Below are 115343 nucleotides of genomic sequence, written 5' to 3'. Positions count from 1 at the left end.
GAACGACGGGTTCATCAGGAAGTCCGCGTTTACGCCGATTGTGGGTTTCAGGTAAAATCCGGTGTCGGCAAAAGGCTTCCACGCGTATCGAACGCCCGTGAAGACACCGATGAGGTTTGAATTCCAATCGGCTTTGCTTTTGTTCAGGATGTTCATCCTTTCGGCTTTGTTCATGCCGAAAGCATAGGTCGCGCCGAAGTACCAGTCAAAGTTGCCGAAGAACCGCCAGTCGGTGTAGGCGTTGACCGCAAGGCTTTGGGTTTCCGCCTTGCCGCAGTTGCCCTTGCCTGACGATTTTGCCTGAAAACCGCCGAAGCCGAAGCCCGCAAGAAACGTGTTACCCGCCGTGTATTCAAAATTCACCAAGCCGCCCGAAATATAGTCGCTCGACCCATCCATGTTTTCATCGCCGCCGTAGGTGGCAAACCTGTTTATGTTGCGGACGGTAATGCCTGAAAAACGCCCCCCCGAAACTTCCGTGCCGCTGCTTTTTGCGCCGAGGCCGTCGATTGCCGCGCTCGTGCGGTTGAGCGTGTCGAGGTGGATTATGTCGGCAAGATCCATGTTCATGCGCACGCTGTGCACTACCGACTGCGGAAGTATCGCACCCAGTGTGCCGCTTTTTACCATTGCGGCGAAATTACGTTTTTTGGTAACTGCCTCCTCGTTCGCCGCGTCGTCGCCGTCGATGTATTCAAGATCGTCGTAGGTTTTTGCCAACGCCTTTTCGAATTCGTTTGTCGCAACTGCTTCGGCAAGATAGGTGTTCTTCTTGATTTCGTAGCCGACATTGCTGCCGACGTTGACGTACTTCACGGTGATGTAGGTGTTTTCAAAAGGATCCAAGTCGCCGTCGATCATGCCCGAAATGTTGTTCGAGACGACGTCGTGCGTGCCTTTCAAGGCGGTTGCGGCGGTGAGGCTTCCCGAAGAGTCGTCGGTTGCGGAGAAACCGAAGATGTTGTCGTAGTGGTTGTTGATGGTGCCGCGCAAGCCATTGCCCGCGAGTGTCCCCGCGCTGATTACGGTCGCGGCTGAGGAGTTTATGCCGAAGTCTCTGATTATCGTAAGTCTGTTCCCGCCCGCCGAAACTGACCCCGTGAGTGTTGCCGAACCGGCGTTTGTCAGTATGAGGTTTGTCGTCGAAACGATGTCGCCGCTCACAGTTTTGCCGTCAAGCACATGGACATTCGTACGGCTTACGCGGATGTTGCCGACATCGCCGACTACCAGTCCGTTAGTGACATTTGTTGCTGAGATGTCGCCAACGGCGTTGTTTACCCTCGCCGAATTAACCAAGTTGAACGAGACGTTGCCGTTTGCGTTTTCGATTGTCACCAAAACGGCGTTTGAAATGTTTGCTGATGTCTCGACTGTGTTGACGTTAATATACCCCGAATCCTGGCCCGACGTACCGATTTCGAGCGAACCCACTGATGCGGTAATGTTCAGGCCGGCAACCGAGTCGAATTTCATTTTGCCTGAAACCGTGCCGATTGTTGATTCTGTGAAAAGATGGCTACCCTCGATATTGCCGTTGACGACTACATTGTATCCGTTGTCTAGCATCATGCCGACGTCCGCCATGATGTCGCCGTTTATCGTCGCTCTGCCTTCGAATGTCAGATAGAGGTTTTTCGAGCGGATTGCCTGGGCGATGGAGTGTTCGTTTGCAGCGATTGCCGAGATTTCCGAACCATCGAACATTTTTAAGTAAAGCTCGTTTTCCGTCCAAATTCCGTAGGCGTTGAAGCGTGCGCTTGAGGATAGGATTCTGCCGCCGAGGTTGATGTCAGCGTTATCGGCGAAAATACCGGTTGCCAATCCGTTTTCAGACGAAACCGTAATGTTGCCTATGATGTTTTCACTTTGGCCCGATTTTGTAATGGAGTTTGCAAAGATACCCGTGGCATCTGCGCCGCCTGAAACCTCCAAATTATCTATCCTGATGTTTTCGAGTTTTCCGGCTGTGGGAACGGGGGTATCTATGCCTCGCGCGGCGATTATGCCTGTTGCTGTTGCGTTTCTCGCGCTTACTTGCATATCGGATATGGTGAGGTTGCGGCCGCCCTCCGTCAGATGGATACCGGTTGCACTGGTGTACCCCTCTACTGTGATTGCATCTGCTGTCAAATCGCGCTTGACGCTTTTTGCGTATATACCCGTTGCTTCGCCCTGCGTGCTGCCCGAAGTGATTGTGTTATTGATGTCGAGTCCGCCTACGGAAAGCGAGTAGATGTCGCCCGCCGCAGAGGGGTCCTTGGCCGCGTTTTTACCAACTTTTACACCGAAGGCGTCTTTTGCTGTTACGTAAATTTGGCCCGAATAGTCATTTTTGAGCGAAACGTCGTCGCTGCCGAGCTGGTTGGCCAGTATACCTATCCCCGTGCCTTGTTTTGCCTCGATTGTAAGTGAGCCCGAAATCGTCATCGCCTGCCCGTCAGAACTGCTCGACGTGTTCACACCCACGATGTAGGCGTCGTCGCCGATTGTTTTTGCGGAATTCCCGTCCACATTGTAAATTCCCGAAATTTCGAGGTCTGTAATTTGACCGCTGGTCTTGATGAGTCCGAAATCTTTATCAGTCTCGATAGAGGAAACGTTCCCGAATCTATAATATCCACTTCCGCCCAGAACGCCTGAAGAACCTGTGGTTGTCTTGTTGTCCCACAAATACGAGTTTTCCCTTACAGTGCTGTTGCTGCAACTTATGTGGCCTTGGTTTTCGATTCTGATTGTGTTGGTGAGGCGGTTTCCGAACAGATCAAGACGGGACTGGGAATCCAAAATAAGGATTAACCCCGTGCCGCCTTTATCAAAGTCCCCCGATGCGCCCAAACGCGAATTTTCCAATTTCAGCGTCGTGTTGTTTCCCTCAGAAGTCGGCTCCACATATTTAATGCGGATCGAATCTGGAGATGTCCAAACGTCTTTTAAGATAATTTCTTTTGTGTCTCCGAATATTTCCGAAGTCCCAGGGACTGTGCTCCCGGGGGTTATTGGTTCTTCCGGAGTAATGCGGTCGGCAACCGTATTGCCCTTGCCTGTTATCACAAGCGTTTCAGAGGAGGAATCGTAGTTGTATGTTTGGGCGCAGGCAATACCAGCTGTCGCCAACAGGGAAGCAGCAATCTTTTCCATGTTTATTGCAGAAAATCTATGGTGTTTTTCGTTTATTTATACAATTCTGAAACAAGCCTGACTTTACTCATTTCCAAATACTAAATAAGTAATCCCCTTTTTCAGATAAATTCAGGGGATGGTCAAGTATAAACTGTTATCAGCTCAAAAATGGTGTGACCGGCCATAAATCACGGTAAGGGTGAATCCCTAAGTAATCGTAAGGGTCATGGATGTGCAGGGACGGCGGCCGTGTTGTCGGGTTTGCCTGCCTGGCGGGGGAAGGGGAACAAGCCGCTCTGTTTGTGGCGCCGGAGCGCCAGTGTGAAGGAATAGGCGCAGCGTTGCCGGACTGGGTGAAGGAACAAGCAAGGGAATGCTGACGGTAGGGGCCTGTGAAGAGAATGCCCGCGCCCGCGCATTCTATCGGCGCGGAGGGTTTGAAGAAATCGGCTCCAGGGAAGATGAGCTGACGGGAAGCCGGGAGTACTGGACGGAATGGAAAGGAGAGAGTATATGATCATCAAAAAAAGGCGGAAGTTCCGATGAACTTCCGCCCCCTGTAAAGCAGGCCGGCGTCAGGCGAGTTCCACCTTGACGCCGCTCTTTTCAATCTGGTCGGCCATTTCCGGAGAAAGGGCCTCATCAGTGATGAGCATGGAAACCTGGGAGGGCTCAACGGTATAGAATGCCGGGTTGTTCGCTACGCTGGTGGAAGGCATGGCGATGATTACCTTGGCATCCACGGGGATGACGCTCTTGATGAATTCGGATTGCAGCATGTTCTTGTATCCGGCCCCATGCTTGGGGGAGTAGCAGTCCGGCGTCAGCACGACCATGTCAATGCTCAGGGATCCGGCGGCCTTGGCGGCGTCCTGCCCTACATAGACCAGGGCTTCACGGTCGAAGTGCCCGCCCGTGCAATAGAAACTCAGGTTCGGAATGCCTTCAAGCCGGGTCAGCAACGTGGGGTTGTTGGAAACCACATGCGTATCCTTGGAATTGATGTGGTTGCATATTTGGTAGCCCATGGTGCTGCTGTCAATGAACATAACCACGGAAGCGGGAATATTCTGAACGGTTTTTTTTGCAATCCTGATAGACACATCGTCTTGAGTGACAATGTCTTCATGGAGGGATTTATGAGTAAGCGCCAGAGCGCCGCCGTGGACGCGCTTGAGGAAGCCGCGTTTTTCAAGGTTAATCAAATCATTGCGGACCGTTTCATCCGTGACCTTCATCTGTTTGGCCAGAGCGATGGTCCTTGCAGCTCCATGTTCAGCCAGCGTTTTCAGAATGAACTCCTTGCGTTGGGATGCTAAATACATTTGATTTTGTTTTTCTATGTAGAATGTTTACACGTTCTAGGCGTTAAGTTGTTTTTTAACAATTTTTCACTGGAACAGTCAAGCGTTAGAAATTCTAAGTTTTGATTGTTATTGTGAATAATGCAGATTTTATAATGGTGTGACAACTGAATACCGAGAAATGTACAAAAATAATTTCAAGATGCACAAATTTGTTATCGTTATGACAGATTTTATCAATCTGGAATGATGATGGAGGCAGGATCAAAGTTGGGAGTGGGGAGCGAAAGCTGGAGATGGCGCAGTTTTTCTACCATCAGACGGGCGACAACCAGATTTCTGTACCATTTCCGGTCTGCCGGGATGATGTACCAGGGAGCTTCCGGAGTAGACGTTTTTTCAATGAGATCCTGGTAGGCTGTCTGGAATTCATCCCAACGATTCCGGTCATCCAGGTCATCCATGCAGAATTTCCAAAGTTTATCCGGGTCCTGAAGTCTGGATTCCAGCCGTTTTTTCTGTTCTTCCTTGGAGATGTTCAGGAATAGCTTGATGATGACGGTTCCTTCTTCCGCAAGCATGGATTCAAAGTCGAGGACATGCTTGTAGCGGCGTTTCCAGACTGGGTCCGGGAAGATTTTTTTCACGCGGACGGCAATGATATCTTCGTAATGGGAACGGTTGAAGATGGCGATCTGCCCTTTGGCGGGGACTTCCTTGTGAACGCGCCACAGGAAATCGTGGTCCAGTTCCTCAGTAGTGGGTTTTTTGAAGGGGACTACGTGCAGCCCCTGCGGATCCACCCGGGAGAAGACATGCTTGACGCAGCCGTCCTTGCCCCCTGCATCCATGGCCTGAAGAATAACCAGAATTTTGTGCTTGTGCTGGGCAAAAAGTTTTTTTTGCAGTTCCTGCAGTTCTTCCCTCAGTTTGTCGAATTCAATCAGGGATTCTTCCTTGGTTCCGGAGAAGAGAGATTTGTCATCCGGAGAATAATCCTTTAAACGCAGTTTTTTGCCCGGAGGCACCAGGTAACGGTTCATCGTACGCGAAGTTAGTGTTGAAGATGAGGGTGAGGAGGGGGAAGATGTTTTCACAGCGGCATGTTTGGAAGGAAAGCCGGGCCCGAAGAATTGCTGAAGGGCGTTTTTGATGACTTTCCTTTTGAATTTGGGGAACATTTCCAGTTTGAGATTCTGGAGGGGAATCCATTTCGTTTTTGAAAATTCGGGGCTGCGGTGCAAATCCGTTTTAGGGCGTCTGGTTTTGCAGCGCACAAGAAAGTAGGTTTGTTCCTGGCCTATCCAGCGCGTAACTTTACGGTTGCCGGAAGGGTATTTGTAACGCAGGCCGGGCAGGCGGCTGACAATGGTGTATTCCGTGGGGCGCAGGCCCACTTCCTCCCATACCTCCCGCGCAAGAGTCTGTTCAATGCTTTCGTGTTTAATGACGCCTCCCTGCGGAAAGTGCCAGTACGGGTTGCGGCCGCTGTCCTTGCCCAGCAATACGCAGCCTTCAGCGTCCATGATGATGGCTGCTGCGTTGAGTCTCCAGTTTTTTGCTGTGGGGGGGGTATCCATGGCAGGAGGAAAGGCTTCTTAATCCGCAGTTTGATCCGGTGTTGCCGGCTTTCCGTTTTCCGGCGCGGAGGCTTCCGGTTCATCCTGCCAAATGAAATGTTCCAGCTGGATGCGGCGCGCGTAAGCCGCTGCTTCCCTGGCTCTGGGGCCGGAAGTCTGCGCCAGTTTTTTTGCCAGCGCCAGGGCTCCGTCCCAGTCCTGAAGCTGGCCCAGCAGGCGGATGGAGGCGAAGCCGGCGTTGTAGAACCAGTGCCAGTCCCTGCGTTTGTTGGCGGAACTTCCGCTGGGCGTATGGGCCAGAATGGAGGCATAGTCATCCAGCGCCTTTTTTTGTTCGTTCATCCGTTCATAGAACTGGGCCCGCTGGGTCAGAGCCTTGAATTTCCAGGCCAGTCCCAGGTTGGGTGTGTCCAGGATCTCCGTACAGAGGTTGATGGCCCTGCGAAGAGTGTCCGAATGGGCATCTTCCTTAGCTACCCAGGCATCCGCCTGGATGGAGAGGGCCAGCAGGCGCATGTAGCGCGGCAATGGGGAGGAAAGCAGGTTTTCCAGGGCGGCGATGCATTGGTCCGCTTTCCCCATGCGCAGCAGAACGGAGGCTTCTTCTATTCTGGCAGGCTGGGCGAAGGGGGTGTCCCCCGCGCCCAGGGTTTTGAAGATGTTCAGGGCGGCGTTCAGCGTGCTGCCGGCATTGCTTTGCTGGGCGGCTTTTCCTGCCAGAAAGAGGGCTGCCGCCTGAAGAGGGCTGTCAGGATATTTGGAGGGAAAGGGCTGTAGGACAAGCTGCGCTTCATGGAAGTCTCCGTTTTTGTACAGAAGCTCTCCCAGTTTGAGGTAAAGCATATCCGCCTGTTTGCCTTCCGAATCCAGGGCAATGGCTCGTCGGCAGGACTGAATGGCGCTGGGCCATTCCTGCCGGCTTTCCTCCTCCAGAATATTCAGCCGCGCCAGCTGCATGGTCTGTTCCGGAGACAACTGCTCTTTTTCCAACAGGGGAAGGATAGTCTGCACGGTTTCCAGGTCCGGAGGGTTGAGATTCAGGGCTACTTCCGCCTGGTCCAGCCGCGCCTGGGTTTTCAGGGCCGGAGTTTCCGCCAGAGTTATGAAATTTGCCAGCAATTCGGCAGCCTGAGGGGCCATCCTTTTAGCGGCGTAATGGGCCTGTTCAAAGAGGATGCTCTCCCGGAGCCGGGAAGAGTCTGCGGCTTCCTTGATGAGAGCGGCGGCTCCGGAGGCGTCATTGGCGTTCAGGGCGGCCAGGTTTTCATTGAACAGGGCGTTTTCCGCCGTTGTTTCCGAAGCGCGGCGGGCCGCTTCCCGGAAAAGTTTCTGCGCCAGGGAGTAGTCTTTTTTGAGGAAAGCCAGGGCTCCCTGTTGAAAGACGAGGTCAGGGGATGAACCGGGATATTTGGAAATAAGACGTTCCGCATCCTGCAGACGGTTTTTATCCAGCAGAACAGTAATGGTATTCAGAGAAAGAATTTGAACGGGAAGGCTCTGTGGATATTTGGAGAGCCCTTCTTCCGCCATTTTGACGGCGCCTGACAGGTCATCTTTTTCCAGAAGAAGGCTTCCCATGGCATACATGGCCGCCGGCTGGCGGGATGCATCCCTGGCTTTTACCCAGCCGTTGAGTTTTTCCAGAGCCTGGGGATTGGTTTGAAAGATGTCTTCCTCCAGCAGAATGTTGAAGGCGTCCATCAGCAAGGCGGATTCCGCTTTGCCGCCAATGAACGCCAACAGGCGTTCCTCCGCCGTTCCGGCGGTGTGCGGAGCTTCCTCTTCCTGAGGCTGGTGCCGCGTTTCCTCTTCCGCCTGTTCCGGATTGCTTTTTTCACGGGCTATTTCCGCCCTGGCAAGAGCCAGGCGGCCCAGATCACGGATTTTTTCCGGATAGGACTTGTTGTCCATAACGGCGGAGAAGGTTTTGATGGCCTGGTCCAGATTTCCCTGTTTGCTGGCCAGCTTGCCTTCTATGAGTTCGGTGTATGAACGGATGAGCCGGTTGCTGTCCGTCCCGGCTTCCGTTTCCGTTTTGAGTTGTTCAAGAATAGCGGCGGCGTCCTGGTAACATTCCTGATTCACCAGCACATCCGCCAGAAGAAGGCGTGCGGGGCGGGAGACGGCGGGGGATTCCGCCTGCCCCAGCCTGCTGAGGGTTTCCAGTAAAAGCTGCCGGTCCTGAAGCTGGCGCGCAAGCTGGGCTTTCAATTGAAGCCCGTAGAGGGAAAGCGGATCCGTTTCCGGGATAGCGGTAAGTTTTTCCAGGGCTTTGGTAAAGGAGCCTTTATTGAAGAGGCCCACTGCCGTCCAGTAGGATTTCATGGGAGAGTCCGACAGTTGCTCCCAGGCGTTCAGTCCTTCTTCCGTTTTTTTGGCGCGGATCAGGGCTTCTGCCAGAAAGGGGCGGATTATGGCTTTTTGTGATTCCGCAAGGTTTTGGGAAGACAGGCATTCCTGAAAGTGTTTGCTGGCTTCCAGCGGAAGGCGGTTTTCCAGGGCTTTCAGTCCCTGCTGGTATTTTTTGTTTTTCAGGAGGTCCTGCCTGTCCTGCGGAAAGGTGTCTCCCGCAGAGGGGGCGGCAGCTGCAGGGGAAGCGCCGCCCAGAGAAAGCAGGACAGCCGCGCAGGATGTGAGAACGGCATGGGGAAAACGGAATCTGGAAAAGGTTTGCATCATCGTAGGATTATGATTCAGGCCCCATGAAGATGAGCCGGATGTAGCGTTTGCCGGCGGCGGTAAGCTTAGGGTCCTTGCTGGAGCCGGAAACGCGGTTGCAGGTCCTGTACAGTTGGGAGAAAGGATGCGGAACGGCCCGGATGACGACGGGTTCCGTGCACGGTTGGCTGGAAGGAGTCACGGAAACGGGAACCCCTTCTCCCGTGAAACTGATTTCCCAGGATTTGGGGTCGGCGGGCCCCGGCTTCAGCAGGAAGGGGTAGCGTTTGACAAGGCTGGGAGGTTCGCCGGAAGAGGGAGCCCTCACGACGTATTGGACCGGCAGGGAGGAGATATGGCGCGAGAGGGAAAATTCCGCTCCGTCCTTGCATTGCAGGAGGACGGGTGCCGGGTCAAAACCGGCCAGATTGAGTCCGTTATAGGAACCGTGGCGGTTGGGAGTGCCCAGTTTCAGACTGGAATACCAGTTTTCAAAGTCATCTTGTAGCTTGAGGCAGAGTTCCAGATGCACATGAGCACGCGTTTTGTTCAAACCCACCCCGGAGTATCCCAGCTTTCCAATGACGTTTCCGGTTCCTACCCGGTCGCCTTTCCTGCAGGAGACGGAGGCCAGATGGGCATACAGGCTGTAAAGCGGGCCGTCCTTCAGCTGGTGCTCAATGACCACATAGCGGCCGTAATTGCTATGGGTGGGGTTGGCGGAGGCATGGACTACCGTGCCTCCGGCTACGGGGTGCACGTCGTCCAGCGGCGTGCCGGAAGCATCCCTCCTGAGAGGTTTAATGTCGATACCCTCATGAAATTTGACGGCTACGGGGCCAGCCTGGGTTCTGACGAGGGTCCGGGTAAAGCCGTAGGCTCCGGCTTCCCACGGCTGGGATTTCTTCCCTTCAAAATTGCGGTCTACATACATGTAAAAGTCCTGCGGGCGGTTGTCCAGCAGGGCTGTATTTTCCGTGGGGAAGCGCACTACAATATCCGCCGTCAGGAATGGCATGCCCCAAAGGAACAGGAGGATGCCGGTCAGGAGAGGAAAGGATTTGCCGTGCATGCTGATACGAGGGGTGCTGGCTCAGATCCGCCCCCGGCGGGTGCTGATCACGGTACGGTCTTTGTGTTCTTCAGGGTCTTTGGCCTCCTTCTTTTCCTGAGCAGGGTCCTTGCTGGGAAGAAGAGGCTTGGTAACGGCGGCCAGTTTGTTGATGGGTTCTTCTCTCTTGGGATCCGCCGGTGGAATAAATTCCGCCATGGCGGCAAGATCCGCCGGGGAGAACCCTCCCATGACTGCCAGTTTTCCAGAGGTGACAGGTTTGCTGTAAAGGCGCAGGGGCTGCATGGCATGGCCGTTGACGATGGGCAGTATTTGCCTGCCCAGGTTGGCGGCTGTTATTCCTTCCACCCGGCTGCCCAGGCCTTTCCGGACGTTGACGACGATGCCGTAGGTGTTGTCCGGCGCGGGGAAGGAGTAATAGGATTCAATGTCCTTATGGGAAATAAAGGGGGCCTTGCTATAGTAATGGCCGTCCCTTTCAAAGGCGAATTTTTTGCTGTCCGTCGCTCCCGTTTCCATATGAAAGCTGATGGGATATTTATCCGGACCGCAGGAACAGAGCATGAGGGAACCGAAGAAGAACAGGAGCATTTTCATATGCGTCCATGATAGAAGATTTAGTTCTCCGGGGGCAAACCAATAAACAGGCATGGAGCGATTTTTGCCGTCCTTACGGCAGAAGGGAGAGTGTTTTTTGAATAATCCTGTCCACCGGCATGAGTTTTCCCGCGCCTTCCGCTCCGCAGGCCAGAATTCCGGATTCACTGGGGCCGAGGATGTAATGGTCCTTCCTTTGCTTCAGAACGGCCGCGTTTTGCTGCGTGGCCGCATGTTCCCACATGTGGACGTTCATAGCCGGGCAAATAAGCACCGGAGACTGGCAAGCCAGGTAGAGGGAGCTGAGCATGTCCGGAGCGAAGCCATGGGCGAAATTGGCCATGGTGTTTGCCGTGGCTGGGGCTATAAGCAGAAGATCCGCCCGTTGGGCCAGTTGGATGTGCGGGGGAACCCAGTCCGTCTTTTCATCCTCAAAGGAGGAAAAGACAGGGTTGCGGGAAATCGTGTGCAGGGTGAGGGGGGTGACGAATTCAAGGGCCTTGGCTGTGCAGACGCAGTGCACTTCATGACCGTGTTTGACCAGGGCGGAAGCGATATCCGCCGCCTTGTATGCGGCAATGGAGCCGGTGACGCCCAGAATGATGCAGGCCATGAATGGGAAAAGGTCAGGCTTTGGAGGCGTTTTTGCCTTCGTCGATAAGTTTCCAGAAGTGCTTGGACTGGCTCAGGATTTCATCTTCCCCGGCAGTCGGGGAAATATTGGTGCGAAACAGGAAATCGTTCAGGCTGTTGGCGTGCAGAACGCGGTGGACGATCACTTTGCCTTCGATGACTTCAAAGTAGATGCGGTAATCTTTGGCGACGTAGCGATAAAGAATTTTACCATCCTTTTCCATCTTGCCGAAACGGGCGTCATCCAGGGTCTGGAGGGTGGATTCTGAGACTTGGAAGTCTCCGAGCAGATCCAGCTGTTCCAGAGTGGGGATGCTGGATACTTCCGCAGCGCTGATTTTATTGAAGACGATTTGAAGCACGCCCTTTTTTAAGTGCGCCGGCGGGCGAGTTCAAGCCTGAAAGAAGGTTCTGGGCGATTTTGAGCGGGAGCCGTCCGGAGCCCCGGCATTTATTTGGAGCCCGGATTTGGATTAACGGGGATCCTGCGTGGGGAGGATTCCCTTGCTTGTCACCACCTGGGTGCCGCGGATGACTTCGATAGACAGAGGTTTGTCTCCCGTCAGGTAATAAGTGGCGTCCAACATGTCTCCGTAGTTGCGGATGGGCGTGTCGTTGATGTTGATGAGGATGTCTCCGGTCTGGATTCCCGCCCGTGCAAGAGGACCTCCGTTGATAAGGCCCTCAATGACGGGGGTTGAGGAGTTGATGTCCAGCAGGCAACCCAGGCGCACTCTTTTGGCTTCCGGATGGGTTGCCAGGAAGGAGATGGCCCGGGCGGGCAGCAGGTGGCAGGTCCCTTTGCGGGAAACGCCCAGAACAATGCCGACCAGACGGTTTTCAGAGTCGTAGCATGGTTGGCCGATGGGGGGGACTGCCAGCTTGGGGAACTGGGCGCGGATGAGCCGCAGGGGGAAACTGGTTTCCCCGATGGAATGTTCCATGCCCACGTAAATTCCCTGCGTGGTCTCATTTTTGCTGCTGGCAAAGGACAGCTTGTCGCCGCGTTTAAGAATGCCGGAAGGGGTCAGGTCTGCCTGCCCGTCGTATATACGGGCTGGATCCACCTTAAAGATTGTCAGGCCTGTGAGCTTTTCCTGGGCCCAAACCTGAAGGGGCGGGGTACTTTTGTCCCCGAGATGGTAAGTCACGCCTCCGTTTTTTAAAACCCGGTAGGGAATCAAGGAGGCCAGCATGTCTTTACCGATTTGCGCCGCCATGGTCGCATACGGCGCTCCTTCCGCCTGGGGGAGGATGGCTTCTACCTTAAAAGGGACAGGCACGGCCGTTGCCTGGCAAATCAGGCCTGCAACGGCTATGCCCGTCAATATCGGAGCCAGGTCCATCATGGATTGTTACATCTCAATGAGAACGCGGGATACCGGTTTTTTATCGGCATGGGAATCAGGTTTCAGCTGGTTGTCTTTGGCCGATGTTTCATATGAAGAGTCTCCCGTGGTGAATTCAGGTTTTTCCGTGGGAGCAACTTCGGTTGAGGTTCGTTCAATAGTTTCCTTACTTACGGGAACGGCTTTTTCCGTCAGGAGTATTTCTTCCTTATCCTTGGTGGAGGATACGTAAGATTCAGAAGGTTCATCCATGTTTCCGGATGCGATAATAACGCCTACCGCAGCTAATGTCACGATGGACATGGAAGCATAGACCCACTGCCAACCACGAAAGTTCTGCAGATAATTGTCCAGGCGTTCGAGCAGCAATTTCCAAGCAGAGTGGGCAGCCTGATCGGTTTCCTTTCTGAGATGAAAATTGCGGAGGAAATCTTCCTCGAAGGTGTCATGGTAACAGGCTTCCTTGCGGAAAGATGCCAGCATGGCCGCCAGAGTTTCCTCTTTATGATCTGTGGATTGTTTATCCATCGTCGTTGATGTTAAGTATAATAGAAGTTAGAATGTGTCAGTCCCGAATTTGGAACTATGCGTTTGACATGGCGGCGGGAATTGACGTTCAATATTTTTTTCCCTGATTAACTTAGATATTCCGCCAGCAGCCCCTGGAGTTCCTTGTGGGCATAGTGCAGACGTGATCTGAGCGTTCCTTCAGAGATACCGAGAAGGGCGGATATTTCCGTATGGTTGAGCCCTTTTACGTCATGAAGAACAACGACTTCCCTGTGTTTAGTGGAAAGTTTCTTCAATGCTTCGTTGATTTTGAGCTGCAATTCATTCAAATGGGTACGGCGTTCCGGGTCCGCCCCGTCCGTTTCATCCGCCATGTTCATGTCCTTTTCCGTATGGTCGCCGTACTCGTCGTCGTCCAGACTGTAGGTCATTCTGCGGTTGCGTTTTTTCAGGAAGTTTCTGGCGTGGTTGACGGCAATGGAGTGCAGCCATGTGTAAAAGGCGCTTTGTCCATTAAAGTAGCGCAAGGCCCGGTAGGCTTTGGAGAACGCTTCCTGGGCGATGTCATAGGCATCGTCGTAGTTGTCCGTCATCTGGTACAGGGTAGCATGGAGTTTGCGGCTGTGGCGAATGACAAGTTCGTCAAAAGCCCGCGAATCTCCTTCCCGTGCCCTGGCGACCAGTTCGGGGTCTTCCAAGGTCGTGTATGAAATGGGTGCCGACATGTTGTCGGCAGAATACCCAAAAAAAGGGAGCCGCTACAAGGGCAAATCGTATGCACGGCCCCCTTTACCCTCAAACCAGCGCATGTATGCCACATTAACTGTGGTGTATCCGCCCGGAGTTGGGTAATCTCCGGTGAAATACCAGTCGCCGCAGGGGCCTTCTATGGATTCATGGAGGTTTTCGATGGTCTGGAAAATGACTTCCACGGGGCACGGAGCGTCATGCGGAGTGACCAGGCGGGTGATTTCCCGGGAGATTTCAGCCTCAGTCAACCCTTCGTAAATAGCCTTCACGCAATTGCGCCGTTCTTCCTTGGGCTTGGCCAGTTCTTCCCTGCATGCCTTGTATACTTCTTCCAGCAGACGGGCCTGTCCGTGCTGCTTGATCAGGGAGACGGCCGCCTGGAAGGCAATGAAGTTGCCCAGCTCGGACATGTCAATGCCGTAGCAGTCCGGGTACCGGATTTGCGGGGCAGTAGATGCAATGACTATTTTCCGGGGATTGGTGCGGCCCAGGATGCGGAGGATGGACCTTCTCAGCGTAGTGCCGCGGACAATGGAGTCGTCAATGGCGACGAGTACATCTTCCGGCCCTACGGCGCCGTAAGTGAGGTCATATACGTGGGAAACCAGCTGCGCACGGCTTTTTTCCTGCGTGATGAACGTGCGCATTTTGATATCCTTGTGGGCGATTTTTTCACCGCGCGGCCAGCGTTTCAGGATAGCGCTGTCCAGCATGTTTTCATCCAGGGTGCCGTTTCTCAGGGCCTCCAGGAGCTGGGCATGCACGCGCTTGCGGCGGTAGACGCGCAAGCCTTCCAGCAGGCCGTAGTAGGCGGTTTCCGCCGTGTTGGGAATGTAGGTGATAGCGGATTTGTCAAAACGGTCTTCAAGAGAATCCACGATTTGGGGGGTCAACGCCGCGCCGAGCGCTTTGCGTTCCCGGTAAACGATAGGATCGTTCCCGCGGGAGAAGTAAATTTTTTCAAAGGAGCAGGGAGCCGGTTTCAGAGGGGTGGTAAATTCCGTAATGGCATGTGTCCCGTCTGCTTTGATGGAGAGCATATTGGCCGGCGGAAGTTCTTGAACCTGTTCGCTTTCCACTTCAAAGACGGTCATCAGGGGAACGCGTTCGGAAGCCACGGCAATGAATTCATCCGTAATCAGGTAGTGGCATGGGCGGATGCCGTGCGGATCCCGCAGGCAGAAGTAGTCCCCGTTGCCGATGGCTCCCATGATGGCATATCCGCCGTCCCATTGCTTGGCGGAGTTATGGATGATTTCCTGAATGTTAAGCCGGGAGGAAATGGCATGGGGAATTTCCGGGCCGGGCATGCCGCTGTCCCGCAAGGCGCGGTAGAGGTCCGTATGGGCTTCATCCAGGTGATACCCTATTTCTTCAAGGACAGTCTGCGTGTCCGTTCCGAAGACGGGGTGCTGGCCGCGTTCAATCATTCGCTGGTTCAATTCCGGCGTATTGGTCATGTTGAAGTTGCCCAGAACCATCAGGGTGCGGGTCGGCCAGTTGGTGCGGCGCAGGTAGGGGTGGCAGGAACCTTCGTCAAAGAGGCCGGAGGTGCCGTAGCGGAGATGCCCCATCAGGATTTCCCCGCCGTAGTCGAAGTTGTTTTTGATGTCTGCCGCATCCTTCAGGTTGACCAGGCCGCGGCGAACTTTTTTATTGAGCTTCTTGATTTGCCCGTTGAAGATGCTCGTAAGGGCGTCTTTGCTGGCGTCCCGGGTGCGGAACAGATAAGGCTGCCCCAGGGGCATGTTCAGCTTGACGCAGCCTATGCCCGCGCCGTCCTGTCCGCGGTTGTACTGCTTTTCCATCAGGATGAGCAGTTTGTTGAACGCCCAGAGGGTGGAGCCGTATTTATCCTGAAAATAAGAGAGAGGCTTAAGCAGACGAATGGCGGCTACGCCGCACTCGTGTTTAAGAAAATCGCTCATGGGATGATGATGAAAAGATTGTCCTGTAAGTGTGGCGTATCCGTTGCAAGGAGATGGTGTTTTTATTCGCCCTGTACTTTGACATGAATGCCGCGGCCTTCTCTCAGCGTGCCGATGACCGTGCCGCCCGGACCTGCCTTCAATGCGGCTTCCGCATCTTCAGGTCTCACGATAGCTACCCAGCCAATGCCCATGTTAAAGGTGTTGAAGCGGTCCTGCGGATCCACATGCTTCAGGATTTTCTGGGCTGCAGTGTTGTCCCAATAGGGAATGGAGAGGTCTGCGCCGTAGTCGCCCAGGAAGCGTTCCAGGTTTTCCGGGAGGCCTCCCCCCGTGATATGGGCGTATGCCTTCGGGGTGACATTGAAGCGGCGCATATCTGCCACCACGTCATGGTACAAGCGGGTGGGCTGAAGAAGGGAACGGAGTTCCTCTTCATCAACTACATCCGGATTTTCTTCCAGAATGCGGCGGATGAGGCTCCAGCCGTTGGCATGGAAGCTGTCGGATTTGTAGCCGATGAATACGTCTCCGGGCCGGACGGTTTTCGGATCAATCAGTTTGCTTTTTTCACAACAGCCGATGCAGAAGCCGGAGAGTTCCACGATGGATTCCGGCACCACACCGGGCATTTCTGCCGTTTCCCCTCCGGCCAGGATGCAGTTGCAGGATTCCAGGTAGTCGCACATGCCGGCCACCAGGCGGGTGATGCGGGAGCGTTCCCGTTCCAGATTGGAGATGCCCAGATAATCCAGGAAAAGGAGCGGGGCGCCGCCCGTGGTAAGAATGTCGTTGACGTTCATGGCCACCAGGTCTTTGCCGGCGGTTTCCACCATGTCCAGTTCAAAGAGAATTTCCGTCTTGGTGCCTACGCCGTCGCACCCGGTGACGATGACCGGTTCCTTGTAGGAACTCAAATCATAGGCAGCGGCGAAAAGGCCAAAGGCCTGGTGAAGGGATCTCTGTTTTTGCGTTCTTTTAACGTGAGAGCTGATGTCGGATACAAAAGCGGCTGCTTCTTTGGTATCGACCCCCGATTGCTTGTAGGTTAGTTTGCCGGACATTGAACGGATGAACTGGGTGTACCAGCATCCTAGAGGAAGGCTCCCTCCGCGGCGAGTGAAAAAAGAAGTATTTTTGCCATAGACCGCGCGGGAGGAGCTGTTTTCATTCCACTTCTATCTTGCAGTCGCGCCGGAGCCACCAGGCATCCAGGGAGAATTTGCCCGGTCCCGTATAGAAGATGGTCAGATAGATCAGCAGGTAGATGGCCGCAAGTTCCTGCGCTCCCCAGCCGGAAAGCCCAAGGACAAGAAAGAGCGCTACACACATGTTAATAATCAGGATAAGGGCGGCCAGACGGGTGAGGAATCCCAGCAAGAGGAGGACGGAACATCCGAATTCCGCGCCTACGCACAGCAGCAGGGACAGAAAATTGCCGATTCCCAGAGGATCCTGGAACGCCGCCCAGTTTCCGCTGATAAGCATGCCCAGTTTGGGAATGCCATGCACGAGCATCATGACTGCTACGCCCAGGCGCAGCAACAGAACGCCGAAGTCCATGCTGGTGTTGGTGGCCAGGGGGCCAAGCAGACGGCATGCGGATGATTTGCTTTTATTCTGTTCCATGCACTGTAGACCGTTTTGGAGACAGAAATGCTCAATTAAAACAGGATAGAAATGAGTTTCCGGGATAGCGGGGAAACTGCCTGTGACGCAGTCATGCCGCCTGCCGCGGGTGTGTGCGGGCGGAATAGCGTGTGCCGGGCTTATGGGAACATGCAGGAGTTCCGCATGTTCCCATAAACGGTTCTGGAAGTTTTTAATATTTTTTCGCAGGAATGAGGCGGAAAGCTGCAGGGGATTGGGCGGACTTGATTTGCAGGGGCTTGGTCGGGTCTTTTTGAGTTTCCGGGCCAATGGCGATGATAAGCCTGTCCTTGGGATGAATGACGGTGGAGTTTTCAAAGATGAGCGTATTGGTTCCGTCCGTCAGTTTCCATCCATCCAAAAGGATGCCGGAGTTGCCTGGGTTGTTGATAATCACGTTGCCGGTGCCCGGTTCCAATCTGGGGGCGGGCTGCTTAAGCCTGAGGCTTTTTGCCAGCTTGGCAAAGGTGATTTCCGCAATGCGCCGTGCGCCCTGTTCCGTAGGGTGCAACCCGTCAACGTACCATTCCGGATGGTCGGAGAGCGGGTGCAGCGCGTCAAAGAGACTGACTTTGTACTTGCGCGCTACGGCGGCAATCAGTTTTTCTGCTTCCGGGCGGTTGGCGGATGAGCCGTTGTCCGAGCCTGCATATTTACGTACGTCCGGATAGCAGTTGCCGGGAAATGCCTTCTTGTTGAGCGGGCCGCGGTAGTCCGGCCCCAGCAGCCCCCAGGCAAAGAACCGTGTTTTGGGATTGGCGTTTTTCCATGCATGAAGCAGAGCGTCATAGCCTTTGGAGAACAGTTCGGGGTTCCACCAGCGGCCCGTGTCGTTGATGCCAAGGTTGCAGATATAAATATCCGCCTTGAATTCCAGGGCTTGCTTGTGTTCCCTGGTGCTGCCGTACCAGCGTCCTGCCTGGCCCGGGTAGTCGCCTGCCGTTTTTCCGGGATTGCCGAAGCCTCTGACGTCAAAGTCCGGCCCCATGAGTGTGGCGAGCACTTGCGGATACCGGGTTTCTCCGGGTTTAAGGCCGGTGCCGAAGGTGATACTGTCCCCCACGCAGGCTACTTTGGCGGGAGCAGCTTGTGCCGCAATGCCCAGTGAGAGTGTGGCTGTCAGAGAAGCGAGGATAAGATGAAGGTTCATGGAGTGATGGTGTGGTAAAAGTTATTTTTTCAGAACAGGTTCGTCCGTCCGGAAGGGACGGGCGGGGAGCTGGTTGCCGTTGACCAGGTTGGGGGTCACGAAACGGTTCCAGCAATACCGGGCGTGTTTGGGGGATTTTACTTCCGGTGATGAGAGGCGGATAACGGCTGTGTTGCCTTTCCTGTTTATGATTTCCGCTGCGGCGGGATGATAAGTTCCGTCCGTCCCGGCAATTTCAAACTGGGCCGGTTCTTTGCCGTCCGTGGTGGTCAGTCCGGCAGCTTGATCCAGTTGAACCAGGATGTTGGAACCGGAAGGTTTGAAGGCCTTGAGGGCAGGGCCTTCACAGGGGATCTTTTTACCGTAAACCTTGTTCAGGGCAGTATTTCCTGCACGTTCCCCCACAGGGCGCTTGAATGGAGGATGAACGTCGGAATTGGTGGAGCCAAGATCAATGGTGTTGACGCTGTAAACTTTTGGAACGGTTTTGGCCACGGCGTCCTGCATTTCTCGGAATTCCGGCCATCCGGCACGGATTTTTGACGGGTCGTTGATGCGGGGGAGCTGGATCATGACGAAAGGCATTTCCGGGTTACGGAAAGCTTTTCTCCAGGAGGAGATCATGGTTTTCAGCAGCATGCTGTTTTGGGCATTGTCAATGATCTCCGCATCGGATTCGCCCTGATACCAGATGACGCCCGTGATGGGGAGGGCCGTTGTCCATGCAATGCCGGATTCGTAAAGGAACGCCGGCTTGTAGGGATGGTCCGGAGAGCCCTGGTTCAGACGCGGAGAGATGTTTTTCCTGGCCCGTCCCCTCACCCAGTCGGAGATAAGGGGGGAGTCCAGCCAGTGATTGCCGCGCAGGGTGCGGAAGCTGTTGTTGGCATTAATGACCTGCCGGGGGATCCACGCTGCGATTTCCGAGCCTCCCAGGGAGGAGTGGATGATGCCTACCGGAATGCCCAGCCCTTCGCGGAGTTTTTTCCCGAAGTAGTAGCCCACGGCAGTCATTGGCCCTGAGGTGGCGGGAGAGCTGGCGGCCCATTGCCCTTTATAGAAGTTGTCCGTGGTGACGGCGTCAAAGTCTTTCGCGGAGTAGGGGGCATTGTTGGTGTGGGCTTGCGGAACGTTGTTGAGCAGACGGAGCTGGTCGTCTCCGGAAGCCGCTATGTCTTCTTTGGCCGTCGTGGTCTGGTTCAGACGGAACAGCATGTTGGATTGGCCGGAAGCCAGCCATACTTCCCCCACGAGCACATCTTCCAATTTGGCGGAGTCCCCGTTTTGCACGGCCGCCAGCGTCTGGCCTGTGGCGCAGGGAGGCATGGGGGGCAGCGTGACGCTCCATTTCCCCTTGGAGTCGGTTTTTGTTTTCAGGGCAGTGTTTCCAAAAGTGACGGTTATTTCCCTGTTGGGGGCGGCCGTACCGGAAACGGGAATGTTTTTCCCGTGGGGAAGTACCATATGGGAACCGAAGACCCGGTCGAACCGGGGCGTGTCCGCCCACGCCGCATGAAGGGCGATGGCGGCAGCCAGGATGCATGAAGTATGGAGGCGCATGGTTTGGGGGTTATTTGAGAAGGAGTTCATCCCGCGAGAGGCCGGTCAGCCTGCCGAGCCGTTTAATCAGGCGGGTCATGATGAAGACAAGGGCTGCCAGGATGGGGATTCCGATGATCAGGAAGCCCCACCATGTGATGCTGCCGATGGCGGCGTTGTAGGCCACTTGCTGTTCCGCTTCCGGCTGTTGTATGACGGAAGACATGAAAGAGAGGCTCAGGAAGAAATTGCCGATGGAGGAGGCAACCAGTGTGCCCGCCAGAATCCAGGACGAGTTTGCCAGCAGTTTCTGATAAGCCCGTTCCTCGCCGTTGGCGGCCACCGTTTGTTCTATCCTGCGCACGTCGAATAATTCCGGCGTGTAGATAAACATGTTGAGAAGGGGCGTGCCGGCGGACCGGGAGACGACGACCGCCGCCCCCAGGATAAGGGGGATCAGGGCTTCTTTTCCGGCGAACAGCCAGGGTGTGGCGCTGTGGATGCGCCCTTCCGGCCCGATGACGAAGATGCTAATGACGCCCGTCAGCAGCACGCCGGCCATGCCTACGCCGGACATCAGGTCAAATTTCCTGGAGACGGCCAGGGAACGGATGCCATAGACGAGGGGGAGGGAAAGGGCGATGACGAGAGACCATACCGGGCCGATATGCCAGAAACTTTCTCCCTCCGGACGTTCCAAGGGATTGGCGGGGCCTGCGCTGCAGTAGTCCAGAATCAGTACCGGGAGGAGGATGTTGATGAAAATTCCCAGCAGGGAGGACTGTGATTTGTTTGGCGTTTTATCCATGAATTCGGAGGGAAATATTTGTACCATATGCGAATGCGCCCCTGCAAGTTGCAACCCCGTGTGTGACAGTAAAGACCAGAAGCGGGGAGAGCCGTTTTTTTATTCGCAGGCGGCTTTGCGGAAATCGTGGCATCTACGGTATCTTCCGTTCTTTTGGCTGGACACGGGAGGGAATAATGTTCAGCTTCTCCCGTGACTCTGACAGATCATTTTTCCCCCATGACTCAAACATCTTCTTTTTCGGCTCTTGGTATTTCACCGGAGATTCTGGAGGCTATCGAAGTGCTCGGCTTCGATACTCCTTCCTCCATTCAGGAGCAGGCGATTCCCGCCGCGATCGGAGGGGCCGATATTGTGGGGTTGTCCCATACGGGCTCCGGGAAGACGCTTGCCTTTGCCATTCCGGCCCTGGAGTGCATTGATCCTGAGGAACGCTGCGTTCAGGTGCTGGCCCTCTGTCCTACTCGGGAACTGGCCGTTCAGATTTGCCGGGAGGTGGACAAGCTGGCTTTGTTCATGGACGGTGTTTCCGCCGTCCCCATTTACGGAGGCTCTTCTTTCCGTCCGCAACTGGACGCCCTGAGGCGCGGGGTACAGTTTGTGGTGGGAACGCCCGGACGCGTCATGGACCTGATGGAGTCCGGGGCGCTAAGGCTGGACGGTCTCCGCATGTTGATTCTGGATGAAGCGGACGAGATGCTGGATATGGGGTTTCTGGAAGATATCGAACGTATCGCGGACGCTATGCCGGAAGCGAAGCAGACCCTGTTTTTCTCCGCTACCATGTCTCCGGAAATCAGCCGCCTGGTGAGCAGGTTCATGAAGGAGCCCGTCCAGATTTCCATTGAACGGCCTACGCTGACGGTGCCTACCATTGAACAGGTTTATTACGAAGTGGTGTTTTCCTCCCGGATTGAGGTGCTCAGCCGGCTGCTTGACACCGGAAAGATTAAAATGGGGCTGGTGTTCGCCAATACCAAAAAGGTGGTGGATGACGTGGTGGACGGTCTGACGGCCCGCGGTTATCCGGTGGATCGCCTTCATGGGGATATGCCCCAGATGATGAGGGAGCGCGTGATGGATTCCTTCCGCAAGGGGAGCCTGCGCCTTCTGGTGGCGACGGATATTGCCGCTCGCGGCCTGGATGTGGACGATGTGGATGCCGTGGTGAATTTTGAATTGCCGCGTGATCCGGAGGATTACGTGCACCGCATCGGCCGCACGGCACGCGCCGGCCGCAAGGGGAAGGCCATCACTTTTGTGGGGCGCCGTGATTTTTCCCTGATGAGCCGCATTGAACGTTTCATCGGCGTTAAGTTGACTCCGGAACCTGTGTTGACTGCCGTTCAGGTGGACCAGCTCCGGACAGAGTCCCTGGTGGATGATATCCTGGAACGTCTCAAGCCGGATGCCGTGCTGCCGGAGGAATTGAAGGAAGTGGAGGCTGCGCCGGAGGCCATGGCTGCGGCCCTGTTTGACTTGCTCCGGGAACGTACGCACCGGGAAGTGCAGCCCATTCCGGAAGACAAGCCCGCCCGCAGGGCGCGGCGTATGCCGCAGACCGGGGAGGAGGCGGAGAGCCCGCAGAAGGGTGATTCCTGGCAGCATAAGGGGGATACGGTTACGCTGTTTATGAATGGAGGCCGGATGATTGGCTTGCGGCCCAAAGACATAGCCGGGTTATTTTACAATACGGTGGAAATGGAAAAGGGAGCCGTGGGCGATATCCGGATTTTCCCCAAGCATTCCCTGATAGAAGTGGACGCTTCCGTGGCGCCCCTGCTTCTGGAGGCCCTGGCGACGGCTACCGTCTGCGGCTATGAAGTTAATGTCCGTGAAGACAAGGGGGCTCCGGAATATTCCGGAACTCCGCGCTCTTCCCGCCGTAATGGAGGATTCCGCAACAGTTACCGCGGAGAGCGGGACCGCAGTGACCGGAGCGGATTCAGGGGAAACCGCGGGGGCTTCCGCAGTGACCGCGGCGAACGCTGGGGCGAACGTTCCCGCAGGGACGACAGGAAGAAGCGTTTCTGATGCCTTCGCTATTCCGGACAGGGTTATTAACGCTGTTCCGGAATTGGCGCGGACATTTTGGAACGTTCCGGTTCATGATTGCTGTTTCCGCCGGTTTCTGTATTTTCTGCCCGGCGGGGGGACTGCCGTTTTATTCAGGATAAAGCATGGCCGGGCGGGGCTGGTGACCGGGGCGCCGGGAATGCAGGAGGAATTTTCTCCCATTCCTGGCTTCAGCCAGAAAAGCCGCTCATTGGTGCAGTATGGCGGGTTGTAGTTGTTCCGGCTGTGAAGGCTGGTTCCCTGATGTTTTTTGCCGATAATACTGGCGATTCAATCCTCTGTGCCCTTTCCTCGTAATTTTCTTGAGGGATGAGAAAATTCATGTAAGATAACGCTTTATTTTAACGTCTTTTTTAGAGTCTATTTTCTTTGAATCATGAAGCTGGTATCTTTACTATCCGTTCTTCTGACTTCCCTGGTTCCGTGCATGGGCGCTTCCGGGCAGGCAACGAAGCCGGCTGCCCGGTCTGTCAAAACTTCAAAACCCAATGTTATTTTCATTCTGGTGGACGACATGGGCTGGGGTGATCTGGATTCCAACTGGAGCCAGCAGAAGCTGAATGGCCGGACGGTGGAGAGAAAGAACGAGTTCAAGACTCCTGCCCTGTCCGCTCTGGCTCGGGAGGGGATTCAGCTGCGCCGTCATTATTCCGCCGCTCCGGTTTGCGCTCCGGCGCGCGCCTCCCTGCTGCTGGGGGTGCACCAGGGGAATTCCCGCGTGGTGAGAAACAACCGTTTCGACCAGCCTATTGAAGATTCCCATACGCTGGGTACCGTGATGCGCGATGCCGGGTATGATACTGCTGCCATTGGCAAATGGGGTGTAGGCGGCGGAGGCCAGAGCCATGTGCCCATGACCGCCGGCCCCCATCAGCGGGGATTCAATTATTTTTACGGTATCCTGGACCATTTGGCAGGGCATTTTCACTATCCTTCCGAATCCCGTGACGTTTTCGAATACAACGGTTACGCTTCCAATCCCGAGTGGAAAAATATCAAGGACCAGGTGCCCCAGACGGCTTATTCCACGGATTTATTTGCCGCCCGCGCCAAGCAGTGGATTGTGGACCAGCGCAAGTCCGCCCGCAAGACCGGAAAGCCGTTTTTCCTGTACCTGGCTTTTCCGGCGCCCCACGGCAATCTGGTGGTTCCGGGGGTTCCCTATCCTTCCGGCGGCGGATTGAAAGGAGGCCTGCAATGGGTAAAGAAGGAAGGCACGGAATCCGTGAATACGGCTTTTGACGCCAAGGCGGAAAAGAATAAGGATACCTATATTCATCCGGACAATTCCCGTTTCCCGAATGATGTGGCCAAACGTCATTCCACCATGATCCGCCGCGTGGACGATGCCGTGGCTGATTTGATCCGTCTGCTGAAAGATTTGAAGATTGACGATAATACGATGATCGTTTTCTCGTCCGACAATGGCCCCCACAATGAGGGCGGCTCCGACTCCAGGCACTGGCACGGAGCGCAAAATCCGCAGTTTTTCAAGAGTTATGGCATGATGGACGGCATTAAGCGCGATTGCTGGGAAGGAGGCATGCGCGTGCCTACGCTGGTACGCTGGCCCGCCCGCATTCCCAAAGGGCAGATCAGCCTGCATCCTGGACAGTTCCATGACTGGCTGGCTACGCTGGCGGATGTCGCCGGGGTGCCGGTTCCAGCCCGCAGTGACGGCGTTTCCCTGCTGCCGACGCTGACCGGTCATGCGGACCAGCAGAAGCCCGGCATTGTTTATGCCGAATATAATTTCGCCGGCAAAACGCCGGAGTATAAGGATTTCCTGGGCGAACACAAGGGAGCGCAGCGAGGCCAGCAGCAGATTGTTTTTGTGGATGGATTGAAAGGCTTGCGCATGGGGGTGAAGGATGCGGACAAGGATTTCATGATTTTTGATACTTTGAATGATCCGCAGGAAAGCAAAGATCTCGCATCCTCCAAGCCGGAACTTCAGGCCCGCATGAAAGCCGTCGCTTTGTCCAATCGCCGGGCTTCCCTTCCTTCCAAAACAGTGTTTGATTCTGCGCTGGTGCCTGCCGTGGATGTGAAGGGAACCGTTTCTCCCGGGTTGCGATGGGCCTTGTATGAGGGGGATTTTCCCTGGGTACCGGATTTCCGCCAGTGGAAGAAGCCTGCTTCCGCCCATGGCGTGACGCCTTCCCCATCCGTGAAAATGAACGGTTCGGACAAGCGCGGTGTGGAGCTGACGGGATATGTGAAGATTCCAGAGGACGGAGCATATACGTTTTATCTGACCACGGATGAAAATAAGGGCAGCAAGGCTTTTGTCCGGCTGCACGGCATGGAATTGATTGACGCGGACAAAACTTATGAGCCGGGGGCCGAGGTCTCCTCCGATCTGGGTGACCGGAAGAATCCCGTTTATTTGAAAGCCGGACTTCATCCCATTCGCATTGGCTATGTGGGGAACTCCGGTACTGCCTCCAAACTGGTTTTGAAGTGGGAAGGTCCCGGTTTGTCCAAGAAGGAGATTCCCGCCTCCGCCTTCAGCCACGGGAAGGAATCCAGGTAAGCGTCCCCATGAGCGATCTGTACGAGTATCAGGCAATTGACGGTTCTTCCAAAGGCCCGGTTGACCTGGTGCTTTTGCTGCGGGCCCGTAACCTCGGCCGCCTGTCCAACCGGACTTTGGTCCGGAAGGTTCCCGGCGGAGACTGGAGGCCTCTGGCCTCTTTTATCCCCTCCATGACTGTTATGGATGATGATGGGGAGCCCTCCGTTCTGCCGGATCCCGGTTCAGAGCCTGGAGGCGCCGACTCCGGCTGGAGCAGGAAGAAGTACTGGATACGCGTCATCAAGGCATGGTGCCGTTTTGAGGGCCGTGCCGGGAAAGGGGAGCTGCACGAGGTTTTTTCCAGAGTGGGGGTTGCGTGGCTGGCCGTGGCGGGAGTCCCCTCTTTTGCGGAATGCGGTTTTTTCCCGTCCCTGGTTCCGTGGGTTGAGCTGGTTTCCCCTCTGCTGTACGTGGTGCTCGCCGTGCTGTCTATTCCGCTGGCGGCTACCATGGTCCGGCGTCTGCATGATGTCGGGAGGAGCGGCTTTTTCCTGGTTTTTCTGGCCGTTCCCTTCATAGGGTGGCTGCTGTTGTGGTATTTATCCCATGGGGAAAGCCGGATTGGAGAAAATAAGTACGGAGATCCCCCTTGGAATTAAGAGGTGTTGGAATCCGGACCTTGTAAAGTTGCTACAAAGTTTTTGACTGCGTTTGCGGATTTGAGGGAATCATCCGGTTAAAAAGTTTTTGCATGGCCATGGCCAGCAGAAGGGAGGAGACCAGCGTCACGATGAATACTACGCTGATGCTTTGGGTTCCATAGAGGTCCCAGCTGAAGTGGTAGCCGAAAATGAATCTGTGATTCAGCCACATAAGTGCGGAATAAGTTCCCAGCAGCGTCAAGAGCGGTGTGAGGCGGAGTTTCCGGGTTATCCAAGGCAGACACCAGAGGGTGAAGAGAAAGATAACCGTCAGGGTTTTGGCTTTTGAAAAACTGAAGAGATGGATGGATAGTATTTCAAGAACCAGCAACAGGATTGCCCCCAGGCTTTGGGAAATTGAAAGAGCAGAGAGGCGTGAAGCCAGAAAGGCGCACATGTAGCCAAGAATGAAGCAGGGCAGGAAAGGAGGGAAGGAATAGGCGATTCCCGGCAGGCTGGGAATGTGAGCCGTACTTTGAAGTAAAAGAGACACTCCCAGCAGAGCTGCCATGGACGGGACAGGCGCAATGTGATGCGTGATCCACGCACAGATTGGATAAAGGGCCATGGTGGCTGCCGCGAAAAGAGCCATGTACCACCAGTCGGGATAACAGGGCCTCAATCCTGTTACGACAAGCAGGCCATTTTTCCAGCCCATGTCGGCAACGGATGGCAGAATGGGCAAGGGGAATGCCCAGGAAACCAGAATAGCCAGAAGGAGGCATAAGAAATAAATTTTCCAGAATTTAAAGTAATGGGAAAAGCCTGTTTTAATGAGGGAACCGAAGGTTGGGGATGAATTTGTTTTCCATCCCATAGCGTACCCCGTGATGAAAATAAAAATGGGCACGCAAATTTTAAAGATGGGAGCGGCTTTGGTAAGCTGGGGAGCAATCCATGCCGTATCCACACCTGCGGGTAGAGCGTATAAGCCGAAGACATGATGAAAGATCATGAAGAGAATTCCATACCCTTTGAGGATAGCGGAATCTTCCCTGGAAAAAGAAAGATGCTGTTGAAGGCCAGGAACAGTAAGGGCAGAGAAAAAGCTCATCTGAGACGTAGCTCAACGGATTTCCAATCCGAAAGAGCAAACATATCCAGAAAACAATTAAGCCCAAAAGCAATATGGGTTGAAAAAGAAAAAAGGAACATTTCTCCCACCCCGCTTTTCCTCCCCTTTCATTTTGATGACCCATTTGTTCTCAAAATAGAGTGTTGACTTCGGATTGGAAATCCGATTCTTGAACATAAGAAAAAGGCTGCTCCAAATGAATGGAACAGCCTTTTTGAAAGGAAGGATGAGATTTTTATAACTCTACGGCCTTGGAGAATTCCTCCACCGTGTCGCAGGTGCAGACCAGATTGCGGTCTCCGTACACATTATCCACCCGGCCTACATACGGCCAGAATTTGTGAATAAGGAGACCGGAGACCGGATAAGCCGCTTCACTGCGGGAGTAGGGGTGCCGCCATTCGTCGGCGGAGACCATTTCTGCGGTATGGGGCGAGTTTTTCAGGACGTTGTCTTCCTTGTCTGCCGTACCGTTGATAATGGCCGTGATTTCCGCATGAATGCGTTCCATGGCTTCAATGAAGCGGTCCAGTTCTTTTTTGGGTTCCGATTCCGTCGGCTCCACCATCAGGGTGCCCGGAACGGGGAAGGACATGGTGGGGCCGTGGAAGCCGTAGTCCATGAGCCTTTTGGCAATGTCATCCACCGTGAGGCCGGCGTCATGAGTGAGCTGGCGCGGATCCAGAATGCATTCATGCGCCACCAGCCCCTTGTTGCCGGAGTAGAGAACCGGGAAGAGATGTCCGAGTTTCTTGGCAATGTAGTTGGCGTTAAGGATGGCCATTTCCGTGGCTTCCCTGAGGCCGTCCGGCCCCATCATGGAGAGGTACATCCAGCAGATGGCGGCGATGGAGGCGCTTCCCCACGCCGCAGACGCTACGGCCCCTTCTTCATGGCCCAGCGTGAGGTGCCCGGGCAGGAAGGGTACGAGGTGTTCCGCTACGCCGATGGGCCCGATGCCGGGACCGCCGCCGCCGTGCGGCATGGCAAAGGTTTTATGCAGGTTCAGGTGGCAGACGTCCGCGCCAATGCAGCCGGGGCAAGTCAGACCTACCTGGGCATTCATGTTGGCGCCGTCCATGTACACCTGGCCGCCATTGGCATGGACGATGTCGCAGAGTTCCTTGATTGTCTGTTCATATACCCCGTGCGTGGAGGGGTACGTGACCATGATGCAGGAGAGATTGTCCTTATGGGCTTCCGCCTGGGATTTCAGGTCTGCCATGTCGATGTTGCCTCTTTCGTCGCATTTGACGGGCACCACCTTGAGGCCGGCCATGGCGGAGGATGCGGGATTTGTTCCGTGGGCGGAGGTGGGAATGAGGCAGACATTGCGGTGGCCTTCTCCGGCGTGCTTCTGGTAGCGGCGGATGGCCAGTAGCCCGGCATATTCCCCTGCGGCGCCGGCGTTGGGCTGGAGGGATACGGCGGCAAAGCCGGTGATTTTCGCCAGACGGTCGGACAGGACGGAGAGCATTTCCCGGATGCCTTCCGACTGGTCCGCCGGAACAAAGGGATGCAGGGAGTTGGCTTCCGGCCACGTGATGGGAATCATTTCAGAGGCGGCGTTCAGCTTCATCGTGCAGGAGCCCAGAGGGATCATGGCTTCATTTAGAGCCAGGTCCCGGGATTCCAGGCGGCGGATGTAGCGCATCATTTCCGTTTCGGAATGGTAGGAGTTGAAAGCCTTTTCCGTGCAGAAAGGCGTCTGGCGCGTGTGGACGGGATCCCAGGCAGGAGCGTCGCAATCGCAGGCAGCGGATGTTTCCGCACCTGCAAGGGCGGAGGCCAGTGCCGCTATATCCGCACAGGTTGCGGTTTCATCCAGAGAGATGGCTGCGTGGTCGGCATCCACCCTGCGGATGTTGTACCCGGCTTCCAGGGCTTTTTGCACCATGGCGTCCGCTTGTCCGGGAACGGACAGCAGCAGGGTGTCAAAGAAGTTTTTGTTTTTAATGGCGATGCCGGCTTCCGTGAGCGCCTTGTACAGGCTTTTGGTTTTCAAGTGGATTTCCGTGCCGATGCGTTTGAGGCCTTCCTGTCCGTGGTATACGGCGTAAAAGGCGGCAAGCACGGCCAGGAGCACCTGGGCGGTGCAGATGTTGGAGGTCGCCTTGTCGCGGCGAATATGCTGTTCCCTCGTTTGCAGGGCCAGGCGGTAGGCCGGGCGGCCCAGGGTATCTATGGACATGCCGATAAGGCGGCCGGGCATGCGGCGTTTGAGAGCGTCCGTGCAGGACATGTAGGCGGCATGGGGGCCGCCGAAGCCCATTGGGATGCCGAAGCGCTGCGTGTTGCCGATGCAGATATCGGCTCCGAAGGCGCCGGGTTCCCGGATGACGGTAAGGGCCATGAGATCCGCCGCCACGACGCAGAGCGCGCCCGTGGCATGCACGCGGGAAAAGAAGTCCGTGTAGTCGCAGATGCGGCCGAGCGTGTCCGGATATTGGACAAGCACTCCGGCCAGATCCGCACCGATGGATGCGGGGTCAAAGGATGAGCAATCTCCCACGATGATGTTAACGCCCTGGAAGGCGGCGCGGGTACGGATGACGCTGATGGTCTGGGGATGGCAGGTGTCCGCCACAAAGAAGGTGTTTGCTTTGGGGCGCGCGTTCCGGCACATGGTGACGGCTTCTGCTGCTGCGGTGCCTTCATCCAGCAGGGAGGCGTTCGCTACCGGCAGCCCTGTCAGGGAAGAGACCATGGTCTGGAAATTCATGAGCATTTCCAGCCGTCCCTGGGCGATTTCCGGTTGATAAGGGGTGTAGGCCGTGTACCAGCCGGGGTTCTCCAGTACATTGCGGAGGATGACGGAGGGAGTGATGGTGCCGTAATAGCCCTGGCCAATGAAGGTTTTCAGGAGCTTGTTTTTCCGCAGAATGGAACGGAGTTCCTCCAGGGCTTCCGTTTCCGATTTGGCTGCGGGCAGGTCCAGCGGGGCCTTCATGCGGATATCTGCGGGGACGATGTCCGCAATGAGTTCGTCAAGCGTCCGGTAGCCGAGGCTGTCAAGCATTTCCCGGCGTTCTTCCCCCTGGGGGCCGATGTGCCGGCTGGCAAAATCTGAGTGGGTATTCATGTGGTATCTCTGGCTGGTAATAGCGTCCGGCCGCGGGACGGGCCAAACAAAATGCCCCGGGATGGAATCACCGGGGCGGGGGAGGAAAGAATGGTTCAGGAGCAGTATTCCTCGTAATCCGTGGCGTTCATCATATCTTCCGTTTCCGTGGGAACGTCCAGGCGGATTTTGTACAGCCAGCCTGCGCCGTAGGGGTCGGAGTTAATGAGGGAGGGGTCATTGGAAAGCTCTTCATTCACTTCCAGGATTTCTCCTGAAACGGGGGTGTACACGTCGCTGGCGGCTTTGACAGATTCCACGACGGCGACGGGGTCGCCGGCCGCGACGGTGGCGCCTACTTCGGGAAGGTCTACAAAGACGACATCGGAGAGTTCGGCCTGGGCATGGTCTGAAATGCCGATGGTGCCGATGTCCCCGTCAATTTCAATCCATTCGTGATCCTTGGAATACAGCAGATTTTCTGGTACGTCGTGCATAAGATGTAATTGTTTGAAGTGAGAGTGTAGTAAAATGAGGTGTTTGTCAGTTTATTTTTGCGCCGTCGTGTCAGCCTTTTTTATAAAAGGGTTTTTTTACGACCACGGCCGGAAATTTCCTTCCCCTTACGTCAATTTCCAGCTCCGTGCCGACCTTGGCATGGGCGGCAGGCAGGTAGGCCAGGGCAATACCCTTCATCAGCGAAGGAGAGAGCACGCCGCTGGTAAGTTCTCCGATGGCTTCTCCGCCGGGGACGTGAACGGCATAATGGGCGCGGGGAGGGGCTCCCTTGCCGGTGTATTCAATAGCCGCCAGCCGCTGGCTGAGACCGTTGGCTTTTTGTTCCCGGAGGATATCGGAACCGATGAAATCCGTATCCAGCGCGCAGAAGAAGCCGAGCCCGGCTTCCAGAGGCGTCTTGTCCGGAGAGAGGTCGGAGCCGTTCAGAGGATAGCACATTTCCAGACGCAGACTGTCGCGGGCGCCCAGGCCGCAGGGTTTGGCTCCTGCTCCAAGAAAGGCTTCAAACCATTTGACGCCTTCCTTAGCCGGGCAGAAGAATTCAAAACCATCTTCCCCGGTATAGCCGGTGCGGCAGACAATGAGATCCGTCCCTTCCGCCGAGATGCGGGAAATTCCATTGCGGGGGGGAAGTTCCACACCGGGGATGACGCGGGAGAATACTTCTCCGCATTCGGGACCTTGAACAGCCAGCCCCACGTATTCGTCGGAGTGGTTTTCCAGGGTTACGCCTGCAGGTTGATGGGCGGAAAGCCATGCGAAGTCTTCATCAATCTTGGAGGCGTTCACCACTACGAAGAAGGTTTCCGGTTCCATCCGGTACAGGATAAGGTCGTCAATGACTCCGGCTCTGTCATTGAGCATGACGGAGTATTGCCCCTGCCCTACATTCAATTTGTTGATGTCATTGGTCAGCATGGAGTTCAGCCAGGCCGCGGCAGAATCGCCGGCTACCGTGAACTGCCCCATGTGGGAGATGTCAAAGATGCCGCAGGTTTCGCGCACTGCTTTGTGTTCGTCCAGAATGCCGGTGTACTGCACCGGCATATTCCAGCCGGCAAAAGGAACCATTCTGGCTCCCAGTTCAACGTGTTTAGCTGCCAGGGGGGTGGATTTGACGTCTGTATCAGTCATGAGGCGATGTGAAGGTTGTGAGCAATCTGCTCCTTATATCAGTAAAAGTCAATGGAATTCCGGTAACGCTTCCGTCTAGACATTGAAGCGGAATTCGATAACGTCCCCGTCTTTGACGACATATTCTTTTCCTTCGATGCGCAGCTTGCCGTGTTCCCTCGCTCCGGCCTTGCCGCCACAGGAAACCAGGTCGTCGTAGTGCACTACCTCTGCGGCGATAAAACCGCGTTCAAAGTCCGTGTGGATAACGCCGGCCGCCTGAGGTGCTTTTGCCCCGGACGGAATGGTCCAGGCCCGCGTTTCCTTGATTCCCGTGGTGAGGTAGGTGCGCAGGCCCAGAAGGTGGTACACGGCCCGGATGAGGTCGGAAACGCCGGAATCCCGCACGCCCAGGGATTCCAGAAATTCGCGGGATTCTTCCTCCGAGACGTCGATGAGTTCCTCTTCAATCCGGGCAGAGATGACAATGGCTTCCGCGTTGTGGTGTTCCGCTACGTATTTTTTCACCTGGGAGACGTAGGGATGGGCGTCCGGGTTGGAGATGGCGTCCGCCAGTTCGTCTTCATTGACATTGCAGGCGAAAATGCTTTTTTTATCCGAAAGCAGCTGGAAGGAATGGAGCAGCTTGCGTTCATCGTCGTCCAGCTGCGGTTCAAGGGTGAGGGCGGGATTGCCTTCGTTCAGGTGGGGCAGGAGTTTGGTGATGAGGGCCACTTCGGCCTTGGCTTCCTTGTCGCCGCTGCGTGCCTTGCGTTCGCGGGAAGAGAGTCTCTTTTCCATGGTGGCGATATCCGCCAGAATGAGTTCCGAGTTGATGATGTCAATGTCGCGCAGAGGATTCACGGAACCGAGTTCATGAATGATATCATCATTGTCAAAGCAGCGGACTACCTGCACGATGGCGTCCACTTCACGAATGTTCGCCAGAAACTGGTTGCCCAGGCCGGCGCCTTCCGAGGCGCCCTTGACCAGGCCGGCAATATCCACGAATTCAATAAGCGTGGGGATGATTTTTTCAGAACCGGACATGTCGGAAAGAACCTGCAGGCGGGGATCCGGGACTGTTACCATACCCACGTTCGGGTCAATGGTGCAGAAGGGATAGTTGGCCGCCTGGGCCTTGCGCGTCCGGGTGACCGCATTGAATAGAGTGGATTTGCCGACGTTGGGGAGACCTACAATACCTGCCTGTAACATAGGCAGGACTGATAGCGGGTCACGCCGTGAAAGTCAAATACCAATTGCCGACGGGCATTTATACGGCGTATCCCAGAGCCCATCTGATCAGGTTTTCCGATTCCGTCCAGATACGGGACGGATGGCAGCCGAGGACGACGACGATGACATGGCGCCCGTTGACGCCGGCTGAGGAAACCAGGCAGCGTCCGGCGGCGTTCGTGTATCCAGTTTTCATCCCGGTAACCCAGGGGTTCTGGGTGAGCAGCTTGTTGGTGTTTCTCAACAGAAGCGTTCTGCCGTTGGCGCGGGTAAAGGCATATTGGCGTTTGCAGATAATATTGCGCAGTTCCGGGTTGCGGTACACGTAATAGGCGCAGCGGGCCATGTCAATGGCAGTGGAATATTGATCTGCCGGGAGGCCGTTGGGATTGGCGAAGCGTGAGTTGTACATGCCCATCTGCCGGGCTTTGGCATTCATCAACTGGGCGAAACGGGGAACGGAACCCGCCGTATCGCGGGCCAGCGCCAGGGCTACGTCGTTGAAACTGCGGATCATCATGGCATTGAGCAGTTCGCGGCGTGAATAGACTTCCCCCGCCCGGAATCCCAGTTTGGTGGGGTCCGCCTTGGTATCGGAAGGCTGGATGACCACTTTTTTGTCCAGGCTGCCGTGTTCCATCACGACCATGGCTGTCACGAGTTTCTGCGTGCTGGCTACCTGGCGGTGCTGGAGGCCGTTGTGGGAAAAGAGCACTTTGCCGGTAAGGGCGTCCATGACGCAGGCACTGGCGCAGCGGGGCGTGCGCGGGGCGCTTGAGGGGATGGCTACAGGGCGTGTGGGGAAATTGGCCGGTCGGGGGAGGGCATGGGAAACCGGCTGGGAGAGTTGTGGGGGAACGGGCGTTGCGAGGGGGATGTAGTCACTTGAATCCCCGTACGATTGGCAGCTTGTGGAGCTCAGGCAAAGGGAGAATCCTGCAAGAAGGGCGAATAAACGCATGTCTTGTTGCTACAGTAAGAAGTTTCGTTCATCAAGCCCAAACTCCGCATTTGAAAGAGAGCCGGACGAAAAAGGCCGCGGATCGGATAATCCGCGGCCTTTTTTCTCTATTAACTACCTATGGAACCAAAAACCACCCTGAACGGATTTTGAATTGCTTTTTCCATCCGTCGGACAGATCTTGTGAAGGATGAGACTCCAGACAGGAGAGATGCGTTCAAAATATGTTCGTCAACAGTTCTTTTTAAGAGGTGTTGCCGTATGCGCCCGAGCCTGTGTCCCGTAAATATAGCAGAGATTTTTTCCGAACATATTTTGTTTTTCGCGGGCATGTAAATTTTGCCGCAGACATTTAAAATGCCGGGGATGTCCTGACGATATATTTAATTTTTGGAATAAAATTATTGAAGGAGAGGATTTGGTGACTGTTTTAAGACGTTTTTTTGCATCCGGATGGAAAGGTTTTTATACGGGAGATGGACGGCGCTCCCTTCCGGTTCCATGGTCAGGGAGAGGAGGCCCGGACCTGGCGTTTTCCCCGGCGGAAAAGCGGAATCTTCCTAAAGTTCCCTGCTGTTAATGGAGAAATACCCTCCAGCGTCCGGAGTAATTTGCCCTGCAATTTGCATTTTGGCCAAAAGCGGGGTGATAGTATGCGCCGCTTTTCCCAGAGAGGTGCAGAGGGTGTCAATAGTATTGAAACCCAGTCTGATGGCGTGGAGAATCTCCTTTTCTTCCAAAGTGGGAAGCGGTGGGGGTGAGGCTCCGGAAGGGGGACATGGCGAGAAGAGAGGCAGTCCCTGTTCCGGAACGGCCCAGTTCATGTCCTGCAGAATATCGGAGGCTCCGGTAGCCAGGATGGCTCCGTCCCGGATGAGGGCATGGCATCCGTCGGAAGAATGCCGGTCAACCGGTCCGGGAATGCAAAAAACGTCTCGGCCCTGTTCGGCCGCCGTTCGGGCCGTGATCAAGGCTCCGCTGCGTCCGGACGCCTCCACCACCAGCGTAGCGCAGCTCCAGCCGCTCACGATGCGGTTGCGCATGGGAAAAGTGGTGCGGGAAGGGGGCAAGTCCATCGGGAACTCGGAGACTACCGCTCCATGCCCGTCCGCAATGCGCTGCGCCAAATTTCTGTTTTCCCGAGGATACAGTTTGTTGAGTCCTGCTCCGATAACGGCGATGGTGCGCCCCTCCGCATCCATGGCCCCGGTATGGGCTTCCGTGTCCACGCCGCGCGCCAGTCCGGAAATGACGGTGACTCCGGCTTCCGCCAGGTCATGGGAGATGTTTCTGGCGCAAAGCCTGCCGTAATGGGTGGCCATCCGTGAGCCGACGACGGCAATGGAGCGTTCGGCATCCGTTCCGGTCCAGTTTCCCCAGGAGTAGAGGACAATGGGCGGGTCTGGGAGAGCACGCAGGGAGGATGGGTAGGAGTCGTCAAAAACCGTGGTTACCGCGGCCCCCGCGTTATCCGCCAGTTCCAGTTCCCTGTACGGGTTGACGGTACTCCGCCAAGAGGAAATGCGGCAAGCCAGCTGCGCCCCCACGCCGGGAATTTCCATCAACAGGGAGGAAGGGGATTCCAGAATCAGTTCCGGAGAGGCGAATACCTGCAGGAGACGCATGATTCTGACAGGGCCCAGGCCCGGTATCAGGTTCAGGGCTATGGCTGCTTCCCGGGGTGTCATGAATAAGGGGTCAGTTCCTGGTAAACGTCCAGATGGGCTTGAATCATATCCTGCATATTGTAAGGGGAAGGAATTTGCCGGGGCAGGGGGGGGGGCTGGGCATGCCAGCGGGCCAGCAGGTCCGCCATGGCGGCGGTATTTCCTACGGCGACGTTCCCTTCAGGAAGGAAGGCGTCCAGCTGTTCCTTGACTCCGCCGTGAGCGTATCCGGCCACGGGCTTGCCCAGGGCGAGCGCCTCCAGGGTTGATTTGCCGAAGGCTTCCGGGCTTTTGGTCAGGGAGAGGGTGACGGAACATGTGGAAAGGATTTCCCTTAGATCCTGGCGATGGCCTGTCCAGGTGAAGGACTGGGAGACGCCGGAACGTTCTATTGCCCGCAGGACCTCGTTTTTATATTCTTCTTTTCCCTTCTTTGCTTCTCCTACAATGACGGCGTGGGCCGGAATTCCCTGTTCCAGAAGCTGCCTGACGACCGGAATCAGATCCAGATGCCCTTTCAGGCGCGTGATGCGGCCCGGCAGGCACAGGGTGAATTTCCCCTTCAGTTCAGGATAGGACATGAACCAGCCCGTGAGCCATTCCCGGGAGGGGGAGTAGGCCGGGTGATATTGGTCCGGGGAAATAGCATTGGGTATGATTCTGATATGGTCCGGAGGGGTGGACGGATAATGGTCAAGGATGTAGTCCCTGATGCAGTTGGAGACGGCGATCACCCTCTCTCCCCGGCTCATGATGGCGGAGTACCGATTGACGGAGTAGAAGCCGTGAACGCTGGTGACGAGGCCGGGACGGTCTTCCGGCGGGAGCTTTTTCCATGCCAAGTAGCCTGCCCACGCAGGAACGCGGGAATGGAGATGCAGGATATCCGGTCTGACGGCCTGAAGCAGGGCGCGGAGGGCCCCGATGCGGAAGAGAGTGGAGATGCTTTTTTTGCCTATCGGCATCAGGATGTGGCGGGAGCCTTCCTTTTCCAGACGGGGCACCAGGCGTCCGCCTCCGGAAACGACGATATTTTCCACGCCCCGGGAAGAAAGGCCGCTGCCCAGTTCCATAACGACTTGTTCCACGCCTCCGGATTCCATGGAGGGGACGAGATGTACTATTTTCATAAGGCGCGGAGCTGAGGGAAAAATCTGGAGAGGATGTAGTCTGCTGCACGGTCCGCTTCCAGAAGCGGGGAACCGGGAGCCGTCAGGCGGAAGTTCTGTTTTTTCCAGTCACTGTATCCAGTAACCATGCCTTCCTTTTCCAGTGTCTCCAGGCCGGACAGGATGCGGGATTTGCGGCTGCCATGTCGGCGCGGTACGGAAAGGATGCCTACAGGAGCGCCGGAGCCAAGAGCCTCATATACCATGGAGACGCTGTCCTGGCTGACCCAGGCGGCGGAGGCGTGCGCCAGATGCCGGGCTACCCACCCCGGCCGGGTTTCCTCCACGGGAACAACGGTTAGTTCCGGAACGGCCGTCCGGATTTTTTCCGCAAAGCCGTCCGGCGTCCGGCGCGAGGTGGTCAGAACGAGGTCTCCGGGGGTGTGGATGCTGATGGACGCGAGCTGGTTGAGCATGCTTTCGTCATCCCAGTCAAAATCTTTGCTGGGTCCTCCTATGAGAATCAGTGTGGTATCCTTTGGTACGGAAGTATCCGGTCTCATGGGGTGGAGAGCTCCCTGGGTAGGGAAGATATTCGTATCCGTGTAATCGCGGCCGGAATCCAGGTCATGGCGGGGAATAAGGCAGAGGTCGAAAAAGGAGCAGGGAAGCGTGGGCTTCATGCAGAGGATGGCCCGGGTTTTGAAATGGTGCCGCGCGCAGATGAGCGGGATATGCGTTGCATGTCCGGCGGAAATGAACAGATCCGGCCGTGGAATGTCGCTGCCTGAGACGACCTTCCGGATTTTCCCCAAAAGGGAAAGCCCCTGCAGGTTCACCGTTTCCACAGTTCCCCCCGCTTTGGAGATCAGAGCTTGCGCCAGCCCCAGGGACTGGTTGAGGTGGCCCTGTTTCCCATCGCTCAGAATCCGGATGTTCATATATGCGGCATTATGAAGCGGCGGCGGGGTGCAGGCAATCCAATTTCCACCGGACAGAAGAAAATTCTTGGTGGGAGGCACGCTCTTGTTCATGATTCCGGCGTGCTGACTCCGGATTCCTCTGTTATTAAAGATTCCTTGTGCGCCGTGTCCCGGCAGCTTGGTTTTTCCGGCTGCCGGGTGGCCCGTGCGGAAAAAAGCCCGCATGCGGAAAAATTGTTTCAATGGCTGGAGCGCGGATGGCACGCCGGGATGGAGTGGATGGCGCGTTCCCCGGAGCGGCGCACGGATCCTGCGGAAGTGCTTCTCGGATGCCGTTCCGTCATCTGCCTGTCCTATGATTATGACAGCCCCGGTAGGCGTCCGGAGGGGGAGGGAAGCATTTGCCTTTACGCCCATGGAAAGGATTACCACGGAATTCTGGAGGAAAAACTGGCGGATTTGCAGGAGCTGCTTTCCATTTACGGCGGGAAGCAGAAGGGGTATGTGGACTCCGGCCCCGTTATGGAACGGGACCATGCGGAGGCCTGCGGCCTGGGCTGGCGCGGGAAAAGCGGTCTGATCGTGCGCAGGAAAGGGGGCTCCCGCTTTTTTATCGCTACCCTGCTGACTACGCTGGAACTGGAACCGGATGCTCCGGTTTCAAACGGATGCGGCAGTTGCTGCCGTTGTGCGGCCCTGTGTCCGACGGGCGCAATTATGGGAAACGGTCAGGTTGATGCCGGACGCTGCCTTTCCTACTGGACGATTGAACACCGGGGGGCTATTCCGGAAGAAATCCGTCCCCTGATAGGCACGCGCCTGTACGGGTGCGATACCTGCGTGACGGTCTGTCCCTGGAACGGTAAGCCTTTGCCGGATGTTGACGAACGGTTCCGCATGTCCCGTCTGCTGGCTTCCATTCCCCTGCGCGGTCTTCTTTCCCTGGATGCCGGCGGTTTTGCGGCCCTGTTCCGGAATTCCCCGTTGAAAAGGCTCAAGAGGGAAGGGCTGCTGCGTAACGGCTGCGTTGTGCTGGGGAATGCGGGGACTCCGGATGACATTGATTTTCTGAAGGCGCTTTACGGGGAGTCTCCTCTGGTGGAGGAACACGCTTCCTGGGCTGTGGAGCGCATCCTCCGCCGCTACGGGCGGCATGCATCTTCAAGCGGTGCAAGAGATTAAAAATAGAAAAAATGATGTTTTGGTCTTGTCAAAACCTCAATTTATGGTATCCATCTTGCCCCAAGCAATAGCTCTGCGCGAGGCAGAGAAAAATAACAGCTAGCAAATCCAATCCATTATGGCACGCCTTTTCGGTACAGAAATACCCAACGAGAAGCGCATCGAGGCTTCCCTTCCGTATATTTACGGAATTGGTCGCTCGACTTCTAAGAGAATCCTGGAACAAGCAGGCATCAATCCCGACATCCGCACGGGACAGCTTACCGACGAACAGCTCACGAAGATTGTTCAAGTAATCACCACTGACGGCATTTTGATTGAAGGTGACCTTCGTCGTGAAAAGCAATCCATTCTCAAGCGTCTGACCTCCATTAACTGCTATCGTGGTCAGCGCCACCGCCGCGGCCTTCCGGTACGCGGCCAGCGTACCCGTACGAATGCCCGCACCCGTAAAGGCAAGAAGAAGACTGTTGGCGCGCAGGCCAAGAAGAAGTAATCCGCCAATCTGAATTTTAATATAGCTTTACTATGGCTAGCGAAGAAATCACCAACGAAACCGCCGAACAGCCTGTGGAAGCGGCAACTCCCGCTCCCGTCGCTGAAACTCCGGCCGCCGCTGTTTCCGCTCCTGAAGAAATCAAGAAGCCCGAACCCCGCAAGGACATCTTTGCGGAACTTGGTCTGGGCGGCGATGACGACAAGCCCAAAATCCTGAAGGCCAAGGGCAGCAAAAACGTTTCCACGGGCGTGGTTCACGTTTCCTCCACGTTCAACAACACCGTCGTGACTGTGACCGACCAGCGCGGCAATGTCATCGGCTGGTCCTCCGCCGGCAAGATGGGCTTTAAGGGTTCCCGCAAGAGCACGGCTTATGCCGGGCAGGTGGTGTGCCAGGACGCCTGCCGCCAGGCCATGGGCCACGGCTTGCGTGAAGTGGAAGTGCGTGTGAAGGGCCCCGGTTCCGGTCGTGAATCCGCTGTACGTGCCGTGCAGACGATCGGTATTGAAATCACCTCCATCAAGGACGTGACTCCCATTCCCCACAACGGCTGCCGTCCTCCGAAGGCCCGCCGTGTCTAATTGAGAATCCTTTACCTATAGATCTAATATATCATGGCTCGTTATACCGGTCCCCGCGATAAAGTGTCCCGCCGTTTTGGCGTTGCCCTTTTCGGTTCCACCAAGGCTCTTGAAAAGCGCCCCTTCCCTCCCGGCCAGCATGGCATGCGCGCCGGCCGCAAGAAGAAATCCGACTATGGCGTGATGCTTGCTGAAAAACAGAAGCTGCGTTTCCAGTACGGTGTGCTTGAAGGCCAGTTCCGCAAGTATTATGCAGAAGCCGCCCGCCGCCGCGGCATTACCGGCGATATTCTGCTTCAGCTCCTTGAGCTTCGTCTGGACAATGTTGTGTACCGCCTCGGTTTCAGCAACACCCGCGCCGGAGCCCGTCAGCTCGTTTCCCACGGCCACATCACCGTGAACGGCAAAAAGACGAACATTGCGTCCTACTCCTGCCGTCCGGGCGATGTCATTGCCGTTGGCGGCAAGGCTTCCTCCCAGCAGCTGGTTACCCGTTCCCTTGACCTGACTCAGGCTACTGTGGTTCCGGATTGGCTGGAATGCGACCGTGACAAGCTCACGGGCAAGATTGCCCGCGTGCCTTCCAAGGAAGAGATTGCTCCCATCGTCAACGAGCAGCTCATCGTGGAATTCTACTCCCGTTAATCTTTATTTCCTTCTGGATTTGCTTCAAAACCCCGGTTGCTTTTCGGCGGCCGGGGTTTTGGGCATTCAGGGGGGAGTAATGGAAGAGTTGGCTGTTGAGAGTTAAGGGAAGCGGATATAAGATGAAAGCATGACGGACGATTGGAAAAAAAGAGGCGCAGCGCTTTTCGATATGGACGGAACGCTCCTTCCCTGGGATACGCAATATGTTTTTTCCTGTTTTGTGGTGAGGCGCCATCCTTGGAGACGCTTGCTGATTTTTCTTTTCCTGGCCTGTATCCCGCTCTATATTTTGAGAATATGGGATGAGAACCGGATGAAGAGGGCTTATCTCATGTATTTGTGGGGGCTTCCCGCTGAAACGGTGCGGGAATATGGACGGAAGTTTGCCGAGATGGCGCAGGAATGGATTTATCCGGAGCTGAAGGAGCGGCTGGCAGAGTATCGGAAGAAGGGGTATTTGTGTCTCATGGTTTCCGCTTCTCCATCATTTTACGTGAAGCCTCTGGGTGAACTGCTGGGATTTGACGAAATTCTGGGAACGGATGTGCTTCTGGAGGAACGCATGCCGGCAATGCCGAAACTGCCGAACGGTAATAATAAGGGGGCGGTGAAGGTGGAACGTCTGCGGGAGCGGAATGTACTGCCGGAACATGGTGTTCTGGAAAACGCCGTTGCCTACAGCGACAGTGCCGCGGATTTGCCCATGCTGCTTTCCTGCAGGCGGAGGGTTTTGGTGAATCCTTCTCCTGCCCTGAAAGAAGACAGGCTTCTGGATGGTGCGGAGTGTCTGTATCCAGCAAGGCCTTGGAAGGGAAGGTTTGGCAAGATATGGAGAATTGGATTTTTTGTCATGGGGCTGGTGGATGTAAATAATGTGAAATCAATGACTTGCTGATTTATCAAGAGAAAATTCTTTACTTTTGTGACGAAAATGTTTCACTTTTCTTAATAAGGGGGGAAAAAGCATTTTTCTTTCCATGTTAGCAAATCAACAATTAATACCCTAACCAAGTAATAGTCATGCAAACCAAGAACATCATCAGTGTTGCGGCAGTTGTGGCATCCTTTGCCGGAGCTGCTCTTGCGGGTACTCCCGTCAAGATTGTTGCTCCGACTCCGGTTCCCGCTCCTGTGGCGACTTCCAGCCCGCTGTCCGGCGATATTTACGCCGGCTACGCTTCCAATTACACCTGCCGCGGCATTGTGGCTTCCCACGCGTTGGCGGAAGGGGATAGCGTCATCCCCGCCGGTGTCAATCTGAATTACAAGCTGTGCGATGCCAACTCCATTGTGGCTTCCGCTTCTTATACGACCTTGACTTCAGGCCACCATCTCATGGGGGACAGGGATACTTCCTTCCACAATGAGACCAATTTCAACCTTGGCTGGCAGAATAAGGACGGTTTGCTGAAGAACCTGTCCACGACGCTTGGCTGGAACCTGATTCACGGCGGTTTGCTGGGCAGCTTTGCCAAGTATGACCATGCTCATTCCGTCACGCAGGAATTTTACCTGAATCTGAATTACGATCTGACTCAGAGCTGGTTTGCCGGCGTAACCACGAGCTATGCCTTCCAGGGCATGACCGGCTGGTGGTTCCAACCTTATGTTGGCTACAAGGCCGCTCTCTGCCCCGTCACGGACATTGTCGTGACGGCCGGGATGTCTGCCACGTCCAGCTATTTTGGCGCTGCGTTCGAGCAGGCCAATGGCGCTCAGGCCTGGTGGGTGAAAGCTGAACTTCCGGTGAAGCTGGGAGTGAAGAACCTGTCCCTTGTTCCCTTCGTCAGCTTCAACTGGGCCGGCTGCGGCGCGTTGAAGGTCAATAAGGGCCTGGATAAGGGAGACAAGCCTTACAAGAACTTCGGCGTAGTGGCTGGAGCCAGCCTTGTCTATTCTTTCTAAGCCATCCGGCCTGCGATTGAATTATATTTTCAGGTGCGGCGGAGAAATCCGCCGCGCTTTTTTTAATTGCTGGCGGCGTATCGTTTTTTATGAACTCCGTTTTTTGCAATGCGCCGATATCCAGATTGTCATTTGAAGCGTGATGATGCAATTCAGAAATATCATTGGTATTGCGGGGGGTGCCGTTTTTTTTTGCCGTTTCCGCTTTTGCGGAAATTTCCGTTAAAACTGTTTCTCCGGTTTCTGTTCCCGTGGAACAGGACTGTCCTTTGTCCGGGGAAGTTGATGCCGGGTATGCTTCCAATTACACCTGCCGCGGCATTGTGGCTTCTCATTCACTGACGGAAGGAGATGGAATTATTCCTGCCAGTGTGGATTTGAATTATAAATTGGATGATTGTAATTCCGTTGTTGGGGCGGCATCTTGTACGTTCCTGATTTCAGGACACCACATGGCAGGGGAAAGAGATTTCTCTTTTCATAACGAGACCGATTTTCTTTTTGGATGGAAGAACCGGGATGGTTTACTGAAGAACCTGTCCACGACGCTTGGCTGGAACCTGATTCACGGCGGCCTGCTTGGGAATTTTGCCAGGTATGATTATAACGCCACCTGGATGAGTGATGAAGATGTGTATATAAGGAATACCCATTCCGTCATTCAGGAATTTTATCTGACGCTGGATTACGGTTTGCCCGGAAACTGGTTTGCCGGCGTAACCATGAGCTATGCCTTCCAGGGCATGACCGGCTGGTGGTTCCGGCCGCATGTGGGGCATCAGGCAGCTATCTGCTCCGACATCGATTTTGTATTGAGCGCCGGGATGTCTGCCACTTCCTCTTATTTTGACAATAAATCCCTTTTTATGTCCAACGGTTCCCAGGCCTGGTGGCTGAAGGCTGAACTTCCGGTGAAACTGGGTGCCAAGAACCTGTCTCTCGTTCCCTTCGTCAGCTTCAACTGGGCCGGAGAGGGCGCCTTGAAGGCCAACCGAGGTTCGGACAGGGGCGACAAGCCTTATAAGAATTTCGGAGTAGTAGCCGGGGCTGGTCTCGTTTATTCTTTCTGAAGTTGGCAGCAGGCAGGCCTGAATGATGTTTCCTGAAGCAGAGCAGAAAACAGCGGCGTTTTTGCTTGTTGCCAAGAGGAGTTTTTTTATCCAGAATACTTTCCGCACGGCATTTCGATGTTATGAATTTCTTTTTTTCTTTTCTCTTTGGAGCGGGCATCGTCTCTGTCGCTTCCATGGCCGTTTCTTCGGCGGAATCACGCATTCCGGAGGTTCCTTCCGCTCCTGCTTTAAGACCGGTCAGCGGCAGTATCAAAGCCGGGTATTCCACTAATTACGAGTTCAGGGGGCTGATTCCCGCGGGCTGTAATCCTACGGCTCCTTTGCGGCTGGATTGGAGAAGCGATTTGAATGACCGGTATTCCCTGATTCTGGCTTTGAAGGAGGAGATTTTACTGGGGCATCCGGCGGCGGATATAGAGAATGAGACGATGGTGGATCTTGGTCTTCAGCGGAAGTTCGGAAAAGCTACGTATGCGGCATTATCCTTTCGTGCGAATGACGGCGGATTGGCGGGGTTTGCTTCCGAACGTTTGTTCGGCAATGGGGGAACAACGTATGAAGCGGCGCTGATCATGCGCCATGATGTGGGATTCCTTCCCGGTTTTTATGCGCAGGGAAGTGCCGCATATTCCTTTTACGGAATCACGGGCTGGTGGTTTGACATGTGTACGGGATCGGATTTCCGGATGACGGAAAACCTTTATATGGGTTTTAAATTCGGCGCCGTGTTGAGTTCTTCCTATTGGCCTTCCAGCAGCAATGGCTGGCAGTCTCTCTATTTCAGGGTGACGGCGAATTACCGTCTGTTCGGGAATGTTTTTATAGAGCCTTTCGTTGGCCTGCACTGGCTCGGCAAGGGTTCCCACGGGGTGAACCGCGTGTATGGAAGAACGCTGGTAAAGGGCAATAGCTGGGTGACGGGAGTCAGCGTGGTTTATACTTTTTGAGCAGCATGATGCGCTCCTTCTTTCCGAAGGGAGAGGTCCGCACGCATGCGGATCATGTCAATACATTGCACGCCATTGTCCCAGACGGGTTCCGGATAGTTGTCCGTGAAGTGGTTGTTGATAACGCCAGAAATCTGGAATCCGCAGCTTTCATAGAGAGCCATTGGCCCCGGAGATGCATCGGACGTTCCCACTTCCGCATACCGGCCCCCTTTGTTTCTGATGATGTCCAGGGCGTGCCGCACTAGGGCTGTTCCGCAATGCTGCCTTCTATATTCAGGAGCTACGGAGCAATTCATGATTTCCCATGTATGTTCCCTCGTCTGACGGATAACAATGACTCCGGCGGCAGTCCCGCAGTTTTTTGCGACGTAAAGTTCGCCGTGGGCCAGATGATCCGCTATCCGGCGTTCGTCCGGATCCGCATCCAGCAGAAGTTCCCTGAAGGAGGCGGGCGGGGGCCACACGGCCGTCTCCCGCTCTATAGGAAAGGTGCAGGCCATTATTCCACGCGCATGAAGATGATGGAGTCCGCCAGCAGTTCTCCTTGCAGGCTGTCCCCCTGGATGACGACAGGCTGGCCGGAGGAGATCAGCCCTTTTTCTTTCAGCAGGTCCAGGGCGGTGGAAATCATGCGGGCCGGATCTTTCAGGAAGGGTGATTCAAAGGCGGTTACGTCACGCGCCAGGGCGAGTTGCCTGACAACGACAGGGTCATTGCTGAAGGCGAAAATGGCAGCCCGTTCCGGTCTGAGGACGGCTGCCTGCGTGGCGGCCAGGCCGCGGCGGGTAAAGACGATCAGACAGGCGTTTTCCACGGAGTCCGCCAGGGAGATGGCTGCCTTGGTGGCTTTCTGGCGGTCTCCGTTCAGGATGGCGGATGCCGCGAAGTTGAGATTGCCGGAGCACTCCATGCGGTGGGCGATGGAATCCAGCACTTCCACACAGCGTACGGGGTAATGGCCCACGGAGGTTTCTCCGGAAAGCATGACGGCATCCACTTGTTCAAAGATGGCGTTGGAAACGTCCGTGACTTCCGCACGGGTAGGGGTGGGCTGGGTTATCATGGATTCCAGCATATGCGTTGCCACGATGCAGCGGCGTCCCAGCCTGTGGCAATGGCGGACGATGCGGCGCTGGATGATGGGCAGTTCTTCAATGCTGACTTCAATGCCCAGGTCTCCGCGCGCGACCATGATGACGTCTGCGGCTAGGATGATATCGTCAATGTGGCGGACAGCCTGCTGGTCTTCAATTTTTGCGACGATCTGGGCCTTGCCTCCCAAGTTGTCGATGTGTTCCCGGAGCTGGGCAATATGGGCGGCATCCCGGACGAAGGACATGGCTACGTAGTCCGTCTCGCATTCTACGGCCACGGCCAGGTCCGCCAAGTCTTTTTCCGTCAGGGCCGGGAGCCGCAGCGCTACGCCGGGAAGGTTGATGTGGCGGCGGGAGCCGAATACGCCTTCCGTGAGCACGTCGCAGATGAGCCTGTCCGGGCGCACTTCCGCAATGCGCATGAGGATGCCTCCGTTATCCACCACCATGGTATGGCCCGCCTGAACATCCTGCAGGAGGCCGTCATAGTTTACCGTGGTGGAAAAAGGAAGTTCCGGCTTGGCTGTGCCCAGGCGGATTTCCACGGTGTCTCCCTTTTTCAAATGGTAGGGTTCCAGCAGATCTCCCGTGCGAATGGAAGGCCCCTGGAGGTCAAAGAGGATAGCTACGTTCGCTTTCAGTTCCGCTGCTTTCCGGCGGATGCGGAAGACTACTTCCCGGACCCAGTCGTGTTTGGAATGGCTCATGTTGAGCCGGAAGACGTTGGCTCCGGCTTCAATAAGCTGGCCCAGCATGTCGGAAGTGTCTGTTGCTGGCCCAATAGTACAGATGATTTTGGTGGCCCGGGGCCGGGAAGGTGTGTTCATGGTCTTTGTCAGTGCCCCTAATGTATCTTACGGGGCGTTTAAATGAAGTTTTTTATGATACATGGCAGGATTGTTGCATGTCACGGAGCGCTTGAGGGAGCATACTGGCTGCATGAAACAGATCAGGGTTGAATTGATCAACACCGGGACGGAAATTTTGCTGGGGAGTATTGTGAATACAAATGCCGCATGGCTGGGCAACAGATTATTTGAGGCAGGGTTCCGCGTGGGGAGGGTAACCGTAGTGCCCGACGGGTACGCTATTAACGAGGCCATGAGGGAGAGCGCCCGGCGCGCAGATATCGTGATTGTAAGCGGGGGACTGGGGCCGACGAGCGATGATGTGACCCGGGAAGCCCTGTGCGACGTTTGCGGCGTGGACATGTACCGTGACGAGCATGTGGCGGAGTGGCTGAAGAGTTATTTTGAACGGAGGGGGATTCCCATTGCGGAGTGCAATTTCAAGCAGGCCATGGTTCCGGATGGCGCCGCGGTGCTGGAGAATTCCAACGGGACGGCGCCCGGACTGGTGATGCCTGCCAGCGGTTCCCTTCCCATGTTCATCCTGCTGCCGGGGCCGCCGGCGGAATTGAAGCCGATGGTGGAACATTCCGTGATGCCGCTTCTGGAAGATTTGGCGGATGAGGATATTTCTCATTTGCGCGTGTTCCGCCTGGTAGGGATAGGGGAGAGCGATCTCCAAGAGCTGGTGGATGATTCCCTGCACCAGGTGGAGGGTCTGGAGGTGGCGTATTGCGCGCGCGTCGGGGAAGTGGACGTGCGCCTGGTGGGCAGTGAGGTGGCTTTGAAACAGGGAGAGGCCCGTTTGCGCATTCTGGCCGGGGCGTATGTGCTGGCTCCTGTGGGGGCATCCCTGGAGAAAGCGGTTGTGTGCCATCTGGCGCAGCAGGGGCTGAAGGCGGCGACGGCGGAGAGCTGCACCGGCGGCCTGATTGCCAAGAGGATTACGGATGTGCCGGGGGCCTCCGGGGTTTTTGAATGCGGGTGGGTTACTTATGCCGACCGGGCAAAGACGGAGATGCTGGGCGTGCCGGAGGAGGTCCTGAAGCGTTGCGGGGCTGTGAGCGAGCCCGTGGTTAAAGCGATGGCGGAAGGAGCCCTGGAACGCTCCGGAGCCGATGTCGCTGTCGCCGTCAGCGGTATCGCGGGCCCCGGGGGCGGTACGCCGGAAAAGCCTGTGGGGACCGTATGGCTTGCCTGGGCTTTCCGGGGGAGGGAGACGCGGACGGAGATGATGCTTTATCCGCGGGACCGCGCATCTTTCCGTAAGATGGTTTCCCAACGGGCGCTTGCGGGGCTTCTGGATGCCAGGAGAAAAGAGCCTGTTACGGAATGAGGAACCACACGGGAAGCATTCCGGCTTCATGAAGTCCGCTGATGAATTCAAAGATGCCGATGAACCAGATGAACCACAGCGCATCCACAATGTTGTGCGTGAATGTGGCGGGATTGACGGAGTAGGCGGTAGGCGGCGGTTTAAGCCGTGAGAGGGAGGGAATGAAGGAGGGAACGTTCCTGCAATAGTTCCGGTAGGCGTCTCCGAAAAGGGCGGTGAGCCTTTCTTGTTCCTTTCTGATGACGGACGGGTAGTAGATTCCGAACGCCAGCGCCGTAAGCAGGGGGATGGTGAAGGTCTCCGTAGCGCAGGATACGCCTATGCTGCCAACGAAGCTGAAGAAATAGAGCGGATTGCGGCACATGGAGTATGGCCCGTCAGTAACCAGGACGTTGTTTTTATAGCCCGCAATGTAGAGGGAACACCAGATGCGCCCGAAGGCGCCTATGCCGGCCATGAAGCAGGCCAGGAGCATGAGGCTTTCTTCAATGAGCGGAGACGTTTCCCAGCGGGACTCCCCGAAGAGCAGGGAACAGCCGATAGCCAGACCGAAAATCAGAGAGATGAGTGTGCGGAAACGTTCGTTGAGTGATTTTGCGTGGGTTTGCATGGCGTTGAACGGGAGATAATGGAAAAATGCTACGGATTCCCGGCAATGGCATGAAGATGTTTTTTGTGACGTTTTCGTCACTCGCCTGAAAATAAAACAGCCTGTATGCGTGGGCATACAGGCTGTTGAGGAAAAAAGACAGGGTGTGGAAGGTCAGGCGCGCCTGCGGCGCAGCATCAGGGAAGCCAGCCCCAGCAGGCTGAGGGTGGCCGTAGCAGGTTCCGGCACTGCTCCCGCCACTACGTACTGCACCTTGACGTTTCCGTTTTCCGTGTAGAGATAGTACTGGCCCTGGTAGTCTGCGGCGTTCCCTTCCATAATTCCGGACGCCTTGGTCAGCGCGCCGCCGTCTTCCGCGGTGAAGTCTCCCAGGGAAATGGAACCGCCGTCAAAACCGGCGGAGGTAATCAGCGTGCGGGTAACAAACTGGAATTCTCCAGCAGCCAAGTCAGTGGATATGGTGGCCAGCATGCCGGAAACGGAGAAGCCGGATGCTCCCCAGATTTGCTGATTAACGTTCATGATACCGTTTGTTCCGAAAACAAGCCGGGCTCCATTGCCTCCATTGTCAATGCCGCAAACGCCAAGATGGAAGATCCCGTCCAGGATGATCTCACTGCTTTTGAAGTCCACTTGTGTGAGGGAAAGAGAGGAATTGGCTCCAATGGTGACGTTTCCGGTCCAGCGGGTTCCCCCAACCGTAACATTGCTGTTGCCTGTGACGGTGATGCTGCCGCCGTCGGAGGTGTCCACCATGGAGCCGCTGATATTGATAGTTCCGGTGTTATTGAAGATGACGTCCGGCCCCTGCCCGTTGCTGCGGGCGGGAACTCCATTGCTCCAGTTGTCCGCATTACCCAGTTCATAGGTATTGCCTTCCGTAGGACCAGCGTTGCCAGTCCATTCCGTAACCATGCTGGCGGCATGGGCGCAGATGCATGATCCGCAGAGGATTGCCGCAATAAATAAGTTTTTTTTCATATTAAAAAAATAACTAGATTAATAAGCCCAGAGGAAACGCTGGCGCTACCGTGATGCTACCGGGTTAGCAATCCGTTATAGGCAGAAACCGAAGAAAATCCTGTTTGACTTAGGAAAAGTTGCAAAGAGCTACAGCCATTGAAATACAGACTTCTTCTTACATGTAACGTATTTCAGAAAAGAGAGTTATCAAAATTTAACTACAGATTTAAATAACGCAAAGGATCTCAGGGCTTTCATTGGAAGCCAATGGCGCCGGGCAGACTTCATTTCATAAAAACGCCTCTTGGCATGGAAGGAAACGCCAATACAAGTCATTCCCGCTTAGAATCAAAGCTTGACCCCGGATTGCTAATCCGTAGAGAACAGGCGTCTGGAGAGAAAGTTTTTATTCGCTTTCCTGGTCGTGTTCATCCGCTTCGCGGGTGGAGAAGCGCATGAGTTCCGCTTCGAAGTGGAGCGGAACGTCCCCCGTGGGGCCGTTGCGGTTTTTAGCCAGATGCAGATTGGCCCGTCCGGCCATTTGCTGGCGTTTTTCCTCATCTTCCGCATAGTAGGCGGAGCGGTAGAGCAGGCCGATCATGTCCGCGTCCTGTTCGATGGAGCCGGATTCGCGAAGGTCGGAGATGCGGGGGACGCCCAGGCTGGCTCCCGTGCGGCTTTCCGGACCGCGGTTGAGCTGGGCCAGAACGATAACAGGCACTTTAAGTTCCTTGGCCAGGGCTTTGAGGCCGGCGGATATTTCCGCCACTTCTCGTTCACGGCTGTTGGCCGCCTGTTTGGAGTGGGAGCGCATGAGCTGGAGATAGTCCACGCCGATGGCTGCCAAACCGCCCTGGTCCCGCATGACCCGGCGCGCTTTGGCCCGGAGTTCGTTGATGGAGATGGCTGCGGTATCGTCAATGACAAGCTGGGAAGCCCCCACTTCCTTGACGGCCTGTTTGAAGTGCTTCATTTCAAGCTGGGTGAGGTTGCCTCTCTTGATGATTTCCCGGCTGCGGACTCCGGAACGGGCGAAAAGAAGGCGTTCCACAATCTGGACTGCGGGCATTTCACAGGAAAAGAGCAGAGTAGGCTTTTTTTCGTTAAGCGCGATGTGCTCAATGATGTTGAGCAGGAAGGAGGTTTTACCCATGGAGGGACGGGCGGCGATGATGAACATGTCCCCCGGTTTAAGCCCGTTGCTTTTTTTGTCCAGTTCCTCGAATCCCGTGGTCAGTCCCTGGATTTGGCCTTTGCTTGCGATAAATTTTTCAAAATTGGTGACGGCCTGTTTAAGGATGCTGGCCAGGCTTTGTTCATCCTTGGCGCTGTTATAGCGTTCCCGTATCTGGAAAATATGGGTTTCCACAGAATCCAGCAGTTCCGCTACGTCGTCCGGATTGTCAAAGGCCTGCGTGGTGGACTGGTTGGCGATGTCAATGATGGAGCGGAGGATGAATTTGTCCTTCAGGACATTGAGGTAATGCTCAAAATAGGCTCCGGTGGTGGTAAAGGTGTATATTTCCGCCAGGCCCGCGCTTCCGCCTACGGCTTCCAGCTGGTGCATGTCTTCCAAAGCCTGGGTGATGGAAACGATGTCAATGGGTTCGTTTTTGTTATAGCGGGCCTGGAAAAGGCGCCAGAGCAGCTTGTGCGCGGGGAGGTAGAAGTAGTCCTCCGTCATGCCGATGGTCACGCACTGCCCCACGTAAGTGGCCGGGTCCATGGCCATGAGGGCCAGCACTCCTTTTTCCGGGCCGGGAGCCTGCGGAATGTCCCTGAGGTCCAGGGACGGGGTTTTGCGGGGGGCCCTGGTCAGTTCCAGCGGGGGAACGGCAGTGGTGGTTGTCGTAGTTTCCATGGTGAGGCGGCTGGATGGGTGGCATCCGGCCGGGAAGGATAGCACAACGGAGGGAGCCGGGCAATAGGCAACGTTGCAAATTCGAAAAAGCCCCGTTCCGTCAACGGGGTGTCCATCCGTTCTTTTCCTGTTCTTTTCTCAGCCTCAGCTGCCCGCAGGCGGCGTTGATGTCATGACCTTTTTCATACCGCATGGTAACGGGGATGCGCGCCTTGTGAACTGCATCCCGGAAGGAACGGCAGCGTTCTTCCGAAGGGCGTTTCCACGGAAGCCCCTCCACGGTGTTGTACGGGATGAGATTGACTTTGGCGTGCAGGCGTTTGGCGATCCGGACGAGATGGGACGCGTCTTTCGGAGAGTCGTTGATGTCCCGGATGAGGATGTATTCCAGCGTGGGCATCTGGTTTCTTCCTCTGCTCCATTCTTCAAGGGCCGGAATGAGCTGGGAGAGCGGCCATTTTTTGTTGACCGGCATGATTTGGTCGCGAACTTCGTCCGTGGCTCCGTGCAGGGAAACGGCCAGACGGATTTGCCTGGGATAGGCCGCCAGTTTTTTCAGGCCGGGCACGAATCCCGACGTGGAGATGGTGATGTGGCGCGCCCCTATTTCCAAACCGCGGTGGGAAGTGATGATTTCCAGGGCATCCGCCACGTTGTCAAAATTGGAAAGGGGTTCCCCCATGCCCATGAAGACGATGTTGTTGACCCGTTTTCCCGCGATGGCTTCCGCGGAGAGAATCTGCCCGATGATTTCCCCCGTGGTGAGGTGGCGTTTAAGGCCCAGCAGCCCGGAAGCGCAGAATTTGCAGCCGAAGGCACAGCCTACCTGGGAAGAAACGCAAAGGGTGACGCGCTCCGATTTTTCTCCATTTTCCGCTGCTGCGGCAGGGATGATGACGGATTCTACCAGGCTGCCGTCTTCCATTCTGGTGAGGAATTTCCGTGTGGTGTCCGCAGAGCCGTGGATTTCCACGATTTCCGGCGTGTGGAAACGGAAATTTTCCGCCAGCAGATTTTTGAGCGCGGGGGGGAGGTTGCTCATCGCGTCAAAGGTGGTGACGCGCTTGCGCCACACCCAGTCCAGAACCTGCTGGGTGCGGAATTTGGTGTGCCCATGTTCCGTCAGGAAGGCGAGCAGCTTTTCCTCCGTCTGGGCGGTGATGAGGGGAAGCGGTGGCATGGATTTGAGGCGGTCCCGTTACAGCAGGGAATCCACGTAGCGGTCCCGGTTGAAGGGTTCAAAGTCTTCGGCTCCTTCCCCCGTTCCCAGAAAGGAGGGGGAAATGTGCATTTCATCCATGATGGCTACGGCCACGCCTCCCTTTCCGGAACCGTCCATTTTGGTGATAATGACGGAGTCCAGGGGCGTTGCTTTATGAAATTCCCTAGCTTGTGCCAGGGCGTTAGCGCCTGTAGTGGCATCCACTACCAGCAGGGTGCTGTGGGGGGCGGATGCATCCTGCTTTGCGAGAGTACGGCGAATTTTGGAGAGTTCCTCCATGAGGTTGTGGCGCGTATGGAGGCGTCCCGCGGTATCGCAAATGAGGTATTGGAAGCCTTCCCTGATGGTCTGCGTATGGGCCTCATAGCAGACGGAGGCCGGATCCTGGCCGGGTGCTCCCTTGCAGATGGGGATATTCAGCTTGTCCGCCCAGCTTTGAAGCTGTTCCACGGCGGCCGCGCGAAAAGTGTCCGCCGCAGCCAGAAGGACGCGGGAGCCCTGTTTTTGCAGCAAATGGGCCAATTTGGCCGCAGAAGTAGTTTTCCCGGTGCCGTTGACGCCCACGACCAGAATGACCAGCGGTTTGCCTTCCGGAGGGACGGGCAGGGACGGAGCGGTGGAAGGAAAGGCCCGGCGGAGCACTTCACGGGTGGATTCCACCAGATTTTCCGCATCCAGGCCTTTGCTTTCCTTCAGCTGGTCCGCAATACCCATGGCGCGCCTGATGCCGATGTCCGCGGCTACCAGCTCAGCTTCCAGTTCTTCCCAGTCTATCCGGGAGCTTCGGGAGAATTTGGTGAATAGTTTTTTAAAGAATCCTGCCATGGCGCGAAGCGGAGTTATGCCGGGTGTTCCGTTTTTGAGATTCCGGCCAGGACGCCGTTGACGAAGCGGGGGGATTCCGCTGAGGAGAAGCGTTCCGACAGGCGGATGGCCTCCGAGATGACGATGGGAGCCGGGAGGTCTTTGCGATGAAGGAGTTCATAGGCGCCCAGGCGCAGGATGGCGCGGTCAATGGCGCTGACGCGTTCCGGGGAGTAGTTTTCCAACGTGGAGTCGATGGCGGCGTCCAACCCGTCCCGGCGGCGCAGGATGTCTTCCCCCAGGGTTTTGGCTTCCCGGTAGAGTTCATCCGCATCCCGTCCTGCCTCCACCACTTTTTTTATTTCCGCCAGGGAAGGGCGGTCGTCCGGGTGGATGAGGCAGTTGATGCGGTCATTGATTTCCTGGAGTTTCCTGCAGGAGGAAATGAGGGAGGGCCAGATCCCGTTGTAGGCTGGGAAGTCCTTGAGCGTGTCCAGCAGGCGGCGGCGCATCTGCATCAGCGCGGTATTGAGTTCCTGGGCGGCGTCGCAGGCGGCGGAAAGCGAACCCTTGTCATTGGCGGGGTCTTCGTGCAGGGCTTTTTTCAGCCGGAGCAGGGCGGCGTTGAATTCTCCTTCCTTGGTCAGCAGGTCCTGAAGCTGGTCGCGGACGGGCAGGGTAAGAGGGTCTTGCTGCAGTTTGTCCGCCGTTTCCCGCGCACGGGTGATGAAGAGGCGCAGCTTGTCCGGATAGTCCCTTGTCAGGTGGCCGGAGACGGCCTTGGCCTTGAGTTTGCAGTAGTCTCCCCGGAAAGGTTCCATCAGGATATCCCAGATTCCCTCCTGTTCCGTTTCCGGCGTCTGGGAGGCGGCGTAAAGGTATTGGAGGGCGGCTTGTCTGATTTGGTTGCGTGAGAGCATGGCGATAGAGAAGAGAGAGTAATAGGTATTATTGCCGGAGCAGGGAGTTGAGGAAGAGTTCCGCCATGCGGGCAGCGGTGCGGGCCGCTTCACGGCCGCGGTTGAGCTGAGAGGCGATACAGCGGGCGAAGGCCTGCTTTTCATCATTCAGCAGCAGGACTTCATGAATGACGGGGGTAGTGAATTCCAGGGCGAGCTGCATCAGGGCCTGGGTAATGGTGGAGCCGATCAGGTCCGCGTGGTCTGTGCTGCCGCGCAGGATGACCCCCAGAGCCACCACGGCATCAGGACGTTTTTCCGGAGAGCGGGAGAGAACGGATTTAATGGACACCGGAATTTCAAAGGCTCCCGGTACGCGGATGATTTCCAGGCGGACCGAGGGAAGCACGGTTTTCAGTTCTTCCGAGCAGTTTTCTACCAGGGCCTGGGTGTATTGTTCGTTGTATTCCGAGGCGACGATGCAGATTTTGGCGCGCGTGCCCGTGGCGCGCTGGCGGCGGGGAAGTTCCGTGGACATGAAGGGATGGAGTGGAAAGTTACAGGATGTGGCCCAGCTTGCATTTTTTGGTAGCCAGGTATTTGCTGTTTTGTTCGTTGGGTGGGATGATGAGAGGAACCTGTTCCGTGATTTTTATGCCAAAGCCCTCCAGCCCCACGATTTTCCGCGGGTTGTTGGTAAGCAGACGCAACTGGTTTGCTCCCAGGTCATGCAGGATTTGCGCGCCGATGCCATAGTCGCGCAGGTCGTCCGGATAGCCGAGCTTGAGGTTGGCTTCCACGGTATCCAGACCCTGTTCCTGAAGTTTGTAAGCCTTGAGTTTCGCCGCCAGGCCGATGCCTCGGCCTTCCTGCCGCAGGTAGAGCAGGACGCCTCCTTCCTGGGCGATGCGGCGCATGGCGGTGTGCAACTGGCTGCCGCAGTCGCAGCGGCGGGAGCCGAAGACATCACCCGTCAGGCATTCACTATGCACGCGCACCAGCGTGGGTTTGTCCGGGGAGATTTCCCCGTGAACCAGGGCCAGGTGGAGAGCGCCGTCCAGCTGGGATTCATAGAGGCGGCAGGTAAAGTCACCGTAGTCTGTGGGCATGTTGACGGTTTCCACCAGCCGGATTTGCTTTTCCTTGGCTCGGCGGTATTCAATGAGCTGGGCTACGGTGCAGGCTTTCAGACCATGTTTTTTCTGGAATCCTCCCAGGTCCCCGATGCGGGCCATGGTCCCGTCTTCCTTCATGATTTCACAGCAGACGCCGGCGGGCTGGAGGCCCGCCATGCGCACGAGGTCAATGGTGGCTTCCGTATGGCCGGCGCGGCGCAGCACTCCGCCGGGAACGGCGCGGAGAGGGAATGTGTGACCCGGCTGAACAAAGTCGTTGACGGTGGCTTTGGGGTCCGCCAGCGTGCGAATGGTGAGGGAGCGTTCCGCGGCGCTGATGCCCGTAGTGATGTCATGGGCCGCATCCACGGAGACGGTGAACGCTGTGGACATGTTTTCCCGGTTGACGGAGGTCATGAGCGGGAGTTGGAGGGCGTCCGCCCGTTCCGGTGAAAGAGGTGCGCAGACGAGGCCCCTGGCGTGGGTAACCATGAAGTTGATGGCTTCCGGCGTGGCGAATTCGGCGGCAATGATCAAGTCTGCCTCATTCTCACGCCCAGGGTCGTCCGTAACGATGATCATCCGTCCCTGCCGTATTTCTTCCACAGCTTCTTCAACGGTGCAGAATTGAAGTTGATTGTCCATAAAAGGGGATGAATAGAGGTTATTTTTGTTTTTTTGCCCAGGAGTCCTTGAGAGCCACCGTGCGGTTGAAAACAGGACGACGGCCCGGTACATGGTCCCTGCGGTCCGCCACAAAGTAGCCGAGACGTTCGAACTGGCAGCGGAATTCTGGTTCGGCTCCGGCCAGGGAGGGTTCCAGCTTGGCGTTTGTGATGACGGTCAGCGATGAGGGATTCATGACGGACAGGAACCCTTCTTCAGCAGCGTCCGGGTTTTCTTCCGTAAAAAGGCGGTCATAGATGCGGATTTCTCCGTCCACCGCGTATTTGGTGCTTACCCAGTGAATGGCGGCGCGACACTGGATTCCTTCCGGAGGGTTGGAACCGATGGTGCCGGGAATGTGTTCGCAGAAGATTTCCGTGATAGTTCCCTCCGCATCCTGCTTGTAGTCCGTGCAGGTGATGCAGTAGCCCCCCCGGAGGCGTACGGTGCGGCCGGGGGCCAGACGGAAGTATTTTTTAGGAGGGTCCAGCATGAAGTCGTCCCGTTCAATCCAGACTTCCCTTGTGATGGGGAGGCGGCGGACGCCCTCTTCCGGTTTTTCCGGATTGTTCAGCACTTCAGCCATTTCTTCCGCGTTTTCCGGCAGGGTGGTGATAGTGACCTTGAGGGGATTGAGCACGGCCATGCGGCGCGGCGCGTTGGCATTCAGGTCTTCCCTTACGCTGTATTCCAGCAGGGCCACATCTGTGAAGCCGTTGAATTTAGTGATGCCTATGGTGTGGCAGAAGTTGCGGATGGCGGCAGGAGTGTAGCCCCGGCGGCGCATGCCGGAGACGGTGGGCATCCGTGGATCGTCCCAGCCGGAGACGTGTCCTTCCTGCACCAGTTGCAGCAGCTTGCGCTTGCTCATGACGGTGTAGGTAAGGTTCAGGCGGGCGAATTCCGTCTGGCGCGGGCGTGCCGGGACGGGGCAGTTTTCAATGACCCAGTCATAGAGGGGGCGGTGGTTTTCAAATTCCAGCGTGCAGAGGGAATGGGTGATGTGTTCGTAGGCATCTTCCAGCGGGTGGGCGAAGTCATACATGGGGTAAATGCACCAGGAACTGCCCGTGTTGTGGTGTTCCGCGAACATGATGCGGTACAACACGGGGTCCCGCATGTTCATGTTGCTGGAGGCCATGTCTATCCTGGCTCGCAGGATGGCTTTGCCTTCCGGGATTTCTCCGTTTTTCATGGCCTGGAAGCGTGCCAGGTTTTCTTCCACGGAGCGGTTGCGGTAGGGTGATTCCTGTCCGGGCACGTTCACGTTGCCCCGCTGGGCGCGTATTTCCTCCACCGTTTGTTCGTCTACGTAGGCCAATCCCTTGCGGATGAGGGAGACGGCGCATTCGTAAAAGAAGTCGAACATGTTGCTGGCAAAGAAAAGGTTGTCGCCCCAGTCAAAGCCCAGCCAGCGGATGTCTTCCTGAATGCTGTCCACATATTCCTGGTCTTCCTTGCTGGGGTTGGTGTCGTCAAAACGCAGGTGGCAGCGCGCACCCGGAAATTCCTGGGCGATGCCGAAGTTGAGGCAGATTGATTTGGCATGTCCGATATGAAGATACCCATTGGGTTCCGGGGGAAAGCGTGTTACCGGGGCCTGATGCTTGCCGGAGGCAAGGTCATCAGAAATCATATCGCGGATGAAATCTCGGCGTTCGGCAGGCTGCAATGACATGGCGAAAATTCTACTACCAAATTTCCTCTTCTGCAAGCGTGTTCACTCGGAATGACGTGAGGCGGGAAGAGGAGCATGAAGAGCGTTTTTATCTTTTTCCAATGGCCCGTGTTGTAAAATTCAAATAATTTATATCAAGGTGCGTTTGGAAATTGAGCCCCTGATAAGGGAGACTGAAAAATTTCCAGCTTTTCGCCAGGGGAAGATGGGAATTTTCCCTTTACCTTGTTTTCCGAAGTTTGCGGAATGGTTTTCGATTAAATGTTATTTTCAATGAGAGCGGTTTGAGCGAGTTTTTACATTCAGAAAAAAATCAGAGAGTCGAAATGAAAAGGAGAAATGATGGAAATAGGAGCCGATGGAAGTTTCTTGCATATTTTCGCGGGGTACATGGTAAGAGGAAAGTTGGGAAGACAGGTATTGCAAAAGAATGAAAAACGTGCATATTGGAGCCCGGTGAATCTGAATTGTCCACAGTGCAAACGACATATCAATGTGCCTTCTTCCGCGGAGGGTTCTATGGTGAATTGCAGCAAATGCGGGCATGAATTTCTTTGCGACAGGGAAAAACTGATTCCTAAGAAACCTTTTGCCAAAGCGAAGAAAGCCGTTTCCGTCCATTCCCCCAAAGACAGGAGGGAAGCCATTCAGAGCGCCCTGGTGGAAACGGGGCTGATTCAATTGGTGTGCCTTTGCGCGTCTCTGGCTGTTGCCGCCGGCTGCGTCTGGATTTTTTACAATGCTTCTTCCGAGATGGATGGGACCTTTTTCCTTTCCATGCTGCAGCAGCCCCAGCAGAAGGCGTTTGCCCTGTTTTTTGCCTGTCTTGCCGGAGGCTTGATGGCCTGTGCCGGACGCAGGCACAAGATTGTTTTCATTTTGCTGGGGTTGCTGGTTGCAGGGGGGATTGCTTCCCTGCCTTTCGTGTATCCGGTCAAGGTGAATCCTTCCCTGCTCGGAGGTCATGAAGAGGGGAGCGCCGGGGAAGAAGATGTCTCCGGCTTTACCAGCATGGGGCTGGAGCAGCTGCCCTCCAAGAACGCTTCTGTCCAGAATTATGGGGACGGTGATTTGAAACCTCTGTTTTCCGCTATTGACCGCAAGGAATCCCAGGGGGTTCTGGGCGTATGGGTGGTTGGGGTGAATGCAGCCAACCGGGATATGGTAAAGGCGTATTTGAAGAGGATGACCCAGTCCGAGGACGAACCTATTTTTTATGACCGCAAGGGAACGGGCGGCGGACTGTTCGTTATTACTCCCACTCCCATTACGTTTAAGGAATTTGTAGAGGTTGCGGGCAAGATGGGGAAGGTGTCCCTGCAGGATAAGGAGCGTTTTTTTGTGGAAGTGATTCTGAACCGGGACAGGTTTGAAGCGCGGCCCGCTTCCGCCGCGTTGCAGGATGAGCGCCACCAGTATTTCGTGCTGGCCAATTTGAAGGAGCTGTCCTGTCTGGACATCCGTCGCGTTATTGCCGCTGCAAAACGTTTGTCGGCTGTGAATCCGGATAAGATGCGGGGTGAGGTTTCTTCCAGGCTGGTGGAGCTTCTCCGGGAACCGTGGGGGCGTGATGCGGAATATGTGACCGCGTTGGCTTCGGCCCTTGTGGTATGGGCGGAACCGGATCATGAGGAGGCTCAGCGCGTGGTTGATTACGTGGCTACGGAGCTGAAGAAGGCGGATTGCGAAATTCCGGCGTCTCTGATCAGGTTTTTACTGCATGGTTCGGAAAAGAGAAGTTTGGCGTTGCTTCTGGAGGAATGGAAAAAGGATCCCCAGAAGTGGGAGGACGAATGCAAGGCAGCCGGTCCAACGGGAGAAGCTGATATCATCCGTTCGCTGAATGAGTCGGACGATTTTGTTTTGAAACGTTCCGCCGCCCGCATTCTTGGGGAAATCGGTTCGGAAGCTTCCCTGTCCGCGCTTAAGGCTTTCACTCATGACGCCGATAACGAATTGCGCCTGTGCGCGGAGTTGTCTGTGAACCTGATTGAAAAGCGGCTTGGGATAGATTCTTCCGCCAGATGATGCCGGTAAGGGCGGCTTCCGTTTCCGTGATGGCGCATCGCGCTGTTTTTCTGGCTCCAATACGGAAGGGGGGGCGGACGGTTTACGGGGATTGAAGTGCGGCTCCGGAATTTTCCCATGGCTGTTTTTCGGAGCCGGGGGATGCATGAGGGCTTTTTTTGCAGAGGTGTCCAAATGATTTCCTGTTTTCGGACAGTTTGTTACTTGTTTCTTTTGCGATATTTTCACCATTTGAACGCATTTCCGGGTAGGAAATTTGTTTTTACCCGGGAAGTGTCTTTTTTGGTTGCGGAGAAGAGCCAATTTACTAGAATGCAACGACCATGACAGACCAAGAAAACATGAAAGCCGCCGTTCCGGATGCGGCCAGGCGATATATGCGCTATCTCCTCATCATGGCCGGTTTGGGCGGCCTGCTCTACGGTGTGGACGTTGGCGTGATTGCTGCCGCGCTTCCCTACATTGAGCAGACGGCCGGTTTTAATCCCTCCCAGCTTTCCCAGGTGGTGGCCGCCGTGCTGTTCGGCAGCGTTCTTTCTTCCCTGTTTGCGGGCTATCTGGCCGACAAGATGGGACGCAAGGCGTTGATTACCGTGGCCGCAGCCTTATTTACGGCGAGCATCCCCGTGATCTGCCTGTCCCAGGAGGTATTCGGCATTATGTTGCTGGGCCGTATTCTTCAGGGCGCCAGCGCCGGTATTGTGGGCGTGGTCGTTCCGCTGTATCTGGCCGAGTGCCTGAGCGCCGAATCCCGCGGCAAGGGAACGGGGATGTTCCAGTTCCTGCTGACGGTGGGCCTGGTGTTTGCCGCCGTCGTCGGTTTGCTTGCCGCCAGTTATGTGGGCGGCGTCGAGAATTCCGGCGCGAGCGAAGAATCGCTGACTTCCGCCAAGGTTCTGGCCTGGCAGGCTATTTTCTGGGTTTGCGCCATTCCCGGCCTGTTCCTGTTTTTCGGTTCCTTCCGTTTGAGCGAATCTCCCCGCTACCTGTTCCGCCGCGGCCGCAAGGATGAAGCCATGGCTGTGCTGGTGCGCAGTTACGGGGATGCCCGCGCCAAGGAAGTGTTTGATGAAATGGTCCACATTGAAGAGGAAGAGAAGCAGAAGGCGGAGGAACTCAAAAAGCAGAGCTCTTCCGGCGAGTCCCTTCTTCAACGCAAGTATATCTATCCCTTTGTTCTGGCGGTGCTCGTTCTGGCGTTTACGCAGGCTACGGGCATTAATTCCGTGCTGAATTATTCCGTGAAGGTATTCCAGCAGGCAGGCCTGGAAGGCACCACCGCCAACTGGGCAGACTTTACCATCAAGGTCGTGAACTGCTTGATGACTATTGTCGCCATGGTGCTGGTGGACCGCAAGGGCCGCAAGTTCCTGCTTAAAATCGGAACGGCCGGCATCGTGGTCGGCCTTCTCGGCACCGGGTTCCTGTTCAATAATGTGGAAAAAGCCCGCAAGGATGTGACTGCGGATGTGGCTGCCCTGCTGGCCGCCCAGAGCCCTTCCGTCCAGAAGGAGTTTGAACAGGGCAAGGATGTGGGTTCCATCCGCACGCTTCAATTGGAACGTACTCCGGATTCCCCCTTCATCAGGAATCTTCTTGCCAAGAACGGCATGGCCGACAAGGACATCAACAGGATGCAGCTCATCATCACCTATGACCAGCCGGAAGCCAATCCCGCCTGGTACCAGTTCCTGATGGGATCTTCCACCCAGCTTTCCGTCGTAGAGTTTTCCGAACTGACCAAGGATACCAAGGATATCAAGAAGGAAGAGGACAAGGCTTCTCTGGCCGTGATCAAGGCCGTTCCGGATTCCACCAATAAAATGGTGGTGAACGGCAAGGAAGGTTATGCCATGAAGCCCGTTTCCATTCTGAAGGCGGAATTGGGCGAAAAGCCGGATACCTCCATGGGCTGGGGCGTGACTGCGTTCTTCATTATCTTTATTGCTTTTTATGCCACCGGCCCCGGCGTATGCGTCTGGCTGGCACTGTCCGAGCTGATGCCCGCCCGCATCCGCTCCAACGGTATGGCGATTGCTCTGTTGATCAACCAGCTGGTTTCCACGGTTATCGCCGGTTCTTTCCTCCCGTGGGTGGGCAGCTGCGGTTATTCCGGCGTGTTCTTTACGCTGGGCGGCATTACGGTGCTGTATTTCATTACGGTGACCTTCTTCCTGCCTGAAACCAAGGGGCGTTCCCTGGAGGAAATTGAAGGTTACTTCACAACAGGCAAAATGCCGGAAGATCCCAAGATGATCGGCGAAGGCATAGAAGCAGAGGAATAATTCTTTCTTCCTGTGGTTTTCAAGGCCGCTTCCCCTGAATTGGGGAAGCGGCTTTTTTATAACAGGAAACAGGGTGGGCTGCCTGCATGGCTTCGGAAGCACGGCTGTTCCGGGGAGAGGGTTCCGGCCACCTGTTCCCGGGCCGTGACGGTATCCGCTTTTCTTTCCCGCACCAGTAGGAGAAGGAGGGGGGCAAAGCCGGCGATGGCGCCCGCTATTTAGCGGGCTTCCTCTTTTTTCTGCTTGGACTGCCAGTGTTTGATGGCTTCCGCAATGGGGGGATACCCGTTTTTCATATGGAAGTCATAGGCTGTCTGGCCGTCATCGTTGCGGAGAGAGGGATTGGCGCCGTGATTCATGAGGCAAACGGCTATTTCCGGAGAGTTGCAGGCCATCAGCGGAGTCAGGCCATCCACGTCCGGCTGGTTGGGATCCGCTCCCGCGTTGATGAGAAGTTCAATGAGAGGAATGAGGCGTTCCGCCGGTTTTTCCTTGGTGCAGACCAGGTGGAGAGGTGATTGTTTGCTTTCAAAAAAGCGTTCGTTAACATCACAGCCGGCTTTGATGAGCCGTTCGTAAATGGCGGGGGACAGGCTGAGGAAGCCGACTCCGCGCGCCTGTGCGTTCATTCTGCGCTTGAGGTCCGGGGAGCCTGCGTCCAGGAGCGCCAGTGCTATTTTTTCCTGGCCCGGATCGGAGTCATTGAGGGCGGCGGAATACATGAACGGGGTGACGCCCCAAGGCCCCGGCTGATCCGGGTCGGCGCTGTGTTTGAGCAGGGCGTGCACCAACGGCAGCCTTTCTTCCGCGGTGGAATTCATATAGAGGCCTGAGAGGCACGCCCAGGTAAGAGGGGTGTCTCCCGGCTCTTTTGTGCCGTCATGCATGAAAATGGATTGAGCATTGACGGGAGCGCCCGCCTCTACCATCCGGACGGCCAGTCGGTTTAATCCCAGGGCAATGCAGAGGTGCAGAGGCGTGGTACGGTCCGGCGTCTGGAGCAGGAGGTTGCCGGTTTGGCGGAATTGTTCCAGCATCTGATGGCATTGAAGAATGGAGTGGAATTCCTCCTGCACTTCTCCGGGATACATGATTTCCAGCGGCCAGGAGTCATGCAGGAAACGGAGGGTAAGGCTCAGCAGTTTTTCGTTTGCCGTCTTGATTTCCTGTTGTTCCGCTTCCGTGAGCTGGATTGTCTTTTCCTCCGCATGTGCCCAGGGAGCGGCCATAACGACTGCTGAGGACAGAAGCAGCATGGTTCCTGTCATTTGTCTCATGAAGTCCTTATAGGGGAAGGGTCGTGAGCTGTCACTTCAAATCAGGGGCATGTCAACCCAGCCTGGAGAGACTGATGCGGACGGCTTCCACCGTGCGGTCAATGTCTTCTTCCGTATGGGCTGCAGAGATAAAGCCCGTTTCGTACGGGGAGGGCGCGAAGTAGACGCCTTGTTCCAGCATGTTCCAGAAGAAGGATTTGAAGAGTTTTTTGGAAGCTTTTTGCGCGGATTCCAGATTATAGACTTCCTCTTCCGTGAAGAAGAGGCAGAACATGGAGCCCGCACGGTGGAAGGTGTAATTTCTGCCGTGTTTTTTGAGGGCTTCGCGGATGCCTTCTTCCATGCGCGCTCCGAGCTGTTCCAGGCGTTCATAGGCGTTCCCTTTCAGGAGTTCCCGGAGCTGGGCCAATCCCGCCGCCATGGCGACCGGATTGCCGGACAGGGTTCCCGCCTGATACACAGGGCCAAGCGGAGAGAGGCAGTCCATGATTTCCGAGCGGCCGCCAAAAGCTCCCACGGGGAGGCCTCCGCCGATGACTTTGCCCATGCAGGTAAGGTCTGGAGTGATGCCGTAAAGCTGCTGCACGCCTCCGGGAGCGACCCGGAAGCCCGTCATGACTTCGTCAAAGATGAGAAGGGCGTCGTGGCGGAGCGTTATTTCCCGCAGGAAGTGAAGGAAGTCGTTTTGCGGAAAGTAGAGTCCGGCATTGGCAGGAAAGGGTTCCAGGATGACGGCGGCAATGTCGCTTCCATGGAGTTCAAAGGCTTTTTTTACTGCTTCCCGGTCATTGTAGGGCACGGTGAGGGTGAGCTGCGTCATTTCCCTGGGTACGCCCGCGCTGTCCGGTTCTCCGAAGGTGAGCGCTCCGGAACCCGCCGCTACCAGAAGGGAGTCCACATGGCCGTGGTAGCAGCCGATGAATTTGATGATTTTGCGGCGTCCGGTATAGCCGCGCGCCAGCCTGATGGCGGACATGGTTGCTTCCGTTCCGGAGTTGACCATGCGCACTTTTTCCACGGAGGGAACCATGTCCGTGATCATTTCCGCCATGTCCACTTCCGCCGGCGCGGGAATTCCATAGCCCAACCCCCTGTCCACGGCGGCATGTACTGCGTCCAGAACGGGTTGCGGAGCGTGGCCCAGAATGGCCGGGCCCCATGTGCCTATGTAGTCAATAAGCTGGCGCCCGTCCGCATCCGTGATGTAGGCTCCTTTGGCGGATTGAACAAAGAAGGGGTCCCCGTCCACATTGCGAAAGGCCCTGACGGGGGAGTTGACTCCGCCGGGGATAACGGAGCGCGCGCGGGAGAAGAGCTGGGCTGACTGATTCATGTGCAGAGGGAAGCAAAAAGGGCAAACCTTGAGAAAGGGTTGCCCTCATGGAAATTGGGTTCTTATTCCCGAACCAATACTGTTTTAAGCTTCAGGAGCGGAAGCGGGTGTTTCGGCGGTTTCGGAAGCGGTTTCTTCGCTCTTGTTGCTGTAACGCCATTTTACCTTGTTGCGCTTGCTGGCGGAACGAGCCTTGCGGCGGCGTTCGTCCATCGGGGTTTCAAAGGCGCGGCGGCGGCGCATTTCATCCAGAATGCCTTCAACATCCAGTTTTGTTTTGAGGCGCTTGAGAGCGCGGTCGATAGGTTCACCTTTTCTTACGGTAACTTCACGCATGATTTGTTTTCCTTTTTCTATTCGTCCGGGAACGGGAGACAATAGGTAGTGCTTTCCTGCTTACAGGTCAAGATTTTTATCATGACTGACCTATTTTTTGCCACTGAATGAGAGTTCTGCCGTCCGGAACGGCGGGAAGCGGTCGCGTTACCCCGTTTTCCGGTTCCGGAGCGCGTTTCAACTGTCCTTGCCTTATAACAAGGGGCGTGGTAGAAAGAGGCGTCTCCCATGAACCGGCTGCATACATTGATTGACGGATTTTCCCGGGTGCGGATTCTCTGCATCGGGGATGTAATGCTGGATAAGTTCCTGTATGGGAGCGTCAGCCGTATTTCGCCGGAGGCTCCGGTTCCCATCATGAAGATGGACCGGGAGACGCGCATGCTGGGAGGCGCGGGCAATGTCGTGTCCAATCTGTGCGCGCTGGGATGCCGCACCACTTTTATCAGCGTGGTCGGGGATGATGGTCATGGGCGGCAGGTAAGGCGTTTTCTGGAAGAGACGCACTGCGTTCCGGAGCTGGTGGAGCGCGAGGGGTATGAGACGACCGTGAAGATTCGTTTTGTGGCGGGCAAGCACCATTTGCTGAGAGCGGACCAGGAACAGCCGCTGAGGATGGAACCGGAGCTGGCTTCCCGTTTTTTGGAACGAGTGGATGCCTGTTTGCCGGAGGCGGATCTTGTCCTTTTGTCCGATTACGGGAAAGGCCTGTTTGACGGACGAACCGCCCCGGATGTGATTGCCCGGTGCCGTGCGGCGCGCAAGCCCGTCATTGTGGACCCGAAGGGAGCGGATTATTCCCGCTACAGGGGAGCCACGCTGGTGAAACCCAATATGAAGGAGTTCCAGGAGGCTACCGGCGTGGCGCTCAATCCTGCCATGGCCGGGTGGGAACAGGATGCCGTGGCGGGGGCGCAGAGGCTGTTTTCCGAATTCGGCATTGAGAATCTGATTGTCACTTTGAGCGAACACGGCATGATTTTCATTCCTTCCTCCAGCCCTTCCGATTTTGTCTGCATTCCTACGGAGGCCCGGGATGTTTTTGACGTGTCCGGAGCAGGTGATACCTCCCTCGCCAGTCTGGGCGCGGCGCTGGCTGCCGGAGCCGCGGTGCCGGATGCTCTGGTCGTGTCCAATGTGGCCGCCGGCATCGTAGTGGGCAAGTTCGGAACGGCCAGCGTGACCGGAGCGGAATTGAAGAAGGCTCTGGAGGAGAAGGATATCCAGACGCCCTCCTGGCATCACCGCGACAATATCCTGACGCCGGAGGCCGCGGCGGAGCTGGCGGAACGTTTCCGACGTGAGAAGAAGGTGGTTGGATTTACAAACGGCTGTTTTGATTTGCTCCACCTGGGGCATCTGCATTCCTTTATGAAGGCGCGTGAAGCGTGCGACGTGCTTTTTGTAGGGTTGAATACGGACGCCTCCATCAAGCGGCTGAAGGGCGAGGACAGGCCGATTAATAATGAGGAGATGCGTTCTCTGCTGCTGGCGTCCCTGGATTTTGTCGATTATGTAGTGCCGTTTGATGAAGATACGGCTCTGCCGCTGATTGAGAAGCTGCGTCCGGACGTGATTGCCAAAGAGGGGTATCCCCTGGAATGCTGGCCGGAAGGACAGTTCGTGAAATCTTATGGAGGGCAGGCTCTTGAACTGCCCCGCCTGGAGGGCTTTTCCTCCACCAATATCATCAACCGCATGAAAAGCAGCCCGGAATGAGCGAATACATCAGGAACCAGATTTTAGGGATAGCGGACAATTTCAAAGCCCTGGCTTCCATGGCCGGGGACATTGAGCAGGTTGCCCGCATTTGTACGGATACCCTTAAGGCCGGGAATAAGATCATGTTCTGCGGCAACGGAGGCTCCGCTGCGGATTCCCAGCACCTGGCCGCCGAATTGGTGGGGCGTTACAAGCTGAACCGCCCCGCCATGAATGCGCTGGCCCTGACGGTGGATACTTCCATCCTGACCGCCGTGGGCAATGATTACGGATATGAGACGGTGTTTTCCAGGCAGCTGGAGGGAGTGGGCCGTCCCGGAGATCTGCTGGTGGGGCTTTCCACGAGCGGCAACAGCCGGAACATCGTTTTGGCGATGGAGCTGGCGCGCCGGATGGGCGTCCGGACGGTGGCCTTGACGGGCCGCGGAGGCGGAGAGATGAAAGAAGTTGCGGATTTCTGCATTGCCGTCCCTTCCGATGCCACGAACAACATTCAGGAGATGCATATTGCAGTGGGGCATCTGGTTTGCGAACTGGTTGAACGGGAGATATATGGCGGGTAAGGCTTTGTTTCTGGACAGGGACGGCGTGGTTAATGTGGATGGCGGGTATGTGCACCGCATCGAGGACTTCCGGCTGGTTCCCGGAATTCTGAATCTTTGCCGCCAGGCTAAAGAGAAGGGGTATCTGGTGCTGGTGGCGACCAACCAGTCCGGCATAGGACGCGGCATGTTTTCTGAAGATGACTTTGAGCGGTTGACGGAATATATGAGAGGGGTGTTCCGTTCGTCCGGTGCGGATATTGCAGGTGTGTTTCACTGTCCCAGCGCGGATGACGGACATCCCGACCGGAAACCGAATCCCGGCCTGTTTTTGAAGGCTGCCGCCGCGCATGGGCTGGATATGAAAGCCTGCGTGTCCGTAGGTGACCGGGAGCGGGACATCCGGGCGGCTCTTGCCGCCGGAGTAGGCCGCAATTTCCTGTTTTCTGCGGAAGATGTCCCCACCCTCGCCACGGCCCGTGTGGAGACGTTGGAGGAAGTGGCGGCAAGGCTGTAGGCCGGGAATAGTTGCCCGGGAAAATCGCTGCGGTTTGTCCCTGGAGTTATCCCCTGCATCGGTGCGGGCGACATGGAACCGGTGCGGGGCAAAGTATTTTGACATACGGAGGTGAGCCTGTTAGAAGTGGAACAATCCGGCCGTAGTTTCGTGAACCTGGCCTGTACAGGCTTTTTATTTTTACACGTATGAATCTGATACTTTTCCAATCCATGATGACTGCCGCCGCGCTGGGGGCCGGCCTTGCCCTTCCTGTTTCTGCCCAGTCTTCTTCTCCGGCTTTTTCCGCTTCTCCTGAAGGTTCCCGCGCCGGAAAAACGTCCAAGATGCCGGTGTATCCCATTCCGCAGAAGATGACCAGGAGCGGCGGTTCCGTGACGGTTCCGGCCCTGAAGCTGTTGGGCGCGCGGGATGAACCTACCGTGAATGCTCTGAAAAGCATGTTTTCCCTCGCTCCAAACGGGCTGCCTGTGCAGATGATTATCATCAAAGGAAGCAAAAAGCCTGCCGGGAATGTTCCCCGGAAGGCCGGGGCTTATTCCCTGAACGTTACGCCTCAGGGAATACGGATGACGGGGTATGACGACGAAGGCCTGTTTTACGCGGCCCAAACGCTGCTGCAGTTGGCGGAGAAGACTTCTTCCGGCGTGACGGTGCCGGAAGTGGAGGTTCTGGATTGGCCGGATGTTCCTTTCCGCGGTACCATTGAAGGGTTTTACGGTCTGCCCTGGGGGCAGGAAGGTCGCATCAGCCAGTTCAAATTTTACGGGAAGTATAAGATGAATACTTACATCTACGGCCCGAAGGATGATGTGTTCCACGGTTTTTCCAAACGCTGGCGCGAGCCTTATCCCGCAGATATGGCGAAGGACCTGAAAGAGCTGGTGAAGGTCGCGAAGCAGAATAAGGTGAATTTTGTCTGGGCCGTGCATCCCGGAGCGGATATTCACTGGGGCGAGACGGACCGGAAGGCGGCCGTGAAGAAGTTTGAGATGATGTATGACCTGGGATTCCGTTCCTTTGCCGTATTTTTTGACGACATCGGCGGGGAGGGGGCCAAACCGGAGGGTCAGGTGGAGTTTTTGAATTACCTGAATAAGGAGTTTATCCACAAAAAACCGGACGTGACGCCGTTGATCGTATGCCCCACAGCGTATTCCGGCGGAGGTGGCCGCTACCATGAGGTAATGGGGGAACATCTGGACAAGGATATAGGCATCATGTGGACCGGTTCCAGCATTGTGAGCGATATACGGACTCCTGCGTTGAAGGGGATTAATAAGTATTTGAAGCGTCCGGCGTTTATCTGGTGGAATTTCCCGGTGACGGATTACGTGCGCCATGCCCTGTTTTTGGGGCGCACCTATGGCGTGGATGCGGACGCGATGCCATTTATGCAAGGGTTTGCTTCCAATCCGATGGATAAGCCGGAGGCTTCCAAGATTTCCCTGTTCAGCGTGGCGAATATGACCTGGAACGCCAAGGCCTATGATTCCGACAGGACATGGAAGGACAGCATCCGTATTTTGTTCCCCGGCTGCTCCTCCGCCATGCAGACGTTTGCCGATCATAATAGCGACGGGGGCCCTAGCGGGCACAATTACCGCAAAGAGGAGTCCGTAGAGATTGCCCCCGTGGTGGAGCAGGTGCTGGAACTGTGCCGCCGCGGGGCCAGGGTGTCCGGAAGCAAGGCGTTTGACCGCCTGAAGGCCGAGTTCGCGAAGATGGCCCAAGCTCCGGCCGCGATTCGGGCCAAGTCTAATAATCCCGCTTTCGTCGCAGAGGTGGAGCCGTGGCTCATCCAGTTCGAGTCCCTGGGGAAAGCCGGGGTGAACAGTATGCGCATGATTGAGGCCACAGAGGCGGGGAATGCCGCCGGAGCTCTGAATCATGCCATGGAGGCCGCCTGCCTGCTTGCCGAGATGCAGCGTTACAGCAGGGAAATCAGCAAGGCCATCAATAAGCACGTCACGGAAGTTACCAAGAAGAATTCCCCGTGGCAAACCGCCGTGAAGCCGTCCGAATTGGTGATGGCTCCCGCTGTGCGGGAACTGCTGGACATGGGTTCCACCCCCGTGCTTTCCCGCGTGAGCGGGCAGGCCGTTGGCCGTGTGAAGCCTTATGTTTCCACCAAGTCCAAGATTGGCATCGAGAAGATGCTGGATGACGATCCCGAGTCGTTCTATTACTGCAAAGAGGTTCAGAAGAAGGGTGACTTTTTCGGCGTGGATCTGGGAGTTCCACGGGAGATACGCACCGTTTCCATTGTGATGGGCCGCAATGATTCCGATACGGACGCTGTGAACAGGGGACAGTTGGAGGTTTCCCTGGACGGGCAGTCCTGGTCTCCCCTGATGCCGGAGTCCAGCGGGCTTCGCGTGGAGTACCGGGGAAATGGCAAAAAAGGCCGGTTTGTGCGTTACCGCGCTACGGCGCAGGGGGTTCCGGGAGGCAAGCCGGACGTGTGGACGGCTATCCGGGATTTCAAGGTGAATGCTCCCGCCGCGCCTTCCGTACTGACGGATGCTCCCGCGTTCAGGAATGCCGTGGTTGAAGCAGGAGACAGGGATATTTCCTTGAAGCGCATCATGGAGGTGCATCCCCTGCCGCCGAAAAAGTTCCTGGGCCTTCAAATTCCGGCGGGAGCGTCCGTGGAGTCCGCCTCCGTCAATTTGAAGACGCCGGATATGAAGTGGGCCAAGTTGTTCATTTCCATGGACGGAAAGTCCTGGACGGAGGTTTCGTTGAAGGAGGACGGTTCCGCGGATATTGGCGGAGTGATCAAGGGCATCAGGCTGTTGAACGCCTCCTCCTCCCCGCAGGAGGTGACTCTGGAAGAGTTCAGGCTGAATCTTGCCAACAAGGGTGGGAAGTCCGCCGACAGCGGAGCTGCCGGGGATTTCAACCTGGCAACGTTCCTCCCGGTGGAGCTGTCTCCAGAGAGGGCGGAGATTCCCTGTGATGTTCCCCGTGCGGGTTCCGTCATTGTCCTGTCCGACGGGAAGGAGGCTTCCGTGCTGGCCTGTGGGGCTGACGGACGGTGGGTTCCCGTGGGCAATCTGGCCAAGGGCAGGAAAGTTAATACGTTCAGCCTGAAATCCGTCAAAAAACCGGTGAAGGCCCTCGGCCTGACCGGGAAAAAGGGAAGTTCCGTAAATATTTTTGAAGTAATCTGGAAATAACGGATGGCATCGGGAAGTTTTCCGCCGGGTGGTGTCCGCCGGCCCTGGGGCGGCTGTTTCTTCCGTGGAATGGCCGCCCTGGATTTTTAGCCCTTGGTTTGCCGGGAGGCTCTTTTTTCCGCCAGGTGCATGCAGCCGAGGACAAGGGCGATGATGACCAGAGGCCCCAGGATGTCCGCATACCCCACCATGCCCGTGTTCACGGGGGCCACGCAAAGCAGGAACCACCAGGCCAGGGCCAGCAGGCGAAGCAGGGGCGGGGTTCCGCTGCCGGAGAGGAAGACATAGATGACGAGAGCCCAGAATTGGGGAAAACGGGGCAGCGTGACCAGCCATTCCCGGTGGTCCCCTCCGGGCCAGACAAGCGTACCGTAGGGGCCGGCTGCGGGAAGGTCTCCCCACATGGCGCCTGAGGGAAGCGCCATGTTCATCAGCAGGTTCAGGAACAGGCCCGCATATACGGTTATCATCAAGGCCCTCCATTGGGCGCCTGTTCGCACCGCCAGGAACAGGAAGGCCGGCACCAGCAGGAAGGGAGTCAGTTCCAGGGCTCCCATCCAGAGAGGGAGATTTGTTCCTATTTCTGCAAGGCGGTCCGCGCCTTGTGGAATGGCGGAAAGAACGGCCCAGTACAGGAGCATCAGAAAGATGCAACGGTACCTGGCGCCCCGGCTTACCGGGCGTTCTTCATCCGGAGGAAGGCCCAGCCATGCTCCGGATGAGGGCTGGTCGGGGGAGGATTGCATGGCGGGTTGGGAATGGTGCTTTTGTAACGGGAACGTGCAGGTTTGTCAATAAAGCCCGGTTCAGATCCGGAACCGGGATTGTTTTTCAACAAAACGGGCATTTTTACTGTCCACATTGTGACAAAGTTGTTGCCTTCGGCTTCTTCTGCTAGTCGGTGCCTGAAAGGCCGCGGAAAAACGGCTGTGCCTCAGTATCCCATTCTTTTTGCTTATGACCCGTTCCAGATTCCTGATGATTTTACCGGCCCTGTTTTTATGTCTGCTGGCTGTTTCCTGCGGAAAGAAGGAGAAGGAAGATCCCAATGTCGTGGAGTTGAACTTCGGTCATTTTCCCAACGTGACACATGTGCAGGGCCTGGTGGCGCATCATTTTTCCCGGCAGGGGAAGGGGTGGTTTGAAGAACGGCTGAAGGAGGCTACCGGAAAGGATGTCAGGATCAACTGGTACGTGTACAATGCGGGCCCCAGCGCCATGGAAGCCGTGTTCGCCCGGTCCATTGAACTGGCTTATGTGGGGCCCAGCCCGGCCATCAATGCGTTTGTGCGTTCCCGCGGGGAGGATATCAGGATGATTGCCGGAGCTGTGGAAGGAGGCGCCGCCCTGGTGGTTCCGAAGGATTCTTCGCTGAAGGAGCCTGCGGATTTCCGCGGCAAGGTGATTGCTACTCCCCAACTGGGGAATACGCAGGATGTTTCCGCCCGCGCCTGGTTTTCCCGCGGCGGCCTGCATGTGACGCAGCGCGGCGGGGACGTGACGATTCTGCCGACTCCCAACCCCGAACAGCTCAGCCTGTTCCGGCAGGGCAAGCTGGACGGCGTGTGGACGGTGGAACCCTGGGTGAGCCGCCTGGTGCTGACGGCGGGAGGCAGGGTGCTGGTGGACGAGAAGGAGTCCATCGCGACCGTACTGGTATGCGGAGCGGAGTTTCTCAGGGAAAAGCCGGAGGTGGCGAAAGCCCTGGTGCAGGCGCATGAGGAACTGAACGAATGGATAAGGCTGCATCCGGATGAGGTCCAGTCAATCGTGGTCAGGGAGCTGGAGGAGCTGACGCATTCCAGAATAGACCCGGCATTGATTGCGGAGGCCTGGAAAAGCATCGTCATCAAGGACAGGATTTCCATTCCCAAGCTCCGGCAGTTTGTGCAGGACGCCCATCAGGCCGGATTTATGAAAGAAGTTCCGGATGTAGGCGGACTGGTGGTGCCGGAGGCGGCGGAGGAGCAGTTGACCATGGCGAAGGAGGCGGGCGGAAGATGATTGCGGGTGCAGAACATTGCGGCCCCGGAGGCTGCAAGCTCCGTATTGCCGGCGTGAGCAAGGTGTTTGACGGGAGGCGCGGAAAGGTGGTGGCTCTGGAGGGCATTAATTTGAATATCAGAGGAGGCGAGTTCGTGTGCCTGGTGGGGGCCAGCGGCTGCGGGAAGACTTCCCTGCTGAATATCATTGCAGGGCTGGAGTTTCCTTCTTCCGGGGTGGTGGAGCTGGACGGGGAGCCTGTGACGGAACCCGGACGGGACCGCACTGTGATGTTCCAGGAGTCCGCCCTGTTTCCGTGGCTGGATGTGCTGGGGAACGTGATGTTCGGCTTGAAGCTGGTGCCCGGACTGACTCGGGGAGACCGGCTTGCCATGGCGGAGAAGAATCTGGAACTGGTGGGGCTGAAAGAGTGTGCCCATGCTCATATTCATGAACTTTCCGGCGGAATGAAGCAGCGCGTGGCGCTTGCCCGCGCCCTGGCTACCAGCCCCCGCATTTTGCTGATGGACGAGCCTTTTGCCGCCCTGGACGCCATGACCCGCGAACAGCTTTATCAGGATATTCAGGAGATTCATTTACGCTGCGGCATGACGATTGTTTTCGTTACGCATAATATGCGCGAGGCCGTGTGCCTGGGGGATCGTGTGGTGTTGCTCACTCCACATCCGGGGCGCGTCTGTGAGGAATATTTCGTGGATTTTCCTCATCCTAGGGATATTAACAGCAGTGATTTGGCGGAATTGTCCGCCCGCATTACCCGTGATTTGAAAGGAGCCACGGCATGAACAGGAACAAATGGTCCAAGTGGGGGGCGCACGCCTGTTCGCTTGTGTTTTTTATTCTCGTGGTCTGGGCATGGCAGCATTTGAGCGACCTGAGGGTCTGGAAGCCTTATTTGTTTCCCTCTCCGCTGGAAGTATGGGAGTATCTGCGCTCTTCATTTCAGGACGGGTCTCTGGAGGAGGCTTCATGGATTACCATGAAAAGGCTGGTGATGGGGTATGGAATCGGCCTGGTGACGGGGATTCCCCTGGGCATGCTGTGCTCCCGTTTCCAGCTTATGCAGAATACTCTGGGACTGGTTTCCCTGGGGTTCCAGGCTCTGCCCAGCGTGTGCTGGGTTCCGTTGGCAACCCTGTGGTTCGGCCAGACGGAAGGGGCTATGCTGTTCGTGGTGATTATGGGGACGCTGTGGTCCGTAATCCTGGCTACGGCCAACGGCATGCGGAACGTGCCGCCCATTTATGCCCGTGCGGCGCGCACCATGGGAGCAGGACCCATTTATTGCCTGATTCATGTGACGCTTCCCGCTTCCGCTCCGTTTGTGGTGAGCGGAATGAAGCAGGGATGGGCTTTTGCCTGGCGCTCCCTGATGGCTGCGGAAATTTTTGTTCCCATCCTGACCGGGTTCGGATTGGGCCAGCTGCTGCATTTCGGCCGCGAACTGAACGCGATGAACCAGGTCGTAGGCATCATGTTCGTGATTGTGGTGATTGGGCTGCTGTCCGACAAGATTCTGTTTTCTCCTCTGGAACGGTTTCTGCACCGCCGCTGGGGGACAGGACAGGCCTGAAGCGGCGGGAACAGAAACACGGAGAGGGGCTGCAGAGCGTTCCGGCGATATGGTGCCCGTTATTTGCCGGAAGAATCCAGCTCCTTTTTGAGCGCGCGGACTTCCTTAATCAGTGCCGGAAGTTTTTTGAGGGCGGCGTATTGGCGGGTAGCGTCCTTGTAGGGGAAAGCCGGCATGCCCCAGTAAGTAGAGTTTTCCGGAATGTCCGAGATGACTCCCGTTTTAGCGCCCAGCGTGGATTTGGAACCGATGTTGAGGTGTCCTGAGATGCCGACCTGGGCGGCGATGGTGGCATAATCCCCCACTTTGGTGCTGCCGGCTATGCCGGATTGGGCGACGATGATGCAATGCCTGCCGACAACGACGTTATGGCCGAGCTGGATCAGGTTGTCTATTTTGGTGCCTTCCCCCACAATGGTGCGCCCGAATCTGGCGCGGTCAATAGTTGTGTTGGCCCCTACGTCCACGTCATCCCCCAGTTCCACAATTCCTACCTGGTCAATGCCCACGTAGCGTCCATTGTCTCCCATCAGGAAGCCGAATCCGTCGGAACCGATGACGGCTCCGGGCTGGATGGTCACCCTGTTGCCGAGTTTGCAGCGTTCCCTGATGGTAACATGGGCATGCAGGCGGCAGTTTTCCCCCATGGTGACGCCGTCTCCGATATCGCAGCCGTTGCCAATGTCCGTCCCGTCTCCGATTATGCAGTGGGCCCCGATGCAGGTATAGGCTCCTACATGGATTTTGTCCGGGTTGAAGCTGGCCGTGGGGTCGATGATGGCTGTGGGATGAATGCCGGGGGTGAACCGGTAGGCGGAAGCCATGAAATATTTCACCAGGGCGTTGAATGCCATGGAGGGGTTGTCCACTTCCACGAAGGCGGCGTGTTCCGGATACGCAGGCAGACCCGGCGGCACCAGCACGATTCCGGCAGAGGTGTGCAGGAAGTCCTGGAAGTATTTTTCATTGCCAAGGAAGGAGGCTTCTTCACGGGATGCGTCAAGAAGGGAAGCGACCCCGAATACGGTCAGTTCGGGGTCGCCGGAAAGGATTTTTCCCCCGGTGAGGGCGGCCACGGCTTCAAGTGTAAGCTTCATGGGTATATGATTCCGCCTTCCCGGGGTTAATGTCAAGGGTTAGTTGGCCGGGGCCGCGGGAGCGGCGGGGACGGCCGGAGCCTTTTTCTTGGAGGGGTCAAACCCTTCGGGGGCGTCTTTGTTGAGTTCTTTCATCACTGTGGGAGTAATGTCCATGCCGGGCTTCGTGTAGACGAATACCTGGTTGGACCGAAGGGCCTGGGCGCTTTTGTCCAGAACGAGGTCATAGTTGCCCTTGGTGGCGATGCCTTCCGTGATTTTTGTGATTTCTCCCATGATTTTGGCGGAACGCACTTTCATTTGTTCCTGAAGGGATTTAAGCTGGCGTTCCACAAATCCGCGGCGTTCCTGTTCCAGCGCAATGACTTCCTGACGTTTGATCTGGGCCTTTTGCTCCAGCTCCTTTTTGTCCTTTTCATTCAGCATGGGATCCTGAAGCCTTTTGACCATGTCGTTGAAGTCCGCTTCCATCTTTTTGATGGTTTCCGCGCGGGTGTTGTTGGTTTCCTGCACCGTCTGGGCAGCCTTGTCTACTTCCGCCTGGGCTTCATGGGTCTTGTAGTAGTCGGCGAAGAGTTTCTGCACATCCACCGTCGCTACCTTAAGTTCAGCGTTGGCCGTGGCGCTTAATGCCATTGCTGCTGATACACCTAATGCTGTTTTGAAGAATCTCATAATTTTTAGCGTCTTCTGACTTTACCAGTTTACATGTGGAATGGCATGCGTCAACCTTCTAGCAATATTTCAGGATTGAACTTTTGTCATCAAGGGGCCACTTTAGGCGCATGCAAACATTTTCCACCAAGGCCCAGTTGAGGGCTGCCCTCCTCAAGCACCACCGCAAACATGACCATGTGGTTCTCGTCCCCACAATGGGGGCCCTCCACGCCGGACACCGCGCTTTGCTGGAACAGGCGCGCAAGCTGGCCGGGGAGGATGGCGTGGTGGTAGCCAGTATTTTCGTCAATCCTATCCAGTTTAACAATTCCTCCGACCTTCAGACTTATCCCCGGACTCCTGAAAAGGATTTGGAGGTGTGCGAAGGTGCAGGCGTGGATTATGTGTTTTCCCCTACTCCTGAAGAAATGTATTCCGGAGAACGCAGCATTGCCGTGGAAGAAAGCTTTTTGTCCACAACATTGTGCGGTGCGTCCCGCCCGGGGCATTTTTCCGGTGTCTGCACGGTGCTTGCCAAACTGTTCAACCTGGTACAGCCCACGGACGCTATTTTCGGAAAGAAGGATTACCAGCAGCTTGCCATTATCCGCCGCATGGTGCGCGACCTGGATTTTCCGGTGCGCATTCACGGGGCGGAGATTGTAAGGCATGGCAACGGTCTGGCCTATTCCTCCCGGAACGCCCGCCTGACGCCGGAGCAGAAGGAACAGGCCGTGGTAATACGGCAGGCTATGCTTCAGGCCCGGGACGAGTTCCAGGCCGGGGCGGACGCCTCCAAGGTGAAGGAGCATGCCGCCGCCATGATTGAGGGTGTGCCCGACACGCGCATCGATTATCTGGAGATTGTGGATGCGGAGACCATGCAGCCGCTGGCGGAGAACCGGAAGCCGGCCCTGATGGCCGCCGCCGTCTATTTCGGCGACGTGCGTCTTATAGACAACATAGAACTTTAATACGGCAAGGATTTTCTTATACTGCGCCCGTGATTACCGCCTCCAACCTCCACCGCAGCTATTCCATCGGCAAGAAGTCCATTGAAATCCTGCATGGGGTGGATTTGCACATTGCCGCCGGAGAGAAGGTGTTCCTGTGCGGGCCCAGCGGGGCCGGAAAGACCACGCTGATGTACACGCTGGCCGGATTGGAAACGCCGCAAGAGGGAAAGGTCACGATTGACGGCACGGATATTTACGCCTTGTCCGCCACGGCCCGGTCCGTGTTCCGGAACCGGAGCATGGGGTTTATTTTCCAGAATTATCTGTTGATGCCGGAATTGACGGCGCTGGAAAACGCCTGTCTGGCTTCCTCCATCGGCAGGAGGCCGCGCGTGGAATATGTGAGGGAACTGATGGAGCGCGTGGGTTTGTCCCACCGCCTGAACCACCTGCCCAGCGAACTGAGCGGCGGGGAACAGCAGCGCGTGGCAATCGCCCGTGCCCTGGCGAACGACGCCCCCATTATTTTTGCGGATGAACCTACCGGGAACCTGGACCGGAAGAACGGCGCGGAGGTGCTGGACCTTTTGTTCGGCCTGGCGGACGAGTCCCGCAAAACGCTGGTGATTGTGACGCATGACGAACATCTGGCACGGAGAGGGGACCGCATTATTACGATTATGGACGGGCAGGCCGTCTGAGGCTGCCGGGCGTAGGGGCCGCCTGCGTTTTATTTGATGCCCGCCGTCAGATGCAGGACGGCCTGGTGCCGCTCTGGGGCATCTGCCCCATGCGGCGGTAATCCAGCGTTTCCGGAAGGTTTCCTGTTGATGGCAGTTCGGTTTCCGGAAAAGGAAGGTGTCCGTTATCATGACGGCGGCCAGGTTTTTGGCCCGGAAATTGAGGTGATGAGAAAAGTTGATGCACCAACTTTTGATGTCCGCAGGATTGAGACAGATGGAAGGCAGGAAGGGCCGCCTATGTTTCTGAATTGCCCGAGCCCGCCTGCGGCTGTCCCTTTTGCCGACGATGGGGGTGAAGTTCCCTGTGCCCGGATACAGGGAACCCATGCCGTGCGGGAGGCTCACCGGTGAGTCGGTTGCGGACGGTGCTCATGCATTATTCCTTATAGTCTTCATCGGAATCACCCTTGCATAGAAATGCGAATTCCGGGGAACTTCCCGCTGTGTCCAGCAGTGAGCTCCATGTGAGATTGGGATAATCAATGAGATCATGTGCATAAGCCAGCATATTGTCCGGCGCCTGGCCATATCCACGTCCTACTTCACAGACGCATAAGATGAGAATGAGGTGTATGACTGGCGAGACAGGAGCGTCTTCCGGTATTCCCTCATTGAAATATTTGATCAATGCATTTGCGGATTCCTGACTGTCACTATCCAATTCTTGAAAGAGTTTTTTATAGGATTGGGGCCTTCCTTTTTTTATTACCGGGTCATATTTTTGCCAGCCTCTTCCTAATTTTACATCCAGTTCTCCTTTAAGTTTTTCAAATATTTGCGTGACTTCGGCAGGATCATGATCCTGAAGCCTTACCCAGGCGAGCCAGATTTTCCCTACTTCTTTTAATTGTTCGATTGCTATCATCTGGTGATTATTTTTTGTTTGGTTTTTCAGTGTATCCGCCGCAAGTTCATGCCGTAAATCCAGAGAGAATTTCAGTTTTCTGAAGCCTTGCTTTATGCAGATTAACATTGTTTATTTAATCCAATTTTTATTTATTGTTATTATTTATTTTCCAAAGAACCGCTCTTCTTTTTAAGAACTTCTATCTGTCTCCGGAACGTACAGAGATGTCTTCAAATTCGGGAACTGAGATGAACGGTAAATTCCCGGAGCCTGCCGGCAACGCGAGAGGATCGGTATTGCATTCGGCCGGGTTGTTGTGTAGCCTGTTGGGCATGTGGGACTGGATTGTGATCAAGGATGCGCTCCGGGCGGTTGTTGAAATTTTCATCCTGTGGGTGTTCCTGTACCAGATTTACCGTGCTTTCCACGCAACGCGCGGCGCGCGCATCATGGTGGGGCTGTTCGCCTGCTTTCTGGCCCTGGTGGTGCTGGCCTTTTTCTTTCAGCTGAATGTTATTTCGTGGATACTGACGCGCATTTTCGCCCCCGGCCTGGCGCTGGCTCTGGTGGTGATTTTCCAGCCGGAGCTGCGCGTGGGGCTGGCAAAGCTGGGAAGCCACCCGTTTTTTTCTTCCTTCGCCAAGCTTCAGCGGGTGGATTTCCTGGATAATTTCTGCAAGGCGGTAAGCAAGCTTTCCAACCAGCGGTTCGGCGCCCTGTTCGCTTTTGAGAGGAGCATCAGCATGAAGCCTATTGAGGATTCCGGCGTGAAGCTGGACGCCATTTTTTCTCCGGAACTGGCCCTGACGATTTTCCATACCAAGACGGCTCTCCACGATGGGGGCGTGGTGATTTCCGGCGACCGCATTTCTGCGGCTGCCTGCGTGTTCCCTGTTTCCCAGAAGGAAATGAGCGACCGTACCTTGGGGCTGCGCCACCGCGCGGGCGTGGGCATGTCCGAGGAGAGCGACTGCGTGGTGGTGGTGGTGTCCGAGGAGACGGGGGCTATCGCGTTGGCCGTAGGCGGGAAGCTGGAACGCAACCTGACTCCGGAACAGTTGAAGGGACGCCTTGAAGAGCTGCTGAATATTTCTTCTTCCAATGAAAAAACTGCTATTGCTTAATTGGCCTGCCAAGTTGTTCTGTCTGGTGCTGGCCGTGATTATCTGGTCTTTCATCAATCACTGGGTGACCACGAATGACGGCGTGCCTTCCCGCGGGCAGCTTGAGGAGATTAGAAGATCCCATCCCTAAATATTTACCGTTATGAGGAATTTCATTGTTACCGGTACCGATACGGAAGTCGGTAAAACTTATGTGAGCTGCCTGATCGTCAAATCTCTAAGAGAAGCGGGCATCAATGCCGCCGGGTTCAAACCCGTGGCCTGCGGAGACAGGCAGGATGCCCGCCTTTTGCGCGAAGCCGGGCCGAAGGATCTGACGCTGGATGAACTGAATCCCGTTTTTTTGAGGAATGCCACGTGTCCCTATGTGGCCGCACGGCTGGAGAATACGAAAGTGGATGAAAAGGTTATCCTGCGGGCTTATGACGCTTTGTCCGCCGCACATGAGTGCGTGGTGGTGGAAGGGGTGGGAGGATGGGAAGTCCCGATTGGCCCCGGAAGGAATTTCAGCGATATGGCTGCGGATTTCAAGCTGCCTGTTCTTCTGGTGATAGGCAACAAGCTGGGAGCCATCAACCATGCCCTGTTAACGCTGAATGCAATCAAGGAACGCGGCCTGGAATGCCTGGGCATCGTGTTCAATAATGTGAAAGATGAATGGGATACTGCCTGCGTGACGAACAGGAGCATGGTGGAGGAGTTTTCCGATGCGCCCATTCTCGGCGAATTGATTCACGGGCAGGATTACATGGACATGGACGTCCTGCTGGAACGTTTGCACTGACTGGAGGAGTCTGTCTGGCGAATGAACGGGACGATAGCGAAGACGCCCGTTCGTTATTGCCGGATTTGCGGAGGGAAACAGCGATATGGAGGAATAAGCATGTCGGTGTTGGAAAGGATGGGAAAAGCATTTGGTTTCCCAGTTGAGAAAGCCCTGTTTTGACAGGAGCGGAGATGGAATGCCGTAGTTAAGGAATGCTTTTGTTCAGAGTGTTCAGCATTCCCGTACGGTTTTTTATTGCCTTGCTGATTTATTTTTCATGGGGGCCGCTGGCCGGAGGGGTGGTTACCGCGCCTGTGCCGGAGTTTTCTTCCCCCGCGCTTATTCCATATCCTTCCAAAGTCGTCAGGGGCGCGGGCGAGGCAGGTTTCAGGAGCGTTCATGTGAAGGTTGGTTCGGATGTTCCTGGCAGGGATGATTTGATGAAGGAGATCAAGGACATATTCAGGACTTCCGGCATTCAGGGTTCCCTGAATAGTGGGGGGGCTGCTGAAGGTGCCATGACATGGGAATTGTTTCCGGACGCCAGGATGAAAGGAGAGGGGTATGACCTGTCCGTCGGATTGGGAAAAGCAACCGTCAGGGCAGGAAGTTTTGGCGGTTTTTTTAACGCTCTTCAAACGCTGCGGCAACTGGTTTTCAATAGAGAAGGGGAATTTGCCATGCCTGTTGTGCGTATTAGTGACAAACCCGCTTTCGTCCTGCGGGGAATTATGCTGGATGTGGGGCGTTATTACATGTCTCCTGCCTTGATCAAGGAGGTGATGCGCCGTCTTTCCCGCTATAAGATTAATACGCTGCATCTTCATTTGACGGATGATCCCGCATGGAGGCTGGAAGTGAAGAAGTATCCGGCCCTGACGGATGGGGCTTTTCATTGGAAGTCCCGGCTCCCGGGGCGGTTTTATACACAGGCTCAATTGAAGGATCTGACGGATTATTGCGCCCGGCTGAATATCCAGGTGATTCCGGAGATTGACATGCCGGGACACAGCCAGCCTTTTGCCAGGGCCATGAAGACCGGCATGCAGACGGAGAAGGGTGTTTCCATATTGAAGGATGTCGTGGACGAGGCCGTTTCCCTGTTTCCCGGGAGGTTTTTCCACATGGGATCCGACGAGGCGCACATTTCCATGAAGGATTTTATCCCACGTATGGCGGAGCATATCCGCGGGAAGGGCAAGGAGGTGGTCGTGTGGTCTCCGGGCGGCCCGCACGATAAGGATTCCGTATTGATGTGCTGGGGAGAGAACGAGGCCGGCGCCAGGATGGATAAGAATATGAAGCGCATCGACAGCAATGGTTTTTACATTGACTGGGCGGATTCCCAGTCCGGCGTGTACCAGGTGTTTTTCCAGCAGCCCTGCGAGGTGCCTCAAGGGGATGATAAGGCGTTGGGGGCCATCATGCCCGTGTGGTGCGACGGAAACCTGAGCAGTGAGAGGCGGGTGCTGGAACAGTATCCGTTTTATCCTTGTGCATTGACGTTTGCAGAGCGTGTCTGGCGCGGAAGCGCTACCAAGAGGAGGGATTATATGGCCCAGCTTCCCCCCAGGGGAACGGACGGCTGGAAGGAATTCCGGGAGTTTGAACAGCGTTTGGCTTTCCATCGTGATCATTTTTTCCAAGGCGTTCCTTTTGCCTATGTGAAACAGGCGGATGTTGCCTGGAGCCTGGTGGGGCCATTCGACCACCGGGGGAAGAATGATACCTCTTTTGAACCGGAAAGAAGAATAGCCCCTTCCTACAGGGACGGAGACAGGATACTGGCCTGGAAGAAGACTCCTGTTTACGGCGCCGCCGTACATGTCAGGCATCTTTTTGCGATGTTCAACATGCACCGGAACCAGTACCGGACGGACCACTGGCCCTCGCTGATGTCAAGGGAGGTTGGAAAGGAGGATGGAACCTGCTATGCTCTGACTTTCATCCGCAGCCCCAGGGAGCAGGAGGTGTGGCTGATGTTTGGCCTGAACGGCATGTGGGGGCATTCAGGCGGGTACCGCAGCGCACGCGCCCCTGAACAGGGAAGCTGGGATTTTTCCGGCGGGGACGTATGGTTGAACGGAAGGCGCGTGAACCCTCCCAGGTGGCCTTTCAAGAGCCTGCCCTGGACGGGGTGGGGAAAGGGGCGCATTGAAGAATCTCCTCTGACCTGGGAAGGGTATTTTTTCCGCCCTCCTGTAAAGATCAAGCTCCGCAAGGGGTTGAACCGTGTATTGATCCGCAGCGTGTTCGGGCACTGGAAGGGAGACGACGGCCAGAGAAGCTGGTTTTTCTGCTGCATTCCCGTCCTGTGGGACGGCATTCATTACCGGGAGGTTCCCGGCCTGGAATATGACCCCCGTCCGGATGCCCGCTGAGGGGAACCGCTATTATTCTTTTTCAAAGACGGAGAGGATGGCTTGATGGACATCCTCAGCGGCATGGATTTCCGGCAGGAAGGCCGGGCCGATGAATACGGGCTGCTGGTTTGCAGGCACCCGGTCTCTGCCATGGGAACCTTTCACCTGGTCGCCATTGAGGGGGATAACTTTCATCAGGGCGCGGAACCCCAGCTTTTTTTTCAGCAGAAAGGCGGCGGCATGGAACATGGGGAGGGTAAGGCTCGGATCAAAGAACATTTCCGCAGGGTCATAGCCGGGTTTACGGTGGATGTCCACGCAGCGGGCGAAGTCCGGCGCCTTGGTGTCATCCAGCCAGTAATAGTAGGTGAACCATGCATCCGGGGCTGCGACGGCGGTGAATTCCGGCAGGCGTTCCAGAGCCGCGGAAAAAAGGCCGGAGAAGTCCGTTTCCCTGATTTCTTCCACTCCGGGTGTGGCGGAGAGCAGTGCTTTCACTTCTTCTTTTACGGAAGGATCATTGATGTAGATATGGGCAGTCTGGTGGTCCGCCACGGCAAAGGCGCGGGAGGCGCCGCAGTCCAGCATTTCCGTACCCATTTCCGGTTTGACGGTGATCCAGCCCTGTTCCCGGAAGAGGCGGTTGAGGGCAATGCTGCGGGATACGTCGGAAATACCGTATTCACTGAGGACGACGGGGGTGACGCCTTCCCGTTCCAGAAAGTCGATCAAGTCGCAGAGAAGACCGTCCATAGCCTTTGCCGCGTGGGCAGCCTGGGTCGAGGACGGTCCGAATTTCTGAAGGTCATAGTCCAGATAGGGCAGATAGATGAGGCTGAGGTCAGGGCGATGTTTCCGTTCCACCCACCGGGCGGAGTCTGCTATCCATTGGGAGGACTGAATCCCTGCCATGGGGCCCCAGAAGGTGGGGAAGGGGAATTCTCCCAGATCCTTTTTAATGGTTTCCCGGAGTTCCATGGGTTGGGTGTAAATGTCGAAGATCTTGCGGCCGTCCGCCGGGTACATGGGGCGCGGCGTGATGGTCCAGTCCGCCGTGGAATACATGTTGTACCACCAGAAAAGTTTGGCGCAGGTGAAGCCGGAACCGTACCGTTCCCTCAGTTTCTCCCAGAGGCGCGGGCCCTGCACCAGCTTGTTGGACTGCTTCCAGAATTGGATTTCACACATGTTCCGGTTGTACCATCCGTTGCCGGGAATGGCGTGCTCCCGCGGGGAAAGCCCTGTCACGTAGGTGCTCTGGGCAGAGCAGGTAAGGGCCGGAAAGGCCGGAGGGAAGGAGGAAACGTTCCGCCCCTCCGCCCAGGCGGAGAGCCGCGGCATGTGTTCCATCATCTGGCGGGAAAGGGCCACCACGTCAATGACGGCCACACGGGTACGAGGGTGTTTCATGGGAGGGATATTAGCGGTTTGGAACGGGAATTCCATCTTTCCATTTGAAAAAGATGACGGTATCCGTCATGATTCCCCGCATGGAACGTCAGGATAAACGACTTGTGGACCAGTTGCGTCCGATCAGCTTTGAAACGGGTATCGCCCCGAATGCCACGGCTTCCGTGCTGGTGACTTTCGGACGCACCAAGGTGATTTGCGCCGTTACGATTGAGGAGGATGTACCCCGCTGGATGAAGGTTCAGCGTGTGGAGGGAGGATGGCTGACGGCGGAGTATTCCATGCTTCCCTATTCCACGCTTGACCGTAAACGCCGGGATATTACGGCGGGGAAACTGGACGGACGTTCCAGCGAGATCCAGCGTCTGATCGGCCGTTCCCTGAGGGCGGCCGTGGATCTGGGCAAGATCGGCCAGCGCACGATTTGGGTGGATTGCGACGTTTTACAGGCTGATGGCGGTACCCGCACCGCTTCCATTACCGGGGCTTCCGTAGCTCTGGCCATTGCCGTGAACAAGCTTGTCGCGGAAGGAAAGCTGGCGGAGTCTCCCATGAAAAGGCTGGTTTCCGCCGTATCCGTGGGAATACTGGAGGGAGAGGCTCTGCTGGATCTCTGCTATGTGGAGGATAAGGATGCGGAAGTGGATATGAATCTGGTGATGACCGACCAGGGAGAGTTTGTGGAGGTGCAGGGGTCCGGTGAAGAGGCCGTGTTCACGGAGGATCAGATGAACCGGATGCTGGAATTAGGCCGCAAGGGGCTGGAAGAGATCGCGGAACTCCAGCGGCAGGTGATTGCCGAGGAGGACAGGCCGTCCGTCGGAGCTTTGGAAGGGTTGAGTTCCTTTTTCGGCAGCGGCAGGTAGGATTTTTCCCCATGGCCCGGTATTTTCCGGGCCTTTTGCAGGGGGGCTGCGGCAGAGTTTTCACTCCTTGCAGGACCAAGATTTTTATGAGAATATGCTTGTCCTGACTGGGAAATCGCGTTAATAGTAGAAACGAACATAGATAACCACGTACGGTTTTCTTAAACTGTAAACATTCCATCATATCCAACAATGAAAGTATCTTTTGCAACACACCAGTTACGCAGGGGGTTTACCCTGATTGAACTCTTGGTTGTCATTGCCATTATCGCCCTGCTGGCTTCCGTGGCCTATGGTCCTATCCTGAACCAGATCAACAAAGGCGACCAGATGCAGGCCCTGACCAACATGAAGAACGTGGGCGTGGCGATGAACGAGTTCAAATCCAACAGCAAACTGGGCAATTTCCCCGATGACATCACTGCCGACCGCGTTGTTGCCCAGCATAATTATATGAGCGGCCTGGGCGCACTTCAGGGCGATACTTCCAATGACTATTTCCGTCAGCTTCTGGGCAATGAGTCTGTTTCCGAAAGCAACTTCTACGCCAAGGTTCAGACTCCTTCCGGCGGTTCCACCGTTACTCCCAACGGTGAAATTTACGACGGTCAGGCCCTGACCCCCGGTGAAGTGGGTATTTCCTACGTCATGCGCAAGGGTGACAATAACAAGAAAGTGGGTATTGGAAGTTCCGTGGGGGAATATCCCCTGATGGTCACTTCCGTGCTTCCTGGTGAAGACGGCAGCACCGTTGTGGCTGGCAATGCCGTGCGTTTTGACCCGGAAAGCTTCCGCGGCAAGGTTCTGATTTTCACGACTGCCCAGAGTGCCAAGACCCTGGAACTGGACGACAACGACAACCTTCAGGATACCTTCATTCCCAAGAGAAGGGGCAAGGACATCAGCGACCAGTTCCTGATCCTCACGCCTGATTTCAGCGGCCAGGAGTAAATTCGCCGCCGGCATGATTTGCACAGGGCGCATCCAAAAGGATGCGCCCTTTTTCATACCTGATTTTTGAAAAGGAAAGCTTCTGTTTTGCGGAAATCCCTCGCTGAGTTGACCGGGTCTTCCCGTTGTTTGCTTAAAATAGATTTTACGATGTAAGGAAAAGCGCCAGGTTTTCCGACGGCAGGGAGAAGATTGTTCGTACAAACAGGAAATGGAACAGAAGCCTTCCGGAGATGATATCGTGGCTGATTTCAGTCGGTAGGCGTTTTTCCCGGGGTTCTGCCGTTGGCATGGGGTTGCAGGGCTTTTTCCGATTTCAATATGTTCCGCATACCGGCGGTGGCTGAAAAAGGCAGCTATGCAGGAGCCGTCCCTTTGGACTTTTGGCCGTTGCGGCGATATACGGGACATTCCCAGCCTATTGAAGCGCTGCAGGGGGAGTTGGACGGAATTCTGGCCTGTCCTTTCCCGTTTTCCTTGATGCCGGTTTGTCTGCCGGAGCCTGTTTTGCAAATGGGTTCGTGCCGCAAAAAAGGCATTCCGGCCGTAAAAAACCGGAATGCCCTGGTGAGAAAAGTCAGGGAAGTTTTTATTTGCCTGCGGGAGTGCCGAAAACGTTTATTTCCGCAGCGGAAGCGCTGTTGCCGTCCAGAGAACTGGTGCCGATGAAGCGGAAGTAACGCACGGGTTCGTTCATGTTTTTGAGATTAACGGATTGCTCAATGGGGTTAGCGCGCAGGTTGGAGAATTCCCCTTCCGCCACTTTCGTCCAGTTTTTCCCATCCGCGCTTACTTCAAATTGGTATTTATCCGTCATGCCGGAGGTTTTTCCATCCTGTCTGGGCAGGTAGGAGAAGCTGGAAACCTGGTACGGTTTTCCCATATCCACCACAAAGGATTGAGGCGCTTCCGCCTTGGCAAGCCATGAGGTTTCCGGATTGTCGTCTATGGCCGCCGCCGCATTCCCGGATGTGGCGGTTTTCACTTTCCATCCGGTTTTGCTGATGCCGAATTTGGCCTGGCTGACAGGGCCCAATTTACCATTGGAGAATTGGCAGCGAGCCTTGACAATGCCGCTTTCCGTAAATTTAGCACCCTGGCTGTAAACGGGAGATCCTGCTTTGGGTTCGCTGCCGTCCGTCGTGTACAGGATTTTATTTTTGCCGTCCGCAATGATGACGAGGTTGTCTCCGCGGCGGAAGATGGAGGGCCGCACGGCGCCCGCAGGCTGGCGGAAGAGGGAGAATTCCGAGATGCAGGGAGTGGCCTGGCTGCCCGTGATGCGCAGGCGCAGTTTCTGGGTAGTGATGGGGCGGTTCAGGCGGCGCATGACCTGGTTGCCGATGGTTTTCCCTTCATTGTCGATACAAACCCATTTGCCATTGACGAAAGCATCAATATTGAAGGAGTCCACGCGTTGTCCCAGACGTGTTTGTTCGCGCAGCCGGATGACGTCGAAAGTGGCGGGTTTGGGCAGCGTAATAACGGCGGTGGGGGTCAGGTTGTCATCTTCCACGGCCCAGTAAGTTTCAATGTTGCCGTCCGTCATGTTGGAGGGCGAGAATTTTTTGTCGTTGCCGCGCGTCTGGCTGGCTGTGACGGTTGCTCCCAACGCGTAGTCCCTGGCATATAGCTTGTCGCGCAGTTCTTTGAATTCCAGCAGGGATTTGACATCCGCAGGATCCAGTCTGCCCGTTTTGTCCGCCGCCACGTTCAGAATGAGGTTGGCCCCGCGGCCTACGGAATCAAACCATACCTGCATAAGTTCTTCAGGGGATTTGACGCGGGATGCCTGTCCCTGGTGCCAGAACCAGCCGGCATGGTTGATGGTGGTGTCTCCTTCCGCAGGCACCCAGCGTTCTCCGCCGCGTTTTCCGGTGCCTCCGCCCCCGCCGTTCAGCCCTACAGTGCTCCAATGGGGATAATTGACGTGGCCTTTTTCGGAGCCTCCCCAGCGGGCGTCTCCGTAGTGGCCCGCTCCCCAGATGATGCAGCTGGGCTGGATTTTGCGGATCATTTCCACGATTTTTTCAAAGTTGTAGTATTTTTCCGCGTCACCGATATTGCGCTTTTCCCTGGCTCCTCCGTAATAGCCGTCTCCTCCGTTGGCTCCGTCAAACCAGATTTCAAAGACAGGCCCGTAATTGGTCAGCAGTTCCCGGATTTGTTTATAGTAAACGTCCAGGTAGCCATCCTTGCCGTAATCCGCGTTGTTGCGGTCCCAGGGGCTGAGGTAGGTGCCGAATTTGATGCCGTGCTTTTTGCAGGCAAGGGCGAATTCCCGGACTACATCTCCTTTTCCGTTTTTCCAAGGGCTCTTGGTGATGTTGTGGTCCGTGGATTTGGTGGGCCAGGCGCAGAAGCCGTCATGATGTTTGGCCGTGTAAATCATTCCTTTCATTCCGCCTTTTTTAAAGGTGGAGACGATATCGGAGGCATTGAAATCCGTGGGGTTGAAAATTTTCGGGTCTTCATCGCCGTAACCCCACTCCCGTCCCGTGAACGTATTCAGGCCAAAGTGGATGAAGCCGTAGAATTCCATGCGCTGCCAGTTGATTTGGGCGGGTGTTGGAATCGCGCCGTATGGTTTGGGTGGTGCTGCGGTCCAGCCGGGCAGCATGGAGGAAGAGAGAACCGTTCCGAGGAAGAGTGTGGTTAGTTTGTTCATGCGGAAAAAAGTGTGTTGAAAAATACGAAAATCGCTCCTCCCTTCTTTCATACGGAGGCTTTGCTGTCAAGTTGAAAGGAAGTGGGAAACATGGGGGAGCGTGTTAGTGAATTCTAACTCCGACATGCGGGGAATTCCGCTTGATACGGAGTAGGGAGCCGTTTAGCATACAAAGGACTTTCGTTCCCATGTCCTATTTCCGTTTTTTACTGCTGGCGCTGGTTTTTCTGACCGGTTCCGCGTTGATCAGCGAGAGCGCTCCCGTTTACATGGCCCGGCGGGACAGCAAGTTTGCGCTTGTTCCTCTTTGTGACGGTTTTGATTTTCCGGTAGGAAAGCCTGACGGCAACGGCTATTACCGGTCCCGCGGTCTGCGTCTGAAAAGCCCCCGTCACATGGGTGAGGATTGGAACGGCAATAAAGGAGGCAATTCCGATTTGGGCGATCCCGTTTATTCCGTAGGCCACGGGGTGGTAACTTATGCGGCGGACGCCCGGGGCGCGTGGGGAAAGGTGGTGATTGTGCGCCATGCTTTCCGCGAACCCAAGTCCGGAAAGGTTCTTTGCTGCCAGACGCTTTATTCCCATTTGAACGATATTAACGTTGTTTTGGGGCAGTTGGTGCTGCGCGGCACCCAGGTGGGCACTATCGGCACGAACCGCGGCATGTATCCGGCCCATCTTCATGTGGAGCTGCATTACAATCCGGATGTGAATTGCGGCCATCAGGGGATTCCCAAGACGGAGCGCAATTACGGCCGCCTGACGGATTTTATTACCCGCTTCCGCCGCCTGCCTCTGGAGAAAAGGATGGTGCGCGTTCCCATCGGCGGGTTTCTGCCTTACAAGGGAACGGAAGGACTCTGACTTCTGGTGGATGACGGTGAAGCTGTGTATTTTCGGCGGTTCGTTTGATCCCGTGCATGAGGGGCACGTTTGCATGGCCGAGCATGCTCGGAAATATTGCGGAATGGACCGCGTGCTGTTTATGCCGTGTTCCCTGTCTCCGCTGAAGGAGCAGGCCCCCTCCGTGACGGATGACCAGCGCTGCCGGATGATTGAGTTGGCTGTTCAAGGGCTGGATTGGGCCGTGCTTGACCGGACGGATTTGGAACTTCCGCCTCCTTCGTGGTCGTGGAGGGTGGCTGAGAGGACGGCGGAGCGTTATCCCGGTGCAGAATTGTTCTGGCTGATGGGCAAGGATCAGTGGGATTCTCTGGAACAGTGGGGACGCTGGGAATATTTGTCCAGCCTGGTGACGTTCATTGTTTACCGCCGCGGCGGGGTTCCATCACCCAGGAAAGGGGTGCGCGCCCTTTTCATAGAAGGGGATGAACCCGCTTCTTCCACCCGCATACGGCATGATTTGCGTTCGGGCGTATGTCCGGTTCCCCATCTGAACCGGAAAGTGGAGGCGCTGATCAGGAGGGAAGGGCTGTACGGTACGGCACGCGTCTAGAAGGACGGCTGTTTTCAGTTTATTTTCTTTTTGTCTCCGAACGTTTCTTCCGGGTAATGGACCCTCATCAGCGTGAGTCCGTCCGGCGGGGCGCAAAACGGGCTTTTGTCATCCGGGAGCGGAGCGTTGATGAGGCGAGCCAGTTCTTCCAGCGTTATTTTTCCACGTGCGGCTTCATGGGCGGCTCCCGTCATGAGGCGCACCATTTTGTAGAGGAAGCCCGTTCCGGTAAAGGTGATGAAGACATGTTCCCCTGTCTGTGCCACTTGTGTCTGCGTGATGGTTCGGCGGAAGTAACCCTCCGGAATAGGGCGCGGTTCATTGCCGCGCAGGGCGGCAAAAGCAGTGAAGTCATGCGTTCCCCGGAACAGGTGTACAGCCTGTTCCAGAATATCCACGCTCCATGCCAGCGGGCGGTGCCAGGCCAGCCCGGCGTCAAAAGGGTTGAGGATGGGTGCGCGTGAAATGCAGTAACGGTAGGTTTTTCCCGTGGCGCTGAACCGGGCATGGAAACCGGGAGGAACGTATTCCGCATGGGTAATCCGGATGGTTCGGGGAAGGCGCGTGTTGAGCGCGGCAGGCCATTTGTCCGCAGGAATGCGGTGGGTATCCGGAGCGTCTGCATGAAAAACCTGGCCCAGAGCATGAACGCCGGCGTCTGTCCTGCCGGAACCGTGGATACGGCAGGGGGTTCCAAAGAGTCCGGAAAAGGCTCGTTCCAGCACGTCCTGGACGGTACGGCCTCCCGGCTGGCTTTGCCAGCCCAGATAAGGGCGTCCGTCATATGCGGCGGTGAAACGAATGCGGGTCATAGGGGTGATTGTGTTGGAACGGCCCGGTTTTGGCAAGCGGCAAGTGCCGGACGGTGACGGTTTGGAATGGATGCCGTGCGTTCCATCCGCTCTTTAGCTTGGAAGCCGTTAAAGATGGCTATACGAATACAGGATTTTGGAATGTTGCATGTGGCTCCGGATTTGTCCGGCGTGATTCCGTTGAATGCTTTTGAAGCACAGGCCGCCGGTGTGCGGGATCTGGCGGCGGGCGTGATGGATGTGTCCGGAGTGGCGGGAACCGCGCTGAAGGAAATGCAGGAGGTGAGGGATGCCGGCCAATGGGCGCAGGCCCGTGACGGGATGTATCGTTTTGAACAGGACGTGATGCGGGAGCTGGAAGCCGGAGGGGATTCGGAACACCTTCAGGAGAGATGGAAGAAGGCGCTGTCAGAACGGCTTCCTTCCTATCTGCCTGCCCGTATGTCCGGCCCGGTTAGGGAGCGCGTGGCCATGGCGAGAGAGAATCTGGAGACTGCCGGGAGCATTTATTTGCAGAAGATGTCCCGTCTGGGGCAGTTGGAGGAGGCGCGCCGGTATTGGGCCGGGGGGGTGGAGTCTGCCGTGGAGCAGGGAGAGGCCGCTCTGGCCGAACGCAGGATTAAGGAGGGCAGCGGAATATTTGTAACGGGAGAGGAGGCTTCCCGCATGGCGGAGGAAGCGCATTCCCGCGCAGCGCTGAACCGGGCGGTGGAGGAGGTCCGCCGTGATCCGGCGGCCGCTGTAAGCATCGTTTCCCGGCAGGAGAAGATGCCGGAAACTCCGGAGGAAAAGAAGGTGGCGGAAGAGGCTGCGGCAGCGTATGGGGAGTTGAAGCGGCGTTATGCGGATGCTCTGGCGGCCACCGTGTCCGGCGGCGGGTTGCTGCGGGATGACGGATTGGCGAATGCTGAAAAGCATGGCTTGATCAGTTCCGAGCAGCTAAGGCGTTATACGGCTTCCCGTGACCGGAGGCAGACGGCGGAATTTTCCGGTATCAGCATTCCGGAGGACGATATGCTGTTGTGCCGCATGACCTCGCTGATTGATGAGGATTGCGGAGGGGAGGAAGATGCTGACGCCCTGATAGAAGTGGCCACTTCAGGTTTGCCTGCCGTTCAGGTGGAAAGGCTTCTCCGGCGACGCGAGGTGATGTTGGGCATACCCCGCGAATTGCGCCGCGCTGCTTCCCGTCGCCTGTCCGCCATGTTCCGGAATGGCGCATGGGGGCCGCCTGAGGATGCCCGTGCGGCAGAGGAATGGAAGCGTGTCCAGACGGAATTGGCAGAGGCGGTGAAGAGGGCCCCGGAGCAGCCGGCTGCGGAGATGGAAAAGGTTTTTGAGAAAGAGAAACGCCTCCAGGATGCCGGCTGGGTGGGGTTTTCAGATATGAATAACGGAAAAGAAGGAAAGTGATGATGGAAGATAATGGAACCAGGGAACAGACAGGGGCGCTCCCGCTGGAAGGGAGTTTTCCGGAAACGGTTCCCGGAACTGTGGGGGAACGCCATATTCGGAAAGAGAACGCAGTGTTTTCCGTACCTTCCGGCATGGAAAAATTCCCGAAACGGGAGTCGGAAAGGGAAGAATATTGGAATAGCGTATTGACGGGGGATGTGATGACCATTCCGCGGGAAGTGAGGCTGAAAGCGGAGGCGATGTATCCGGAAGGGACGGCGGACCGGGAAAGAATTGCCGCGTGCGTCATGCAGTCCTGGGTGGCGGATTCTGGGACGATTCCCCGTGAACGCATCCGGAGGGACTGGAAGAGTATCCGGGAACAGGTGGCGCGGCAGTATGGAGCGTCCGGCAAGTCTGATGACGAATTGTTCGTGGCAGTTTCCATGCACAATCAGGTGCGCCTTTCCCGGAGGGAGGCTTTATTTGAATTATACCAGGAAGAGTATGAACGTACTCTGTCCGGTGGCGGAACGGTTCCTGACGAACGGAGAAGGGAAGCCATTTCCGCATGGCCGGAAGATTTGCAGGCTGTGGCGCGACAATTGAAGGGCAGGGCCGTATCCGATGCTCTGGATGACAGGAACCGTCTGGCGGATGCCGCTGGGATCATCCGCAAGGGATTGGAGGGGCTGGTAGCCAGTGAGGAGCCGGTGAAGGAAGGTTTTCCCGCCGTACAACTGAACCGGAAAGCCGTTGCCGGAGTTCCGGACGTCATACGCGCCGTGGGTTGCCTGGCTTCCCTGGAGGATGGAGACCGTCAGAAGGTGTTCCGCATGATGGCTCCCTATTTGCGTTCCCGCCCCGCCTTTCGGGATGCCCTGGGGGGGGCGCTTAAACGCGGTGCGGCAGAGGTTGCGGAGAATGCGGCCCAGCTGGCCGTAAACGGCGCAGCATGGCTCCTGCCGGAGGGACGGGAAAAGGAGGCGCTGGACAATTATTCCCGGAGTTTTGAAGAACTGAGGAATTTTGCCAGGATGGAGTTTGCCCCGCTGCGTGGGGGAAAGGATTCCCCCTGGTTCCGGGAGATGCTGGTGGACATGGCCCAGCAGGGAGCGTCCACGGCTTTGGCGTTTTGCGGCCCTGCCGGGCTTGGCATGTTGATGGCGGGGGAGACGGGGCGCCATATGGCGGAGGCCCGGAGCATGAACCCGGACGGCGTGTTTGATGCCCAGATGGGGGGAGCTGTCGTCTCCGGCGGGGTGAATACCTTGCTTTCCTTCGGAATGACGAAACTGGGCCAGAAGATGTTGGGGCAGGGAATGCGGGCGTTCCGGGCCATGAGGCCCGCATCAGGGAATCCTGGTGCGTTTTTTCCCGGAATGGGAGCCGTTGCGGCGGATGCCGTGAAGATGGAGGCGGAAAATAAATTGATGGAGTTGACGCCCATGGTCGTTCAGGAAGGCGTGGGAGCTCTTACGAATAAGGCGTCCGGTGTGGACTGGGAGGGATGGAAGGCCAGACAGGCTTCCGCGGATGACCAGTTGAGGGAGGCCGTCATGATGATGCCTTTCCTGCTGATAGGCGCGGGAAAGGTCGCTCTGAACCATTTCCGCCATGCCGGAATGCTGCTTGGAGACGGTTCCCCTCTGAAAGTATTCGGAATTCCGGATGAAACGGTTTCCAGGATTTTGCAGGATAAGGATGTAAACCGTGCCGGGGAATTGTTGCAGAAGTCCCTGCGTAATTCTCCGCTGTGGGGGTCTTTGTACATTTCTAGGAAGGCTTTGGAGTGGTCTCGCGCCCTGGATGAAGCCGGAGAGCCTTTTTTGAAGACGGAACAGGATGTGAGAGATTTTTTGGATTTGCCTTCTCCTGTACGTACAAAGCCTTGGAAGATGCGGGATTTCCCCGAATCGGAAGCGGTGTTGAAAAAGCTTTTTCCTCATCCGGATTATGTTACGGCCAGAACCAAGTGGCTGTTGCGTGCCGGTCTGCCCCGCGTGGGTGAAGCCGCCGCAGCGGACGGGCAGCTTGTTTATGCGGCGGAACCGGCTCCCGGTGTGGAGATGAAGCGAACGCAGGGCCGGCCTTCCGTAGAGGAGGCTCTTTCTTCCTGGTATGAGACTCTGGGCCGTATGGAAGAGGAAGATTTGGGTCTGGTCCGGAACAGGAACGGACGGGAAATCCCATGGCGTTTAAGGAATGCGGAGGAATATGATATTCATGCGGATGCTTTGCGCCGAGCGTTTGTGGCGGACAGGCTGAAGAAGCGCTCCTATCGGCCGTACAGGATGTTGCTGCTGGCTTATCCGGAAGAGGCGGGACGCCGTGCGGGTTTTTCCGGCAGGGACTGGGACGCCGTTACGGAGGATATGGATCTGCGGACACGAGCCAATGTTTATGAAGGAGTGATGGAACGGGTACACGGCGTGCCGCATGAAGAGGCGTCCGGGCATGTGGCTTTTCGTTTATGGAAGTCGTTTTGCCGGGATGAAGGCGCCTGCGGCAGGGCGCGCCGGTGGCTGGAGGAAGGGAGTGCGTTGCTGAATGCTCCGGATTTGTTGTCTGAATCTTTTAATCCGGACGGCCTTCCCTCCGCCCTGGCCAGGATGAGCGGCATGATGGCTTCTCTTGGCGGAGAGGAACGCCATGGGGTAAGCCCTGAGCTGCGGGAGATGAACCGCATGGTATGGGGAACCCAGGCGGATGTGAACAGCCTGTACCACGTACTTCCCAACATGAAGGAATTTGACGTGCATGTGGGGCGCGGCTATACGCCCGTGGAGAGTTACGGGCGGTTGCTGGCCCGGTTTCTGGAGGTGGCGCCGGAGAACGTGGCCCGTTATGCCTCTGTGCTGGATGCTCCGCGGCTGCATGCCGGTCCGGAACAGGTTTCGCCGCGTATTTATCCGGGGACGCGGAAAGCGGTGGAGAGTCTTCTCCTGCTGACCCCGCGCCTGTTCCAGTCCTCACCCGGAGGGGAAGGGGCGGAAAGGCTGTGGAGAGTAAAGTATCCCAATGGAAGGTGGTCGGACTGGCATCCTTCTCGGGAGGCGGCGGAAGCGGACCTGATGGCCAATGTTTCCATGATGTTTTCTGCCGCCTGCTCGGCTAAGAGGGATTTGATCCGTAGCTGGGAATGGCATGCCCATAACGGGCGGCCGGAATGGGATACCAATTATCTGAGGCTGACCACCGGGTTGGAAAACGTGCAGGGGGGGCGGCTCCCCTGCCTGTATGACAGCCTGACGGCCATGGCGGTGGCGGATATGCTGAAAGCTGGTTACGGCGTGCGCGGAGCGGTGGGGTCCGGGGATCGTCTGGAGGTGACGGGCCGGGGGCGCCTTGCCGCTGAAACGCTGATGAGTCGTGATGCCCTGTTGGAGCGCATGAATATTCACGAAAAGTATGTGGGTTCCGTACAGAGGCTGGGCGTGGATGCGGATAATTTGCCCGTTTCCTCAGCCAAGGGGTTGGTAATGCACCGGCTGAGGCTTCATAATACGGCCAATCCCCTGGCTTTGATCGAAGACAAGGCGGAAGTCGTATGGGACCGGCTGATGCGCACGGATCAGCTTTCCCCGGAAGGCGCTTGGGAGATGTTGAAACATTTGGAACGTGTGCCGCGCCGCAGGAAGCTCCCAGGGGAAACGGAACTGATTGAAGAGTTGTCCCAGCTGTCCAAGGAGTATTTTTTTGCCCATCTGGATCATGACACCGTACCGGAAACGGTGGCTTCCTGGGCGCGTTACGGGGCCGCAATGCCTGACAGGGTTCCGGAACCTCTTGAGGAATTGGTGCGCCGGGCCGGATTGCTGAAGAAAACGCTGAGGGAGGATGCGGACACTGCCGAGTTTATGGGAATGCTCCGAGAGACGGTTGGTATGAATGAACGCATACGGGCGGAGCGTGCCTGGGATCCGGCCGGAGGGGAGGTCCGCCTCCCCATGGTGGAGCGGTACTCTCACAGCCTGATGTCCGGACGGCTGTTGTTTACCGTTCCGGATCACGTGAAAGAGGGACTGGTGCGTTCCCTGTCCGCGCTGGACGGATACGCGGGCGGTTCCGTACGCAGGATGGAGCGGCTGGCGGAAAGCCGCATGAGGGAACTGTCCCGGGCGCTTCAGGAGTTCCCCCAGCTGAATTCCTGGCGTCCGGATCCGGAACATCCCGGCCTGTACCTGCATTTGGTGAAAAAGCCGTTCCGGACCGGATTGGGACCTCTGCGCGCGAAGGATGTTTCCCTGGAGGCTTTGGGAGAACATCTTCCGGAACCCATTCTGGAAGCGCCCCTGTATGTGGAAGAAGATTTTTCCGTCAGGCGTGGCGTTCCCGCCCCTGCCGCCTGGCGTAGCCGTCCGGATGTGGTCCGGGCTGTGGAGACGCTGGATGCGGTGAGGCGGGATTTTGCAGGCCGACCGGAAGCTACGGAATCCGGGGTTAGTTGGAAAGGGAAGATTTACCGGATTGATTCCGGAGCGGCTCCCGGGGGGGTGACGTCTGTCTGGAACCGGGAACTCCCGTTGGATGAGGCCATTTCCCTGATTGGTGTTCTGGACCGCAGGCAGGAGGAACTGAGAGGCGGCATGCTTCCCTTTCTTCCTGAGCCGGAGGAAGCGCGCGCGATGTATGCCAACTGCGTGATTTACCGTGACCCGGACGACCCGGGGCATACCGTGCGCCTGATGCCGGGCATTCCGGAAAGTCCCGTACGGCAGGCACGCGCGCCCTACGTGGTACATGCATGGAACGGCGTTTATCTGGACAGCCGGGGAGCGCCTGCGGTGTCCGAACGGGATTCCTATATTCCGCTGGAGTGTTTTACGGGAGCCGGAGAGGAACCTTCCCCGGAAGATTCACGGGCGAGCCGTACCCGGTTCCTGGGTCGGATTTTGGAAACGCTGGGGGATGCGGATGCTCAGGAACGATGGTGGTGGAACAGAAGACAGGCTGTGGGATGCTTCATGGAGGATGTAATCAGGATGTATGAAGAACTGGGCGTACGTGAGAGTTATTTGAAAGGAAAACTTGATCTGCTTGATCCCGTGATGGTGCAGGCACTCCGGTTCGTTTCCCACGTGCTGAACGATCCACTGGCATACCGCCTTCCCCTGGACAAGGGGACGGAGGCCCAGAAGGGGATGACCAGGGAAGGAGCCCTGTTGAAAGAATTAATAGAGGAGTATGGAAAATTCTAATCATTTGACGGAATCATGGAGCCTGTCGTGGCAGTCCGTCCTGTCCAGCCAGCTTTGGAGGCTGGAACACCTGTACTGGATAGAAAATAAAGCCGGTCAGCTCCAGCGTTTTTCCCTGAACAGGGCGCAGCGGCGGCTGCATGAGCGGCTGTGGTACAGGAATGACATCCTGAAGGCGCGCCAGTTGGGCATTTCTACGTATGTGGCCATGTTGATGCTGGATATGAGCCTGTTCCGGTCCAATTTTCATTGCGGAATCATTGATAAAAGCCTGCCGGACGCCCAGCAGAAACTGGCCAAGCTGCATTTTGCCTGGGACCATCTGGATTACGTGCCGCCCAACCCCTCTGCGATGGATGTGGCCCTGGCCCGGCTGGGAGAGAGAATCAAGAGCCTGTCCGGCGTGGAAAAAAAGGGGGAATGGCAACCCCGTACGTTGGCGCGCAGCCGCCTGGCTTTCTCCAATGGGAGCGATGTGCGGGTGGGGACTAATCTGCGAGGGGGAACCATGCAGTTTCTCCATGTTTCCGAGCTGGCGTATGTTTCCGTGCATGCTCCGTGGAGAGCCAGGGAAATCCGTACGGGGGCAATCAATACAGTTCCCCCCGGAGGTTTTATTCTGAAGGAAAGCACTCATGAGGGCGGACGGTACGGAGTGAATTATGAACTGACGCGCCAGGCCATGGAAAACATGGGCAAAAGCGAGCTTTCCCCCTTGGATTTCAGATTCTTTTTTTTCAGCTGGTTTGACCAGGATGAGTACACTTTGCCGGGGCGCGGCAGATGGAGCAGGGAACTGGATGAGTATTTCCTTTCTCTGGAACGGGAGACCGGAGTGGTTCTGGATGCGGGGCAGAAGAGATGGTATGCCCGGATGGCCCGGGTGATGGGCGCCTCCATGAAGCAGGAGTATCCGGGAACGCCGCAGGAGGCTTTTGCTACAGGGGAAGAAGGCAGTATTTACGGCAGCCGTATCATGGCCCTGCGGGAGCGGGGGCGGGTAGGGGTGGAGTTTGAGGCTGATCCGGACGCTCCCACTTTCACGGCATGGGATCTGGGGCTGAGTGACCATACGGCCATTTGGCTTGTGCAGATCATGGGAGACAGTTTCCACTGGCTGGACCATTATGCCGCCAGCCAGCAGCCCCTGGCCCATTACGTTGAAAAAATGAAGGACTGGGAGAAAAATCATGGTGTGGCGGTAACATTCCATCTTTTGCCTCATGATGCTGCACGGAGGGATGCGCACGGCATTTCTTATGTGGAGAATATGGGGAGGCTGGGATTGGTGAATGTGCGCGTCGTCCCCAGAACCACGGATGTCTGGCGTGGCATTAATACGCTGAGGGAATTGCTGGAGCGCAGTTTTTTCCATGCCCGCACCCAGGAAAAGGCGCGAGGCTTCTGTGGGGAAGAGGAGCCGGGAGGCGTGGAGCATCTGGAGTTGTACAGGTCCAGGCCTCCCGGCGTAGGCGGAGCCATTGCGGAAAGCCCCGTGCATGACGGGCATTCCCATACGGCGGATGCCGCACGAACCTTTGCGGAGGCTTGGTCCCATGGCCTGCTCCACGGAACCGGGAACGGCCGGGAGCGCGGCAGGCGCGCCCGGATGTGGTAACAGAGGGCAGGAGTAAAGGAAAAGAGATTTTTTTGATTGATAGTTGACAGTTTTGTCAAAAAGCGGTTCTTTTTTCCGGCCTCCAGCTGTCTAACGCAGTGATGCGACTTATTGAGATGAAATTATCCCTTTTCCATCCGTTGGTTTCCTGCCTGTGTGTTCCGTTTTTGTTTTCGTCCTGCGGTACCACGGGAAGGGAGCTTTCCCCTGTCCCCTCTTCCCATATTCCGGTAGAAGAAATGACGGGGTATTTTGAAGAAACGGGAACTATTCCGGGGCACCTGCTCAAGTGGGAAGATGATCCGTCGCTGCCCGGAAAGCTGCTGGTCGTAGTGGATAAGAAAAAGCAGATGATGTATATCTACCGGGGGACGCACCGCATTGCGTATGCCCCCATCAGTTCCGGAAGAAGTTCCGGCATGACGCCCTCCGGCTACTTCCTCATTGCTTCCAAGGAGGAAGACCATCATTCCTATTACGGTGCGTTTATTAACGCTGACGGAGAATTGCGGGATGGGGATATACGAAGGGATTCCCCCCGTCCCGGCGAGAGGTTTGAACCTGCCAAGATGCCCTATTTCATGAGAGTGAACGGGGCTGTAGGAATTCATGAAGGGTACTTGCCCGGTCATCCATCCTCCCATGGATGTATCCGTGTTCCCCACTTGATTGCGAAAAATCTCTTTGAAATAGCTCCCGTAGGAACCCGTGTGGTTGTCAGGGATGGAAACTGGAATATTCACGAGCTTCAACAAAAGCCGTCCGGAATGTTCCGGACGGTGCACAAGCCTGCTGCCCCGGTGGCTGGCGCAAATTCAGCTTCCTCTGGAAAGAAGGAACTTGTAAAATCGGAAACGTCCGTAAAAAAAGATGCCGCCGCCATGCCGTCTGTTGGAGAACAGAAAAACGGGCAGCTGCCTTTTTCTGAGGCGGACGCTGTGACCCCCTCTTCATCCAATGGCCTCGAAGGACTGGAATAACATGCTGTCCGGGCGTTTATATCATGCCCAGGATTCTGAATTGGCTGCCGCCCGGCTCAGGGCGCGCCGGCTTGTTTTCCGCTATAACCAGTCCGCTCCGGAAAATGAAAGCCTGCGCCGGGAATTGGCCCGGGAGCTTTTCGGCCAAATGGGAGAGGGGTGTTATCTGGAACCTCCGCTGCGTTGTGATTACGGCTCCAATATACGGCTGGGGGACCGCGTGTATGCCAATTTCAACCTCGTGGTGCTGGACTGCGCTGCCGTTACCATCGGCAATGACGTGCTGATAGGTCCCAATGTGGGCATTTATACTGCCGGGCATCCCGTAGACCCGGGGCTGAGACGGCAGGGGCTGGAATTTGCTCTGCCCATTACCATTGAGGATGGAGTATGGATAGGCGGTCATGCGGTGATTGCCCCGGGTGTGCGTATTGGGAGAAATTCCGTGATAGGCGCGGGCAGCGTGGTGACGAAGGACATCCCCGCCAATGTAGTGGCCGTGGGTAATCCCTGCCGTGTGGTTCGCTCCGTGACGGAAAAGGACCGCGAAGTCTGGGACACCGGGGAAAATGGAGAGGGGCCGCTTTCCCAGGACCGAAGGCAAATTCCCCGGGATGACGAAATTTGAATTGCTTTTGGGGCTGGATGATGCATAGTTGGCGCCCTCACAGTGTCGATTAGCCGCTGCCACGAGCTAAATACATTCAAGGAAAACACTTATGAGTAACGAAATCAATTTGCAGGAATTCAAGATGCATGAAAAGGATTCCGGTAGCTCCAGCTACCAGATTGCCCGCCTGACCCAGCGCATCGCCCACCTGACCGAACACCTGAGCACGAATAAACATGATGTTTCTTCCCGCCGCGGGTTGTTGAAGATGGTGGCTCTGCGCCGCAAGCTTCTTGATTACGTCAAGCGTGAAGATCTGGCCCAGTACCAGAGTCTGATCCAGCGCCTTGGCCTTCGCCGCTAAAAGGCGGAGCATATTCCCGTTTGATTCGGCCGTTGCGGTTTTCCGCAGCGGCCGTTGTTTTTATGGGAGGGGCTGGCGTGGTAGCGTTGTCATGGAAAGGGGGGCATGGCGGGTAACTGTGGATTTGTGTTTTGGTCAGGAGAGGTTGAAAGGCCTGTCTTTTTGTGAAAGAAGATATTCTGGAGTGTGGAGATTGTTTTTGTTGGCATGATTGCCCCTTTATTCCTGCGTGAATGTTTGATGGGGACGGAAAGTCCGGTATTGCGGGTATGATGTAGCCGCGCAAAGAATGATATTGTTGAAAAAGCAGTGGGCGGCTGTTATGGGTGTCAGGCAGAAATACTCAGTCCGTCCTTTAAGTTCTGCATTTCCGCTTCTGTGAAGAAGGGAAGGCGGACGTTTCCGGATATTTTGCTTGGAGAAATGCATTTTAATCAGGAATGCGAAGAATATTGAATGGATGAAGGTGAGATGGGAAAAATACCTTTTCTCCCGATGCGGGTGGATATTTAAAGCCCTGGAGGGAAATGGACTGCTATGGTTATCAAACTATTTGCTTGCATTATCCTTGACAGGGATTATGCTTTCATTCGACGTTCGGGGATTCGTTTCCCGAAACGTTTCTGTCGGGCATGCCTTGAGAAATTTTCGGATTTTCACAGGCTGTCAAGCCGGTAAGACTGGGCCGGAGCGTTTGATCCATCTGGGATGCGCGTCCTGCCGCGTGGACAGTATTCCCCCTCTGTTTCTGGGAAAGGACTGTTGCGGATAACATCTTCCTGAGGCACTGCCCGTACCTGACGCCATTCAGGCTTCCCGCCCGGAGCCGGCCTGGATGGGCTGATGAGGCTGCGGGTGATTGAAAGACAAAAAATATAATGAGCATACATTCAGTTGAATGCAACGTTGGTACGAATCCTATCACGATTGAAACCGGCAAGATGGCCCGTTTGGCGGACGGCGCTGTTGTTGTCCGCAGCGGCGATACCGTCGTTCTTGTGACCGTGGTAAGCGCCACCAAAGTCAAGGAAGGACAAACCTTCTTCCCCCTGTCCGTGGAGTACAAGGAAAAGGCCGCTGCGGCGGGTATGTTCCCCGGCGGCTATTTCAAACGCGAAGGGCGTCCCACGGAAAAGGAAATCCTGACGTGCCGCATGACGGACCGCCCCCTGCGCCCGATGTTCCCCAAGGGCTACTTCTACGATACGCAGGTAATTACGCTTCTGCTCTCCGCCGATGGTGAAAACGAACCGGACATCCTGAGCATTAACGGCGCTTCCGCCGCCTGTGTCGTTTCCGATCTTCCCTTTGCCGAACCCGTAGGGGCTGTGCGTGTGGGCCGTATTGACGGACAGTTCGTTATCAATCCGACCAACTCCCAGCGTGAACATAGTCAGCTGGATCTGGTATTTGCCGGCACGAAGGATCAGGTCATCATGATTGAAGGTTCCGCTAATGAACTGCCGGAAGAAGATTTTATCGCCGCTTTGCGTGTTGCCCAGGAGAACGTGAAGGTCATTTGCGAAAAGCAGGAAGAGCTCCGTGCCGTTTGCGGTAAGGAGAAGCGAGCTTATGAACTTTGCCTTGCCAAGCCGGAATTGCTGGAAATCGGTTATGAAATTGCCGGCGATCGTATTGAGGAAGCCATTTACGCCCCTTCCAAGGTGGAGCGTCAGAAAAAAGTGGGAGCCCTGCGTGACGAAGTGGAGGCCGCCATCAAGGAACGCCATCCGGAAGCTACTGACTTTGATGTGGAACAGGTTTTTGAATATATTCAGAAAAAGGCTTTCCGCATCTCCATCATGGAAAAGGACAAGCGGGCCGATGGCCGGGCTCTCAAGCAGCTGCGCCCTCTGACTGCGGAAGTCAATGTGCTGCCTCCTGTGGTGCACGGTTCCGCGATGTTCGCCCGCGGTGAAACGATGTCCCTTTGCCTGGCGACGCTCGCTCCGATGGAAGAACGTCAGTACATGGACAATTACACGGGCAGCGTGAATGAAAAGCGTTTCATCCTGCACTATAATTTCCCGCCTTTCTCTGTGGGAGACACCGGTCGTTTCGGCGGTCAGAACCGCCGGGAAATCGGCCACGGCGCTTTGGCGGAACGTTCCATCGCTCCGGTCGTGCCTGGCGAACAGGAATTCCCGTACGCCATTCGCGTCTCTTCTGAAATCATGGAATCCAACGGTTCCACCTCCATGGCTTCCGTCTGTGCGGGCACGATGTCTCTGCTGGCGGCCGGCGTGCCCCTCAAGCGCCCTGTGGCGGGTATTTCCGTGGGCCTGGTGACGGAACAGAATGACCAGCATGAAATCACCTCTTACAAAACTCTGCTGGATATCATCGGTTCCGAAGACTTTTACGGTGATATGGACTTCAAACTTTGCGGCACGTCGGAAGGCGTGACAGGCTACCAGCTGGACCTCAAGCTGCCCGGCATTCCCCTCTCCATATTGGAGGAAGCCATTCACGTGGCGAAAGCCGGCCGCACGGATGTTCTGAAGGTCATGAATGAAGCCATTGCAGCTCCGGCCCAGATGAGCCCGAATGCTCCCCGTATTGAGACCACCAAAATTCCCGCCGACCGCATTGGCGAACTGATCGGCCCCGGCGGCAAGAATATTAAGGCTATTCAGGCCGAATCCGGCGCCGATATCAATATCGAGGAAGATGGCACCGTGCATATTTACGCCGCCAAGCAGGAAGGCCTGGACCGTGCTCTGGAATTGGTCACGCGCATGTTCAAGACCATTGAAATCGGGGAACTGTACACCGGTAAGATTGTTTCCACGACCACCTTTGGAGCGTTTATGGAAGTGCTGCCCGGCAAGGATGGCCTGATTCATATCTCCGAACTGGCCGAAGGCCGCACCGCCAAGACGGAGGACGTCGTGAGCGTTGGAGACGTGGTGACCGCCAAGTGCATCGGTATTGACGACAAGGGACGCGTGAAAATGTCCATACGTGCCGCTTTGCGCGATGCCAAGGCTGCCGAAGCAGAAGCCGCCGGCATTACGGAATAACGTTTTTCGTTGAGCCTTTAAATTCTCAGCCCCGTTTCCGGTTATTCCGGGAACGGGGCTTTTCGATTGCTGGAAAGATGTTTTGCAGTTGGTTCAACTGCTTGCGAGATCAGACGGAATTTTTTCTGCCTGTACCGGAAGGAGAAAGTTTGGAATGCTGGAAAGGGACGGGAGGAATGGAGCTCTTTCCGCATGGCAGATTTTTTTGTTTCCCGTTCTTGACAGGATTTTTTCGGTTCCTATGATGCGGATGCCCGTTGCGTTTTACGGACACCCCTGCATACATGATTCTTTTTGTCACTTTCGTTATTCTTTTTCTGATTCTGGTCAACGCCTTTTATGTTGCAGCAGAATTCGCCGCAGTGAGCGTACGCCGCAACATGATCCGGGAAATGGCGGAGAACGGCAGCAGGGTGGCTGTTCATCTGCTTAAGATTTTGGAAAATACAAAAGAGCTGGACCGCTACATCGCGGCCTGCCAGTTTGGCATTACCATTTCCAGCCTGGTTCTGGGCGCATACGGACAGGTTGAACTGGCCGCCTATCTGTTCCCTCTTTTTGAGCGGTTTGGTGGGATGGACTCCGTAATGGCCAATTCTGCAGCTGCTCTTGTTGTGCTGATAGGCTTGACGGTTTTTCAGGTAATTCTTGGAGAATTGATGCCCAAATCCCTGGCTCTTCAGTTTCCCAAGCAGGCGGCCTTGTATACTTATTATCCCATGCGCTGGACGCTGGCTTTCTTCGCATGGTTCATTGACTTTCTTAATGGAAGCGGTTTGTTGCTTCTTAAACTGTTCCGGCTCCCACCCGGCGGCCATCAGCACATCCACTCCCAGCAGGAGATTAATATGCTGCTGGATGAAAGCCACCAGGGCGGGATGTTGGAAGAAGATGAGCATGAACGGCTGCACAGCGCTTTGTCCCTGGCGGAACGCACGGTGGAACAAATTATGATTCCCCGTTTTCAGCTTGTTTGCCTGGATGTGGATGCCACACAGGAAGATATTTTGAATATGATCGCAGATAGGCCTCATACCCATATTCCCGTGTATGAAGGGAACCGTGAATCCGTTATTGGCATGCTGCATATTAAAGATATGGTAGCCGCTTATGCGGAAAAGGGAATTCTGCCTCCTCTCCGTTCCATGCTGAGGCAGGTGCCATGCGTGATGGAAATGCAGACGGTAGAGATGCTGATGGCCCGTTTGCGGGAAGACAGGGCCAAGGAAGCCTTTGTTCTGGATGAATACGGCAAGTTTGTGGGGCTGGTGACGCTGGAACGTCTGCTGGGAGAAATGGTGGGAGATATAGATGAGGAATTCATCCGCTCCGGGGAAAAGGTGGAAAACCTTCCGGATGGTTCCGTGCGCATCCCCGGCATGATGCGTGCCCATAAGGCGGAATGTCTGGTACCCTTTTTGATGAATGGCGCCACTACTGTGGGCGGCTGCGTGATCAAGCATATGTCCTGCATCCCGAAGGATGGGGACCGCCTGATTATCGCCGGACGCGTGCTGGTGGTGGAAAAGATGGACCATAACCGTGTTTCCTCTATCCTGCTGCTGCCTCCGGAGAGAAAGGAAAATGAATTTGCCATGGAAAGCGGGGTGGATGCATGATGACGGTTTTCATTATTCTGTTGCTGATTGTGCTGAACGGCCTGTTTGTGGCTGCAGAATTTGCGTTGCTTGGCGCTCCGCGTGCGGCATTGGAGCAGATGGGTGTGTCCGGCAACATGGTGGCGCGCCGCGTTTCCCAGATATTGAAAACGCCCCGGTTACAGGACCGCTACATTGCTACGGCGCAGCTTGGCGTCACGTTCGCCAGTCTGGGGCTGGGTATGTACGGAGAGCATGCGGTAGCCGGATGGCTCCATGAATGGTTGGCGCAGTACGGCTGGGCTTACTGGCTGGTGGCTCATGGCGCAGCCAGCATCCTGTCCGTGGCGGTGCTGACGTACCTGCATATTGTTCTTGGGGAAATGGTGCCCAAGGCGCTTTCCCTACAGTACGCCACAAAGCTTTGCCTCATCATTGCGATGCCCATGTACGTGATCCAGCTCTGCCTGTATCCGTTGGTAGTGGGTATGAATGCCCTGGGTAATTTCTTTCTGGGGTTGCTGGGTGTGGACCGTAATGAATCCAAGTCCCACTACCATTCTGCGGAAGAACTCCAGTATATTATTGAAGAGAGCCATGAGAATGGGGCGTTGCCGCAGGAATCCGGCCGCATCATGGACGGCTTGTTTGACCTGGATGATCTGTATGTACACCAGGTCATGACTCCGCGCGTCAGGATAGATGCCATTCCAGAAGGGGCGGAACATGAGCAGATACGAGAAATTGTGCGTCGCACCCGCCGTACGCGTTACCCTGTCTACCGCGGTGATCTGGACCATGTGGTGGGCATGGTGCATGCCCGCGACCTGTTCCGTATCATGTCCCGCAGAAAGGCTCTGACTCCTGAATACATTCATGCCATACCCAAGGTTCCCAAAACGGTGAAGTTTGACAATGTGGTGGAAATCATGAGGAAGGACAATGTGCGCCTTGCCATTATTCTGGATGAGCACGGGGGGACTTCCGGACTTTTGACCCTGACGGATGTTTTTTCCGAAGTAATGGGCTGGGACCGCGGCCGCATTAAAGTACTGACGGAGTTGCCTAGGGATGCGGTGGGCTTCTCCTGTGACGTATCCGGTCTGGCACGCATTGAGGAATTGGGGGAGGCCATGGATATGGATTTGGAGGACGGGGAAATAGACACCGTAGGGGGCCTGATTCTTAATTTGCTGGAAGCTCCTGCGGAGGAAGGAGATACTGTCGGCTATAGAGGGCTGGAATTCAAGGTGACCCGGACGGAGAATGGCGGTGTGGAGCGCTGTACCGTGACTCGGATTACTCCCCTGATGCGGGAGGAGGTCCTGGAAGAGGAGGAATAATCTGCCGTTTACGTACTGGGCATGTCAAGGACTATGCTACCTGATGTAAAAGTTCCTTGGTGGAGCGCGTATGATATGGCAGAATATTTCCGCCATGCCCGCCCCTGAATCTGCTGATGCCCCTGTGAACCGCCCTTCCATGAAGAAGTGGGTGGTTCTCCTCGTTGTTCTTGGGGCTTTGATCGGACTGGGCACAATGATGAAGGCTTGGATGGACAGACGTTTTGGAGCGACGGCGCAGCCGGTTGTTTTTTCAGGAGGCAGTGAGCACTGGGACCAGAATGAGGTACCTATTTCCATGCAGTGCGGAGCATGTCATGAAAAGGAATTCCGTCAGTGGGCCGGTTCAGACCATGCCTGGGCATTTCGCAAACTGGGAGATCAATGGGAGTCTGAAGCGTTCCATAATATGAAGCTGGACGCCCATGGCAGCATTCTCCAATTCTCTACGAATGGTCACGGGCGCATGGTCCGTGACGGTCAGTCTTCAACCTCCTGGCGCGCGGAATGGGCCACAGGGAGAATTCCCCTGGTGCAGTATCTGGTTCCTGCCAAGGACGGCGGTTTTCATACCTTGAGCGCTGCATGGGACGTGAACCGCAAAGAATGGTTTGATATTTTCGGCAAGGAGTCCCGCCAGCCGGGAGACTGGGGGCACTGGACAGGACGAGGCATGAATTGGAACACGCAGTGCGCGTGGTGCCACATGTCTTTGTTCCATAAGAATTATGATCCTGTTAAAGATCGGTATGCTTCTACCTGGACGGAACCCGGAGTGACTTGCATTCAATGCCACGGCCCCCTGCTGGACAAGCCGGAGGCGGGGACGGGTTGCATGATTTCCACCAGGAACAAGCTAACGCCACAGCAGATTCATGATAACTGCGCTTCCTGCCATGCCCGGAGGGATGAATTTGATCATGATTTTGCCGTAGGTGACCGCTTTGACAATCATTTCCAACTGGTGCTTCCCGTGCAGCCCGGCGTTTTCTGGCCCAATGGCATGCAAAGGGATGAGGATTATTGCGAGACTGGTCTGAGGTTAAGCCGTATGGGCAAGGCGGGAGTGACCTGTTTGGACTGTCATGATCCGCATACGGGAACACTGAAGCTTCCTCAAGAAGATAATACGCTCTGCTTGAGGTGTCACGGTACTGGAGAAGCGGTAAACGGCGTAAAAGCTCCCGTTATTGACATGGCTACGCATACGCCATGTCCTCAGTCCAGCATGGGTGCCCGGTGTGTGGAATGCCATATGCCGGAAAGCCTGTATATGGCTCGGGACCCCCGCAGGGATCATTCTTTCAATTCTCCTGATCCTTTGCTGAGCGTAGAGTTGGGGATTCCGAATGCCTGTACCATGTGCCACGAGGAAAAAAGCAATGAATGGGCTGCGGAGGCGGTAAAGAAATATTACGGAGCTAAACCCAAAATGGCGCAGTACAGGGAACGGACCAGGGCCGTTCAGCATGCCTACGAAGGAAAGGAAGATGTTTTGCCTCTGCTTATGGAATGTTTTAAGAGGGAGGAAGTGGGTGCATGGCGCGCTACGTTATTGGATTTGATGGATGCATGGGCTCATGAACCCGCCGTCCAGGAAGTGGCCGCGGCGGCGGTTAAGGACCCGGATCCTCTGACGCGAGCCGCCGCCGCCAAAGTGATGGGGCGAGTGGGTAATCCTGCTGCGGGCAAACTTCTTAATGATCCGTTCAGGGTCGTGCGCTTGCAGGCGGAATGGGCTCTCCGGGATTCCCTGCCTCCGGACAGTCCGGGAATGAAGGAGCTTACTGCTGCCGCTTTGCATCAGGCGGACCAGCCTTCCGGAGCTATGAAGCTGGCCCAGATAGCCATTAGCCGTAAGGATGTGAAAACTGCGGAATTGTGGTTTTCCAAAGCTTTGAAATGGGATGCCACTTCATCCGTGGTGCACCGTGATTATGCCGTTTTCCTGGCTTCTCAAGGCCGCAGCCGGGAGGCGGTGGATCAGATGCAAGAGGCTGTACGCCTGGCTCCCAGGGATGCCAATCTGTGGTATCTCCTGGGACTGGGCCAGATTGAAAATAATGATGAGTCGGGAGCTTTGGAATCCTTTAACGAAGCTTTAAAAATAGAGCCTTCCTTTATTCGTGCTTTGTTTAACCGTGCTCTGTTGAATGAAAAAGTGGGCCGGCTGGAGCAGGCTTTGCAGGATTTGGAAAACTGTTCTTCCCTGGAAAAGGGAAATGCGGATATTCCTTTCACTCTTGCGGTGATGCTTTACCGCAATGGGCGGTACCGTGAGGCCGCTGCCGCTGCCGCGGAAGCCCTGCGCCGCGACCCGGGACATGCCCGGGCCAGGCAAATTTTGGAATCAGCTTCTCGACATGGAAGATAAGAAATAGTATATTAGCATTATGTGTATGAAATTTTCATCTTGGTGTATCTTATTGGCATCCACATTCATGATGGGGTCCTCTCTCTGTTGGGCGGATTCTTCCGGAGTAGCGGATGATCCTTCCCTCCGCACCTGGACTAATAAAAATACGGGCAGTACGGTGGAAGCCCGTCCAGTAGCCCTGAATATGAAGACCGTCAAATTGGTGACGACGGCTAAAAAGCCCATTACGATGCCGCTGGAAAAGCTTTCCGATGAAGATCGCGCATGGCTGGAGGAACACAAGGAAGTTATCGGCAAGCCTATTGCAGAATGGTCGTCCATGCCGTCCGGCCCTGTGGCGGAGGAGATGAAGGGAAAGACTTACATGCTTGAAAACGGCAAACTTAAAAAGAGGGACGGGAAATTGAATCCCAAGCATTTCATTTTGTATTTCAGTGCAAGCTGGTGCGGTCCTTGCTGCCGGAATGCGCCTCACAGCGTGGAGGCCTATAACAGGGTGGTAAAGGATAATCCGGATGTGGAAGTAATCATGTGCAATCTGGACCAGAACCTGGATGCCGCCCAAAAATGGGCTGCTGCCAATAACATGCCATGGCCTATCCTGTTGAAAGAGGATTTGACGGAGCTTGCCAAGAAGGTGGCTCCACGCGGTATCCCTACCATGATTCTGGTGGACAAGGACGGCAAGCCTATTCAGTCCTCCCAAAACATGGAACAGTTGGTAAAAGCCATCGGCTCAAGCCGTTCTTCCCGCTAGGCGGCGCATTGTCTGATTGTTTAGGAGATGTCTTCTACCCGCAAATCCCAGTCCGACCGTTCTGCGGAAACCAGCGGCAAAATCCTCCGTGCTGCACAGAAGCTTTTTGCCCTCAGGGGATTTAATGGCGTGACCATGAGGGCGGTCGCTTCTGAAGCAGGAGTTAATCTGGCTTCTATCGTTTACTATTTTGAGAATAAGGAGGGACTGTATCTGGCTGTTTACAGACAATATGCGGAACCTCTGATGAAAGCGCGCATGAAGATGCTGAAAGAGGCGGATCTTCATCCGTCCCTGAGGGCGTATGCCCGTGCATTTATAGAACCTGCTTTTCGGCTATTTCTGGATGAGAGCCTGGGAGGGCCGGATCATGTCCGTTTATTGTGGCGTTTGCCGCAGGAGCCGGAATATCTTGGAAGAAAAATCTATGATGAATTTTATGCTCCATCTATCCAGGAGATGATAGCAAGAATTCGGAGATTCTGTCCGTGGGATGATGAGCTTTCCTTATCTTGGCATGCGCATATCATGAGTTCCATCTTCCATGCTACGTTGGGGAAATATGTCGCGTGCATGGATCTTCAAGAAAAGGAACCGTGGATGAAGGATCAGGAGCACATTTTGCAGATGATTGTGAATACCGCCGTTTTTCTGATCTCCCGTCCGGCTCTGTCTCCGGAGGAAGAGGAAAGGCAGGGATAACATGGATGGGGTGCGCGTTTTTCGTTACGCTTCTCCCAGTTCTTTTCTGAGAGTTCTGACTGTTCCCGTGATGTCGGGGTGTGTAAGCAGCCAGGAAACGATGACTACCCTATTTGCCCCCGTCTCCAGTACGGAGAGCAGTGTGTTCCCATTGATGCCGCCGATACAGAAGACAGGGAAATTTTCCGGTAGCTGTTGCTGTACGCTTGCGATGTCTTCCAGGCCAATGGCCTGTCTTCCCGGTTTGGTACCCGTGGGGAACAAGGGCCCAAACCCGATATAGTCCGCCTGCTCTCCACATGCACCCAGGGCCTGTTCAGGACTATGCGTGGACCGTCCTATAACGGCATCCTTTCCCAGCAGCCCCCTTACGGATGCCAAGTCTCCGTCATCCTGTCCCAGATGGACGCCGTCTGCGCCGATGTTCAGGGCAATTTCAGGATAATCGTTGATGATGAAAAGACAGCCGTATTTACGGCACAGGGGGGCAAGCTGGCGCCCCATATTTTCAATGTGTTCCGGGTTATGGTTTTTTGCCCTTAGCTGGAGAATGCGCAGGCCGCCTGCCAATAGTTTTTCTGTTACAGGGAGTAGTTGATGTTCAGCTGTATATCCCATATCTACAATACCGTACAGACGGCAGGATGAGAGGCATTCCTTCCTGTTCATGGCAAGGGATTGTACCGGATAAAATCATCCCGGCAAGACGCTTCCCATTCTTGACCCTAAAAGAGGGTGTGATACACTCCCCGCATTGTGTCACCCGCCTTATATTCCGCCGCTAAAAGTGTATTATTCCAAATGAATCCGGAAACTGCCCACAAGGTGACCTTGTGGGGGTTGCGCCTGGCAGAAAAAATGCGTGTACTGCCTCTAGTAATGGGGGAAGTTCCTTCTGATCCTGTGGAAATCCTGGGGATGAAATTCCCCAACCGGGTGGGACTTGCCGCCGGAATGGACAAGGAAGCGGATACGGTAAGCGCTTTTGGCCAGGCCGGATTCGGTTTTGTGGAAGTGGGTACGCTGACGCCCCGGCCGCAACCGGGCAATGAAAAGCCCCGCCTGTTCCGGCTGATTCCCCAGAAAGCTATTATCAACCGGATGGGATTTAACAATGAAGGTATTGCCGCCGGAGTGGAAAACATTCGTTCCGCCACTCGTTTTCACGGTGTTCTGGGTGTCAATATTGGGAAAAATAAAATAACTCCCAATGAGGATGCCGCCCAGGATTACCTTACTTGTCTGCGTGCGGCCTGGCCTGTGGCGGATTATATAGCCATTAATTTCTCTTCTCCCAATACGCCAGGCCTGCGCGACCTTCAGGCGGCGGAACCCGCTGCCCGTCTGCTGGCTTCCCTGAAATCGGAGCAATCCAACCTGGCTGCGGAAACGGGTCGCCATGTGCCCATTTTTATGAAAGTGGCTCCTGATGTGACAGATGAGCATATTGCGGAGCTCAGCCGCGTTTTTCTGGATGAGGGACTGGATGGTCTTATTGCTACGAATACGACTCTTTCCCGCGTCGGGGTAGAGGCCAATCCTCGGCATGAAGAAGCAGGCGGCCTGTCCGGCGCTCCTCTGACGGAACGGTCCACGGAAGTTATTGGAGCTTTTGCTTCCGAATTGAAAGGACGTATTCCGATCATTGGCGTTGGAGGCATTATGAACGGGGCGGATGCCGTCGCCAAAATCAAGGCTGGAGCCAGCCTGGTGCAGCTTTATACCGGCTTCGTTTATCGCGGCCCGGACCTTATCCGGGAATGCGTGGAAGCCATGAAGGCCGAATGCCCTGTTCACCGCTGATTTCCTTTATTAACCGCTTACAGGATCCATCCATGCCCGGTTCCTTCGTACACCTTCACAATCACACGGAATATTCGTTGCTGGACGGCGCCGTCCATATCAAGGACCTCATTGCTGAGTGTTCCCGCATGGGGATGCCCGCCGTTGCTGTTACGGATCACGGCAATTTGTTCGGAGCCATTGAACTGGTCATGGAGACAAACAGCCTCAATAAATCCGTGGCCGCCTGGAACAAGGAGCATCCGGAAGGACCGCAGAAGCAGGAGGTAAAGCCTATCTTTGGTTGCGAGGTTTACCTTTCCCCGACGCCCATCAGCGTGAAAAAACAGCTTCCCGGCCGCCGCAAATACACACATCTCCTTTTGCTGGCGGAAAATGAAACCGGGTGGCAGAATCTGGTTAAACTGGTGTCCCGTTCCCACTTGGAAGGCTTTTATTATAAACCCCGCGTGGATATGGAAACCCTGAGGGAATTTCATGAGGGCCTCATCTGTTGTACAGCATGCATTGCCGGACCGCTTAATGAGTGGCTGCTCAATGACCAGCCTGAAAAAGCAGAGGAAGCCCTTCTGGCGCTAAAGGATATTTTTGGGGACGACAATATTTTTGTAGAGCTTCAGGACCATGGCATGGAGGAACAGAAAAAATGCCTGCCGGAGCTGGTGCGTATCGCCCGCAAGACCAATACCCCCATTGTTGCCACCAATGACGTGCACTTCCTCAGGAAGGAAGATCACGACATGCACGATGTTCTGATTTGCATCGGAACCAACGAAAAACTGGCTTCCCCAAAACGCATGCGCTATTCCACGGAAGTGTATTTGAAATCTCCAGAGGAAATGCGGGAGGTGTTCAAGGATTATCCGGAGGCCGTGGAAAATACGTTGAAAATTGCGGAACGGTGCAATGTTACCATCAAGCTGGATTCCACCAGTACGGAGAAATACCCCGAATTCGGCACGCCGGACGGGTCGTCGCGCGAAGAATACCTGCGTAAAGTATGCTATAAGGGACTGGAAGAACGGTACGGAAAGGAACGTGTAGCTGCAGATAAGGAATTGCGCGATCGTCTGGATTATGAACTTGGAATTATCAACCAGTTGAAATTTCCCTCCTATTTCCTGATTACGGCGGATTTCATCAACTGGGCCAAGGATCATGACATTCCCGTAGGTCCCGGTCGCGGTTCCGCAGCCGGTTCCTTGGTGGCTTATGCCATGAAAATCACGAACATAGATCCTCTAAGATTCGGATTAATCTTTGAACGTTTCCTAAATCCGGAACGCGTCAGCCCTCCGGATATTGATATTGACTTTTGCCAGACACGCCGGCCGGAAGTAATTGATTATGTTCGGCAGAAATACGGAGAGCGCGCTGTTTCCCACATTATTACGTACGGCACCATGGGGGCCAAGTCCGTACTCAGGGATGTAGCCCGTGTGATGGATATGTCCTATGCGGACGGGGACCGTATTTCCAAACTTATCGAAACCGGCCCCAAGGTGACTCTTCAGTCCAGCTACAAGAGTAACGAGGAGCTGAGGGAGTTGATTGCCTCTGATGAGGGGTATGCGGAATTGTGGGGGTACGCGACCCGCCTGGAAGGCTTGATCCGCAACGTGGGGGTACATGCGGCAGGTGTTGTGATCGGTGACCGTCCCCTGGACGAGCATGTGGCCCTCACCCGTGACGATCTGTCCGATCCTCATGCCGCTGTCGTCGCCCAGTGCGACATGAGCGCGATTTATGAAGTGGGGCTTTTGAAGATGGACTTCCTGGGTTTGAAAACCCTGACCGTCATGCATGATGCGGAGCAATACGCCCGCTGGCGCGTGCCGGAGTTCAAACTGGATTCCGTCCCTCTGGATGACCGGGAAACCCTGGACTTGCTGAACAGGGGAGATACGATGGGGGTTTTCCAATTGGAATCCGGCGGTATGGTGGACACTTGCCGACGTTACGGGATTCAGAAAATTGAAGACATCATTGACTTGCTGGCTCTTTACCGACCGGGAGCCATGCAGTTTATGGATGAAATGATTGAAGTGAAGAAGGGACTGCGCCAGGTGGAGTATGAGCATCCTTTGCTGGAACAGGTCAGTGGGGAAACCTACGGCGTGATGATCTACCAGGAACAGGTGCAGGCGGCGGCCAAGCTGCTGGCCGGCTATACGCTTGGCGGGGCCGACCTTCTGCGGCGCGCCATGGGCAAGAAAGACCCGGCGAAGATGGCCAAGGAAAAGGCCCACTTTGTGGAAGGATGCTGGAAAACAAACCAGATTGATGAAAAAACGGCTACAGCTATCTTTGACAAGATTGAAAAATTCGCCGGGTATGGTTTTAATAAATCCCACTCCGCCTGCTACGGGCATATTTCCTACTGGACGGCCTATCTCAAGGCCCACTTCCCTGTGGAATTCCTCTGCGGGCTGATGTCTAATGAGGCGAACAATGACAAAATCGGAGTGTTCATTCAGGAAGCCAACCGCATGGGTATTGAGATCCTGC

Annotated in this window: 96 protein-coding genes (2 of these 96 running past the window's edge); 48 read left to right on the top strand and 48 right to left on the bottom strand. The window is 55.8% G+C overall.

Annotated elements, in window-relative coordinates; translation table 11 throughout:
- Positions 1-3141: the 5' portion of an autotransporter domain-containing protein gene (locus BHW66_RS10325; RefSeq protein ID WP_286689024.1), read on the bottom strand. It extends 348 nt beyond the left edge of the window; only the first 3141 of its 3489 coding nucleotides appear in the window; its start codon is at positions 3139-3141; the stop codon falls past the left edge of the window.
- 212 nt (positions 3142-3353) lie between these two features.
- Between BHW66_RS10325 and BHW66_RS10320 the strand changes: the two genes are divergently transcribed.
- Entirely contained in the window at positions 3354-3503 is a 150-nt protein-coding gene (locus BHW66_RS10320) for a GNAT family N-acetyltransferase (RefSeq protein WP_215433424.1), read from the top strand.
- Entirely contained in the window at positions 3497-3640 is a 144-nt protein-coding gene (locus BHW66_RS10315; RefSeq protein WP_215833846.1) for a hypothetical protein, read from the top strand. The genes BHW66_RS10320 and BHW66_RS10315 overlap by 7 nt, the downstream gene beginning before the upstream one ends.
- 58 nt (positions 3641-3698) lie before the next feature.
- Here the strand turns inward: BHW66_RS10315 and BHW66_RS10310 are convergent, their stop codons facing one another.
- The 16 genes from BHW66_RS10310 to BHW66_RS10235 all read right to left on the bottom strand — a co-directional run bounded on the left by BHW66_RS10310 (position 3699) and on the right by BHW66_RS10235 (position 20651).
- Positions 3699-4448, bottom strand: coding sequence for a DeoR/GlpR family DNA-binding transcription regulator (locus BHW66_RS10310; RefSeq protein WP_215833847.1), 750 nt, complete (start codon positions 4446-4448; stop codon positions 3699-3701).
- Positions 4449-4663: 215 nt separating this feature from the next.
- The gene (locus BHW66_RS10305; RefSeq protein ID WP_094139284.1) at positions 4664-6007 is read right to left on the bottom strand and encodes a PPK2 family polyphosphate kinase; all 1344 of its coding nucleotides are present in this window, start codon (positions 6005-6007) and stop codon (positions 4664-4666) included.
- Between the two features lie 18 nt (positions 6008-6025).
- Positions 6026-8686, bottom strand: a complete 2661-nt coding sequence (locus BHW66_RS10300) for a tetratricopeptide repeat protein (RefSeq protein ID WP_215833848.1) — start codon at positions 8684-8686, stop codon at positions 6026-6028.
- A gap of 7 nt (positions 8687-8693) precedes the next feature.
- Positions 8694-9737, bottom strand: a complete 1044-nt coding sequence (locus BHW66_RS10295) for a M23 family metallopeptidase (RefSeq protein ID WP_215833849.1) — start codon at positions 9735-9737, stop codon at positions 8694-8696.
- Between the two features lie 21 nt (positions 9738-9758).
- The gene (locus tag BHW66_RS10290) at positions 9759-10334 is read right to left on the bottom strand and encodes a hypothetical protein (RefSeq protein WP_128153431.1); all 576 of its coding nucleotides are present in this window, start codon (positions 10332-10334) and stop codon (positions 9759-9761) included.
- A 73-nt stretch (positions 10335-10407) separates the two neighbouring features.
- The gene (locus BHW66_RS10285) at positions 10408-10947 is read right to left on the bottom strand and encodes a flavoprotein (RefSeq protein ID WP_046437990.1); all 540 of its coding nucleotides are present in this window, start codon (positions 10945-10947) and stop codon (positions 10408-10410) included.
- 13 nt (positions 10948-10960) lie between these two features.
- A complete protein-coding gene (locus BHW66_RS10280; RefSeq protein ID WP_012419515.1) occupies positions 10961-11329 on the bottom strand; it encodes a hypothetical protein in 369 nt (122 codons plus the stop codon).
- A 111-nt stretch (positions 11330-11440) separates the two neighbouring features.
- Entirely contained in the window at positions 11441-12316 is an 876-nt protein-coding gene (locus BHW66_RS10275; protein ID WP_046437988.1) for a PDZ domain-containing protein, read from the bottom strand.
- A gap of 6 nt (positions 12317-12322) precedes the next feature.
- Entirely contained in the window at positions 12323-12844 is a 522-nt protein-coding gene (locus BHW66_RS10270; RefSeq protein ID WP_046437986.1) for a hypothetical protein, read from the bottom strand.
- 107 nt (positions 12845-12951) lie between these two features.
- On the bottom strand, positions 12952-13551 hold the full coding sequence (locus BHW66_RS10265; RefSeq protein WP_237970150.1) for a sigma-70 family RNA polymerase sigma factor: 600 nt from the start codon (positions 13549-13551) through the stop codon (positions 12952-12954).
- Between the two features lie 33 nt (positions 13552-13584).
- Positions 13585-15504 carry a glutamine amidotransferase gene (locus BHW66_RS10260; protein WP_022198478.1) on the bottom strand — a complete coding sequence of 640 codons (1920 nt, stop codon included), beginning with the start codon at positions 15502-15504 and terminating at the stop codon, positions 13585-13587.
- A gap of 62 nt (positions 15505-15566) precedes the next feature.
- The gene (gene purM / locus BHW66_RS10255) at positions 15567-16568 is read right to left on the bottom strand and encodes a phosphoribosylformylglycinamidine cyclo-ligase (protein WP_237970149.1); all 1002 of its coding nucleotides are present in this window, start codon (positions 16566-16568) and stop codon (positions 15567-15569) included.
- Positions 16569-16671: 103 nt separating this feature from the next.
- Entirely contained in the window at positions 16672-17133 is a 462-nt protein-coding gene (locus BHW66_RS10250; RefSeq protein WP_022198476.1) for a DoxX family protein, read from the bottom strand.
- 193 nt (positions 17134-17326) lie between these two features.
- Positions 17327-18304: a GDSL-type esterase/lipase family protein gene (locus tag BHW66_RS10245; RefSeq protein ID WP_102739065.1), complete on the bottom strand. Its 978-nt coding sequence runs from the start codon at positions 18302-18304 to the stop codon at positions 17327-17329.
- Between the two features lie 21 nt (positions 18305-18325).
- The gene (locus tag BHW66_RS10240) at positions 18326-19894 is read right to left on the bottom strand and encodes a sialate O-acetylesterase (RefSeq protein WP_286689023.1); all 1569 of its coding nucleotides are present in this window, start codon (positions 19892-19894) and stop codon (positions 18326-18328) included.
- The gene (locus BHW66_RS10235; RefSeq protein WP_286689022.1) at positions 19875-20651 is read right to left on the bottom strand and encodes a VC0807 family protein; all 777 of its coding nucleotides are present in this window, start codon (positions 20649-20651) and stop codon (positions 19875-19877) included. Before BHW66_RS10235 ends, BHW66_RS10240 begins: the two co-directional genes overlap by 20 nt.
- Positions 20652-20843: 192 nt before the next feature.
- Here BHW66_RS10235 and BHW66_RS10230 point away from each other — a divergent pair, with 192 nt between their 5' ends.
- The 3 genes from BHW66_RS10230 (at position 20844) to BHW66_RS10220 (ending at position 25904) form a co-directional block, all read left to right on the top strand.
- A complete protein-coding gene (locus tag BHW66_RS10230; RefSeq protein WP_102759079.1) occupies positions 20844-22685 on the top strand; it encodes a DEAD/DEAH box helicase in 1842 nt (613 codons plus the stop codon).
- Positions 22686-23103: 418 nt separating this feature from the next.
- Positions 23104-25263, top strand: coding sequence for a sulfatase-like hydrolase/transferase (locus BHW66_RS10225; protein ID WP_123043978.1), 2160 nt, complete (start codon positions 23104-23106; stop codon positions 25261-25263).
- An 8-nt stretch (positions 25264-25271) separates the two neighbouring features.
- Entirely contained in the window at positions 25272-25904 is a 633-nt protein-coding gene (locus BHW66_RS10220; protein WP_022198470.1) for a DUF805 domain-containing protein, read from the top strand.
- 31 nt (positions 25905-25935) lie between these two features.
- Here the strand turns inward: BHW66_RS10220 and BHW66_RS10215 are convergent, their stop codons facing one another.
- Positions 25936-26901 (bottom strand): acyltransferase family protein, encoded by a 966-nt coding sequence (locus BHW66_RS10215; RefSeq protein WP_179219109.1) that lies wholly within the window; start codon positions 26899-26901, stop codon positions 25936-25938.
- On the opposite strand from BHW66_RS10215, the gene BHW66_RS10210 reads away from it, so the two are divergent.
- A complete protein-coding gene (locus BHW66_RS10210) occupies positions 26887-27168 on the top strand; it encodes a hypothetical protein (protein ID WP_157738224.1) in 282 nt (93 codons plus the stop codon). The two genes, BHW66_RS10215 and BHW66_RS10210, sit on opposite strands and share 15 nt — an antisense overlap.
- Before the next feature lie 88 nt (positions 27169-27256).
- Here BHW66_RS10210 and gcvP read toward each other — a convergent pair whose 3' ends face one another.
- The 8 genes from gcvP to BHW66_RS10170 form a co-directional block, all read right to left on the bottom strand.
- Positions 27257-30103, bottom strand: a complete 2847-nt coding sequence (gene gcvP, locus BHW66_RS10205; protein WP_046437977.1) for an aminomethyl-transferring glycine dehydrogenase — start codon at positions 30101-30103, stop codon at positions 27257-27259.
- A gap of 95 nt (positions 30104-30198) precedes the next feature.
- The gene (gene gcvH / locus BHW66_RS10200; protein WP_012419500.1) at positions 30199-30579 is read right to left on the bottom strand and encodes a glycine cleavage system protein GcvH; all 381 of its coding nucleotides are present in this window, start codon (positions 30577-30579) and stop codon (positions 30199-30201) included.
- Between the two features lie 70 nt (positions 30580-30649).
- Entirely contained in the window at positions 30650-31735 is a 1086-nt protein-coding gene (gene gcvT / locus BHW66_RS10195; protein WP_046437975.1) for a glycine cleavage system aminomethyltransferase GcvT, read from the bottom strand.
- 75 nt (positions 31736-31810) lie between these two features.
- The gene (gene ychF / locus BHW66_RS10190) at positions 31811-32932 is read right to left on the bottom strand and encodes a redox-regulated ATPase YchF (RefSeq protein ID WP_046437973.1); all 1122 of its coding nucleotides are present in this window, start codon (positions 32930-32932) and stop codon (positions 31811-31813) included.
- A 58-nt stretch (positions 32933-32990) separates the two neighbouring features.
- On the bottom strand, positions 32991-33914 hold the full coding sequence (locus BHW66_RS10185; protein WP_094139293.1) for a D-alanyl-D-alanine carboxypeptidase family protein: 924 nt from the start codon (positions 33912-33914) through the stop codon (positions 32991-32993).
- A gap of 560 nt (positions 33915-34474) precedes the next feature.
- Positions 34475-35602 (bottom strand): DNA-processing protein DprA, encoded by a 1128-nt coding sequence (dprA, locus tag BHW66_RS10180; RefSeq protein ID WP_046437971.1) that lies wholly within the window; start codon positions 35600-35602, stop codon positions 34475-34477.
- Positions 35599-36711: a glycosyltransferase family 4 protein gene (locus BHW66_RS10175; protein WP_046437970.1), complete on the bottom strand. Its 1113-nt coding sequence runs from the start codon at positions 36709-36711 to the stop codon at positions 35599-35601. The genes dprA and BHW66_RS10175 overlap by 4 nt, the downstream gene beginning before the upstream one ends.
- Positions 36708-37631: an ELM1/GtrOC1 family putative glycosyltransferase gene (locus tag BHW66_RS10170; protein ID WP_046438032.1), complete on the bottom strand. Its 924-nt coding sequence runs from the start codon at positions 37629-37631 to the stop codon at positions 36708-36710. The genes BHW66_RS10175 and BHW66_RS10170 overlap by 4 nt, the downstream gene beginning before the upstream one ends.
- 102 nt (positions 37632-37733) lie before the next feature.
- On the opposite strand from BHW66_RS10170, the gene queG reads away from it, so the two are divergent.
- The 8 genes from queG to BHW66_RS10130 all read left to right on the top strand — a co-directional run bounded on the left by queG (position 37734) and on the right by BHW66_RS10130 (position 44448).
- The gene (gene queG, locus BHW66_RS10165) at positions 37734-38795 is read left to right on the top strand and encodes a tRNA epoxyqueuosine(34) reductase QueG (protein ID WP_180975846.1); all 1062 of its coding nucleotides are present in this window, start codon (positions 37734-37736) and stop codon (positions 38793-38795) included.
- A 118-nt stretch (positions 38796-38913) separates the two neighbouring features.
- Positions 38914-39291 carry a 30S ribosomal protein S13 gene (gene rpsM / locus BHW66_RS10160; RefSeq protein WP_012419492.1) on the top strand — a complete coding sequence of 126 codons (378 nt, stop codon included), beginning with the start codon at positions 38914-38916 and terminating at the stop codon, positions 39289-39291.
- 32 nt (positions 39292-39323) lie between these two features.
- Positions 39324-39875, top strand: a complete 552-nt coding sequence (gene rpsK / locus BHW66_RS10155; RefSeq protein ID WP_022198460.1) for a 30S ribosomal protein S11 — start codon at positions 39324-39326, stop codon at positions 39873-39875.
- A 33-nt stretch (positions 39876-39908) separates the two neighbouring features.
- Positions 39909-40520: a 30S ribosomal protein S4 gene (gene rpsD, locus BHW66_RS10150; protein WP_022198459.1), complete on the top strand. Its 612-nt coding sequence runs from the start codon at positions 39909-39911 to the stop codon at positions 40518-40520.
- 130 nt (positions 40521-40650) lie between these two features.
- Positions 40651-41418 (top strand): HAD family hydrolase, encoded by a 768-nt coding sequence (locus BHW66_RS10145; protein WP_046437968.1) that lies wholly within the window; start codon positions 40651-40653, stop codon positions 41416-41418.
- Between the two features lie 125 nt (positions 41419-41543).
- On the top strand, positions 41544-42428 hold the full coding sequence (locus BHW66_RS10140; protein WP_046437966.1) for a hypothetical protein: 885 nt from the start codon (positions 41544-41546) through the stop codon (positions 42426-42428).
- Between the two features lie 452 nt (positions 42429-42880).
- Complete coding sequence (locus tag BHW66_RS10135; RefSeq protein ID WP_253822171.1) at positions 42881-43498, top strand: hypothetical protein; 618 nt, start codon at positions 42881-42883, stop codon at positions 43496-43498.
- Positions 43499-43620: 122 nt separating this feature from the next.
- The gene (locus tag BHW66_RS10130) at positions 43621-44448 is read left to right on the top strand and encodes a hypothetical protein (RefSeq protein WP_046437963.1); all 828 of its coding nucleotides are present in this window, start codon (positions 43621-43623) and stop codon (positions 44446-44448) included.
- On the opposite strand, the gene BHW66_RS10125 is transcribed toward BHW66_RS10130, so the two are convergent.
- Both BHW66_RS10125 and pyk read right to left on the bottom strand, forming a co-directional pair.
- Positions 44436-44915 (bottom strand): GNAT family N-acetyltransferase, encoded by a 480-nt coding sequence (locus tag BHW66_RS10125; RefSeq protein ID WP_217730516.1) that lies wholly within the window; start codon positions 44913-44915, stop codon positions 44436-44438. The two genes, BHW66_RS10130 and BHW66_RS10125, sit on opposite strands and share 13 nt — an antisense overlap.
- A 35-nt stretch (positions 44916-44950) precedes the next feature.
- Positions 44951-46372: a pyruvate kinase gene (pyk, locus tag BHW66_RS10120; RefSeq protein ID WP_102737496.1), complete on the bottom strand. Its 1422-nt coding sequence runs from the start codon at positions 46370-46372 to the stop codon at positions 44951-44953.
- A 112-nt stretch (positions 46373-46484) separates the two neighbouring features.
- Here pyk and BHW66_RS10115 point away from each other — a divergent pair, with 112 nt between their 5' ends.
- Positions 46485-47729, top strand: a complete 1245-nt coding sequence (locus tag BHW66_RS10115; protein WP_180975847.1) for a competence/damage-inducible protein A — start codon at positions 46485-46487, stop codon at positions 47727-47729.
- On the opposite strand, the gene BHW66_RS10110 is transcribed toward BHW66_RS10115, so the two are convergent.
- The 9 genes from BHW66_RS10110 to BHW66_RS10070 form a co-directional block, all read right to left on the bottom strand.
- The gene (locus tag BHW66_RS10110; protein WP_180975848.1) at positions 47719-48339 is read right to left on the bottom strand and encodes an isoprenylcysteine carboxylmethyltransferase family protein; all 621 of its coding nucleotides are present in this window, start codon (positions 48337-48339) and stop codon (positions 47719-47721) included. The two genes, BHW66_RS10115 and BHW66_RS10110, sit on opposite strands and share 11 nt — an antisense overlap.
- Positions 48340-48492: 153 nt before the next feature.
- A complete protein-coding gene (locus BHW66_RS10105) occupies positions 48493-49320 on the bottom strand; it encodes a PEP-CTERM sorting domain-containing protein (RefSeq protein ID WP_102758761.1) in 828 nt (275 codons plus the stop codon).
- Between the two features lie 388 nt (positions 49321-49708).
- Positions 49709-51163: a replicative DNA helicase gene (dnaB, locus tag BHW66_RS10100; protein ID WP_012419480.1), complete on the bottom strand. Its 1455-nt coding sequence runs from the start codon at positions 51161-51163 to the stop codon at positions 49709-49711.
- A 100-nt stretch (positions 51164-51263) separates the two neighbouring features.
- Positions 51264-52343 carry a 23S rRNA (adenine(2503)-C(2))-methyltransferase RlmN gene (rlmN, locus tag BHW66_RS10095; protein WP_102758695.1) on the bottom strand — a complete coding sequence of 360 codons (1080 nt, stop codon included), beginning with the start codon at positions 52341-52343 and terminating at the stop codon, positions 51264-51266.
- Positions 52344-52361: 18 nt separating this feature from the next.
- Entirely contained in the window at positions 52362-53210 is an 849-nt protein-coding gene (gene ftsY / locus BHW66_RS10090) for a signal recognition particle-docking protein FtsY (RefSeq protein WP_102758694.1), read from the bottom strand.
- Positions 53211-53224: 14 nt separating this feature from the next.
- Positions 53225-54109 (bottom strand): transcription antitermination factor NusB, encoded by an 885-nt coding sequence (nusB, locus tag BHW66_RS10085; protein WP_180975837.1) that lies wholly within the window; start codon positions 54107-54109, stop codon positions 53225-53227.
- Between the two features lie 28 nt (positions 54110-54137).
- Positions 54138-54626, bottom strand: a complete 489-nt coding sequence (gene ribH / locus BHW66_RS10080) for a 6,7-dimethyl-8-ribityllumazine synthase (protein ID WP_022198448.1) — start codon at positions 54624-54626, stop codon at positions 54138-54140.
- A 19-nt stretch (positions 54627-54645) separates the two neighbouring features.
- Positions 54646-55848 carry a bifunctional 3,4-dihydroxy-2-butanone-4-phosphate synthase/GTP cyclohydrolase II gene (locus BHW66_RS10075; protein ID WP_022198447.1) on the bottom strand — a complete coding sequence of 401 codons (1203 nt, stop codon included), beginning with the start codon at positions 55846-55848 and terminating at the stop codon, positions 54646-54648.
- 19 nt (positions 55849-55867) lie between these two features.
- Positions 55868-57547, bottom strand: a complete 1680-nt coding sequence (locus tag BHW66_RS10070) for a glutamine--tRNA ligase/YqeY domain fusion protein (protein WP_102758692.1) — start codon at positions 57545-57547, stop codon at positions 55868-55870.
- A gap of 519 nt (positions 57548-58066) precedes the next feature.
- On the opposite strand from BHW66_RS10070, the gene BHW66_RS10065 reads away from it, so the two are divergent.
- Positions 58067-59575 carry a hypothetical protein gene (locus BHW66_RS10065; protein WP_022198445.1) on the top strand — a complete coding sequence of 503 codons (1509 nt, stop codon included), beginning with the start codon at positions 58067-58069 and terminating at the stop codon, positions 59573-59575.
- 323 nt (positions 59576-59898) lie between these two features.
- Positions 59899-61860: an MFS transporter gene (locus BHW66_RS10060; RefSeq protein ID WP_206646787.1), complete on the top strand. Its 1962-nt coding sequence runs from the start codon at positions 59899-59901 to the stop codon at positions 61858-61860.
- Between the two features lie 218 nt (positions 61861-62078).
- On the opposite strand, the gene BHW66_RS10055 is transcribed toward BHW66_RS10060, so the two are convergent.
- From BHW66_RS10055 to rpsU, 3 genes are all read right to left on the bottom strand, one after another.
- On the bottom strand, positions 62079-63137 hold the full coding sequence (locus tag BHW66_RS10055; protein WP_146023936.1) for a hypothetical protein: 1059 nt from the start codon (positions 63135-63137) through the stop codon (positions 62079-62081).
- 52 nt (positions 63138-63189) lie between these two features.
- Positions 63190-64470, bottom strand: a complete 1281-nt coding sequence (hemL, locus tag BHW66_RS10050) for a glutamate-1-semialdehyde 2,1-aminomutase (protein WP_022198442.1) — start codon at positions 64468-64470, stop codon at positions 63190-63192.
- Positions 64471-64554: 84 nt separating this feature from the next.
- Positions 64555-64806: a 30S ribosomal protein S21 gene (rpsU, locus tag BHW66_RS10045; protein ID WP_012419469.1), complete on the bottom strand. Its 252-nt coding sequence runs from the start codon at positions 64804-64806 to the stop codon at positions 64555-64557.
- Between the two features lie 228 nt (positions 64807-65034).
- Between rpsU and BHW66_RS10040 the strand changes: the two genes are divergently transcribed.
- From BHW66_RS10040 to BHW66_RS10025, 4 genes are all read left to right on the top strand, one after another.
- The gene (locus BHW66_RS10040; RefSeq protein WP_102735461.1) at positions 65035-66525 is read left to right on the top strand and encodes a bifunctional heptose 7-phosphate kinase/heptose 1-phosphate adenyltransferase; all 1491 of its coding nucleotides are present in this window, start codon (positions 65035-65037) and stop codon (positions 66523-66525) included.
- The gene (gene gmhA, locus BHW66_RS10035) at positions 66522-67091 is read left to right on the top strand and encodes a D-sedoheptulose 7-phosphate isomerase (RefSeq protein WP_102758690.1); all 570 of its coding nucleotides are present in this window, start codon (positions 66522-66524) and stop codon (positions 67089-67091) included. The genes BHW66_RS10040 and gmhA overlap by 4 nt, the downstream gene beginning before the upstream one ends.
- The gene (locus BHW66_RS10030; protein ID WP_102758689.1) at positions 67081-67587 is read left to right on the top strand and encodes an HAD family hydrolase; all 507 of its coding nucleotides are present in this window, start codon (positions 67081-67083) and stop codon (positions 67585-67587) included. The genes gmhA and BHW66_RS10030 overlap by 11 nt, the downstream gene beginning before the upstream one ends.
- A gap of 188 nt (positions 67588-67775) precedes the next feature.
- Positions 67776-70769, top strand: a complete 2994-nt coding sequence (locus BHW66_RS10025; protein ID WP_102758688.1) for a beta-N-acetylglucosaminidase domain-containing protein — start codon at positions 67776-67778, stop codon at positions 70767-70769.
- An 86-nt stretch (positions 70770-70855) separates the two neighbouring features.
- Here the strand turns inward: BHW66_RS10025 and BHW66_RS10020 are convergent, their stop codons facing one another.
- Positions 70856-71515: a hypothetical protein gene (locus tag BHW66_RS10020; RefSeq protein WP_102733666.1), complete on the bottom strand. Its 660-nt coding sequence runs from the start codon at positions 71513-71515 to the stop codon at positions 70856-70858.
- Positions 71516-71726: 211 nt separating this feature from the next.
- Here BHW66_RS10020 and BHW66_RS10015 point away from each other — a divergent pair, with 211 nt between their 5' ends.
- From BHW66_RS10015 to BHW66_RS10005, 3 genes are read left to right on the top strand one after another with little or no spacing between them, the layout of a single operon-like run.
- Positions 71727-72773 (top strand): ABC transporter substrate-binding protein, encoded by a 1047-nt coding sequence (locus tag BHW66_RS10015; protein WP_102733667.1) that lies wholly within the window; start codon positions 71727-71729, stop codon positions 72771-72773.
- Complete coding sequence (locus BHW66_RS10010; protein ID WP_102733668.1) at positions 72770-73558, top strand: ABC transporter ATP-binding protein; 789 nt, start codon at positions 72770-72772, stop codon at positions 73556-73558. Before BHW66_RS10015 ends, BHW66_RS10010 begins: the two co-directional genes overlap by 4 nt.
- On the top strand, positions 73555-74346 hold the full coding sequence (locus BHW66_RS10005) for an ABC transporter permease (protein WP_046437949.1): 792 nt from the start codon (positions 73555-73557) through the stop codon (positions 74344-74346). The genes BHW66_RS10010 and BHW66_RS10005 overlap by 4 nt, the downstream gene beginning before the upstream one ends.
- Positions 74347-74405: 59 nt before the next feature.
- On the opposite strand, the gene lpxD is transcribed toward BHW66_RS10005, so the two are convergent.
- Positions 74406-75443 carry a UDP-3-O-(3-hydroxymyristoyl)glucosamine N-acyltransferase gene (gene lpxD / locus BHW66_RS10000; RefSeq protein WP_022198433.1) on the bottom strand — a complete coding sequence of 346 codons (1038 nt, stop codon included), beginning with the start codon at positions 75441-75443 and terminating at the stop codon, positions 74406-74408.
- Positions 75444-75482: 39 nt separating this feature from the next.
- Positions 75483-76079 carry an OmpH family outer membrane protein gene (locus BHW66_RS09995; protein ID WP_022198432.1) on the bottom strand — a complete coding sequence of 199 codons (597 nt, stop codon included), beginning with the start codon at positions 76077-76079 and terminating at the stop codon, positions 75483-75485.
- A 149-nt stretch (positions 76080-76228) separates the two neighbouring features.
- On the opposite strand from BHW66_RS09995, the gene panC reads away from it, so the two are divergent.
- Positions 76229-77074, top strand: coding sequence for a pantoate--beta-alanine ligase (gene panC, locus BHW66_RS09990; protein WP_022198431.1), 846 nt, complete (start codon positions 76229-76231; stop codon positions 77072-77074).
- A gap of 29 nt (positions 77075-77103) precedes the next feature.
- Positions 77104-77757 carry an ABC transporter ATP-binding protein gene (locus tag BHW66_RS09985; protein WP_012419456.1) on the top strand — a complete coding sequence of 218 codons (654 nt, stop codon included), beginning with the start codon at positions 77104-77106 and terminating at the stop codon, positions 77755-77757.
- A 418-nt stretch (positions 77758-78175) separates the two neighbouring features.
- Here the strand turns inward: BHW66_RS09985 and BHW66_RS09980 are convergent, their stop codons facing one another.
- Complete coding sequence (locus tag BHW66_RS09980) at positions 78176-78772, bottom strand: hypothetical protein (RefSeq protein ID WP_022198430.1); 597 nt, start codon at positions 78770-78772, stop codon at positions 78176-78178.
- A 206-nt stretch (positions 78773-78978) separates the two neighbouring features.
- Between BHW66_RS09980 and cdaA the strand changes: the two genes are divergently transcribed.
- The 4 genes from cdaA to BHW66_RS09960 all read left to right on the top strand — a co-directional run bounded on the left by cdaA (position 78979) and on the right by BHW66_RS09960 (position 82917).
- Positions 78979-79770: a diadenylate cyclase CdaA gene (cdaA, locus tag BHW66_RS09975; RefSeq protein WP_042447583.1), complete on the top strand. Its 792-nt coding sequence runs from the start codon at positions 78979-78981 to the stop codon at positions 79768-79770.
- A complete protein-coding gene (locus BHW66_RS09970) occupies positions 79748-79900 on the top strand; it encodes a hypothetical protein (RefSeq protein ID WP_012419453.1) in 153 nt (50 codons plus the stop codon). The genes cdaA and BHW66_RS09970 overlap by 23 nt, the downstream gene beginning before the upstream one ends.
- A gap of 12 nt (positions 79901-79912) precedes the next feature.
- Positions 79913-80554 (top strand): dethiobiotin synthase, encoded by a 642-nt coding sequence (gene bioD / locus BHW66_RS09965; RefSeq protein ID WP_012419452.1) that lies wholly within the window; start codon positions 79913-79915, stop codon positions 80552-80554.
- Between the two features lie 194 nt (positions 80555-80748).
- Positions 80749-82917, top strand: coding sequence for a family 20 glycosylhydrolase (locus tag BHW66_RS09960; RefSeq protein ID WP_102758687.1), 2169 nt, complete (start codon positions 80749-80751; stop codon positions 82915-82917).
- Between the two features lie 12 nt (positions 82918-82929).
- Here the strand turns inward: BHW66_RS09960 and BHW66_RS09955 are convergent, their stop codons facing one another.
- Entirely contained in the window at positions 82930-84309 is a 1380-nt protein-coding gene (locus tag BHW66_RS09955) for a nucleotide pyrophosphatase/phosphodiesterase family protein (RefSeq protein ID WP_046438018.1), read from the bottom strand.
- A 53-nt stretch (positions 84310-84362) separates the two neighbouring features.
- Between BHW66_RS09955 and rph the strand changes: the two genes are divergently transcribed.
- Positions 84363-85175, top strand: a complete 813-nt coding sequence (gene rph, locus BHW66_RS09950; protein WP_102758685.1) for a ribonuclease PH — start codon at positions 84363-84365, stop codon at positions 85173-85175.
- A gap of 192 nt (positions 85176-85367) precedes the next feature.
- A complete protein-coding gene (locus BHW66_RS09945; protein WP_012419448.1) occupies positions 85368-86126 on the top strand; it encodes a type II secretion system protein in 759 nt (252 codons plus the stop codon).
- 589 nt (positions 86127-86715) lie between these two features.
- On the opposite strand, the gene BHW66_RS09940 is transcribed toward BHW66_RS09945, so the two are convergent.
- Positions 86716-88794: an alpha-L-fucosidase gene (locus BHW66_RS09940; protein ID WP_046438015.1), complete on the bottom strand. Its 2079-nt coding sequence runs from the start codon at positions 88792-88794 to the stop codon at positions 86716-86718.
- Between the two features lie 188 nt (positions 88795-88982).
- Between BHW66_RS09940 and BHW66_RS09935 the strand changes: the two genes are divergently transcribed.
- Together BHW66_RS09935 and nadD are read left to right on the top strand one after the other, a co-directional pair.
- Complete coding sequence (locus BHW66_RS09935) at positions 88983-89660, top strand: M23 family metallopeptidase (protein WP_012419445.1); 678 nt, start codon at positions 88983-88985, stop codon at positions 89658-89660.
- Between the two features lie 10 nt (positions 89661-89670).
- Positions 89671-90252 carry a nicotinate (nicotinamide) nucleotide adenylyltransferase gene (gene nadD / locus BHW66_RS09930; protein ID WP_102741248.1) on the top strand — a complete coding sequence of 194 codons (582 nt, stop codon included), beginning with the start codon at positions 89671-89673 and terminating at the stop codon, positions 90250-90252.
- Between the two features lie 14 nt (positions 90253-90266).
- On the opposite strand, the gene truA is transcribed toward nadD, so the two are convergent.
- The gene (gene truA / locus BHW66_RS09925; RefSeq protein WP_046437935.1) at positions 90267-91064 is read right to left on the bottom strand and encodes a tRNA pseudouridine(38-40) synthase TruA; all 798 of its coding nucleotides are present in this window, start codon (positions 91062-91064) and stop codon (positions 90267-90269) included.
- Between the two features lie 114 nt (positions 91065-91178).
- Here truA and BHW66_RS09920 point away from each other — a divergent pair, with 114 nt between their 5' ends.
- The 12 genes from BHW66_RS09920 (at position 91179) to BHW66_RS09865 (ending at position 111032) form a co-directional block, all read left to right on the top strand.
- Positions 91179-92477: a hypothetical protein gene (locus BHW66_RS09920; protein ID WP_146023935.1), complete on the top strand. Its 1299-nt coding sequence runs from the start codon at positions 91179-91181 to the stop codon at positions 92475-92477.
- Entirely contained in the window at positions 92477-97660 is a 5184-nt protein-coding gene (locus BHW66_RS09915) for a hypothetical protein (protein WP_102758683.1), read from the top strand. Before BHW66_RS09920 ends, BHW66_RS09915 begins: the two co-directional genes overlap by 1 nt.
- The gene (locus BHW66_RS09910; protein WP_022198420.1) at positions 97647-99278 is read left to right on the top strand and encodes a hypothetical protein; all 1632 of its coding nucleotides are present in this window, start codon (positions 97647-97649) and stop codon (positions 99276-99278) included. Before BHW66_RS09915 ends, BHW66_RS09910 begins: the two co-directional genes overlap by 14 nt.
- A gap of 116 nt (positions 99279-99394) precedes the next feature.
- Positions 99395-100258, top strand: coding sequence for a L,D-transpeptidase family protein (locus BHW66_RS09905; protein ID WP_157738220.1), 864 nt, complete (start codon positions 99395-99397; stop codon positions 100256-100258).
- 1 nt (position 100259) lies between these two features.
- On the top strand, positions 100260-100886 hold the full coding sequence (locus BHW66_RS09900) for a sugar O-acetyltransferase (protein ID WP_286689021.1): 627 nt from the start codon (positions 100260-100262) through the stop codon (positions 100884-100886).
- A gap of 91 nt (positions 100887-100977) precedes the next feature.
- Complete coding sequence (rpsO, locus tag BHW66_RS09895) at positions 100978-101232, top strand: 30S ribosomal protein S15 (RefSeq protein WP_022198419.1); 255 nt, start codon at positions 100978-100980, stop codon at positions 101230-101232.
- Between the two features lie 878 nt (positions 101233-102110).
- A complete protein-coding gene (locus BHW66_RS09890; protein ID WP_012419436.1) occupies positions 102111-104255 on the top strand; it encodes a polyribonucleotide nucleotidyltransferase in 2145 nt (714 codons plus the stop codon).
- Between the two features lie 284 nt (positions 104256-104539).
- Positions 104540-105874: a hemolysin family protein gene (locus BHW66_RS09885; protein ID WP_102739050.1), complete on the top strand. Its 1335-nt coding sequence runs from the start codon at positions 104540-104542 to the stop codon at positions 105872-105874.
- Positions 105871-107196, top strand: a complete 1326-nt coding sequence (locus BHW66_RS09880; protein ID WP_102732341.1) for a hemolysin family protein — start codon at positions 105871-105873, stop codon at positions 107194-107196. Before BHW66_RS09885 ends, BHW66_RS09880 begins: the two co-directional genes overlap by 4 nt.
- 94 nt (positions 107197-107290) lie before the next feature.
- Positions 107291-109570 (top strand): tetratricopeptide repeat protein, encoded by a 2280-nt coding sequence (locus BHW66_RS09875; RefSeq protein ID WP_180975836.1) that lies wholly within the window; start codon positions 107291-107293, stop codon positions 109568-109570.
- A gap of 67 nt (positions 109571-109637) precedes the next feature.
- Positions 109638-110330: a thioredoxin-like domain-containing protein gene (locus BHW66_RS09870; RefSeq protein ID WP_012419432.1), complete on the top strand. Its 693-nt coding sequence runs from the start codon at positions 109638-109640 to the stop codon at positions 110328-110330.
- Between the two features lie 27 nt (positions 110331-110357).
- Positions 110358-111032, top strand: coding sequence for a TetR/AcrR family transcriptional regulator (locus BHW66_RS09865; protein WP_012419431.1), 675 nt, complete (start codon positions 110358-110360; stop codon positions 111030-111032).
- Positions 111033-111056: 24 nt separating this feature from the next.
- Here BHW66_RS09865 and thiE read toward each other — a convergent pair whose 3' ends face one another.
- Positions 111057-111701 carry a thiamine phosphate synthase gene (gene thiE, locus BHW66_RS09860; RefSeq protein WP_022198413.1) on the bottom strand — a complete coding sequence of 215 codons (645 nt, stop codon included), beginning with the start codon at positions 111699-111701 and terminating at the stop codon, positions 111057-111059.
- A gap of 87 nt (positions 111702-111788) precedes the next feature.
- Here thiE and BHW66_RS09855 point away from each other — a divergent pair, with 87 nt between their 5' ends.
- Entirely contained in the window at positions 111789-112835 is a 1047-nt protein-coding gene (locus BHW66_RS09855) for a quinone-dependent dihydroorotate dehydrogenase (protein ID WP_094139941.1), read from the top strand.
- A 32-nt stretch (positions 112836-112867) separates the two neighbouring features.
- Positions 112868-115343: the 5' portion of a DNA polymerase III subunit alpha gene (gene dnaE / locus BHW66_RS09850; protein WP_046438013.1), read on the top strand. Its footprint extends 1049 nt past the window's final position; 2476 of the gene's 3525 nt are visible here — the first part of the coding sequence; it begins with the start codon at positions 112868-112870; its stop codon lies off the right edge, out of view.

The organism is Akkermansia sp. 54_46, from assembly GCF_001917295.1.
GTDB classification, from domain to species: domain Bacteria; phylum Verrucomicrobiota; class Verrucomicrobiia; order Verrucomicrobiales; family Akkermansiaceae; genus Akkermansia; species Akkermansia muciniphila.
Note: the sequence above shows the minus strand (reverse complement) of the source record. Positions and strands in the feature narration are given on the sequence as shown.

Excerpts from the sequence above, each read along its gene's own strand:
- BHW66_RS10320 (WP_215433424.1), top strand. The coding sequence starts at position 3,354 with ATGTGCAGGGACGGCGGCCGTGTTGTCGGGTTTGCCTGCCTGGCGGGG.
- BHW66_RS10315 (WP_215833846.1), top strand. The coding sequence starts at position 3,497 with ATGCTGACGGTAGGGGCCTGTGAAGAGAATGCCCGCGCCCGCGCATTC.
- BHW66_RS10310 (WP_215833847.1), bottom strand. The coding sequence starts at position 4,448 with ATGTATTTAGCATCCCAACGCAAGGAGTTCATTCTGAAAACGCTGGCT.
- BHW66_RS10305 (WP_094139284.1), bottom strand. The coding sequence starts at position 6,007 with ATGGATACCCCCCCCACAGCAAAAAACTGGAGACTCAACGCAGCAGCC.
- BHW66_RS10300 (WP_215833848.1), bottom strand. The coding sequence starts at position 8,686 with ATGATGCAAACCTTTTCCAGATTCCGTTTTCCCCATGCCGTTCTCACA.
- BHW66_RS10295 (WP_215833849.1), bottom strand. The coding sequence starts at position 9,737 with ATGCACGGCAAATCCTTTCCTCTCCTGACCGGCATCCTCCTGTTCCTT.
- BHW66_RS10290 (WP_128153431.1), bottom strand. The coding sequence starts at position 10,334 with ATGAAAATGCTCCTGTTCTTCTTCGGTTCCCTCATGCTCTGTTCCTGC.
- BHW66_RS10285 (WP_046437990.1), bottom strand. The coding sequence starts at position 10,947 with ATGGCCTGCATCATTCTGGGCGTCACCGGCTCCATTGCCGCATACAAG.
- BHW66_RS10275 (WP_046437988.1), bottom strand. The coding sequence starts at position 12,316 with ATGATGGACCTGGCTCCGATATTGACGGGCATAGCCGTTGCAGGCCTG.
- BHW66_RS10270 (WP_046437986.1), bottom strand. The coding sequence starts at position 12,844 with ATGGATAAACAATCCACAGATCATAAAGAGGAAACTCTGGCGGCCATG.
- BHW66_RS10265 (WP_237970150.1), bottom strand. The coding sequence starts at position 13,551 with ATGTCGGCACCCATTTCATACACGACCTTGGAAGACCCCGAACTGGTC.
- BHW66_RS10260 (WP_022198478.1), bottom strand. The coding sequence starts at position 15,504 with ATGAGCGATTTTCTTAAACACGAGTGCGGCGTAGCCGCCATTCGTCTG.
- purM (WP_237970149.1), bottom strand. The coding sequence starts at position 16,568 with ATGTCCGGCAAACTAACCTACAAGCAATCGGGGGTCGATACCAAAGAA.
- BHW66_RS10250 (WP_022198476.1), bottom strand. The coding sequence starts at position 17,133 with ATGGAACAGAATAAAAGCAAATCATCCGCATGCCGTCTGCTTGGCCCC.
- BHW66_RS10245 (WP_102739065.1), bottom strand. The coding sequence starts at position 18,304 with ATGAACCTTCATCTTATCCTCGCTTCTCTGACAGCCACACTCTCACTG.
- BHW66_RS10240 (WP_286689023.1), bottom strand. The coding sequence starts at position 19,894 with ATGAACTCCTTCTCAAATAACCCCCAAACCATGCGCCTCCATACTTCA.
- BHW66_RS10235 (WP_286689022.1), bottom strand. The coding sequence starts at position 20,651 with ATGGATAAAACGCCAAACAAATCACAGTCCTCCCTGCTGGGAATTTTC.
- BHW66_RS10225 (WP_123043978.1), top strand. The coding sequence starts at position 23,104 with ATGAAGCTGGTATCTTTACTATCCGTTCTTCTGACTTCCCTGGTTCCG.
- BHW66_RS10220 (WP_022198470.1), top strand. The coding sequence starts at position 25,272 with ATGAGCGATCTGTACGAGTATCAGGCAATTGACGGTTCTTCCAAAGGC.
- BHW66_RS10210 (WP_157738224.1), top strand. The coding sequence starts at position 26,887 with ATGATGAAAGATCATGAAGAGAATTCCATACCCTTTGAGGATAGCGGA.
- BHW66_RS10215 (WP_179219109.1), bottom strand. The coding sequence starts at position 26,901 with ATGATCTTTCATCATGTCTTCGGCTTATACGCTCTACCCGCAGGTGTG.
- gcvP (WP_046437977.1), bottom strand. The coding sequence starts at position 30,103 with ATGAATACCCACTCAGATTTTGCCAGCCGGCACATCGGCCCCCAGGGG.
- gcvH (WP_012419500.1), bottom strand. The coding sequence starts at position 30,579 with ATGCACGACGTACCAGAAAATCTGCTGTATTCCAAGGATCACGAATGG.
- gcvT (WP_046437975.1), bottom strand. The coding sequence starts at position 31,735 with ATGACTGATACAGACGTCAAATCCACCCCCCTGGCAGCTAAACACGTT.
- ychF (WP_046437973.1), bottom strand. The coding sequence starts at position 32,932 with ATGTTACAGGCAGGTATTGTAGGTCTCCCCAACGTCGGCAAATCCACT.
- BHW66_RS10185 (WP_094139293.1), bottom strand. The coding sequence starts at position 33,914 with ATGCGTTTATTCGCCCTTCTTGCAGGATTCTCCCTTTGCCTGAGCTCC.
- dprA (WP_046437971.1), bottom strand. The coding sequence starts at position 35,602 with ATGACACCCCGGGAAGCAGCCATAGCCCTGAACCTGATACCGGGCCTG.
- BHW66_RS10175 (WP_046437970.1), bottom strand. The coding sequence starts at position 36,711 with ATGAAAATAGTACATCTCGTCCCCTCCATGGAATCCGGAGGCGTGGAA.
- BHW66_RS10170 (WP_046438032.1), bottom strand. The coding sequence starts at position 37,631 with ATGAACATCCGGATTCTGAGCGATGGGAAACAGGGCCACCTCAACCAG.
- rpsM (WP_012419492.1), top strand. The coding sequence starts at position 38,914 with ATGGCACGCCTTTTCGGTACAGAAATACCCAACGAGAAGCGCATCGAG.
- rpsK (WP_022198460.1), top strand. The coding sequence starts at position 39,324 with ATGGCTAGCGAAGAAATCACCAACGAAACCGCCGAACAGCCTGTGGAA.
- rpsD (WP_022198459.1), top strand. The coding sequence starts at position 39,909 with ATGGCTCGTTATACCGGTCCCCGCGATAAAGTGTCCCGCCGTTTTGGC.
- BHW66_RS10145 (WP_046437968.1), top strand. The coding sequence starts at position 40,651 with ATGACGGACGATTGGAAAAAAAGAGGCGCAGCGCTTTTCGATATGGAC.
- BHW66_RS10140 (WP_046437966.1), top strand. The coding sequence starts at position 41,544 with ATGCAAACCAAGAACATCATCAGTGTTGCGGCAGTTGTGGCATCCTTT.
- BHW66_RS10135 (WP_253822171.1), top strand. The coding sequence starts at position 42,881 with ATGGCAGGGGAAAGAGATTTCTCTTTTCATAACGAGACCGATTTTCTT.
- BHW66_RS10130 (WP_046437963.1), top strand. The coding sequence starts at position 43,621 with ATGAATTTCTTTTTTTCTTTTCTCTTTGGAGCGGGCATCGTCTCTGTC.
- pyk (WP_102737496.1), bottom strand. The coding sequence starts at position 46,372 with ATGAACACACCTTCCCGGCCCCGGGCCACCAAAATCATCTGTACTATT.
- BHW66_RS10115 (WP_180975847.1), top strand. The coding sequence starts at position 46,485 with ATGAAACAGATCAGGGTTGAATTGATCAACACCGGGACGGAAATTTTG.
- BHW66_RS10110 (WP_180975848.1), bottom strand. The coding sequence starts at position 48,339 with ATGCAAACCCACGCAAAATCACTCAACGAACGTTTCCGCACACTCATC.
- BHW66_RS10105 (WP_102758761.1), bottom strand. The coding sequence starts at position 49,320 with ATGAAAAAAAACTTATTTATTGCGGCAATCCTCTGCGGATCATGCATC.
- dnaB (WP_012419480.1), bottom strand. The coding sequence starts at position 51,163 with ATGGAAACTACGACAACCACCACTGCCGTTCCCCCGCTGGAACTGACC.
- rlmN (WP_102758695.1), bottom strand. The coding sequence starts at position 52,343 with ATGCCACCGCTTCCCCTCATCACCGCCCAGACGGAGGAAAAGCTGCTC.
- ftsY (WP_102758694.1), bottom strand. The coding sequence starts at position 53,210 with ATGGCAGGATTCTTTAAAAAACTATTCACCAAATTCTCCCGAAGCTCC.
- nusB (WP_180975837.1), bottom strand. The coding sequence starts at position 54,109 with ATGCTCTCACGCAACCAAATCAGACAAGCCGCCCTCCAATACCTTTAC.
- ribH (WP_022198448.1), bottom strand. The coding sequence starts at position 54,626 with ATGTCCACGGAACTTCCCCGCCGCCAGCGCGCCACGGGCACGCGCGCC.
- BHW66_RS10075 (WP_022198447.1), bottom strand. The coding sequence starts at position 55,848 with ATGGACAATCAACTTCAATTCTGCACCGTTGAAGAAGCTGTGGAAGAA.
- BHW66_RS10070 (WP_102758692.1), bottom strand. The coding sequence starts at position 57,547 with ATGTCATTGCAGCCTGCCGAACGCCGAGATTTCATCCGCGATATGATT.
- BHW66_RS10065 (WP_022198445.1), top strand. The coding sequence starts at position 58,067 with ATGGTGAATTGCAGCAAATGCGGGCATGAATTTCTTTGCGACAGGGAA.
- BHW66_RS10060 (WP_206646787.1), top strand. The coding sequence starts at position 59,899 with ATGACAGACCAAGAAAACATGAAAGCCGCCGTTCCGGATGCGGCCAGG.
- BHW66_RS10055 (WP_146023936.1), bottom strand. The coding sequence starts at position 63,137 with ATGAGACAAATGACAGGAACCATGCTGCTTCTGTCCTCAGCAGTCGTT.
- hemL (WP_022198442.1), bottom strand. The coding sequence starts at position 64,470 with ATGAATCAGTCAGCCCAGCTCTTCTCCCGCGCGCGCTCCGTTATCCCC.
- rpsU (WP_012419469.1), bottom strand. The coding sequence starts at position 64,806 with ATGCGTGAAGTTACCGTAAGAAAAGGTGAACCTATCGACCGCGCTCTC.
- BHW66_RS10040 (WP_102735461.1), top strand. The coding sequence starts at position 65,035 with ATGAACCGGCTGCATACATTGATTGACGGATTTTCCCGGGTGCGGATT.
- gmhA (WP_102758690.1), top strand. The coding sequence starts at position 66,522 with ATGAGCGAATACATCAGGAACCAGATTTTAGGGATAGCGGACAATTTC.
- BHW66_RS10030 (WP_102758689.1), top strand. The coding sequence starts at position 67,081 with ATGGCGGGTAAGGCTTTGTTTCTGGACAGGGACGGCGTGGTTAATGTG.
- BHW66_RS10025 (WP_102758688.1), top strand. The coding sequence starts at position 67,776 with ATGAATCTGATACTTTTCCAATCCATGATGACTGCCGCCGCGCTGGGG.
- BHW66_RS10020 (WP_102733666.1), bottom strand. The coding sequence starts at position 71,515 with ATGCAATCCTCCCCCGACCAGCCCTCATCCGGAGCATGGCTGGGCCTT.
- BHW66_RS10015 (WP_102733667.1), top strand. The coding sequence starts at position 71,727 with ATGACCCGTTCCAGATTCCTGATGATTTTACCGGCCCTGTTTTTATGT.
- BHW66_RS10010 (WP_102733668.1), top strand. The coding sequence starts at position 72,770 with ATGATTGCGGGTGCAGAACATTGCGGCCCCGGAGGCTGCAAGCTCCGT.
- BHW66_RS10005 (WP_046437949.1), top strand. The coding sequence starts at position 73,555 with ATGAACAGGAACAAATGGTCCAAGTGGGGGGCGCACGCCTGTTCGCTT.
- lpxD (WP_022198433.1), bottom strand. The coding sequence starts at position 75,443 with ATGAAGCTTACACTTGAAGCCGTGGCCGCCCTCACCGGGGGAAAAATC.
- BHW66_RS09995 (WP_022198432.1), bottom strand. The coding sequence starts at position 76,079 with ATGGCATTAAGCGCCACGGCCAACGCTGAACTTAAGGTAGCGACGGTG.
- panC (WP_022198431.1), top strand. The coding sequence starts at position 76,229 with ATGCAAACATTTTCCACCAAGGCCCAGTTGAGGGCTGCCCTCCTCAAG.
- BHW66_RS09980 (WP_022198430.1), bottom strand. The coding sequence starts at position 78,772 with ATGTTAATCTGCATAAAGCAAGGCTTCAGAAAACTGAAATTCTCTCTG.
- cdaA (WP_042447583.1), top strand. The coding sequence starts at position 78,979 with ATGTGGGACTGGATTGTGATCAAGGATGCGCTCCGGGCGGTTGTTGAA.
- BHW66_RS09970 (WP_012419453.1), top strand. The coding sequence starts at position 79,748 with ATGAAAAAACTGCTATTGCTTAATTGGCCTGCCAAGTTGTTCTGTCTG.
- bioD (WP_012419452.1), top strand. The coding sequence starts at position 79,913 with ATGAGGAATTTCATTGTTACCGGTACCGATACGGAAGTCGGTAAAACT.
- BHW66_RS09960 (WP_102758687.1), top strand. The coding sequence starts at position 80,749 with ATGCTTTTGTTCAGAGTGTTCAGCATTCCCGTACGGTTTTTTATTGCC.
- BHW66_RS09955 (WP_046438018.1), bottom strand. The coding sequence starts at position 84,309 with ATGAAACACCCTCGTACCCGTGTGGCCGTCATTGACGTGGTGGCCCTT.
- rph (WP_102758685.1), top strand. The coding sequence starts at position 84,363 with ATGACGGTATCCGTCATGATTCCCCGCATGGAACGTCAGGATAAACGA.
- BHW66_RS09945 (WP_012419448.1), top strand. The coding sequence starts at position 85,368 with ATGAAAGTATCTTTTGCAACACACCAGTTACGCAGGGGGTTTACCCTG.
- BHW66_RS09940 (WP_046438015.1), bottom strand. The coding sequence starts at position 88,794 with ATGAACAAACTAACCACACTCTTCCTCGGAACGGTTCTCTCTTCCTCC.
- BHW66_RS09935 (WP_012419445.1), top strand. The coding sequence starts at position 88,983 with ATGTCCTATTTCCGTTTTTTACTGCTGGCGCTGGTTTTTCTGACCGGT.
- nadD (WP_102741248.1), top strand. The coding sequence starts at position 89,671 with ATGACGGTGAAGCTGTGTATTTTCGGCGGTTCGTTTGATCCCGTGCAT.
- truA (WP_046437935.1), bottom strand. The coding sequence starts at position 91,064 with ATGACCCGCATTCGTTTCACCGCCGCATATGACGGACGCCCTTATCTG.
- BHW66_RS09920 (WP_146023935.1), top strand. The coding sequence starts at position 91,179 with ATGGCTATACGAATACAGGATTTTGGAATGTTGCATGTGGCTCCGGAT.
- BHW66_RS09915 (WP_102758683.1), top strand. The coding sequence starts at position 92,477 with ATGATGGAAGATAATGGAACCAGGGAACAGACAGGGGCGCTCCCGCTG.
- BHW66_RS09910 (WP_022198420.1), top strand. The coding sequence starts at position 97,647 with ATGGAAAATTCTAATCATTTGACGGAATCATGGAGCCTGTCGTGGCAG.
- BHW66_RS09905 (WP_157738220.1), top strand. The coding sequence starts at position 99,395 with ATGAAATTATCCCTTTTCCATCCGTTGGTTTCCTGCCTGTGTGTTCCG.
- BHW66_RS09900 (WP_286689021.1), top strand. The coding sequence starts at position 100,260 with ATGCTGTCCGGGCGTTTATATCATGCCCAGGATTCTGAATTGGCTGCC.
- rpsO (WP_022198419.1), top strand. The coding sequence starts at position 100,978 with ATGAGTAACGAAATCAATTTGCAGGAATTCAAGATGCATGAAAAGGAT.
- BHW66_RS09890 (WP_012419436.1), top strand. The coding sequence starts at position 102,111 with ATGAGCATACATTCAGTTGAATGCAACGTTGGTACGAATCCTATCACG.
- BHW66_RS09885 (WP_102739050.1), top strand. The coding sequence starts at position 104,540 with ATGATTCTTTTTGTCACTTTCGTTATTCTTTTTCTGATTCTGGTCAAC.
- BHW66_RS09880 (WP_102732341.1), top strand. The coding sequence starts at position 105,871 with ATGATGACGGTTTTCATTATTCTGTTGCTGATTGTGCTGAACGGCCTG.
- BHW66_RS09875 (WP_180975836.1), top strand. The coding sequence starts at position 107,291 with ATGCCCGCCCCTGAATCTGCTGATGCCCCTGTGAACCGCCCTTCCATG.
- BHW66_RS09870 (WP_012419432.1), top strand. The coding sequence starts at position 109,638 with ATGATGGGGTCCTCTCTCTGTTGGGCGGATTCTTCCGGAGTAGCGGAT.
- BHW66_RS09865 (WP_012419431.1), top strand. The coding sequence starts at position 110,358 with ATGTCTTCTACCCGCAAATCCCAGTCCGACCGTTCTGCGGAAACCAGC.
- thiE (WP_022198413.1), bottom strand. The coding sequence starts at position 111,701 with ATGAACAGGAAGGAATGCCTCTCATCCTGCCGTCTGTACGGTATTGTA.